Source organism: Mesorhizobium sp. L-2-11 (genome assembly GCF_016756595.1).
In the GTDB taxonomy this organism is placed as follows: Bacteria; Pseudomonadota; Alphaproteobacteria; order Rhizobiales; family Rhizobiaceae; genus Mesorhizobium.
Genome location: NZ_AP023257.1, coordinates 1196212 through 1305954, shown reverse-complemented (window position 1 = coordinate 1305954; position 109743 = coordinate 1196212). Strand labels below are relative to the sequence as shown.

Below are 109743 nucleotides of genomic sequence, written 5' to 3'. Positions count from 1 at the left end.
ACGCTGCTAGGTGAAGCCCCGAGTTCCCTTTCCGGCTGACGGAATCTTCCCGGCCTTGGCGGTCGGGCCCCTTGTTTTTGCCCCAGCGTTTCTTCGCTCACGGCACTTTTCAGGAGACTGGCACGGCGCGAAACTCCCATTTGAGTAAGTTTCGGCACTCGATCAGACATGATCTTGGAAAACGACATCGCCCGCCCGCCAGAAACGCTTGGAAAGGCGGCGAAATTCAACAAAGGGAATCGGCAAACTCATTCGAAAGGTCGCGCGCATACCCCTTTTGGCGATCCATACATAACATGGCTGAACGGACAGTTGAACGGAATGAACAAAACACTGCTATTCTGACGGACACCATCTAAAAATAACAACTTCTAAATACATACAAAGATAGATTTTCGACAAACCTCGTAATTTTTCTTCAATCATCCGCTGAACTGCTGAAGGTTAAACTTGGCCACTAGTCGTCATAGGGGGCAGTTCTCCGAACAGGTGGTTCCAGTTCCGAGTTCAATGTTTGCGATGTTGATACATTGGCAAGACTTCTAGGTCACCGTGGCATCAAAATCGAGGGCGGCCCGACTCGCTATTCAAGATTCAGTATGTTTAGATTGGTACCTTGCTAAGGGGTTAGCGGTGGGCACTGCTTTCGATTTTGACGCGATCGGTGCTGCCTTTGTCGAGGCAGCCCTCGATCCATCACGCTGGGATTCCGCGATGGAGGTGGCAGAAAAGGCCACCGGGAGCGCCGGAGCGCTGCTCTTCGACATAAAAGGGCACCTGCCACTCGTGCCTTGCAGCCGCACCATGGCCCCTTCTCTAGAGACCTACGTCCGCGACGGCTGGATAAACCGCGACGAGCGGTATCGCCTCGTCAATTTCCTCGATCGGAAAGGCGTCGCCTCGGAGTTCGACCTCCTGACGTCAGACGATATCGCCAAGCATCCATACTACCAGGAATTCCTCGCGCCTTTCGGCCTGCGATGGTGCGCGCTCGTCAAGATCGCTGCAGGAGACGACTTCTGGTCCCTGTCGCTGCAGCGGTCGATCCAACAGGGTCCGTTCACGCCAGACGAAATGAGACAACTGGCGGAACTTGCGAAACAGCTGGGCGCTGTGGCCGCAGTTGCGCGGGCAATCGGTTTCGGGAGGGCCGACGCGGCACTGGATGCGTTTAGCGCCACCGAAACGCCCGCCGTCATGTTGGACAGGAGTGGCAATGTACTCCGGTCCAATGCTCCGGCGGAAAGGCTTCTGGGGCGAGGCCTGCAGATTACGCGCCGGCGTTTGGTTTCCTTTGACCGAACCGCGACCGATGCTCTCGACCGGTCGCTGAAAGCGCTGCTGTGTTCGCCGGACACGGCCGCAACGATGCCGCCCGTGCCGCTGCCCAGACTGCAAGGGCGGCCGCTCCTCGCCTATCCGTTGCGACTTCCGAAAGTCTGCTACAACGCGCTGGCGCCATGCCAGGCAATCATCATCCTCATTGATCCTGACGCGAGACCTCGTCCTCCTGAAGCGGTGCTGCAGTCCTGTTTCAGGCTGACAGCGTCCGAAGCCAGGCTGGCGAGAACGATTTGCTCGGGACACGGCGTTGAAGCGGCGGCCGACGAACTCAGTATTTCCTATGAGACTGCGCGCAACCAGCTGAAATCCGTCTTCGCAAAGACGCAGACGCATCGGCAGCCGGAGCTGGTCGCGCTTCTCACAAGGCTCTCGAACGGCCGATAGTTCGCGCGAATATCGTCTTCACGTGAGCCAACCCCGCCGCGCAGGCCACACCATCACATACGCCGACCGGTTTTCGCGTCGAACAGGTGGGCGCAGGCGCGATCGACCTCGATCCGTATCTGCGCGCCCTGCTTGAGCGGCAGCCGCTCGCGAAACAGGCAGGCAATTTCCTCGCCGGCGCAGTCGACCTTGGCGAAGATTTCCGAACCCGTGGCTTCCAGAAGCGTGACCGTGCCCGGCATGCCCTGGGCAGTCGCGCGGATGTGCTCGGGGCGGATGCCGTAGACAAGTTCGCGTCCTGCAGCGTCGGTCGGGCGGGCGCCTACCGGCAGCGGCAGGATCAGCCCGCCGGCGCTGCGGAACACGCCTTCGCGGGCGAGCCGATAAAGCCGGCAACGAAGAGATTGGCCGGCTGGTCGTAGAGGTCGAGCGGCGCGCCGATCTGCTCGACCAGGCCGTCATGCAGCACGACGATCTTGTCGGCCATGGTCATGGCTTCGATCTGGTCATGCGTGACGTAGATCGTGGTGGTGCCGAGCCGCTGGTGCAGCGCCTTGATCTCGCCGCGCATCTGGACGCGCAGCTTGGCGTCGAGATTGGAGAGCGGCTCGTCGAACAGGAAGACCTGCGGGTCGCGCACGATGGCGCGGCCCATGGCGACGCGCTGGCGCTGGCCGCCGGAGAGCTGACGCGGATAGCGCTCAAGCAGCTTTTCAAGGCCGAGGATGCTGGCGGCATTCCTGACGCGGCCAGCGGTATCGGCGGGATCGGCTTTCTTGATCTTGAGCGCAAAGCCCATATTGTCGGCCACCGTCATATGCGGATAGAGCGCATAGTTCTGGAACACCATGGCGATGTTGCGGTCCCGCGCCCGCAGATTGTTGACCATGCGCTCGCCGATGGTGATCTTGCCGCCCGAGATCGTTTCAAGTCCGGCGATCATGCGCAGCAGCGTCGACTTTCCGCATCCCGACGGGCCGACCAGGATGACGAACTCGCCGTCGGCGATGTCGACGCTGACGTCGTGAATGATCTTGGTGGCTCCGAAAGCCTTCTGCACGTTGTTGATGGTTACCGATGCCATTGGATTTCTCCAGGAGAAGAGTGATGTCGAGCTGGGATGCGGCTTCAGCCGCCCTTGACCGCGCCGGCGGTCAGCCCGGCGACGATCTGCTTTTGCGCGAACATGGTCAGAACCAGCACCGGCAGCGTCACCACCAGTGCGGCGGCGGCGAGCGGGCCCCAGCTCACCTGCTCATAGGAGAGCATGTTGTAGACGGCGACCGGCAGCGTGCGCGTCTCGCGGCTGGCGAGCACCACGCCGAAGACGAAATTGTTCCACGAAAAGATGACCGACAGGATGAAGGCGACAACGATGCCCGGCTTGGCGATGGGCAGGGCAACCAGCCGGAACACCTGCCAGGAGCTGGCGCCGTCGATATTGGCCGCCTCTTCCAGTTCCATCGGCGTGGTCTCGAAATAGCCGATCATCACCCAGACCACGATCGGCACCGTCACCACCAGGTGGATGATGATCTGCGGCCAGAGCGTGCCGAGGATGCCGATCCATTGGAACAGCAGAAACAGCGGGATGAGATACGATAGCCCCGGCGTCATACGGGCGATCATGATGACGACCGCCGATTTTTCGGCCTTGAGCCGCGCTATGCCATAGCCGGCCGGTACGCCGATCAGCAGCGCCAGCAGTGTCGCCGTGCCGGTCACCAGAACCGAATTCCAGAGATAGAGCAGGAAATTGTTCTCCTCGAACACTTTTACATAGTTCGACCAGGCAAAGCGTTCGGGGATCAGGATCGGCGGATAGGCGCCGTTGTCGATTTCGAACTTCAGCGACAGCGAGATCATCCAGAGAAAGAACAGAATCGCCGGCGAGACGATGACCAGAGCCGCGAAAAACAGGCCGATCTGGTTGAGCAACCGTGAGCTCATCTATTTGCCCTCCGCGTCGTTCCACTGCGAGCGCTGGCGCAGCATCAGGAGAATGAAGGACAGCGCCACGATGACGATGAAGAACACCACGGCCATGGCCGAGCCATAGCCGATGTCGTAATAGGAGAAGGCGGTGTTGTAGAGATAGATGTTGATGGTTTCGGACGCCGTGCCCGGCCCGCCCTGGGTCATCGCATAGATGATGTCGAAGCTCTTCAGCGCATCGATGGTGCGGATGATCAGCGCAATCATCAGGAACGGCGCGATCATCGGCAAAGTGAGGTAGCGGAATTGCTGCCAGGCGTTGGCGCCGTCGATCTCGGCGCTCTCGAACGGCTCGCGCGGCACCGAGGCCAGCCCGCCCAGCACGATCAGCATCACCAGTGGCGTCCACTGCCAGGTTTCGACCGCAACCAGCGAAGGGATGACCGTGTTGGCGTTGAATATCCATTCCTGCGCCGGGATGCCGACCAGCGATAGAAGGTAGTTGAGCACGCCGAGCTGGGGATGGAACATCATCGTCCAGACCAGCGCCACGGCAACGGGCGTTGCCATCATCGGCATGACGAAGACGCCGCGCAGCAGGCCGCGCAGCGGAAACCTGGCGTCGAAGATCAGGGCGGCGACAGTGCCCAACAACATCGGCGCTGCCACCGACAGCGAGGTGTAGGTCAACGTATGAACAAGCGATTCCCAGAATCGCGGGTCGCTGGCCAGACGGAGATAGTTTTCCATCCCGGCAAAGCTCCGCGACTGGCCGAGCGTCCAGCGGTTGACGCTCATCCAGAGCGTGAAAGCCCAGGGAAAGACGATCACGGCGCTAACGACGACGAGCGCCGGAACGACGAAGGGCCAGTAGTTGGGAGCCAGCCGGATCGTCTGGCTCCCTTCGATGGCTTGCGTCGTCACCCCGGTGCGATCTGTCGTCGCCCCGGTGCGTTCTGGGGCGATGGCGGACATCAGCCCTGCTCGCTCCTGTCGAGAACCGGCTGGAACTGCGCGGTGGCCTTCTTCAGCTCTTCGGCAGGATCGGCGCCGGCAATCATGTTGGTCAGCGCCACGCCATAAATGTCGCGGAACTCGGTGACCGGGATGATCACCGGCAGCGCCAGCCTGCTGATATTGCCGGACTGAACCACGGCATCGAGCCAGCTTGCCGGCATGGTGACGCCTTCGCGCACCTTGGGATCTTCCAGCACCGACTTGCGGAACGGCACGCCGGCGCCGGCCTGGAGCAGGCGCGCGCCCATCGCCGGGGAAACCCCCCACTGACAGAAGAGATAGGCAGCTTCCTTCTTTTCACTGGAGGCGGTCACGCCGAGGCCGTCGCCAAACGTCCCGGAGGCATGCGCCTTGGGCCCCTTGGGCATCACGCCATAGCCGACCTTGCCGACCACGCGCGACTTTTCAGGGTTTTCCATCGGCGGGGCAAAACCGACGCCATCGAACCACATGCCGATCTTGCCCTGCAGGAAGGCGGACTGCGCTTCAGCCCAATTGAAGCCGGTGACGCCCGGAGGGGCGGACTTGGTCATCAGCCTCTGGTAGAGGGCAGCGGCCTCGATCGCCTCGGGCGTTTCGGTGCGCAGCTTTCCCTTGTCGTCGAGCGGCGTCATGTCGTAGCCGAGCATCAGCGACGTCCACACCGGCGTGTTGGCATTCTTGAGGCCGCGGGCGACGAAACCGAACGTGTTGGTCGATGGATCGGTCAACGCTTCGGCGGCGGCCACCAGCTGGTCGAACGATTCAGGATATTTGAGGCCCTTGGCCTCGAACAGCTCCTTGTTCCAGTAGACGATCCAGTAGTCCACCGAGAAGGGCAGCGAACGCAGCACGCCCTGGTTGTCCTTGGCGAAAAGCATGCCGGCCTCGGCGAAATCGCTTTCGACCAGCCCGGGATCGGTCAGGGTCGGATCGGCGAGATAGCTGGCGATGTCGGCCAGCCAGCCACCCTTTTCGAACTGGCGCTTCTGCACGTGGTAGCTCAGATGCACGACATCGAAGCTCGGCCTGCCGGAGCTCAGCTCGATCACCGTCTTCTGCCGCTGCTGCTGTTCCGGCGTCGCCTCGGCATTGACCTTGATGCCGGTCAGTTCCTCGAATTCGGCGATGTATTTCAGGATGGTGTCGCTGCGCGGGCTTTTCACCAGATTGACGTCGAGCGTGGTGCCGGCAAAGCGTTTCCAGTCGACGCTGGCGGAAAAGCTCGGGCGAAGGCCGGCCAGGCCCGCGGCTGCGAGCGCCGTGGTTCCTGCAAGGACTTGCCTTCTCGTTGGCTTGAACGGATTGGACGACATTTCTTCCTCCCTTGGGTTGCTGTCGTTGTGGATAGCGTCGCGGCAGCCGCGAACCATACGTCCTCAGATCTGGAGCGCCAACCGGCGCGCATTGTCGATATGCCGGCTGATCGCCTCGACCGCCTTTTGCGGATCGCGGCTCTCGAGCGCTTCGATCACCGTCAGGTGCTCCTGCATCACCGGCACGACGCGCCCGTCGATGCGGAAACGCTCCTGGTGGATCAGCCTGATCTTTACCGAATTGACCAGATACGCCTTGGCGATGATCTCGTTGCCCAGCGCATCGATGAAGGTGTCGTGCATGGCCCAATCGATGTTCTGGGCCTTGGCTTCCATTTCCGGCGTCGGCGCCTGCGACAAGGCTTGAGCCAGCATGTCCTCATGCTCGCGCCGCAGGCGGGCGAGTACGGCGTCGGAGGCGTTGACGGTGAACAGCGCCACGGCCTCGCGCTCCATGAACAGGCGAAACTGGAAGGCCTCGCGGATCAGGTTGATGTCGATATGGGCGATCTGCATGCCGCGTTGCGGGATGGTCGTCAAAAGCCCCTCCGCCTCGAGACGCGGCACGATCTCACGGATGGCGCCAAGCGGCAGCCCGGTAAAGGCAACCAGTTCGCGCTGCGACACGAACTGTCCCGGCCGCAGATCGCGGGCCAGCAAATGCCGCGTGAAGCTGGCATAAGCTCTTTCCCTGAGGGTTGCCGGTTCGCTGCTGTCGTCCATTTCAGCGCGCTTCCCCTTTGCCGTTCAGGCCGGCTCTGTCGCAAACAGCCTGTCATAGGCGGCAGCAAGCTGTTGCCGCCCCTGCGAACCGATCGGCTCCAGCGGCGGACGGACCGCCAGCCAGCGCTCGTCGCCGGTTTTGCGCGCCACCATGACCTTCACCGCCGGGATGACCGGATATCTAAGCAATTCGAGCACGAAGCTCTCGACACGGGCATCGTCGCGCCCATCCTCTGCCATGGCGCGGATTTCGCCGGTTACGAAATTGGCCATGCCGGAAATGGCGCCCTGCCCGCCCTGGCGCACGCTTCTGGCCAGGTGCCGCTCGTCGCCGATCAGGATCACCATGTCGCCATGGGCTCTTAACAGCGCCTCGCTGTAACTCCAGTCGCCACCCGAATCCTTGACACCGGCGACCACGCCGGGGAAGGCCGCACACAGCCGACCGATCAGGGTAAGCGGGAGCGGCACCATGGTGACAGAGGGGATGTTGTAGAGGAGGATGCCGCGAGCCAGCGGGCCGAGCGCGGCGAAGACGGCAGAAAACCATCCGAACAGCCCATCCTCGCCGACATTCTTGAAGTAGCTCGGCGGAGCCAGCAGGATGTTGCGGACGCCGCACTGCAAGGCATGCCGCGCCTGTTCGGCGGCGTCTTCTGCTGCATCGACCAGCACGCCGGCAACGAGCTGAAGTGCCGGAATGCCGGCGGCCAGCATGGCCTCGGTAATAATCCGCCGCTCTGCCGTGCCCACGGAAGCGCCTTCCCCGGTGGTGCCGAAGAGCGTGGCGCTGCTGCAGCCGGCGCCAAGGCAAGCCCGGGCCTGCGTGATCATGGGATGGATGGCGATTTGCCCGGACGCATCGAATGGCGTGGCGAGGGCAACCGAAAGACCAAAGCGCGAGGCCACTATTCTCTCCAGATGTCGGCGTGCACGCAGTACTACCACACTAACATGTTAGTTGTAAATTGCGGCGGGACCTTTTCGAAACGGCGTCGACATCGGACGAATGTATGAGGCGGATTTGGGCGGATGCCGTCTTTCCGGCAGCGCAATCCCTACTGTCGTGTCGCGTCCGCGTAGATATCGAGGACACGGTTGATGCTGCCGATCAGAACGTCGTGCGCGAGGGGCTTGATCCGGCCTGCCGCAACCTCGGTGTCGAGCTGCCCCAGATACTGGCTGATCAGCGGCCTGGGGATATCCTTGTCGCTCAGCACGTCCAGCAGCGTCCGTGTTGCGCGCTGCGCCTCCGGCGTCGGCCAATAATAGCGGATGCGGTCGCTGAACGAGAAATGCCGCTGCACGCGCTGCTCGTCCGGCGTGCCCGGATAGTATTTCTGCCAATTTTCCGGAGACGCCAGCATGATGCGTTCCATCGCGGCAGGCAGGCTTTCGCGCGAAAAGTCCGGCGCGAGGATATCGGCGATATGGCTGAGCCCATACAGCGCTTGGCGAAGCGCGAAGGTCAGCCAGGGGCCGACCTTGAGGATGGCAAAGCCGTCGCGAACGAGCGCATTGAGCGCTTCGGCCGGCTGGTAGTCGGTCGAATGCGCTTCAAAAACAAATTGCGGCATGCGGTCGAGCACGGCCACGAGTTCGGTCGTCTTGGCCGGCGCATAAGGCACGATCTCGGTGTTGCCGAACTCGACGCCGGGCTGGACGACGACACCGACCGCACGGCCAAATGCGGCTTCGAGGCCGGCGCGCGAAAACGCTCGCGCGTGGATCTCGACGGTGCGCAAGGCATCCGCGGGCGCCGTCACATGCAGGTGGTCCAGCGCCTCCAGCGCCCCGCCCGGCACCGGCACTTCGGTGCCGATGACGTAGACCGGTTTTTCGCCGCCTGCCCGCTCGACCGCCGCCTCAGCGATTTCAGCAAGTTCGGCCGCGCGCGCGGCGATCGTTTCATCGGCAAGCACGGCTGGATCGTCGGCGCAGGCCATGCTCGTATCCAGATGCATCTTGGTGAAGCCGGCGCTCGCATAGGCATCGATCATCGCCGCAGCCTTCTTCATCGCGGCGGCGGCAGCCATATGCTTCCACGGATTCGGCCCGAGATGATCGCCGCCGAGGATCAGGCGATCAATTGGGAAACCGGCCTTGTGCGCATGCGCCTCGACAAAGCTGCGGAACCCCGCAGGCGTCATCCCGGTGTAGCCGCCGTCGTGGTTGACCTGGTTGCAGGTGGCCTCGATCAGCACATCCGTGCGCCGCGCCGCGCCATGGCGCAGGGCAGCCTCGATGACCAGCGGATGCGCCGAGCAGACCGAGGCGATGCCGCTTTTCTCGCCTGCGGCGCGTCGGGCCGCAATGTTTGCAAACCTGTGCGTCGCAGCCCTCACGGCGTGTTCCCCGTGGCGATGAAGGCCTCGACCGCTTCAAGCGGGAAAATGCCCTCCATCGGCCCCTTGCGGGTGACGGCAAGCGCACCGCAGGCATTGGCGATCCGCAGGGCTTCGGTAGGTGTCGCCCCGCGCAGCCAGAACGAGACGAAAGCAGCACCGAAGCAGTCGCCCGCGCCGGTCGGATCGACCTCGTCGACGGCGAAGCCTGACGAGGCGACCGCACCGTGATGATCATGATAAACGGCGCCGGCGGCGCCTTTCTTCAGGACGATGCAGGACAGGCCACGGGCCAGCAGTTCGTCGACCGCATCCTTCTCGTCCCTGGCTGATGAGAACAGGAAGAGTTCCTCGCCGCTCGGCAGGAAGATGTCGGCTCGCGCCAGCACTTGGTCGAGTGCTTTGCGCATGCCGGATGCCTGCATGATCTCGCGGCGGATGTTCGGGTCGAAAGACACGGTTCCACCTTTGGCCTTGACCGTCTCGATCGTCGATAGCGCCACCGCGATGGCGCGGTCGGAAAACAGCGACGAGCCCATGACATGGACATGATCGGCACCGGCGAGCAGCTTTGTCGCCGCCGCGTTTGTCTCGATCAGGCCGGCGGCGCTGTTGCGGATGTTGAAGACGAAATGCCGGCTGGCGTCGGCCCGGTAGGTGACGAAGGCCGTGCCCGTCGCATGGCCCGTGTGAACTGCGATCGCCGACACGTCGGCGCCAAGTGCCCGCAGCCGATCGATGTTCAGCCTGCCGAAATCGTCGTCGCCGACGGCGCCGATGAGGCCGGCCGGCTGGCCGAGCGCCGCCGCCTGGCCGATGAAGATCGCGGGCGCGCCGGACGGGTAGGGTCCAAGCAGCGGACCAGGCTCGAGAAAGCTCTGGCCGATCCGCTCGGCCATGATCTCGACCAGAATCTCGCCGGCACTGACCAGCTTCTTCATTTCGCAGAGTCCCTCCCGGCGCCTCGCTTCGGATGAACCGCGCGAGCATTTTTCCAGGTGATACGAACTTCGAATTCGCCCACTGCAAGTGAATACGGCTTGTGCTTTTTCGCGTCAATTAATAAATTTACGCATGGAAAATATGCAATTTGCCTGTAAAGTTTCGCCTTGCATTCGAGGGCTTTGATGTCGATGACGCACAAGACGATGGAGGATTTTGCTCGCTCTTGCGGCGTCTCCAGGCCGACTCTGTCGAAATATTTCGACGATCCGACCAGCGTCAAGCCGGCGACACGTCAGCGGATCGAAGTGGCGCTGCGCTCGTCCGACTACCAGCCCAATCTCTTTGCGCGCAACCTCAACCGCAAGCGGACCCGCAGCATCGGCATTGTCGTGCCGACGCTCGCCGATCCCTTCTATTCGGAAATGGTCAGCCGCATCGAGCTCAGGCTGCGCGACGAGGGCTATTGGCCGGTCGTGATCTCCTCCCACGGCTCGCGCGAGCTCGAAGTGGAAGCGACGCGAACCATTCTTTCCCTAAAAGTCTCCGGCGCGCTGATCGCGCCGCTCGGCCTGCGCTCAGACCACCGCACGCTGGAGAAGCTGACACAGACCATACCGATCGTCTATTTCGACACTTATCTTGAGGGCGACACGCCATTCGTCGGCAACAACAACAGCCAGAGCGTCTCGACCATCGTCGATTATCTCTGCCGTTCCGGTGACGCCCCGGTCTATTTCGACATCCCGCACGTCAACCACAATTCGCGCGAACGCCTGAACAGCTATGTCGTCGCCATGCAGCGGCTTGGGCATGAGCCGGTGCTCATCGGCAACACCTATGACTACACCTGGGATTTCGAACGGATCGGCTACCAGCAGATGGAAGCGATGCTCGCCCGTGGCGGTCTGCCGGGCAAGACCATTCTGTGCGCCAATGACCGCCTCGCCTTCGGCGTAATGGCTGCCGCCTACTCGCAAGGCCGCAAGGTCGGCCGCAAGGGCGATTGCGACCTGCGGGTCGCGGCCCATGACGACCATCCGCTGAGCCGCTACACCTGCCCGGCCCTCACCACCATGGCGCAGGACTTCGCTTCGATGGCGGGACGCAGCGTCGAGACGCTGCTGGCCTTGCTGGACGAGGAGGACGCGACGGTTGCCCCCAAAGTCAATCTCGACGCGACGCTGGTCATGCGTCAGTCAGCCTGAGCGTTTCCAACGACAGGATCGAAGCCGCGCCATGCGGCAACCGCCGCGCCGACCGCTTGGCTCCTGATTTTCCTGGCATTTTCTAGTCCACCTCCCGACGCGGCATGCCCTGGCTGAGTTATTGCACCAGCAACGGATCACAGTCGAAACCAGGCTTTACAGCATTTTTAAACGTTGACGCGCGTAAAATTTTTATGGAACATGCGGAAATGCCTCTGGGAGGCAGCCAGTGCAAGCATGACTGACATCAAGAAGCAGCCGGTCTCCTTGAACGTGCTGGTGTTCCAGCGACAGATCGTCGAAGAGCTGACGCATGAAAGGACGATCGTGAAAGACCTGAAAGTCGGCTGCCAGACCTTTACCTGGGAAATGCTTGGAGAGCGTTTTGCCGGCGGTCCCGACGATCTGCTTAAGGCGATCGCCGATGCCGGCTATGCCGGCATCGAGATCACCGACACGATGATCGGCCGCTATGCCGACAGGCCTGCGGAGTTCGCCACGGCGCTGAGATCGGCCGGCCTCACCCTTGTCTCTTTCGCCTTCGGCTCGAAGAGCGGCTTCACGCTGAAGGAGAGCATCGGCGCCGACCTCGAGACCGCGAAACGCTGGATCGATTTTGCCGCTGCCTTTCCAGGCGCGCTGGTTTCGATGGGCTCGGCCACCGTCGTGTCCGACGGCCCGCGCGACGACAGGTTCCCTATTGCCGCGGAGTTCTACAACAAGGCCGGCGAACTCGGGCGCAAGGCCGGCGTCGAAATCGCCGTCCATCCCAGCTCCCACCACAACACGCTGCTCTTCGACCGTGCCGACTACGACCGGATCTTCGCACTGATCGATCCCTCGCTTGTCGGCTGGGTGCCCGACACCGGCCACATATTGCGCGGCCATCAAGACATGATCGACACGCTCACCGCCTACCGCGACCGCATCCGCTACGTGCATCTGAAAGACGTCGACGCCAGCGGCACCTGGGCGATGCTCGGCAAGGGCGTCTGCGACACCCAGGCCGTGATCGATATCGCCAGCGCCGCAGCTCGTTTCAACGGCTGGCTGGTGCTGGAAGAGGAATCCGGGACCGCCGCCGCCGATCCGGCCGCCGCGGTCAAGACCAACCGCCAGACGATGCGCGGCTACGGCGCGTGAGGAAGAGACCATGATCCGGAAGCAAGACCGTCGCCTTCGTGTCGGCGTGCTCGGCTGCGGGCCGATCGCCCAATTCGCTCATCTCGAATCCTGCGTGAAGGCCGGCAACGCCGATCTCTATGCGATCTGCGATGCCGCCCCCGATCTTCTGGCGCGCATGGCCGCGACCTATGAACCCGAAAAAATCTATGGCGATTACGATGAGATGCTGGCCGATCCGCAACTGGAAGCGGTGATCGTCGCGACCTCCGACGCCTATCACGTGCCGATGTCGATCAAGGCGCTCGAGGCCGGCAAGCACGTGCTGTGTGAAAAGCCGATCGGCGTCTCGGTCGAGGAAGGCGAGATGCTCGCCGATGCGGTCCGGCGCTCCGGCAAGGTGCTGCAGGTCGGCCATATGAAGCGCTTCGACCCGGCACTGGAAGCGGCGCGCGATTTCGTCCGCGACGAGATCGGCGAGATCCTGGCGCTAAAAGCCTGGTATTGCGATTCCACTCACCGCTACACCAACACCGACGCGGTCCAGCCGCTGCCGGTCACCAGCAAGCTGGCGCGCAAGCCGGGCGGCAATCCGAAGGCCGATCTCAGGCAGTATTTCATGCTGGCGCACGGCTCGCACCTTGTCGACACCGCGCGCTTCCTGTGCGGCGAGATCGTTGCCGTGCGTGCCCGCCTCAACCAACGCTTCGGCGCCTATTGCTGGTTCGTCGAAACCGAATTCACCAATGGCGCGCTCGGCCATCTTGACCTCACCGTGGCTGTCCGCATGGACTGGCACGAGGGTTTTCAGCTCTATGGCGAAAACGGCTCGGTGATCGCGAAGACCTTCAATCCCTGGTATTTCCGGGCGAGTGAGATCGATATCTTTCACGAGAAGGATGCAACGTCGCGAAGGCCGCTTGGCGCCGACGGGCATTTCTTCAGGCGCCAGCTCGAAGGCCTCGCCGAGACAATCCTTGACGGCAAACCGATGCGCGGCGCCAACGTCGAGGACGGCCTTGCCTCGATCCGCGCCATGGTGGCGATCGCCCGTTCGGTCGAAACCGGCGATCGCGTCGAGATCGCTTCCGCAACGGGAGCGGTCTGATGCAGATCGGGGTGTTCGCCAAGACCTTCCCGGGCAGCGAGCCGGCTGGCGTGCTGGCAGCGGTCCGCGACGCGGGATTTGCCGTCACCCAGTTCAACCTTGCCTGCGCCGGGCTGCCGTCGATGCCGGATGCGGTGCAAAAAGACGCCCTTGATGCCATCGCGGCCGCGTCGAAGGCTTGCGGTGTCGCCCTGGCAGCGCTCTCGGGCACCTACAACATGGCCCATCCCGACAGGACTGTGCGCGACGACGGCCTGCGCCGGCTTGGCGTGGTCATCAAGACCGCGGCAGAGCTTTCTGTTCCGCTGGTCACCTTGTGCACGGGAACGCGCAACGCGGACGATCAGTGGGCATATCATCCCGACAATACCGAGCCCTCGGCATGGGACGACATGGCGGGCGAGATGGAAAAGGCGCTTCAACTCGCCGAGCGTCACGGCGTTGATCTCGGCATCGAACCCGAACAGGCCAACATCGTCACCTCGGCGTCGGACGCGATGCGCCTGATCGCCGAGATGGGCTCGACACGGCTGCGTATCGTGCTCGATCCAGCCAACCTGTTCGAGCAGGCGAGCCCGGCCGAAGCACGCGCCATCGTCGCCGCCGCCGTCGAACGCGCAGCGGGCCACGTCGCCATGGCCCACGCCAAGGACCGCTTTGCCGACGGCCGCTTTGCCACCGCCGGTCGGGGTGTCGTCGACTTTGCGGATTTCGTCGCCAGGCTGAAAGCATCGGGCTTTGACGGGCCGCTGGTCACGCATGGCCTCTCGGCCGAAGAGGCACCCAGCGTTGCCCGCTTCCTCAAGGGGCTGGTGTGATGGCGCGCCTGGCCACGCTGCTTCGCGATGACGCCACGCTTCAAGTCTTCGACCATGGCGACGGGCTTGCGGTCGTCTTTCAGCACGGGCTGGGCGGTGGCGAGGCGCAGGTCGCCCAGGCTTTCCCTTCCGGGCCGGGGTTGCGGCGCATCACGCTGGAATGTCGCGGGCACGGCGCCTCCGGACTGGGCAGCCGCCGGCCGTTCTCCCTGAGTATGTTCGCGGACGATGTTGTTGCCGCCGCCGATCAGGCCGGTCTGGATCGTTTCGTCGCCGGCGGCATTTCCATGGGCGCCGCGATCGCCATGCGCTTGGCCTGCCGTCATCCGCACCGCGTCGCGGGTCTTCTCCTGGTGCGGCCGGCCTGGATTTTCGACAGCGCGCCGGTGAACCTGCGGCCGATCGCCGAGGTTGCCAGGCTTATCCAGGACCGCGGCCCCGACAAGGCGAGGGCGATTTTCGCGCAATCGGAAACCGCGGCGCGCCTGCAGCGTGAAGCACCCGACAACCTTGCCTCGCTGTCCGGCTATTTCGACCGGCCGGACGCCGCGCCATTCGCGCAGGTCCTCGCCGACATTGCCGCCGATGGCCCGGGCGTTTCGGCGCGTGACGCCGCGGTGCTTGGCATTCCGACGCTGGTCATCGGCAATGCCATGGATGCGGTGCATCCGCTCTCGACGGCCCATACGCTCGCCGCAGCCATTCCCGGCGCGACCTTTGCCGAAATCCATCCCAAGGCGCTCGACAGCGTCAGGCATTTCGCCGAGCTGCAGGCCGAGATCACGACCTTCCTTCAGACCTACTCGAACTTCCGGAGCCTCGTTCCGTCATGACGACCAAATCCCTGTCCGGCCCCGCTGCCGTCGCCGCCCTGCCGCGCAACCGGCTGCTCGGCGAGTTCTCGCTGTGGTCGGCCGACCTTGCCAACATGGAGCGCGACCTTCAGCGCATAGACCCCTATGTCGACCTGCATCACATCGATGTCGCGGACGCCCGCTTCACTCCCGGCTTCCTGTTCTTCCCGGACCTGGTAGCGCGGATCGCCAGGCTGACGGCAAGGCCTATCCATGTGCACCTGATGGTCGAAGCCGAGATCGTCGAGGAGCAGACGCGTCAGTTCATCGAGGCCGGGGCCGATCTGGTCAGTGTCCACGCCGAAAACGGCGAAGCCGGCCTGCGCGCCGTGCGGCTGGCGCATGCGCTCGGCGCCGAGGCCGGCGTGGTGCTCAGGCTGGAAACGCCGGTGGCCGCGGTCACGCCTTTCCTGTCGCAAGTGGCGTTTGTGACGCTTCTCGGCACATCGATCGGCGTCAAGGGCCAGAGCCTTTCCGAGCAGGCCTGCCCACGTTTGATCGAAGCGCGCGCACTGATGAGAAACGCCGGTCGCGAAACCGACATCATCCTGGCTGCCGACGGCGGCATCCGCCACGAGACGGTGCCCCGCCTGCGCGCCGTTGGCGCCGAGACGGTGGTGCTCGGATCGCTGGCGTTCGGCGACCCCGACCTTGCGCAGCGCATGGCCTGGCTGCATGGGCTGAAGGTCGCCGCCTGATGACAAGACTGGCCCTCGCCTTCGATCTCGGCGGAACGGAGCTGCGCGGTGCGCTGGTCGAGAGCGGCGGCCGCGTCGTCACGCAGGTTTCGGCGCCGACGATGGCGATCGCGGGATCGGATGCGGTGATCGGCCAGATCATCGCACTGGCCGGGGATCTTCTGGCACAGCGCCCACAAGCGGATGTCGTCGGCATCGGCATCGGCGCGCCGGGACCGCTCGATCCCAAAGCCGGGATCGTGATCGCCCCGCCGACGCTGGCCGGCTGGCACGACGTGCCGTTGAGCGACATTCTCGGCAAGCATTTCGGCCTGCCGGTGCGTCTGGAAAACGACGCCAATGCGGCAGCGCTGGGCGAATGGCGCTTCGGCGCCGGCCAAGGTACCGCATCCCTGGTTTTCGTCACCGTATCGACCGGCATCGGTGGCGGCGTCGTTGCCGACGGCAACATCTATCACGGCCGGCGCGGGCTAGCCGCCGAGATCGGCCACATGACCATCACCGGCGAGGGCAACCGCTGTTTCTGCGGTGCCGTCGGCTGTTTCGAGGCGGTCGCCTCCGGAACCGCGCTCGGGCGGCGTGCCACGGCGCTGACAGCGCCGGGCGACGGCTCCCTGCTCAGGCGGCTTTCGGCCAACGGCGACGTTTCGGCCAGGCACGTCGTCGAGGCCGCACGGGCCGGCGATATCGGCGGGCTCGAGTTGATCGAGGCGGAAGCCAAATGGCTCGGCATCGGCTTCACCAACCTGCTTCATCTCTACTCGCCGGACGTGATCGTCATGGGCGGCGGCATTGCCAACGGTTTCGATCTGTTGGCTCCGACCATCAGGGCAACCGTCGAGCAGCGGGCGATGCCGGCCTACCGGGATGTGCCGATCGTGCCGGCGCAGCTGGGCGACCGCTCAGGACTGATCGGCGCGGCCAGCCTGATCCTGTGGGAAGGCGAACCGGGCGTACCTACTTGACCAGTGGCCGAATGCGCCATTGTACAAAACCCTTGAGATGCCGGCGGGACAGCGCCCCCCTTTGTCCTGCCGGACATCTCCCCCACAAGGGGGGAGATTGGCGGCTTCAGCGGCGGCTCGAATCCGTCCAGCGTCGGCGATTGGCGAAAGCGGCGATGACAGCCAATCTCCCCCCAAGTGGCAGGGCTGTCCGGGGAAAGTTATTCATAAATGAAGGCCATCTGATTGGGAGAGGCTCGGTCCCTTGGTCGGCTTGGATTGACCGGTGGCGGCTTATCGATGGTGTGCAGTTTCCGCCGCCCGAACAAGTATTGAGCGACCAGTTCTGTGAACCTCAAGATAGGAATAGTGACGCGGCGGGTGCGCGCGACAATGCGCAGCAGCGCAAAGGCGATCATTGCGGCAAAGAGTTGCAGGCGGATTGCATTGCCGTTGTTGCCGAGGAACTTGCGGATCTTGAGGTGCTGCTTGATCCATCGGAACAGAAGCTCGATGTGCCAGCGGCCTTTGTAAAGCCGTCCAATCTCGACGGCAGAGCGCTCCAGATCGTTGGTCAAAAGCGTGATGGTGTCGCCCGTTTCGCGCTGAACGCGCAGGCGACGCAGCCGCATCGGCAGCTTGCAAGCAGCCTTGCTGACCAAGCTTACCTCACTGTCTTCCACAACCAGGAAGCCGTCGCCCTGCGGCTCGGCTATAGGGCGATCACGCAGCAGCGCCAGCCTCATGTTGGATTTGGGCCGCGTCACGAAGATCGATCCGGCTTCGGCGATCGCCGTCCACCAGCCATAATGGCAGTAGCCCTTGTCGAACACGTAGGTCGCTCCAGCTTCGATCGTGATCTGGCGACCGACCTGGGCGTCGTTGACGTTGGCGTCGGTGATGTCGAGGACGCGCGGACAGTCGGTCTTCGGGTCATAGACGACATGCACCTTCATGCCGCGAATGCGCCCGTTCGACTTGGCCCAATCGCACAGTTTGCCGAGCGGAATGGGGGTCGAGTCGATCAGCCGCAGCATTGCTTCGCCCTCGCGCCGCATTTGCCTGTCGAGCAGGTTCGCCACCAGACCGAACGCCTCGGCAAAGATGGCGACCGGACGCCGTCTGTTGGCATCCGACAAGGTCGAACGCATCAACGGACCGCTGCCCAGGTGATAATGATGCTGGCTGTTGGCGTTCCAGCCGGCTTCCAGGCCACGCAAGCTGCTGCTGCCGCAGAACTGGGCATAGATCAGCGCCACCAGATGATCCCAGCTTCTGAACGATTTGTCGTACGCATCCCCGTCGTGGCGATCCACAATTGCTTGGAATTGACGCCGATCGATGGGTTCAAGAAGCTGCCCGAAGATGCTAGGTGCAAAGCGCATGCCCCGTTCCTTTTCTGAGTCTCGACAACCAGAGAAAAGACGGACAAACCCCGTTTTACGGGGCATGCACATGTGGCATTTCGATTCACTCAAAACTTTCCCCGGACAGCCCTGCCCAAGTGGGGGAGATGTCCGGCAGGACAGAGGGGGGGCGCGAAGGATCGCTACAGTTTTCATTCTGCGCCGCTGCATCGCCCGACTGAGCTGGCGATTCGCCAAAGCTTGCCACCTACTTGCCGCAATGGTGATCGTTGATCTGGCTTCCGTCATGCACCGATCGCTCGCGCGGCCGTTGCGGCACCCGGCGGCCAATACGTTGGAAATCTGGCCATGACAATGATGCAGCCAGCCTGCGAGATCAGGTTTTCCCGTAACGCAGCGGCGGTGACGGCCAGGCATCCATGTCGAGAGAGATGGGATCTGTCCGCCGCAGGTGCTGCGCCCGGCCTGCGCGGCAATCTATCCCGCAATCTCCAGTAAGGACGATACCAGCAGCCGACGTTCGTCCTGTGAGAGGACGTCCGAATCGAATAGATTCATGCTGCGAAGTCCTTCGATGGCGAGGTAGCAGACCAGCAGCGCCTTGAGGTCCGGCGTCTCTCCCTTGAGTCGCTCGAAAACCTGCCGCCTGAACGCTTTTATCGGGGTCAGGAATTCGGGATCCTCGGCGATCGCCGAAAATATCCAGGAAGCTGACGGTTTCGATTCCGCGGCATGCTCGGCCGAAAGCTTGATGTAGGTCGCAAGCGGGCTTTCACCGCCGACGCCGGCAGTGCGGGCGGCGTCCAGCGCCTGCTCGAAGGCGCGCAGATAATCCTCAACCAGCGCCTGCATCAGTTTCGCCTTGGTCGGGAAATTGTACAGCAAGCCGCCTTTCGACACCCCGGCACGGCTGGCGACGGCGTCCAGCGACAGGCTGCCAGGCCCCGACTCGCGCGCCACATCGGCGGCGGCGGCCAGTATCCTGTCGCGCGAATTCGTTCTGCGGGTTTTCATCAATCCCTCTCCGATACATTAGCTTAGGCGGAATTGACAAGACCGTCCAGACGGTACAGTAAGACGGCCGACATTTGAAATTGGGGCTCGTGATCGATATGAGTCCCGCGACACCCAACCGCTATGCCGGTCGCCGGCCGAGGGGACTGCTCGTGATCAAGCGCTTCATCATCGCCTTCGTTCTGCTCGCGCTGGTGTGCGGCGGCATTGTCGGCTTCAATTTGTTCCGCGACAATGCAATGCAGCAGTTCTTCGCCACGATGAAGCCGCCGGCGGCGACGGTGTCGACGATGATCGTCAAGCCGACAGAGTGGACGCCGGGCGTCGAGGCGATCGGCACTGTCAGTGCGGTCCGCGGCGTCGACCTGACCGTCGAAGCCGCCGGCATCGTCAAGGACATCAAGTTTCAGGCCAATCAGAAGGTTGAAGCCAACGCGCTTCTGCTTCAGCTCGACGATGCCGCCGAGCGCGCCGATCTCGAGGCGACAAAGGCGCAGGCAGCGCTCGACCAGACGGCGTTGACACGCGCGCTTGAACTGCAGAAACGCGGCGTCGGCTCGGAATCGACGCTCGACTCGGCGCGGGCGGCCGCATCGGCTTCCACTTCGCAGGTCAACAGGCTGCAGGCGGTGCTCGAGCAGAAGCTGCTGACCGCGCCCTTCAGCGGCACGGTGGGTATCCCCAGGATTGACCTCGGCCAGTATCTCACGCCCGGCACTTCCGTAGCGACCCTGCAGGATCTGGAGACGATGCGGGCCGATTTCTCGGTTCCCGAACAGCAGCTTCCGCTGCTCAAGATCGGCCAGAAGGTGCGGCTGGGCGTTGGTGACGGCGAGTTGCCGTTCACCGGCACGATTCGCGGTATCGACCCCAAGATCGATCCGGCCAGCCGGCTGGTGACGGTCAGGGCCGAGGTCGCCAACCCAGAAGGCAAGCTGACCCCTGGCCAGTTCGTCCAGGTGCGCGTCGAACTGCCTGAGGAAAACAACGTGCTGACGGTGCCGCAGACCGCGCTGACCTCCAGCCTCTACGGTGACTTCGTCTTCGTGGTGCGTCCGGCAAAGCCAGCTGCCGACAGCGGCGCCGCCCCTGCCGCCGCGGCCAACGCGGAAGAAAAGCCCGCAACGGATAGTGCAAAGCCCGCGGCCGAAGCGCCCGCGGCAAAACCCGAGGAACAATCTGCTGCTGCGCCGGCCGAGCCGGCGGCCGAAGAACAGAAGCCGCAGCTCGTGCTCGCCCAGGTGTTCGTCAAGCCAGGCCGCCGCAACGCCGGCCTGGTTGAGATCCTGGAAGGCCTCGCCCCCGGCGACGAAGTCGTTACTGCCGGCCAGAACCGCCTTTCCAGCGGCATGTCCGTTGCCGTCGACAACACCGTCGACCCGACCAAACCGGCAAACCAGCAGGCAGCCCAGAAATGAGCTTCTCCGACCTCTTCATTCGCCGTCCGGTCCTCTCGACCGTGCTCGCCTTGATGATCCTGCTTCTGGGGTTCCAAGGCATCTTCAACCTCTCGATCCGGCAGTATCCAGAGGTCGAAGAAACGGCCATCACCATCACCACGGCCTATCCCGGCGCCAGCGCCGACCTGATCCAGGGGTTCATTTCCGCGCCGATCGCCCGTGCCGTCGCCTCGACCGAAAACATCGATTACGTCACGTCGGCGAGCCGGCCGTCCTCAAGCACCGTGACCGTGCAGATGAAACTCGGCTCCGACCCCGATGTCGCGCTGAACGAAGTCTTGTCGAAAGTACAAAGCGTGCGCGGCGACCTGCCGGACGAGTCCGAGGACCCGGTGATCGTCAAGGGCACCGGCGAGCAGTTCGCGATGATGTATATCTCGATGCAGAATCCGAACATGACGCCGGAACAGCTCACCGAATATATCGAGCGCGTCGTGCGGCCGCGTATGTCGACGGTCGAGGGTGTTGCCGACGTACAGATTTTCGGGGCCGCCGAATATTCGATGCGCGTCTGGATCGACCCGATCAAACTGGCTGCGCGCGGCGTGACGGCGTCGGACGTGCTGACCGCCATCAACGCATCGAATTTCCTCTCCGCACCCGGCAATACCGAAAACGAGTACGTCGCCACCTCGATCACCGTCCGCTCGACACTGCAGACGCCCGAGGCTTTCGCCGCTCTTCCGCTTCGTTCGACAGACGGCAAGGTGGTGAGGCTGCGCGACGTGGCGCGCGTCGAGCTCGCCGCGGCGAACACCGACACCAGGGTTACTTTCAATGGCAAGCCCGGCATCTTTCTCGCCATCTTCCCGACGCCGGCCGCCAATCCGCTGACGACTGCGGAGGCAATCCACGACATCGTGCCGACGATCCAGGAGACGCTGCCGCAAGGCATGACGATCGAAATCGTCTACGATTCGACCGAGCAGATCAGCGCCTCGATCGAGGAGGTGTTCAAGACCATCGGCGAGGCGGTCGCCATCGTCATCGTCGTCATCCTGCTCTTCCTCGGCTCGTTCCGCTCGGTGCTGATGCCGATCGTGACCATTCCGCTGTCACTGATCGGCGTCTGCTTCCTGCTGTTTACGCTGGGCTATTCGATCAATCTTTTGTCGTTGCTGGCAATGGTGCTGGCGATCGGCCTCGTCGTTGACGATGCCATCGTGGTGGTGGAAAACATTCATCGCCACATGGAGGAAGACGGTTTGTCGCCGATGCAGGCGGCCTTCAACGGCATGCGGGAGATATCGTCCGCCGTCATCGCCATGACGATAACGCTGGCCGCCGTGTTCGCGCCGCTCGCCTTCACCGGCGGCCTAACCGGCGCACTGTTTCGCGAATTCGCGGTGACACTTGCCGGCTCGGTGGTGCTTTCGGGTGTCGTTGCCCTCACCGTCACGCCGATGATGTCAGCACGCATCCTGAGGGCCGGCTCGCACAGCCGCTTCCAGCGCATTGTCGACAACACGTTCAGGCGCGTCGAAAACGTCTATGAGCGGCTGGTCAGCGGCTCGCTAAAATATCGTCCGGTGACGCTGATGATCGTCATCGCACTGGTCGCCACGACCGGCTTCATGTTCACCAAGACCGCCGGCGAACTGGCGCCGGAAGAAGACCAGGGCTTCTTGCTGTCTCTTGTGAACGCGCCGCGCTATGCGACGTCGGACTACACCGAGACCTATGTGAACCAGATTCTCGGGCTGATGAACGATATCCCGGAAACCAGGGCGCGGTTCTCAGCCGTCGCCTTCCAGGGCCCGACGAACAGCGCCTTCGTCGGCTTCGCATTCAAGGACTGGGCCGAGCGCGAGCGCAGCTCGAAGGAGCTTCAGGAAGACATCACCGCCCGCCTTACCAAGGTGGCAGGCGTCGAGGCTTTCGTTTTCGCCCCACCGACGCTGCCCGGCTCCGGCGGCGGCCTGCCGGTCTCGATGGTGGTGCGCTCGACCGGCGATGCCTCCCAGGTGTTCGAGGCGGCCGAGGACATCAAGAACAAGGCGCAGGCCTCCGGTCGCTTCCTCGCAGTGCAGAATTCGATGTCCTTTGACGCACCGCAAGTGACGGTGACGATCGACCGCGACCGCGCCGCGGCGCTCAACCTGCCGATCGCCGACATCGGCCGGACGCTGACCCTCCTTGTCGGTGGCGCCGAAGTGGCGCAATTCGACCGCGAGTCCAACAGCTACGACATCATCCCGCAGGTGCCGCAGAACTTCCGCGACAACCCTGAAAAGCTGGCCGAGTATTTCGTCCGCAGCGCGTCGGGCGAGATGGTGCCGCTCTCGGCAGTGGTGAAGATCTCGACCAACGCCTCGCCGGCCGTGATCGAGCAATTCAACCAGTTAAACTCCGCGACGATTTCCGCTCTGCCATTGCCCACCCTGACCACCGGCGACGGGCTGAGGACCATCGAGGACATCGCCAGAGAAAGCCTGCCCGACTCGTTCTTCATCGACTATACCGGCCAGTCGCGACAGGAGAAGGAACAGGGCTATACGATCATCATCGCCTTCGCGGCAGCCATTCTCGTCATTTATCTGGTGCTGGCGGCGCAGTTCGAAAGCTTCCGCGATCCGTTGATCATCATGATGTCGGTGCCGCTGTCGATCTTCGGCGCAATCGTGCCGCTCAATCTGGGGCTGGGAACGCTCAACATCTACACGCAGGTCGGCCTGATCACGCTGATCGGCCTGATCACCAAGCACGGCATCCTTCTGGTCGAATTCGCCAACCAGCAGCGCGAGATGCACGGGATGCGGCGGCGCGATGCGATCGTCGCCTCGGCCAGGGTGCGGCTAAGACCGATCCTGATGACGACGGCGGCGATGGCGCTCGGCGTGGTGCCGCTGATCATCTCCAGCGGCGCGGGTGCGGCAGCGCGCTATTCGATGGGCCTGGTGATCTTCACCGGCATTCTGGTGGGAACCATGTTTACCCTGTTCGTGGTGCCGATGTTCTACACCTTCATCGCCAGCAAGGACCTGCCGCATCACGCCGAGAAGCCGGACCCGAAGCTGATGCCGGTGCCGGTCGATTGATTGACAAAGAGGCCGGAAAATCTCCGGCCTTTTTCTTGGGCGGTGATGTCCGAATCGTCTTGGTTATCTATTTGACGATGACGATCCTGGTGTTGGCCGGACCGAAAATCTCGACAAGCTGATAGAAATCGGCGGCATTGTCCGGATGCAGCCGCACGCAGCCATGCGAGGCCGGCTGACCGAGGCGCCTTACGAAATTGGTCGCATGCACGGCATAGCCACCCTTGAAGAAGACCGAATGCGGCATCGGCGCGTTGTCATATTTCCTCGAATACCACATCTGGTGCATGCGGGTCGGCTTGAACGAGCCGGTCGGGGTGACATGCCCCTTGCCGCCGGTCGAGACTTTCCACGCGAAGGTCGGTCGGCCGTCGACGAGGACTTCCATCGTCTGTTGCGAGAGCGAAATCCGCGCCACGATCTGATTGGCGGCCCGATTGGCGGCCCCATTGGCGGCATCGGCAACGCCGTTGCCGACGCCGAACAGAAGAACCGAGCCCGCGGTGACGGCGGCGGCGATGTTGATGAGCTTGGCGGAAAGGGCAGTGTGCATGATATCCCCCTGTCTGCCGGGCATGGCCGGCTCCAATTCGATGGCCGGCTTATCGTTGGGTCACGTTTCGAATTGATTTCGCAGGGCGGACGTTCCTGTTTCGAATCTGTTTCCTCTGGTTAACGGCCGGAAGCCCATCCGAGGCATTTGCAGGGGTGATCCATGGACCGGAGGGTTGTTTGCCCGGTCGAGCCCGGACCCGCGAACAGTGCTGTCATCTCCCGGCGAAAGTGCCGTCTTCTCTCATATGAAAGAAACCTGACTCGGCTCGAAACCAATCGGCAACAAAGCGTCGACTCGAGCGGCATGATCTCGATACAGGCCACCCGCAAAGTTGACCCAACGAAAACAGCCGGCACCAACCAAGATGAACATGCAGTCGAACGCGATCTCCTGGCTGTTCAGGATAAGCATAGAAGCAGCGTTTATTTGCATGCCGCATTGTTTTCGCGACGGTCTGGATTGTGTCCAGCCTGCGCATAACCGGCTCAAGGCCCTCTGGCGGGTCGGTTTTGGGCTGATGAAGATGCGCGGCACCTCCGGCAACTTGCAGCCGAGAGGACCGAAGGCCCGCGCCGCAACGGGGGGCTCCGCTGGCGGCGCGGGCACTTCGGGGTTTTCCCTGAAGCGAACCTGAAACCAAATTTGGGGGGACGAAAACGATGAACACGAAATTTGCAGCTTCGGTGCTTTCCGCACTGCTCTACGCACAGGGCCTGCTCGGCTTTGCCGGCCTCGCCACCGTGCTTCTCAGGGATCGTGCCCATGCGAGCGAATTCGTCACGGCCAGCGAAATGCCGTCAGGTCCGTCGCTTCTTGTGGTGCGCTGAGCGCCTGGGCCTGTGGACAGTACGGTGAGGGGCTGGAAGGTTAGGGGCTGGGCCTCAGTCGGCGAACTGCGTCGGCGGATCGAACCGGTAGCCGGCACCTCTTATCGTGGTGATGGTTTCGGTGTCGAGCTTGCGGCGCAGTCGCACGATGCGCGAATCGATCGAGCGATCGAAGGCATCGGCATTTTCGGCGGGCGCGGCAGCAATGATGTCGTCGCGCGTCAAGACCTTGCGCGGACTGGCCAGGAACAATCTGAGCAGCGCCACCTGACCCGGCGACAATTGTTCTTCCGTGCCGGAGCGATGCATGACCATGGCCGACCGGAGGTCGACCGTCGCATTCTCCAGCACGACCAATTCCCCGGCGTTCCGGCCGCGCCGTGCCAGCAGGCCGCCGATACGGGCGGCGAGTTCCCTGACGTTGAGCGGGCTCTCGACGACGTCGGCGGCGCCGAGCTCGAGCGCCAGCACCTTGTCGAGGAGATCGGCCGGCCGGCAGATCAGGATGAAATCCGGCCCGCCCTCGCCGCCATGGCGCTTGAGCAGATCACGCCCTTCCGCCTGGCTGAGGCTGTCGCCGACGACGACGACATCGATGCCGTTTCCGGACAGCAAGGATTCCGCCTCCCACGGCTGCCGCACTGCGCGCACGTCATGACCGCGCCGTTCGAGATGGTCGGCGAGATCGGTTGCGACCACTTCGGCGACACAAACAAGCGCGATGATGGATCGTGCAGCCATTTTTTTTCCACCCTGCAACCGGCAACCCAGGATGAGTGCTGGACATGATGTTTATACCCAATCTACTTTCCGCTGAAAGTGGGAGCGAGAGCATCGTGCGGGCACGAATTGTCGTCGTCGAGGACGAGCCGGATCTGCGGGACGCGGTCGCCGAGTATCTCGGCGCCAGCGGCTACGATGTCGCTACGGCCGAGAGTGCGAGCGCTGCGCGAACCTTGCTGGAAACGCAGTCTTTTCACCTGGCCATCCTCGACATCGCCATGCCGGGCGAGGACGGCCTGTCGCTTGGCCGCTGGATGCGCTCGAAAACGCCGATCGGCATCATCTATGCCACTGCCGCCGGCACCGCTCTCGACCGCATCGTCGGGCTGGAACTCGGCGCCGACGACTACATCGTCAAGCCTTACGAATTGCGCGAGGTGCTGGCTCGAGTCCGCAGCGTGCTGCGCCGCGTGCCGCAGCCGGCCGAGCCGCAGACCGCCAAGGCCGAAACAACTGCCAGCCGCCGTTCCATGAGCTTCGGCCCTTTCCATGCCGATCTCGACGGTCGGTTCGTCACCGGCGCCAATGGGACGGTCATCGACCTGGCCAAGAGCGAGTTCGACGTGCTGGAGGTCTTCCTGACGCGTGCCAACCGCTTGCTGACGCGTGCGGCGATCTCCGAGGCGATCGGCTTCGCGGAAGATCCTGACTCCTCACGCGCGGTCGATATCCGCATCATGCGGCTGAGGAAGAAGATCGAGGCGGACCCGGCCAATCCGAAATTCCTGCGCACAGTCCGCGGCGAAGGCTATATCTTCTCGCTGCCGACCGGCGAAGGCAACTGAGCGGCGCGACCACTGGTAACCACTCCCGGTGGCGCGACTGTGAAATGACGGCTGACCCATGACGGTTGACCATGACGGCTGAAGCAGCACGCAGCGACAGGCACGGCGTCAGGCATGGCGCGGCGATGGCCGCTGTTCACGTCGTTCGCCGGCTTCGCGAAGCTGGCGACTGGCAGCGCGAGATGGCCAGCATCCTTGAAACGCTTTGCGTAGCCATGGATTGCCAGCGCGGCATCCTGTTTCGGCTGCGCGAGCTGCCCGGCCAGGGCTTTGCCCAGTCGGTGGCGGCCTATTGGATCGACCCGCGATATGGTGGCGAACTGGCATCGCCGACGGTGATCATGCAGTCGGTGGTCCATTCGGACCCGCTACTGGAACGGTTGGCAGAGGACGAGCGGCAAGGCAAGATCTTCGCGGGACACACGCGCGACCTCGAAGGCTTTCTGAGAGCCGACTTCGAAAAGCAGCACATCAAGTCGTTCCTGTCGGTATCGGTCTTTGCGCATGGCCATCTGTGGGGCACGCTGGCGGTCAACGACTGCGTCAACGAGCGCGAATGGACCGACGAGGAAGAGGCAACGCTGCACATCGTGGCGCTGGCCATCGGCGACGCCATCGAACGATCGCTTTCCGATGCCCACGCCAGCGAAGTCATTCGCCGCACAATGCTGCAGGCCTCGCTCGACGCCATCATCGTCATCGACGAGACCGGTTCGATCATCGAATTCAATCCGGCCGCCGAAAAGATGTTCGGTTACCAGCGCAGCAACATCCTCGGCAAGGACCTGCTCGACACCGTCGTTCCGGAATATTATCGCAAGGGCTATGTGTCGGGCGCCGAATACATGTCGGGCCGCGGCGCGCCGATGGTCGGCCAGCGGATCGAGACCGTCACCCAGAATGCTGCCGGCGAGGTCTTTCCGATCGAACTGACGGCGACCGAGATGCGGGTCGCCGACCGCCGCCTGATCTTCGGCTCGATTCGCGACCTTCGCGACAAATTGCGCGCCGAGGAGGAGATCGGCCGCCAGCGCGAAAAGCTGCACCAGAACGAGAAGATGGCGGCGATGGGCTCGCTGCTCGCCGGCGTGTCACACGAGCTCAACAACCCGCTTGCCGTGGTCGTCGCCCAATCGACATTGTTGCACGAGTTCGCTTCAGACCCGCAGACCAAGGTGCGCGCCGAAAAGGTGCGCGCCGCCGCAGAGCGTTGCGGCCGCATCGTCAAGAGCTTCCTCTCCATGGTCCGCTTGCATCCGGCGTCGCAGGCCGAGACCGACCTCAACCAGGTGGTCCGCGCCGCACTCGAAGTGACCGCCTACGGCGCCAGGTCGACCGGCATCATTATCGACACCGATTTCGCCAGCGGCCCGCTGCTGGCCATGGCCGACGCCGACCATGTGACGCAAGTGGCCGCCAATTTCCTGATAAACAGCCAGCATGCTCTGGCCGGCATCGGCGGCGACCGGCTGATCAAGGTTCGCACGTTTCGCAGCGATCGCGGCAATCCCTGTTTCTCGGTCGAGGACAACGGGCTGGGCGTGCCGGAAGCGATACGCCCTCGCATTTTCGAATCGTATTTCACCACCAAGCCGGTCGGCGTCGGCACTGGCATCGGCCTGTCGATCTCGAAATCGATCATCGAACGGCACAATGGCAATGTCTGGTTCGAGGAAGTTCAGCCGAGAGGCGCCCGTTTCGTCGTCCAGTTGCCGGCGATCTCCGGCGGCGCGGCCGCCGCCGGCGAAAGCCCGTCGCGATCGAGCGGATTGCGCCATGCGCTGATCATCGACGACGAGCCGGATGTCGCCGCGTCGCTGTCCGACATTTTGGAGTTGATGGGCATCAAGTCGCGGATAGTGCCGGCCTGGGCCTCGGCCGCCGCGACCCTGTCGGGCCATATGCCGCCGGACATCGTGTTTTCCGATCTGCGCATGCCCGGCACCAGCGGCATATCGATCTATCGCGAACTGCTCGCCGAAAAGCCTGATCTGGCGCGGCGCTTCGTTCTGGTCACCGGCGACCTGATCGGCGCCAAGGCCGAAATCGAGGCATTGCCGGCGCCGCAGCGGCCGCAGATCCTGGAAAAGCCGTTCAGCACGCTGGACGTGCGCGGCGTGCTGTCGGCCATTGCCGAGCAGGCCGCATTGGGCAGCTAAAGCCGCCAGGACTTTTGATGCCGCGGGACAGCGCCCTCCTCTGTCCTGCCGGACAGAGGGGGGCGCGAAGGATCGCCACAGATCGGTATCCCAGGGTCTGCGCCGCGTCGCTTCGCTCCTTTCTTCGCCATGGAGGCATGGTGGAGCGCTGGAGGGTCGCTCAGAACATCAAAAAACGTTCGGCGTATCGGTCAGCGGCGTGGCATTAGCGATCACGCGGACCGCGCGAGCCTTGTGAATGCCGGATTGCTCGGCAATGACGCGCAGGCAGTCCGCACTCTCGGCGCCCCAGGCCTGCCCCTTGCAGACAAAATCGATCTCCGGCATCGGCAGCCGCGCGGTCTTGGTCGTGGTCGGCGCGCCCTTGACGATGTTTGCCGGCGGGTTCAGTGAAGCAAAGGCGGGACCAACGGTCGGCGCCAACGCCATGCCGGCGAACGCGGCGGCGCCCAGCACCACGAACAGCGCCATCGGATGGTCGTTGGCGCGCTGGCGCAGCGCCAGCTTCGGTCGCCGATCGTTGCGCTCCGGCGCTTGCAGACGACGCTCATTGCAGGCAGTCCGGATTTTCGTATACATCGCGCTACCCTTCGCCGATCTTCTTTTTCTGTTAAAACGAACCTACTCGCAGCTTGTAACGGACGAACGACGCAGGCAAACTGGCCGTGTAACAGTTTTGAAACGGGAATTCGGCGGGCGGTCATGCAGGGGGCGAGGCAGTTCGTTGCCGAACTGTTTTCGTCCAGTCGCATGTTCACGGATCAAATCACGCCGCCGCTCTGGCCCGGCCGGCATCCGGTCGCCGGCTCCGGCGCCTCGCCTGCGACCATGACGCGCTTGTGATTACTGCGGATTAAATTCCGAGAGGATCCTTTGTGCCGCAATGCGCCCAGCTACGATTGCGCCTTCGACATAGCCCGGAAACGACGGCGACAATTCCGAGGATGCGAAATACACTGGCGGCGCGCCAGCCAGGATGGTTTGTTCGGCCTCGGTGGCACCCGTATCGATGATGAGATCGCTGTAGCCGCCGCCGCTCCAGCGATCATCGGTCCAGTCGCGATAGCTGAAATCGGTGAACTTGCCTGCATCCGTGCCGAGCGCCTGCTGCAGACGCGCCATAACCTCGGTGCGCAACGCGGCATCTCCCAGTTCCCGCCAGCGGAGGGCAAGCGGCCCGCCGACGAAGACGACCAACGCAGGGTGGCCGTCGTCCTTGCTGGCTTCACAAGCAAAAAGTGCCGGCGGATCGCGCCACATTACCATACCGCTCAAGCCCTTGGCGCGCCAAAAGGCTGTGGCATAGCGCAGCTGTATTTTGATCACCGCGCCGCTTTGCCAGACGCCGAAGGCCTTTTGCAAGGCAGCCGGCAGCGGCGGCGCAAAGTCCAGCTTCGAAGCCATCATCGGCGGCATCGCGATCAGCGCTATTCGAGCCGTGATCGAGCCCGCCGTCGACGCGAGACGAACGCCTCCCGGTCTGCGCTCGATCGTTCTGACCGGCGCGTTCAATCGCAGGCGGTCGCCGAGATCGCCAGCCAGATCATCCGCCACGGACTGCATGGTCTCGCGTACGAAATACTGCAGCTCCGACACCTCATTGGTGATACGGCGGTCATTGTCGATGAGGTGCCAAAGCGGCAGTTTTTCGAGTGCCTGACACCACAGACCCTCGATCATTGAGCGGAAAGCCGCCTTGGCCTCACCGGGATCGTTCTGGCGTTCGAGCCATGCGGCGACGGTCAAGCCGGCGATAGCCAGATCGTCCGGTGCGATCGCGTTCATGCGGTCGCGGATCGACATCGAGGCGTGGTAGATTCGCTCGGCTTGCTTTGCGCCGGTCAGCGGCTGGGCAACGAGCTCGCCCTTGGCATAGGTTTCGACCAACATCTTGCCGCGCGTCCGCACCAGGGCCATCAGTTCCGGCATGTCCTCGCACAGGAACTGAGCGCCGCTGTCGATCCGCTCGCCAAGCCCGTTCAACTGGGACTCGACCCGCCCGCCGACGCGGCCGCGCGCCTCGAGCAGCGTAAAATCGATGCCGGCCCTGCTCAATTCATGCGCGGCTGACAGGCCGGCAAAGCCGGCACCGACGATGGCGACATCGGTTCGTGGGGTCGGGCGCTTCAAGAGCCGGCCTTGAAGGTCTCGAAGCCCGCGATCTTCAGCGGCTTGAACTTCAGAGACAACGGTCCTGTCGAGATCATCGAAACCCCGCCCGATCGAAATGCAGGTCGCTGGCTACTCTGCCGGGCGACCCGCTTTAGCCAATGGTCTTTTCCAGCATGCTTATCCAGTTGCGGTAGGCGATTTTCTCGATCAGCGCGCGACCGAAGCCGCGCGCGGCGAACGCGTCGAGCAGCTTCGGCAGGCCGGTGACGTCACCGATCACAGCCGGGATCATGGCGCCGTCGAAGTCGGACCCGAGCCCGACGCCGTCTTCGCCCAGCGCCTGCAGCAGTGAATCGACATGGCGCACCATGATGTCGAGACTGGTATCGGCATTCATCTTGCCGTCTTCGCGCAAAAACCCGGTCGCGAAATTCAGCCCGACCATGCCGCCCGAGTCGCGGATCGCGCCGAGCTGCCATTCGGTGAGGTTACGCGAATGGCCGCAGATCGCATGGACATTGGAATGGGTCGCGACCAGTGGTGCGTCGCTGATCTCGGCGACGTCGCGAAACCCCTTCTCGTTGAGGTGCGAGAGATCGACCATGATGCCGAGCTGGTTGCAGGCCTTGACCAACGCCTTGCCGGCATCGGTCAGGCCAGGTCCGGTGTCGGGCGTCGACGGGAAACGGAACGGCACGCCATGGCCGAAAGCGTTCGGGCGGCTCCAGACGATGCCGAGCGAGCGCAAGCCGGCCGCATGCAGCACGTCAAGCATGGTCAGTTCGGGGTCGATCGCCTCGACGCCTTCGATATGGAATACCGCTGCGATCGACCCTTGCGCCATCGCGTTTCGCACATCGCCGGCGCGGCGGCAGACGGTGAGCGCCGACGCTCGTTCCAGCCTGAACAGGATCGAGGCCATGGCGATGGTGGAAGCAAGCGCGTCGGCGCGCGGAATTTCAGGCGGCAAGGGCTCGATATCGCTCGGCGCGGGAGGAACCGCACTGCGCTTGGATTTCTCGACCGGCGGCGGAAAAATCGCAAACATGCCGCCGGCAAAGCCGCCCTGTTTCGCACGCGGCAAGTCGATGTGGCCACCCGATGTTCCCTCGATGAACAGCTTTTCGACATCCGCGTCTTTCGACTGATAGAGCCTGAGCAGCGTGTCGTTGTGGCCGTCGAAGACGGGAACAAGATCGGTTTCGGTCATCAAGGGATCATTTCGGTTCGATTGGTCGGGCGGGCAATATCCTACTTAGGCAAGGCAATACCCACTAGGCAAGACGAGCGGTCGAACCATCGGGTAGCAGACGCCGAATTGAAGGCGAGGGGCTTTGGGCGCGGTCTTGCCTTCTCCCCTTGTGGGAGAAGGTGGATCGGCGCGCAGCGCCGAGACGGAAGAGGGGTGTTGGACGGAGTGCTGTTCGTGCAAGCTGGAACACCCCTCATCCGGCCGCTTTGCGGCCACCTTCTCCCACAAGGGGAGAAGGGGGAGCCACGACCCACTGGGTAAGACTGGCCATAGGTAAGACTGGCAATCTGCGCAATGAAGCGATGCGCTTGTGGCTGCCCGCCCGCAACCGTCATCGGCGCCGGAGGTCTGGGACCGGCGCTATTGCTTCAACACGTCGGCCCATTCCGGGTGACGATGGAACTGGGCGTTGGCGAACGGACAGAGCGGGATGATCTTCTTGCCCGCCGTACGCGCGTCCTCGACGGCGCGGGTGACGAGCCTGAGCCCCGCGCCCTGGCCGCGAAACGCATCCGGCACTTCGGTGTGGTCGATGATGATCTGGTGCTCGCCGATCTTGGTAAAAGTCATCTCCGCCTCAGCGCCATCAGGCCCGCGCAGGAGATATCGACCCTTGGAACCGCGGTCCTCCAGTTCGATCTCCGGCAATTGGTCAGCCATTGCTTACGCTCCTTCTGCCAGCGTAGCGGACAGGAACCGCCGCGCCGCCTCGATCTCGTTCGACTGAACCTCATGGCCGCCGTCGTGCCATTCCACTGTGACATCGGCGCCATCGGCACGCAAATAGGCTTCGAGCCGGACGGTCAGGTTCGGCGGGCAGATCGGATCGCGTTTGCCTGCTGTGACCAGGATGCGGCGGCCGGCGAGACTGCCCTTCACCTCCGGCTCGAACGGGATCAGGGGATGCATCAGCACCGCTGCGTCGAACAGAGAGGGCGCCGCGAACACCACCGAAGCCAGGATGTTGGCACCGTTGGAATAGCCGAGGCCAAGCACCGACGCGGGCTTTGACGCCTCGACATGCGTCCTGACGAAGCCAACCATCTTGTCCGTCGCCCGCGCCAGGTCGTCCATGTCGTAGACGCCCTCGCCGGTGCGGCGAAAGAAGCGCGCAGCGCCGTCTTCCGAGACATCGCCGCGCGGCGAAACGATGGTCGCCTGCGGCGCCAGATCGCGCCCGAGCGACAGAAGCTGGTTCTCGTCGGCCCCGGTGCCGTGGAAGACGAAGAGCAGCGATCCATCAGGCGAACCGGGCAGTGTTTTGTAGGTATAGGCGTCCTTGCTCATGGTCTTGTCCTCAGTCTTCCAGCTTTTGCAGATGTTGCTCTAGATAGGGCCTCAGATGCTGGTGCTGCGACGGCAGCTTCAGCGCCTCGCCAAGGTGGGCGGCGTCCTCGTCGCGGTCGAAGCCCGGCTCGCTGGTGGCGACTTCGAACAGCACGCCGCCCGGCGTGCGGAAATAGATCGCCCAGAAATAGTCGCGGTCGATCACTGGCGTCACCTGGTAGCCGGTGTCCATCAGCGCCTTGCGCACTTCGAGCTGCTTGGCGCGGTTTTCGACAGCGAAGGCGACGTGGTGGACCGAGCCGGCGCCGAGATCGGCAAAAGCGGCGCCCGGCAGCGATTCGATATCGACGAAGTTGGCGCCGTTGCCGTCCTTCACCGCCAGCCTTCTTACAGTGCCGGACGTGTCGACTTCCTCATAGCCCATGAATTTCAGCAGTTCCTCCGTGGCGCCGCCATCTTTCAGCCTGAGCGACACCGAGTGAAAGCCGCGGATCGCCTCGTCGGAGGGAACATTGCCCTTCGCCCACGGCGTGCGGGTGTCGGCCTTGTTCTCGACCAGCGCAAACCCGTCGCCATCGGGACCGGCGAAGCCAAGGCGTTTCTCGCCGAAGCTCTCGTCGCGCGAGAGGCCGGCGACGCCCTGATCGGCAAAACGCTTTTCCCAATAGGCGAGCGTGCCTTCGGGAACCGAATAGACCGTGGTACCGACCTCGCCAACGCCGTGGCGGCCCTTGCCGATGTTGGGAAACGGAAAATAGGTCATCACCGAACCGGGCGTGCCGAGTTCGTCGGCATAGTAGAGATGGTAGACATCCGGGGCGTCGAAATTGACGGTTTTCTTGACCCGGCGCAGGCCGAGCTTTTTGGTGAAGAACGCGTTGTTCTGGCGCGCATCCCTGGCCATCGAGGTGACGTGATGCAGACCCTTGATCTGGTCGAGCATTTTCCTGCTCCTTCCTTGTCCTGTGCGGCCCGTGCCGCGGTCCACGCCAATATGAGGAGCCGCCAGCCGGCGGCAAAGGCCGTAAACACAGAATGGACTGTGCTATAAATGTGAACAATAAGGCGATTTTCGTTCACCATTCAACGAACACCTAAGGCTTGTGTCGCCACAAAAATTCGGCTCCGGTGACCGGCAGGTATTCGCGGCACGTTTCAATGAGGAGACAGCATTGGTCAGAAAAGACAGACGCCCGAATGTTCTCCTGATCACCTGCGACCAGTGGCGCGGCGACTGCCTGTCGGCGGCGGGCCACAAGGTGGTGCGAACGCCGAATGCCGACGCGCTCGCCGCCGAGGGCGTGCTGTTTCGACGGCACTTTGGCGGGGCGGCGCCCTGCTCGCCGGCACGCGCCTGCCTCTACACCGGCCTTTACCAGATGAACAATCGCGTCTGCCGCAACGGCACGCCGCTCGACTCCCGCCATGGCAACATCGCGCTCTCGGCACGCAGTCTCGGCTATGATCCGACGCTGTTCGGCTATACCGACGTGTCGCCCGATCCGCGCATGCTGGCGCCAGGCGACCCGCGGCTGAAAAGCTATGAAGGCGTGCTGCCCGGCTTCACCGTTCGCCAACTCCTGCCGGAGCACCAGAAACCGTGGCTGTCATGGCTCAAGGCGCGCGGCATCGATAGCAGCGCCGGTTTTCCCGACATCCATCGGCCAGCGGACGATATCGTTGACGCTACGACGGACGGCGCCGTGACCACCTCACCGCCCGTCTACTCGAAGGACGAGACCCCAGCCGCCTTCCTGACCGGCGAATTCGTCCGCTGGCTCGGCGAGCAGGAGCGCGACACACCGTGGTTCGCGCATCTTTCCTTCCTCAGCCCGCATCCGCCCTTCATCGTGCCGGAGCCTTACAACAGCATGTATGATCCGGCCGAGGGTCCGGCTTTCCGCCGCGCCGCGAGCTGGCAGGCCGAGGCGCAGAACCACCCCTACCTTGCCTATGAACTTGGCCAGCAGCAGCGGGCAAATTTCCGCCCCGGCGCCGAGGGCAAGGTGCGCGACTGGGGCGACGACAATTTTCGCCGCATCCGCGCGCTCTATTACGGCATGATCTCGGAAGTCGACGCGCAGCTTGGCCGGATCTGGCAGGCGGTCAAGGCGGCGGATGCCTGGGACGACACCATCGTCGTGCTGACCTCTGACCATGCCGAGATGATGGGCGACCATTTCATGCTGGGCAAGGGCGGCTTCTTCGACGGCAGTTTTCATATTCCGCTGATCATCCGCGACCCGCGTCGCCGCAAGGCGGGCGGCGCCAGCGTCGACCGCTTCACCGAAGCGGTGGACATAGCGCCGACATTGCTCGACCTGCTTGGCGAGGTGTCCCCGCCGCATCTCGACGGACAATCGCTGAAGCCGTTCCTGGATGGCCGGGAGCCGGGCAATTGGCGCGAAGCCGCGCATTGGGAGTTCGATTTCCGCTCGGTTGCCGACGGTCATGCCGAGCGCCATTTCGGCATCGGTCCGCGCCACTGCAATCTGGCCGTCATCCGCACGAAACAATTCAAATATGTACATTTCGGCGGCGGCCTGACGCCGCTGCTGTTCGACCTGGAGCAGAATCGAGACGAGCTGACCAATGTCGCTGCCGATCCGGCCTATCTGCCGGTCCGGCTGGAGCTTGCCGAAAGGCTGCTTGCCTGGCGGGCCGAACATCTCGATCAGTCGCTGGCGCTCGCCGAATTGACCGAGGATGGCGTTGCCGGCCACGTCGCAGGCCTGCCACCTTTCCAGTCATGAAAAAGGCCCGCGCCGTTGCCGGCACGGGCTTTTTTTCGTCGTTAGAGCGAATTACCGCATCATCATGCGCTGCTCGTCGCGCTTCTCTGCATAGGTGCCCTTGTCGTAGGCGACCTGCGCCTCTAGCTGCTCCTTGGTGAAGTTCGTGTAGAGATAGCGGTTGCCATCCTTGTCGGTCATGAATTTCAGGTTGTCCATGCCGACCGCCACTTCCTTCTCGCCAACCCCGAGGAAACCGCCGACGTCGATGATGACGGCGTCGACCTTCTTGTCGCCGGTCAGCACGACGTCGCCAATCTCACCGACATTGACATCGTTGGCGCCATAGACGGTGGTTCCAACCAGGTCCTCGGACCGGATTTCGTTGATCGGCATTTCGGTCAGCGCCGACTTGTCGATCGCCGCGGTCTTCGTCTGGTCGGGGGCCGCGGCGTCAGGCGTTGCTGCTGGAGCCTCGGCTGTCTTGTCCATGGGTGCCGGAGCAGTGGGGTCAGGCGTTGCCGCCGGAGCCTCGGCTGTCTTGTCCGCCGGGGCTAGGGCCGGAGCTTCGGCTGTCTTGTCCATTGGAGCTGGAGCAGCGGTGTCAGGCGTTGCCGCCGGAGCTTCCGCAGTCTTCTCCGCCGGGGCTGGCGCCGCAGTGACAGTAGGGGTGGTCGTCACAGGGGCCGGCGTCGCCGCGTCAGTCGATGCGGTTGTCGCCGGGGCGGGATCATAGGGCTCACGATTGAACTCCGGCAGCGCCTCCAGATCCTCCTTCGTGGTCTCGGCCACCAGCCAGCGACCGCCGTCCCTCTCCGCCCACTTGGCCTTGTCGAACTGATAGGCGACATTCTTTTCGCCCACCTCAAGGAAGCCGCCGACGCCGATGATCAGCGACTCGGCCTTGCCATTCTTGGCCAGAACGATGTCGTTCACGTCGCCAATGTTTTGAGCGTCGTCGCCAGTACCGTTGTAGACGGTTTCGCCGATGATGTTGGTGGCAAGGTTCCCATCAGCGCGCTTCATGGGTTCGGCCGGAGCCGGTTCAGCCGGAGCCGCCGGAGCGTTCTGTGCGGTGGTATCGGTCGCGCCAGAAGGGGCTGGAGGAGCCGCAGCCGTGGTGTCGGTCGCCGCAGGGGCCGGATCGTAAGGCGTGCGGTCGAAGTCCGGCTGAGCCGTCAGCTCATCCTTCGTGGTTTCGGCAATCAGCCAGCGGTCGCCACCCCGTTCGGCCCATTGCAGCTTGTTGTAGTCGAAAGCGACGTTCTTGGCGCCAACGCCAAGGAAGCCGCCGACGCCGATGACGACGGATTTGGCCTGGCCGTTTTCATCGAAGACGACATCACTGACATTGCCGATGTTCTCGGCATCATCGCCTGTGCCGTTATAGACCGATTCACCAATGATATTGGTCACCAGGCTGCCGTCGGCGCGCGCAACGGGAGCCGCCGGAGCGGTCTCCTGGACCGCCGGGTCCTGGGTCGGCGCCGGGGTTGTGGCTTCCTGCGCATACGCACCGGTCGCAATCAACGCTGCCAGTGCGGTGGTGGATAAAAGGGTGCGGATCATCGTAATCCTCCTCGTGCGTTATCTCGCGCCGCGAGCAGGAGAGATCAGCCGCGGCGTTACATGGTCACAACGTCGTGACCGCGCCGTTGTTCCGACACCATGCGACCGTTGTGAAAAAACCGCCCGAATCACGCTGAATCAGGCGTTTGGACGGGTAGATTGGCTCCTGTATTTTCATCAAAGCTGCGGAACTTTTTTTCACCCGCCCCGTTCAGCCTGTGGCTTGGTCTGTCCCGGCCGATGATTATCCAATGGTTGTCAAGAGAAATCGGAGCGGGGGAATGCGGTTTGCGGCGGTGCTGAACCAGGACGGCGGCACGCTGCGATCGATTGATCTCCCCGCCTTCACCGACCGGATGCGCCAGACATTGGAGGCAGCAGGTCACTGCATCGATATCGAAATCGTTGCCGGCAGGGACATCGTCGCAACGCTGGACCGCATCGCTTCCAGGCATAGTGTCGACATTGTGCTGGCCGGTGGCGGCGACGGCACCATTTCGGCCGCAGCGGCTCGGTTGATGGGCAGGAAGAAAGCACTTGCCATTCTACCGGCCGGCACGATGAACCTGTTTGCACGCGGGCTCGGCATCCCACTGACCCTTGACGCAGCCATAAAGTCCTTTGCCGACGGCGAGGTGATCGCAGTCGATTTGGCAACCGCCAACGGCCAGCCATTCGTGCATCAGTTCTCGATCGGCATGCATGCCAAAATGGTTCAGCTTCGCCAGACTATGGAATTCGGCTCGCGGTTGGGAAAGATGCGGGCTTCGGTAAAGGCTGCCTGGGCGGCGATCAACAACCCATCGGCAATGAAGGTGACGCTGGTCATCGGCGAAGCCGAGGAAGCCGAGATCGTAACGCGCACCACCGGCATCGGCATCACCAACAATCTGTTCGGTGAGGGTCATCTGCCCTATGCCGACAATCCCGCCGGCGGCGTGCTCGGCATTTATGTCACGGTGGCGCGGCGGCGTGGCGAACTGGTCAGGTTCCTCTTCGACGTGGCGCGCGGCAAATGGCGCGCCAGTGAGCACGTCGAAATCCACCAGGCCGACCGGGTCGTTTTGAAAGTCCACTCGGCCGCCCGGAAACTTCGCGCCGTCATCGATGGCGAGTTGGTCAGGCTTGACCGCGAAACCACGATCGAAATCCATCCTGGCGCGCTGAATGTTCTCGTTCCGGCGCGCGCTGTCCAGGCAAAGGCTGCGTGATGCATCCCGGCATAGTCGATCGGAAGCCTTCAGCCCTTGGGAATCTCGCCCTGTTCCTTCCTGGGGAGTTCGCCCTGTTCGGTTGTCGGCGTCCGGTCTATCATGTTGCCGTAGATCTCCGCGATGCCCCAGGCGATAAACGCCAAAAGCAGCGCGGCGATCAAGATACGAAAAGTGTGCCACCCCCAGCGTCCCTGGCGGGCTTTGTCTTCAGGAACGATCTTGGGCATGATCGGCCTCCATTCGTTTGGCGCTGGCATGTCGTTTGGCGCTGGCATTTCTTTTGGCGCTGGTATGTCGTTTGGCGCCGGTGGGCGCGGCTGGCAAAATGTGGTTGGGTAACGGTTCCTCAAGGCGAAGGTTCCGGTTTCAGAGCCACGCAACTGGGCCCAGCGCGAATGGCTGCAAGCCGATGCATTTGGGGGCCTTGTGCATAGCAGCGTAGTGAAGACGCCGAATCTGCCGGTCGATGTCCTTAGCGTGGTAACGGCGCAGGACCGGCTTGCCGTACTCCATGGTCTCGATGCAATCGACACGGCGGCCGATCCTGACTTCGACAATATCGTTGGGCTCGCCGCCGCGGTGATGCAAACGCCTGTCGCGCTGGTGACACTGCTCGATATCGAGCGGCAGTGGTTCAAGTCCTGTGTCGGCCTCGACGAGACCGAGGCCTCGACCGATACATCTTTCTGCGCCCACACCATTGCCGCCGGCGACCAGCCGATGGTGGTGACCGATGCGACCATGGATTCACGTTTCAACGCCAGCCCGCTGATCACTGGCGAGCATCATTTCCGTTTCTATGCTGGTGCGGCGATTGTGGTGGCCGGCGCCCGGATCGGCACGCTCTGCGTGCTCGACCGCAAGCCGCGCGCGTCGCCGTCTGCCGCCCAGCTCGAGCAATTGACGGCGCTCGCCGGCCTCGCCGCCAGCCTGTTCGCATTGAAGGACGCCAGCCGCAACGGCGCCAGCATCGCTGCGGCGCTGGCGCGCGAGGAAAAGCGGCGCGGCATCGCGCTCGATGCCGCCTCACTCGCAAGCTGGGCATGGGATATCCACACCGATATGATCGAATGCGATGCCCGGTTATCCGAGCTGTTCGACCTGCCGCGCTCGACCCGGCTGAGGGCGCGCGATATTCTTGCCGCCATCGACCCGCGTGATGTCTACCAGACCGAGACACGCTTTCGTGACGCGCTGAGCGGCGGCGACGACTATTTTGGCGAATACCGCGTCAAGGACTTCACGCCGCCGCGCTGGCTCGCGACACGCGGCCGGGTCATCGAACGCGACGGCGACGGCAAGCCGACGCTGATCTTCGGCGTCAACTACGACATCACCGAACGCAAGCTCGGCGACGAGCGGCAACGGCTGTTGCTGCGCGAGCTGAACCATCGCGTCAAGAACACGCTGGCGACCGTGCAGGCGCTGGCGACGCAGACAGTCCGCCATGCCCGCCAGCCGAGCGATTTCCTCGAAGCCTTCAGCGCCAGGCTTCAGGCGCTGGGCGCCGCCCACAGCCTGCTCTCCGACCGCGAGTGGCGCGGCATCGGCATCCGCGAACTCGTGCAGATCGAGGTCAAGCCGTTCGACACCGCCGAACAGCCGCGCATGACGATCTCAGGCGCCGATCTGCTGCTTTCGCCCGACCAGGCAGTCGGGCTTGGCCTGATCCTGCATGAACTGGCCAGCAACGCGCTGCAACACGGATCGCTGTCGGCGGCTTCAGGCAAGGTCGATCTCGACTGGCAGGCACAGGGGCGCAAAGGCGCTCGGCGCCTGGTGCTGACCTGGCGCGAAAGCGGCGGACCTGAAGTTGCCTCGCCCGAACGCCACGGCTTCGGCTCGATCCTGATCCGCCGCAGCCTGGCCAAGGTCATCTCCAGTGAAGTGACCCACGAATTCCGACCGGGAGGCGTGTTCGCCGAAATATCGATGCCGCTGGAGGATCTGCCGAAGTAACGGCTCGACCATGGATCCCGAACCGAAGGTCCGCATCAGGGGAAAGTGGAACCCGGTTTTTCGGATCATTGCCACAAGAGAAGAACCGCTTCGAGCTATTTCGCTTCGCCGGCATCCGGATCGTCGGCATCGGGCTTTGTGTTCTCGCGGTAGATGGCGTAGGCGGCGACCGCAATCGCCGGCGCGAGTATGGTGCCGAGGCCGCCTTTTCCCTTGAGTAGCGCCGGCAGCACGGCGAGCGCGGCCGTGATGCCGACCGCCTTCATGTCGGCTTTGCGCCTCCGCGCCCGGCGTCGGGCGCGCGCACCGACCGACAGCTGATGGATGAGCAGGAGAAGCCCTGCGATCAGCAGGAAGCCGACCCCGAAACCAAGGCATGCTGCCATCGGCCCGTAGCGAGCCGCCACCCAGACATAGGCCGCTCCGACGAGGAAACCGAGGCCGCACAGCGCTGCAAGTGCTGCGAGCGCATAAACGATTGCAGCCGTGCGCGCGCGGCGCACGGCTGCAACGGCTTCACCCGAGGCGAGGCCCGAGATCAACGATGCCAGCATTCCCATCTGGGCTGAGACTAGCGGCGCGCGAGAAGCGCAAACAGAAAGCCCACGCCTGCCGCGATTGCCAGCGACGTCACCGGCTTTTCGCGCACGCTCGCCACCACTTGCGCTTCGATATCCTTGGCGTTGCTGCGCATATTTTCAAAGGCTGCCTCGCCTTGGGCGCGCAATTGCTCGACTCCTTCCGCAGCAACGCGACGAGCAGCCCCGTAACCATGTTGGCCGGTCTCGGCCAGCTGTTCGGTGAGTTTCTGAATGTCGACTTTCAGCTGCCTGATGTCGTCTTCAAGCTCCGAAGTCGGCCGGCTTTCGTTCGGGGACTTTCCTGCGGCAGTCGCCATTGCTTGACTCCTTGCGTTTGCTCGGGTCGAAACGTTCGACCCACCCCAAGGTTCCGAAATCGGAACAAGGCCCATGAGAGGATGTTTGCGCGTGTGAGTCCAGCCCGACCCGGACATTCCGGGACCCGCGTTCAGATCAGCGGCCGGAGATCCTCGCTCAAACCTCCCCGCGGTTGGACTTTCGGATCGCCTCTTATTGGACTTTCGGATCGCCTCTTAGAAGAATCGAGAGTCCGATTGTCCGCGACGGGCAAGTCTTTTTTAGATGACAGGCTGCCAAATAACTTTAGGTGACAGGAAGCCAAATAGAGATCATGACTCCTCTATCCCTTGCGCTCCCTGTTCCCTGGCACCCCACGGAGACATCGCCACGTGCCCCCATTGCTGGACGGATTGCGGATTCTTGTTCTGGAGGATGAATTCCTGATCGCCATGGATGTCGAGCAGCTTTGCCGCGACTATGGGGCCGGCGATGTAGTCGTCGCCCGCGATCTGGCTGAGATCGATCGGCAGGGCATTGCCTCGCGATTCGACGCGGCCATCGTCGACCTCATGCTGGGCGGCACTTCGACACTCGATTTCGCTTCGCGGCTGCGCGAATCGGGCGTGCCTTTCGTCTTCGCCTCGGGCTATTCCGACATGGACGAAATCAAGGTGTCCTTTCCGGATGTCAGATTGGTCACCAAGCCCTATTCGGGAGACGATCTCGTGGAGGCAGTGGCGTCGGCATGCGGGCGCGGACCTCTTGTTTGATGGTCCGACATTACCGGTGATCCGTATTCAGGCGGCGTTCGACCCCGTCACCTGAGCCGAGATCGCATCCGGGCCAAACTCGTCATCGCCGGAAATCTTCAGGATTTCCTGCAGCCGCGTGCGGGCGCGGCTGACGCGGCTCTTGATCGTTCCGACCGCGCAGCCGCAAATTTCGGCGGCTTCCTCGTAGGAAAATCCCGACGCGCCGATGAGGATGATGGCTTCACGCTGGTCCTCGGGCAATTGCTCGAGCGCGCTCCGAAAGTCCTTGAGGTCGAGCTGGCCGTGCTGGGCCGGATGGACGGCCAGCCTGGCGGTCATGATGCCGTCGCTATCCTGCACCTCGCGGCCGCGCTTGCGCATCTGCGAATAGAATTCGTTGCGCAGGATGGTGAACAGCCATGCCTTGAGATTGGTGCCCGGCTCGAAGCTCTCATGCTTGTCCCACGCCTTCACCAGCGTTTCCTGCACCAGATCGTCGGCCTTGTCGGCGTTTTGCGTCAACGACACGGCAAAGGCTCGCAGGCTCGGAATCGAGGCGAGCAGATCCGTCTTGAAGCTCTGGGAGACGGCCGCCATGCCTCAGTCCTTTTTCCGTGCAGGTTGCGCCTGTTCCAACTGGCTGAGCAATTGGGCGAAGCGATCCGGCACGCTATCGGAGACCAGCTCGTCGTAGTATTGTTTGAGTTTGCGGCCGATTTCCGAGTTTGGCCCGAGCGGGTCGCCGGAAGCAGCCCGGCGCCTCTTCGTTGCAGCGCCAGCCGTGTTGTCTTTCCTCATGTTGTCATTTCGCCCTTCGTTCCCAGTACCCTGCCGCCCTTCAATACACGACGCAAAGCAGGCGGCCCCCTCGTCTGGTTGCCCGTCCCGATCTCAAACGCCGTCCGCTTACATTAGTTCCAAGCCCTCGGAACTTTTTCGGAAAGCCGGCGTTTATGTTTTCAGGGTTTATTCGGGGCTTGTCATCAGCTTGGTCTACAACCTGTGTAATTACGTCAGAGGGAGACGTCTACCATGAGCCTATCCGCAACCATCGCTCCACACTTGCCGTTCCTGCGCCGCTTTTCGCGGGCCGTCTCCGGATCGCAGGAGAGTGGCGACGCGCTGGTCGCCGCGATGCTCGAAGCCATCATCGCCGACGTCGACATCTTTCCGAACGCGTCGAACGACCGCATCGCGCTCTACAAGGTCTTTGCCAGGCTGTTCACCTCGGTCGCCATCCGCGTTCCGCAGGAACACCCGCAGTCGGCGTGGGAACAGCGCGCCGCCGCCAATCTGAACGCGATCTCACCCCGTCCCCGCCAAGCCTTCCTGCTGGTCGCCGTCGAAGGTTTCAGCGAAGACGAGGCGGCGGAGATCCTCGACGTCGACGATCAGGAGTTCTCCGAGCTTCTTGCCGAGGCCAGCAACGAGATTTCCCGCCAAGTGGCAACCGATGTGCTGATCATCGAGGACGAGCCGCTGATCGCCATGGACATCGAACAGATGGTCGAGAGCCTGGGTCATCGCGTTGTCGGAACGGCGCGTACCCATGCCGAGGCAGTGGCGATGTTCGCCAAGACGCGGCCGAAGATGGTGCTGGCCGACATCCAGCTTGCCGACGGCAGCTCGGGCATCGAAGCGGTCAACGAGATCCTGTCGACCACCCCGGTGCCGGTGATCTTCATCACCGCTTTTCCCGAACGCCTCCTTACCGGCGACCGGCCGGAGCCAGCGTTCCTCGTCACCAAGCCGTTCAATCCGGAGATGGTCAAGGCCCTGATCAGCCAGGCGCTGTTCTTCGACCGGCATGCGAAAGCCGCTGCATAGGGCGGGGTAGCCTGGCCTTGAGCGCCCCTTTCCACAGTTCCACTGATCCGTTTTCCACAGATGAGTAACGCTGGCCGCTTGCGGCCGGCAACCGTCACTTGCAACTCACCTGCGCATGACGATCCAATTCGAGCCGGAAGCTTTCCGGGGATCGTCTTTTTCGGGAAATGCTGGAACAAACGGCAGCGAAAGACGTTTTTGGCATACTATTTGAAGGAGATGGACCATGCTTTACTGGGCCCTTGTATTCCTCGTCGTTGCGATCATTGCAGGCGCTCTTGGTTTCGGCGGCATCGCCGGCACCTCGGCTGGTATAGCGCAGATATTGTTTTTCATCTTTCTCGCTTTCCTGATCATTTCGCTTGTCGCGGGCTTGTTCAAACGCGCGTCGTGAACTGCGATTGAACACTGGGAGCCGCACCCCTCAAGCGGTTTCCAGCCACCGCCGGGCGGTGTCCTTAGCAGGACGTCGCTCGGCGGACTTCTTTTTGGGAACCCATTTTTCCGTCAACCGTTCAGCACGGATGGGGCTGGTGAAGTGTCCTATGCAATCCAGAACCGGAGACATGAAAGACAGCGGCCGGAGCGATGAGATCATCGCTTTGCAATCCGCTGAGAGTGGAATGCAGCTTGGCCGGGCCCTTCTCCATGCGCTGCACAATGCCGGTATTTCGGTTGTCTATCAGGATCGCGAGATGAAAACCGTCTGGGCCCGCAACATGCGCCCGCCCTGGGTCTCCGACAGGGGGGTTTCCGACACGGGGGTTTCCGACATGGGCGACGGCAACGGCAACCTGCCGCTTGCGCAGGCGGAGCGCATCGGCGCGGCCAAACGCAACGTCGTCGCATCCGGCAATCCCGAACATCTTGAGCTCAGCATTCCCGCCGACGACGGCGTCCGCTGGTTCCAAATATGGGTAGACGCGGCTCATGACGAGGGCGGCGCCGTGCAGGGCGTCGTCACCACCATGGTCGAAACGACCGAGCAGAAGCGTCGCGAGCAAACCCTCAAGACGCTGCTGCGCGAGGTCAGCCACCGTTCGAAGAACCTTTTGGCCATCATCCAGAGCATCGCCACCCAGACCAGCCGTTATTCGGACACGCTCAGTGATTTCCTGACACGCTTTCGCGGCCGGCTGCAGTCGCTTGCCTCATCCCAGGACCTGGTGACCTCGTCCAACTGGCGGGGAGCGGCACTGCGCGAACTGGTGTCCAGCCAGGTCGGCCGCTATGGCGCCGAGCCTGTGCGCAGCCTGCGTTTTCGCGGTGCAAACCCATACCTCAACCCCAATGCCGCCCTGCATATCGGCTTGGCCATGCACGAGCTTGCCGTCAATTCGGTCAGTTACGGCGCCCTGTCGCGAGCCGACGGATTCGTCGAAGTGAGGGCCGACCTGACGGCCGCTTCCGCTGGCGAGACCGCACTGTCGCTGACATGGGCCGAGGCCATCGTAGCCGATGACAATCAGCCCAGCGAGAAGCGCTTTGGCAGCGTCGCGCTCGAGCGCGTAGTGCCTGCGTCGTTGAACGGTACGGCGAAACTTGAAATCACCGGGGATCGTCTCGAATATCATCTCGTCGTTCCTCGCGGCAATTTCGAGACGGATTGAGCGGATAGCAGCCGAGCCCATGAGGGCTGGTGCAAAGAGGGTGGGGGCCAAAGTCTGGAGCCAAGAGCTGGGATTGATACTGGCCGCGCCGGCTTAACCATTCGTTCACCATAAGGTTCGATGCTGTTTTTCTCAGGCACCACTCCGCATGACGTTTTCGATCGCAGTTTGCTGCGCAGTACGGGAGAAATGGCTTTGACGGTTGCCGACATCAACAGGCTGGAACAGGCCGCACGCATTTCGATGAGCGGGTTTCAGGATCTCGAAGCATCCGCAATGCGGTCGCCGCGTGCTTCCCTGCCTCTCCCCGGCCTCGCCGCAATCGGGCTGGCTGCAGTGGCCGTCCTGGCCGCCGCGTTCCAGTTGGTCTAGTTCCTCGATACAGTAGTTTTGACAGGTCGAGCCGATCGGCAGCGAACGTCCCGTCGGTGGCAAGTCTCAGTGGCAGATCGCAAACGTTGTAGATTGGCCGAAACACCCCTCCACTTCGTCATCCCAGGGTCTCCGCGACGTCGCTTCGTTCCTGCTCCGCCCAGGATGACGAAGGCATGGTGGCCTGCGGCTAATCGCAGACATTGGAGATTGTGCAGCTGGACCGTCGACAATCCCTTTCAGGCTCGGTCTAAGAACCAACCAAATCCTCTGTGCAGAGGAACTAGAGCATATTGCGCAAAAGCATGCCCTCGGGCTTGAACCGAGGGTGTACAGCGGTTTTGCGATCACAACATGCATAAATGTCCTCCGTGGTCGCGCCAGCCCGCATCGCAGGAACTTTGAGGGATGTGGCCCGTTCTATGGCGGGAGGACCGTCGCCATGGAACATATCGCTGCCGTGCTGCTGGTCATCGGCTGTTCGAACACGATGACCGAGTGCCGCGAACTGCCCGTATCGGTGAGCGTTTTCGAAACCGCTCAGGAGTGCACCGCCGCGCGTCCGTTTGTTTTGCACGATGTGCAGGGTCAGGCTCCGCGCATCATTGCCAAATGCCTTTCCGTCGATCCGGCACTCGAGGATGATTACGACCGGATCGTCTGGAACGTGCGCCCGGACGGCACGCTCGACGCTTCCGTAGAGATTTCCGACCTTGAGGTTGCCTCGAGCGGCGCGCGGCCGGAAAAAGACTCTCTTAGCCAACAATGAAATCGAGCAGGCAAAACGCTTTTTCGCATGATAAATGACGAGTGGAGCTACAAGTGAGGACAAAGGCGAGGAGTGGTCCTATGCGGAAGATGATTATTGCCATGGTTGCCGCGATAGCGGTCAGCGGTTGCAGCACCACCGAACGGGATGTCGGCGTCGGCGCCGGTGTCGGCGCTCTGGCCGGCGGCCTGATTGACGGCGGCAAGGGCGCGCTGGTGGGCGCAGCCATCGGTGCCGGTACCGGCCTGCTGGTGCGCAACCTGCGCAATGGCTATTGCCAGTACCGCGACAACCGTGGTCGTCTGTTTACGGCGCGCTGCTGATCCGTTCAACGCAAGAGGCAATCGAAGCGGAGACCGGACGAGCCGGTCTCTGTTTACTTGCGCCTTCGAAAACCGTCGGTTTGCGGCAGCGTTTCAGCCCGACAGTGGAATCCTGATTTCCACGCTCAACCTGCCATCGTGAAAATCGCGATTGATCGTACCGCGCAATTCGCGCGTCACGTTCAAATCGATCAGCTTGGTGCCAAAACCGGTTTTGACAGGTGGTTCGAGTTTCTTCTCGCCGGCTTCGCGCCAGTTGAGAACCAGCGTCCGGTCGCTCTCGCGGTCTTCGACCGACCAATCGACCTTGAGCGACCAGTCACTGTTTCCAGTGTTGGCCGAATTGCCGGTTTCGCCATATTTCAGCGCGTTCGTCGCCAGTTCGTGAAAGGTCAGGCCGAGCGCTTGCGTCGTCGTCTCGTCGAGCAACACCTCTGGCCCCGACAATATCCCGTCGGGGAGCTCCTTGCCGAACACCTGGCCAAGCTCGATGCGCAAGAGATCGCCGAGATCGGCCTTCTGCCAGCGCGAGCGCGTCAGCATGTCCTGGGAAGCCGCCATCGCCTGCAGCCGCGCCGAAAAAGAAGACGAGAACTCTTGCACGTCGGTGGCGTGCGACGCCGTCTGGCGCGCGATCGCCAGCACCCGCGTGATCGAGTTCTTGATGCGGTGCTTCATCTCCTGCAGCATCAGGTCTTTTTCGAGCAGGCTTTTTTCCGTCGTCTCATGAAGCAGCGAGACCGCCTCATAGGCCCGCTCCTGATAGCGTGCCACCAAAGCGATGGTTCCGGCGAGCAGCAGTCCGAACAGGCCGAGCATCACCGGAATGGCGCGCGAGGAAGGTTGCGAGAAGGCGCTTGTCGGCCTGAATAGGACGGTCCATGGACGCCCGGCGATGGTGAGTTCGCGAGAAACCAGCAACCTGTCGCCGAAGCTCGACGCCGGCGGCGTTTCCGACCGGAACAAAAGATGGTCGGCATCCACCTTGCCGTCATAGATTTCGATGTTGACCGGCAGCAGCGGCGTCCGGCTGAGCGCGGTCTGGAACAGGTCGCGGGCGCGGAACGACGCATAAAGAAAGCCTGTTGTCGAGGATCTGGACGCATCGATGCCGTCCGCCGCGGTTTCGATGTTGAGCCGCACGAAGACCAGGAAGCCGGTAAAGGTCTGCGCAGCTCCTGTTTCCTGGCCTAGCTGCACGCGCCCGCTGGCGTGCTGCTGGTTGTCGGCCATCGCCCTTTCGATCGCCTCGCGCCGCACCGGTTCGGTGAACATGTCGTAGCCGATGCCGGATTGATTGGAGGGGTCCAGCGGCTCGAACAGCGTGATGGGCGCACGCCATGGCAGCGTTGTCGTGGCCGGGTAGATCGCATCGCTGACGCCATAGTCGTGCAGGATGGCACTCTCGACCGCTGCCTCGTCGCCGGCTCTCACCAGCCGGAGAAAGCCGATGCCGCGCAGGCCGGCGAAATTGTCGTTGATACCAAGCGCATCGAAGAACGCCTTGAACTCGCTCCGCGAAATCTCACCATTGCGAGCCTCGAACAGCGCATGTGTCGATCGCAGCATCGACAGATGCAGGTCGATGCGGCTGTCGATCCGGTTGAGGGCGTCGTCCGCCGTGGCCTCGAATTTGATGCGCGCCGCTTCCTGGGTGGCGAAATAGGCGAATCCCGCCATTGTCAGGCTGATCAGCGCGACGGCGACGAAAGCGACGATCGGGAAGAACTTCTTCAAGATGCTGCTGCGACCCATGGTTCCCCATCTTATGGGCAAGTCCCCGTGGCAACACAATGGCGCGGCCAAACCATCATGACGACTGGCATATCACATGACAGGTATTTGACGCTTCAGGCGGCGATCTTCAGCGCGCCTGGTCCCGGAATGGCGCCGGGCGGACACTTGCCCAGGATGATCATGCCGAGCACCTCGTCCTGGGTCACGTCGCCGGTGCGCGCCGTTCCGACGACCCGACCATTCTTCATGACGCAAACGCGGTCGGCAAGCTCGAACACATCGTGGATGTCATGGCTGATCAGGAAGATGCCGATGCCGTCGGCCTTGAGCTGCATGACCAGTTCGCCGACCTGCGCCGTTTCCTGCGGTCCCAGTGCCGCCGTCGGCTCATCCATGATCAATATGCGGGCGTTGAACAGGATGGCGCGCGCGATCGCCACCGACTGCCGCTGGCCGCCCGAAAGCTTGACCACCGGATCCTTGAAGCGCTGGAAACGGGGATTGAGCCTGCCCATCACCTTGCGCGCCTCGGCCTCCATGGCGCCATCGTCGAGCGTGCCCCAGCCGGTCATCAGCTCGCGGCCGAGGAACAGGTTGGCAGCGGCGTCGACATTGTCGGCGAGCGCCAGCGTCTGGTAGATCGTCTCGATGCCGTATTTCTTGGCGTCGCGCGGATTGGCGATCGAAGCCTCCTCGCCATTGACGAAGATCTGGCCCGCATCGCGCTTGTAGGCGCCGGACAGGATCTTGATCAGCGTCGACTTTCCAGCGCCGTTGTGGCCGAGCAGCGCCACGACCTCGCCCGGGAAAAGGTCGATCGACGCATCGTCGACGGCGCGAATGCCGCCGAAGGCAATCGAGATGTTGCGCATTTCGATCAATGGCGTGGGAGCAGTTGTGTCAGCCATGATCGTTCCTCTCCATGGTTTTGCCGAGCATGACGTCGGACCGAAACGGATGTTCACTTTTCGCTGACGCGGACCTTCGGCTCGCGATCATGCTCAGACCCGCTTGCGGTAGACGGTGTCGAGCCAGACGGCGACGACCAGCACGGCGCCGACGACGACGCTCTGAAGCGGCGAATCGATGCCGAGCAAAACCATGCCGGATTGCAGCGACTGCATCAGAAGCGCGCCCAGCATGGCGCCGAGCACCGTGCCGGAGCCGCCGGCCAGCGACGTGCCGCCGATAACGGCTGCGGCGATGACCAGGAGCTCGTCCAGCGTGCCCAGCGCATTGGTCGCCGCATTGAGGCGGGCCGAGGCAATCGCCGCGCTGATCGCGGCCAGAACGCCCATGATCATGAACACTTTCATGGTCACCCAGCGCGTGTTGATACCGGCGAGTTCCGCCGCTTCCGGATTGCCGCCAATGGCAAAGACGTAGCGGCCGAAACGGGTGCGCCGGGTGATGAAGGTCATGACGATGCCGACTGCGACCGCGATCAGCACCGGTATGGCGATGCCATGGGCGATGAACAGCCCGCCTTCGGGGATGGTGATGCCGTTCCGCTGGGCGTACTGGCGCACGATGCCGATCGGCCAGGGATAGGAATTGGCGATCCAGACGGCGCCGAGGATGGCGGCGCAGGCGACAACACCAAGCAGGCTCTCCGCCCAGACCGGGCGCAGCGGAAACTTGAAGCGCTTGCGCTGCGACCGGCCGTTGAGCAGCATCAAGGCGACGGCCACGCAGGCGAGAATGCCGACGATCCAGCTCGCGGTCGCCCCGATCGAGCCACGCGGCCCGCCACCCATCAGCTGGAAGGTGGCATCGAGCGGCGCGACGGTGCGCCCGCTCGTCATCAGCCACGCCATGCCGCGCCAGATCAGCAGGCCGCCCAGCGTAACGATGAAGGCCGGAACCTCGAGATAGGCGATGATGAAGCCCTGAAGCGCGCCGATCATCAGGCCGAGCGCCACGCCGGCAGCCAGTGCGATGACCCATATCCAGGGATTTCCAAGCTGGAATCCCATGACGCGGATGAGGAATTCTGCCTGCGCAACGCCCATCACCATGCCGATCACCCCTTCGACGGAGCCGACCGAAAGATCGATGTTGCGCATCACGATGACCAGCACCATGCCGGTCGCCATGATCGCGACCGAGGACGTCTGCACCGACAGGTTCCAGAGATTGCGCGGCGTGAGGAACAGGCCGCCCGACAGGATGTGGATTCCAACCCAGATGATCAGCAGCGCTCCGACCATGCCGAGCATGCGAATGTCGAGCTCGGTTGCCTTGAGGAAGCGGCCGAAGGGGCTGAGATCGGATTCCCGCGCCCGATCGGCAGCCGGCGTGTTGGAAGTCGTGTCGGTCATGATGTCCTCCCACCGTTGCCGTCTGCCGCGGATGCCGGAAGCAGCTAAGAAATTACCCGCGAGACGCGGAAAAACAACTTTTTTGAAAAACGCCGCGGCGTGAAGCCGCGGCGTTTCAGGTTTTTTGGCGAAGGCGGATCAGTTGCAGACCGGGACAGCGCCCGCTGCCACGCCGGCACAGACCTCTTCCTGCTTGATCCAGCCGGCGTCGATGACGACGTTGAGATTTTCCTTGGTGATGGCAATCGGCGTCAGGAACAGCGACTTGACGACATTGCCGCCCGGCGTGGTGAAGTCCTTGACGCCGGCAATGTCTGTCATCGGCTTGCCGTCTGCCAGCTGCGAAGCGATCTCGGCGGCGTTCTTGCCGAGCTCGCGCGCGTCTTTCCACACCGAGACGGTCTGCGTGCCGAGCGCGATGCGGTTCAGCGCGGCATGGTCGCCGTCCTGGCCCGAAACCGGGACGGATCCGGCCAGGCCTTGCGCCGTGAGCGCCGCGACGACGCCACCGGCGGTGCCGTCATTGGCGGCAACCACCGCATCGACCTTGTTGTCGTTGGCGGTCAGGAACTGTTCCATGTTTTTCTGGGCGTTGGCAGGAAGCCAGCCGTCCGTATAAGCCTCGCCGACATTCTTGATCTTGCCGCTGTCGATGGCATCCTTGAGCACTTCCATGGAGCCAGCGAACAGGAAATCGGCATTCGGGTCGGCGCCCGAGCCCTTGATGAAGACGTAATTGCCTTCCGGCGCCATCTTGAACACTTCGCGGGCCTGCATGCGGCCGACTTCCTGGTTGTCGAAGGTCAGATAGAAAACGTCCTTGTTCTCGATCAGCCGATCATAGCCGACGACCGGAATGCCTTCGTCCAGCGCCTTCTGCACCGCCGGACCGATGGCCGAGGCATCCTGCGCAAGGATGATCAGCGCGTTGGCGCCCTGCGAGATCAGGCTCTCGACATCGGTCAGCTGCTTGCCGGGATTGGACTGTGCGTCAGCCGAAATATATTTGTCGCCGGCGGCCTCGATCGCCGCCTTCATGGCGGCTTCGTCGGTCTTCCAACGCTCTTCCTGGAAGTTCGACCACGAAACGCCAATGACCTTGTCCTTGGCCTGCGCGGCCGACGCGAGCGTCAACGACATGGCGACTCCCGCCAGAATGGCGGCTGCGAATCTCTTCATGATAATCCTCCCTGCGCCGCGTGCGGCGCGACCAACTGGCCCGAAGGCCGGCACAAAGGCTCGTATTTTTTCGAGCCTCGAAAAAATACTGGTCCAACGCCGAAGCACTGTCAACACCGATTCTGATGGGTCTTGATGTCCTGTTGGCTTTTTTTCGAGGCTCGGAATAAACAATGACAGCCCCTTCTGCTTCTGCCAGTATTTGTCGGACATTACCGACGGCTTCCGATTCAAGAGCGGCCGCGGCAATGAGGAGGAACAAAAAATGTCGGTTGGAATCCGTCATGACGATTTGCGCCGGCGCAACCGGGCGATGGTGATTTCGGCGGTGCGCCGCGCAGGCCAGCCGTCGCGGACCGAGATCGCCGCAATCACCGGCCTCAGCCATTCGACCATATCGGCGATCTCTTCCGACCTGATCCAGGAAGGCATATTGGCCGAGAGCAAGGCGAGCGAGACGGTTTCGCTGAAACGCGGCCGGCCGCAGGTCGGCCTCAGCCTCAATCCGCAAGCCGCTGCGGTGTTGACAGTTGTGTTGTCGCTGAATTTCCTGTCGGTCGCCGTCATCGATTATGCCGGAAAAGTGGTCGCCGAGGAACAACGCCGGCTGGACACGCTGACCATGTCGCGTGACGCGCTGATCGGCGAATGTATCGCCATCGTCCGGCGCCGGCTCGAAGATCCCGACCTCGACGTCCAAAGCGTCGCCCGCATCGCGCTGGCGATCCAGGGCATCACCGATTCCCATGCGCGCGCCATGTTGTGGTCGCCGATCACGCCGCAGACGAACATCGCCTTCGCCGACATTCTGGAACGCGAGTTCGGCATCCCGGCCATCATGGAGAACGACTGCAACATGATGGCCGTAGCGCTGCGCTGGCGCCACCCGGATCGCTACCGTGACGATTTCATCGCCATCCTGCTCTCGCACGGCATCGGTATGGGGCTGGTGCTGAAGGGCGAGTTGTTCACCGGCACCCACTCCTCAGGCGGCGAATTCGGCCACATGATCCATCGGCCGGGCGGCGCGCTTTGCCGCTGCGGGCGGCGCGGCTGCGTCGAGGCTTATGCCGGCAATTACGCCATCTGGCGCAACGCAAGGCAATTGAGCGAGGACGCCGAGCCGGTCGCCGATATCAGCGACGCCGAGATGCGGGCCCTGGCGGCCCGGGCGCGCGAGACGGACGGACCGGAGCGCGAAGCCTACCGCAAGGCCGGCGAAGCGCTCGGCTTCGGGCTCGGCAGCCTGTTCGCGCTGATCGATCCGGCGCCGGTGGCCATGGTCGGCGCCAGCGCTGCCGCCTTCGACCTGATCGAGCCGGCGCTGCGCGAGGCCATTGCTCAGACCGCCGGCGGCCAGCATTCGGGTTCGATTTCCTTCGACACCGAGCCCAACGAGCTGCCGCTGATCCGCGAAGGCTGCGCCATGCGGGCGCTGAGCTTCGTCGACCAGGAGATTTTCGCGCCCGGCGCACAAGGGAAGTCCGGCACGATCAGGAGAGACGTGGCTTGAATTGACCCGAAAGAGTACCGGAGTATCCACCGTTGGTTCCTTGGACCATCGCAGACATTCGGGATTGGCCGAAATCCTCCCAACTTCGTCATCCCAGGGCGAAGCAGGGCTTGCTCGGCCCAAGGATGACGAAGCGATGGGCGTTTCAGCTAATCGCGAAGGCCTGCGATCCGCCAACGCAAGTACGCCCGACCTGTCAGAACTTCCGCGCCGAGGAACCTAGTCTTCCCTGATCGCATAGCCTGCGCCGCGGATGGTGCGGATGACGTCGGGCATGCGACCATTGTTGACCGCCTTGCGCAACCGGCCGACATGGACGTCCACCGTGCGCTCGTCGATGTAGATCGTCTCGCCCCAGACATTGTCGAGCAACTGACTGCGCGAAAAAACCCGGCCCGGATGCCGCATCATGAATTCGAGCAGCCGGAATTCGGTCGGCCCGAGCCGGATCTCGCTCTTCTTGCGATAGACCCTGTGCGATTCGCGATCGAGCATGATGTCGCCGACCTTGAGCACGCTGGACAGCACTTCCGGCTTGGCGCGGCGCAGCAGCGCCTTGACCCTGGCCATGAATTCCGGTGTCGAGAACGGCTTGACCAGATAATCGTCGGCTCCGGTCGAAAGGCCGCGCACCCGGTCGCTCTCCTCGCCGCGCGCGGTCAGCATGATGATCGGCAGCCGCTCGGTTTCGGGACGCACCCGAAGGCGCCGGCAAAGCTCGATGCCGGAAACCGCCGGCACCATCCAGTCGAGCACCAAAAGATCGGGCACGTTTTCCTGCAGCCGGATTTCGGCCTCGTCGCCGCGCGTCACCACCTCGACCTGATAGCCTTCGGATTCAAGATTGTAACGGAGGAGGACGCCCAGCGGCTCTTCATCCTCCACCACCATGATGCGCGGCGCGATCATCGGCCGGTCACTCCTGTCATGTCGCCGGCGCCGACATCGTCGTTTCGTCGAGCTTCGGGCGATCCGCCGGCAATTGCTGCCCGGTCACGACAAAGTAGGCGTTTTCGGCGATGTTGGTGACATGATCGCCGATACGCTCGAGATTCTTGGCGCAGAACAGAAGGTGCGTGCAGGCGGTGATGTTGCGCGGATCCTCCATCATGTAGGTCAGGAGCTCGCGGAAAACCGCCGTGTATTTCACGTCGATCTTCTGGTCGTCGGCGCGCAGTTCCTTCAACGCGCCGGCATCGCGCGCCACATAGTGCTCGACCACGCCGCGGAGCTGCACAAGAACCAGATCCGCCATCGCGTCGATACCGTGCGACAGATTCCGCGGCGTCGCGCTCTGCCCGACTGCGCTGACCCGCTTGGCTATATTCTTGGCCAGATCGCCGATGCGCTCGAGATCGCCGGCCATGCGGATTGCGCCAACCACGGCGCGCAGATCCTGCGCCATCGGCTGCCGCTTGGCGATAAGCGTGATGGCGCTGTCGTCGAGCTCGCGCTGCCGCGCATCCATGATGGCGTCGTCCGAGACGACGCGCTGCGCCATCGCATTGTCCGACGCGAGCAGCGCGCGGATCGAAGCTGCGACCATTGCGGCGGCGAGCTCGTCCATGTCGCGGATCAGGCGGTCGATATGCTCCAGTTCCTCGTCGAAAGAAGCGACGGTGTGTTCACCCATGGTGCTGTCCTCGTGTTCGAAATTCGCCGGACCCGCTCAGCCGAACCGGCCGGTGATGTAGTCCTGGGTGCGCTTGTCGTCGGGGTTGGTGAACATCTTGTCGGTCGCGCCCTCCTCGACCAGATAGCCGAGATGGAACATCGCCGTGCGTTGCGACACGCGCGCCGCCTGCTGCATCGAATGGGTGACGATGACGATCGTGTAGTTCTCGCGAAGTTCATCGATCAGTTCCTCGACGCGGGCGGTGGCTATCGGATCGAGCGCCGAACAGGGCTCGTCCATCAGGATCACTTCCGGCGACACGGCGATGGCGCGGGCGATGCACAAGCGCTGCTGCTGTCCGCCGGACAGACCGGTACCCGACTCGAGCAGGCGATCCTTGACCTCGTTGAACAGGCCGGCCTTCTTGAGGCTCGATTCGACAATGCCGTCCAACTCGGCCTTGCTCCTGGCCAGGCCGTGAATGCGCGGACCGTAGGCGACGTTTTCATAGATCGACTTCGGAAACGGGTTCGGCTTCTGGAATACCATGCCGACGCGGGCCCGCAGCTCGACGACATCGATCTTCGGGTCGTAGACATCCTCGCCGTCGAGCGTGATTTTGCCGCTCACCCGTGCGATATCGATCGTGTCGTTCATTCGGTTCAGGCACCGCAGGAACGTCGACTTGCCACAGCCCGATGGCCCGATCAACGCCGTCACCTGATGCTCGCGGACATCGAGATCGACGTCGAACAGGGCTCGCTTCTCGCCGTAGTGAACAGAGACCTTTTCGCCCTTCATCTTGATCGAAGGGGCGTTGGTTGCGCTGCTCAGTTTCTGCTCGACGCCGGCTTCCGTCATGAAGTTCATATCCTCTACTCCTTACCAGCGCCGCTCGAAGCGCCTGCGCAGTATCACCGCGATGGCATTCATGATGACCAAAAACACCAGCAAAATCAAAATCGCCGCCGAAGTCTTCTGCTGGAACCCGGCTTCCGGGAAATCCGCCCACATGAATATCTGCACCGGCAGGATCGTCGCGGGATCGGTGAAGCCGCCGGGAATGTCGACGATGAAGGCGACCATGCCGATCATCAGCAACGGCGCGGTTTCGCCCAGCGCATGCGCCATTCCGAGGATGGTGCCGGTCATGATGCCCGGCATCGCCAGCGGCAAGACGTGATGGAATACCGTCTGGACCTTGGACGCTCCGATGCCGAGCGCCGCCTCGCGGATCGACGGCGGCACGGCGCGCAGCGAAGCGCGCGAGGCGATAATGATGATCGGCAGGGTCATCAGCGCCAGCACCATGCCGCCGACCACCGGGGCTGAGCGCGGCATGCCGAAGAAATTCAGGAATACGGCAAGCCCAAGCAGGCCGAAGACGATCGAAGGCACCGCCGCCAGATTGTTGATATTCACTTCGATCATCGTCGTCAGCCGGTTCCTGGGCGCAAATTCCTCAAGATAAATCGCCGCTGAAACGCCGATCGGGAAGGCGATGGCCAGCGTTACGATCATGGTCAGGAACGATCCGACGACCGCGCCCCAGACACCGGCCAGTTCCGGCTCGCGGCTTGCGCCGGTGAAGAAGAAGATCGAGTTGAACCGGCTTTCGATCAGGCCGGCGCTCTTCAGCATGTCGAGCCAGACAATCACCTTGTCCGAAATCTTTCGCGATGCTTCCGGCGTCTCGATGACGCGCAGGAATGCCTGGCCGCTCGCGGCGGGCGCCGTGCTGTCCAGCGCCTCGATCACCGTGCCCTTTGCGATCACTGTACCGTTGGCCGCAGGCGACAGCGCGGTCAGCTTGACCGTGCCGCCATTGAACGCGACCAGCAGCGACGACGCGCCGCTTGTCAGCGTGAGCATGCCGTTTTCCCCCTCGGTCGCACCATGGCCGCGCGCCAGCGCCAGCATGGCATCGTCGCCGAAGGTCAGATCGATGTCGCCGCTGGTTTGCGAAGGCGTGACGCTTGTCGAAATCGCTTCGTCTGAACCGACGTCGGCAAGCAAACCCTTGAGGTAGAGGTCGGCAAAATCGTCAAGTGGAACCGCATAGTCCACCGTTCCTCCGAGCATCCCCGGATCAGCCGCAATATCCTTGCGCAGGAACACGCCTGTGCCGGTGGAAATCAGCCCGCGCAGCAGGCGCTTGTCCTGGCGGCTCGTCACATTAGGAAATTTTGCCGTAAGCGCTTCCTGAGCGATGGCGTCGTAATTCACCTCATCGAGTTTCGCCGGGTCGACCTTGGCCGCCGAAAGATCGATCGGCAGCGTCACATAGTTCTGCCGCAGCGCAGGAATCGCCTGCGTGACGATCGTCGACAGGAGCAGCACAAGGAACAAACCGGCCAACGCGACAGCTGCGGCGCCAAGCCATTTGAACCACGTTTCCGTGCGGTAGCGGCCCTTCAGCCGCGCCTTCGCGGCATCGTCGGTATGAATACTGACCGGCCGTCCGACGGCGCCGAATGACGAGATCGCATCAGTCATATTGCTCTCGGTATTTCTGGACGACGCGCAAAGCGACGATGTTGAGGGTAAGCGTGATGCAGAACAGCACCAGGCCGAGTGCGAAGGCTGCAAGCGTCTTGGCGCTGTCGAACTCCTGATCGCCCACCAGCAGCGTCACGATCTGCACGGTCACGGTGGTGACCGCTTCGAGCGGGTTGGCCGTGAGGTTTGCCGCCAGCCCCGCCGCCATGACGACGATCATTGTTTCGCCAATTGCGCGGCTGACGGCAAGCAGCATCGCCGAAACGATGCCCGGAAGGGCAGCGGGAAGGACCACCTTGCGGATGGTTTCCGACTTGGTCGCGCCAAGGCCGGCTGAACCGTCTCTCAGGGATTGCGGGACGGCGTTGATCACATCGTCGGACAGCGAGGAAACGAAGGGAATGATCATGATACCCATGACCACGCCTGCGGCGAGCGCGGATTCAGACGCGACGTTGAGGCCCAGGCTTTCGCCGATGCCGCGGAAGTAAGGCGCAACCGTCAGCGCGGCGAAGAAGCCGTAGACGACGGTCGGAATGCCGGCGAGGATTTCCAGAACCGGCTTTGCGACCGCGCGGACGCTTTTGGAGGCGTAATCCGAAAGGTAGATCGCGGCCATCAGCCCGATAGGCGCAGCCACCAGCATAGCGATGAAGGTGATGAGCAACGTGCCGGCAAAGAGTGGCACCATGCCAAAAATGTCCTCGTTGACCGCCCCGGCCTCGGCTCCCGCGCCGGTGAAGGCGCTCTGCGGCGACCAATGCGTGCCGAACAGGAACTTGTAGAACGGCACCTGTTGGAAGAACCGCAGGGACTCGAAGATAAGCGACAGGACGATGCCGATCGTCGTCAGGATCGCGACAACCGAACAGGCGATCAAGAATGCGCGAAGAATGCGCTCGACCACGTGGCGCGCCCGGTAGGCCGGTGCGATGCGCGAATAGGCCCAGTAAAATCCGGACGCGGAAAGCACGAGCGCGACGGTCCAGATGATCCAGGTGCTGGTCGCATGGACCGATTTGTAGAGGGCGGCGGCCGCCTCTTTCGTGGGATCGGCGAAGCCGACAAGCCCGCCAAAGGCCATCGCGCGAGCGTCGCGGATGAAAGCTTCGACCTGCGGGACGCCCATTCCCGACAACTCGGAGGAGAAGCGGTCGGCAATGATCGACGATTCGATTCCCGGCGTCACCAGCGACCACAACACGATCGCAAGCAGCGCCGGACCGGCAGCAAAAAGCGCCAGAAACATGCCATGCTGGCCAGGCAGCGAATGCAGTCGCGCGACCTCGCCATTGACACTGGCAATGGCGCGGGTCCGGCCGATCCAATAGGCCGCAGCGGCCAGGACCAACAGAAGAACAACGAGATAACCGACCATGATTCGGGACGTCCCCTCGACCGCCGGTCATTCACCGGCTCAAAGCACGGGACCTGTGATCCCGCGCTTTGTGCTTTTAGGATATGAGGGTCAGAGCGACACGCTCTGACCTCGAAACATCAGGAGCCCATGCCCTTGAGGGCCTTGGCGTCTTCGGCCCACTTGGCGCGCTCGGCGTCCGGCAGCGGGATCAGGCCCTTGTCGGCCAGATAACCATCAGGACCCCATGCAGCCTCCGAGGTGTACTCGGCGATGAACTCCTGCATGCCGGGGATGACGCCGACATGCTCTTTCTTGGCATAGACAAAGAGCGAGCGTGAAACGCCGTAATCGCCGGATGCGATGTTCTCGAAAGTCGGCTCGACGCCGTCGACCTTGTGGCCCTGCAGCTTGTCGGCGTTCTGGTCAAGGAACGAGAAGCCAAAGACGCCGAAGGCATTGGGGTTGGCTTCCAGCTTCTGGACGATCAGATTGTCGTTTTCGCCGGCCTCGACAAAAGCGCCGTCTTCGCGGATCTCGCCGCAGCCCTTTTCATTAGCCGCCTTCACTTCTTCCTGGCAGGCCGCGTCCATGACCAATTCGACGAATGCATCGCGCGTGCCGGATGTCGGCGGCGGACCAAGCACCTCGATCTTTGTCGCGGGAAGCGACGCATCGACATCCGACCAGTTCTTGTAGGGGTTGGGGACGACCTTGCCGTCAACAGCGACGTTCTTGGCGAGCGCCTTGAAAATCTGCTCCTTGGTCAGATCGACGACAGTCCCTGCCTTCGAGTTGGCCAGCACGATGCCGTCGAAGCCGACCTTGATTTCGACCGGCGTCACGCCGTTTGCCTTGCAGGTTTTAAGCTCGCTGTCCTTTATGGCGCGCGAGGCATTGGTGAAGTCAGCGGTATTTTCGCCGACGCCTTGGCAAAACAGCTTCATGCCGCCGCCGGTGCCAGTCGACTCGACGACCGGGGTCTTGATCTTTCCGCTCTGGCCGAGCTTTTCAGCGACAGCCGTCGTGAAGGGGAACACTGTGGACGAACCGACGATTTGAATCTGGTCGCGCGCGGCGGCATAACCAGCCGACGCGGCGAGCGCAAGCGCCGCGGCCGACGCCGTAAGGAGGAATTTTTTCATGTGGCCTGCTCCTGTTCGGAAAATGGTCTCTCGGCGCCATTCCGTCGGCGCCCGCTGAGGCCATAGACCCCGATTATTACAGTCACATGACAGTTTGATGTCAGCCCGGTAACCGCCGTACAGCCCTGTCAAAAAGGGAGGGCCGCGCTCTCGCCGCTACAGCCGTGGTTTGCCGCTGGAATCAGCAGCTTGCGCGATTTGCGGCCGGCATTTGCCCTCGACAGGCGAAACGATTGGCCGAAAAAGAAAATCCGGGCGGGAGCGCGTTGCATGCGGCCAAGGAGGTCATGGCCGCGCCATCGCCGAAGCAGGTCCGTTGGGGTAAATCTGACCCTGCTTCTTGCCGGCGGTCGCTGCTCCCGCCCGTAACTGGAGGAGCGGAACTCGAATGCGCTTATTGTTCCAACCGGACGCATGCTTTGATATGGTGCGATCGCACCATAGTCTTGTGGCAACGCGTCGCCGAATCGGCTGACGCTGTGGGCTGACGTGGCTATCACGCGTTGCGCTGGACTTCTCCCTCGGCGCCGAGTTCTTCGAGCAATGCGCCTCTGGCTTGGGGCTGATGGGCATGGGCTGACGGGCTGGGGCCGCGCCAGGGACGCTGGGCGCATTTTGCGGATGATCCCCAGCGAAATCGATTCCGATTCTCCGGGTCATGCGCTAGCCTTGCCCGCAGTGTATTGCGACGGTTGTCGGTAGAACCGAAGCCGCGTTATAAATCCCGCAAGGGTGTTGCCGATGTTGGGACGGATCCTGCCTTTTTTCTTGTGCCCGATGTTGCTGTTAGGCGGCGGCTGCTCGCGCAGCTACGATGGCACTGTCGTCATTCCAAGGCCGCTCGATGTCCGGCGGTTCTGGGACCGACCGCCGCAGCAGGCGCAAGCCGAACAGCCGCAGTTTTTGCAGACCGATGTCTTTCCTGCGGCGCCCGAAACGCCGGAAACAGCGGCGGCCCGCAGAATCGACACCCCCGTTGCGCCGAGAAGGAAAATCACCAGGATTGCCAAAGTTGCGCCGACGCCGTCATCAGAGCCGGCGAAACCGCTCACCTGCAGGAACGTCAGCCAACCCGGAAAACGGGTCCGAATGGTCTGCGAATAGCCGGCACTCAAGCGCTGGCAGCTAAGAAAGTACGCCGCCCTGAAAACGTTGCTGCGCACCTGACGCAGCGGTTCGGTCAGACGCGCAGACCCAGGGCATGAGCCGACTGGTGGGTTTTGGGCTGCCTGATCGGCGTTGCCAGCAGCCGCGTTGAACCTTATCCGGCCTTCGACGTTAAACGGTTATTGCAGCGCCGCGCGTCGCTTTTGGACGCACAAGCAAGCTGTAGCGTTTTTTGGTTGGCGCATGGTCCTTTCCGATCCGAAGGGCAGCGGAGCAGAGAGCGATCCCGCTCCCTTGGGTGATGCGCTGGATGGTCAAAGGAGACCGAACACATGTCGATTCACCTCACTGTCTCGGACGTGACCAGAAATCTGTTTCACTTGCCCAGAAATCTGCTTCACTCGCCCAAAAATCTGTTTCACTCGCTGACACTGGACCATGAGCGCGCGCCGAGACCTCTCAGCCCTGAGCAAAGTCTTTTGCTGGAATGCTATCTGGCCGGTCAGATTCCGGAATCGGCCTGGAGCGACTACGTCTTTGAGACGCCGGAGTTGGCACGCCATGTCAATGCGAGACGCGGGCAACACTGATACCCGGTCCAACCGGGAACCGGTCCGATCGATCGAGGTGACGACAATCGCCAAGTCAGGCCGCGGCTTCCCGGGTCAATAGCCCTTGAGACAAAAAGGCCGGCACATGGCCGACCTTTCCTTCCACCACCTCGACCGCGCCAGTACATCCGTGGTCACGAGTTGGAGGTGAATTGCCGACCAGTAGACAGGGATTTGGTTAACGAATCCTTAACCGACGGGAACTGCTCATCGACGCGACGTGGCACCGATCTGATTTGCGTTTTCGTGATCAGTGCGGAAAGTCGTCTTTAAATGCGGCATATATTATTAATCGTTGTGCACCAACGTGTTAGCGTGTGAGGCAGATCGAAGATGCATGTCGCGCAAAAGCATGCCCCTCGGGCCTGATCCGAGGCTGCGCAGCGGTTTTGCGATAACGACATGCATAAAAAACAAGAACTTGAAGCGCGTCGCATGAATCCGTTCAGCCACGACGCGCTTTATCATATTCTGGAAGTCGATTTATGGCCGTACTCGGCGCTCTCCCTCCTGGCGTTCGCTGTCGACCAATTCGCGAAGCTGATTGGGAAGGAGTGGTCGACTGCCTGTGCCGGGGCTTTCCGCAGCGTGACCGGAGCTACTGGGTACGGGCGCTGACCCGTTTGTCGCAGAGGCCTGCCGTCGCCGAGTTCCCACAATACGGCTGGGCCTTGGAGAAGGCTGATCGGATCGTCGGCGTTGTGCTGACCCTGTATACAATTTATCCCGGCCCGCAAGGCGACGAAGTCCGCTGCAACCTTTCAAGCTGGTCCGTCGACGCAGAATTCCGCCCTTATGGCGCCAAATTGGTTACGACGATTCTCAAGCGAAGGGACGTGACCTACACGAATATTTCGCCGGCGCCCGCAACCTTGAAGGCCAACTGGGCGCTCGGCTTTCGCCCCTTCACCACCGGACAATTTGCCTTCCTGCCGGCTTTTGGTTCGGCGCAGCGGTCATGTCGAGTGCTTGAAGCTCGTCCCGATCTTGCGGAAATGACGATGCTGTCCGACAGCGAGCGATACATACTCTCGGAACACTCAGCACTTGGCTGCCGGTCATTGATTTGCATTTGCGACGGAGCAGCGTTTCCTTTCGTATTGATGCCGCGCAGGATATTGCGCGGTCTTATCCCATCCTATCAGATCGTCTATTGCCGCTCTCTCGCGGATTTAAGCCGGTGCGCCGGTGCCATGGGGCGCTTTCTCTTGCGAAGCGGCATCCTGTTTTGCGTCGTCGACGCCAGGGAGCCGATTGCAGGTCTGTTCGGGTGGTACCGCGCCAACAGCGGGCTGAAATATTTTAGGGGTCCCAGACCACCCTCGCTTGGCGATCTGACGTTCACCGAGCTTGTGATGTTCGGTCCTTGAACGCCAAGCGCGACCGACCACTCCGCACTACGCATCCAATGGAGCGAAAGCCTCACGCGCCGGCCTGCGACTTCACATAGGCGATATAGCCGCGCACGTCGGCAGCCGGCTCGGCATAGGCCTTGCCGAGCTTCTTCTCGATCGCCGCCATGTACTCCTTCGCCCATTGCGGCAGCGCGTAGTCGATGGCTGCCAGGAATTCGAGCGTCGCCGCCAGGCGGATGTCGGCGATCGACGGGTTCTTGCCGCCGATGAACGGCTTGCCGTTCCTGAAGAAGCTGTGAAAGACCTCCAGCGGCTCGGCTATCGCTTCAATAGCCGCCTTCTGGGCTTCCGCCTTTTTGTCGGGATGAGCATCGCTGTGGCCGACCTCGCCGGCATATTGCGGGAAATTCAGCGTGGGATAGGTGGCGCGCGCGACATAGGGGTAGAGCGTGCCGATCAGGTAGAACATGGCGCTGTCGATCATCGCCCGCTTGGCCGGCGCCTTGGGATACAATTTCTCCAGCCCGTGCTTGTTGGCGAGATACTGCATGATGGCGCAGCTTTCCCACAACACGCCCCTGGGCAGGCCCTTGTCCTCGATCATCGGCGTCAGATGGGCTGGGTTTCGTGCCATATACTCGGGCGAGCGCGTGTGGCCCCATACGTCGGTCTCGGAATGGTCGAGCCCCGCCGCGCGTGCAAACACCCGAACGCTCATATTGTTGACGCTCGGCTTCAGCATGCTGAGCGTCAGCGCGGGCTTCTTTCCTGATTTGGTCTTCCGCGCGGATTTCGCGGATGCCTTGGCTGCAGGTTTTGCGGCGGCTTTCGTTGCCGACTTGGCGGAAGCTTTCGATGCCTTGGCGGCAGGCTTTGTCGCGGCCTTGGCAGCTGGTTTCGTGGCTGCCTTGGCAGCCGGCTTCTTCGCACTTTTCGTTGTTGTCTTTGCCATTGTGTTCCTCCCTCTGTTTGGCCTGTCGTCAGTATGGATTTTTCGGCGTGCGGTCCTCCGACAAAGTCGCGCGCGAGCGCTCGACCAGCGCCTGGATCGCGTCGGCAAGATGCACTTCGGCGATTGCATAGTCGCCGCGCGCGACGCGAAGCTTGTGCGCCTGCATCAGCACGTCGGCATGGGTGAAGCCCGCCGGCGGCTCGAAACGGTAGGAAGCGAGCTCGATCAGCAGGCCGAGCGGATCCTCGAAATAGATCGAATCCATAAAACCGCGATCCTTGACGCCGCTGTGCTTGATGGCGCGCTCGTCGAGCCGGGCGACCGCCTGCAGGAAGGTGACGCGGGACACCGCAAAGGCGATGTGATGGACGCAGCCCGTATCGGTCGGCGTGCGCCGCTTGACTGGCGTGCGGCTCTCGTCGGTGAAGATGGTGATCAGCCGGCCGTCACCCGGATCGAAATAGAGGTGGCTTTCGCTGGCCTTGTCGAGATTGGGCTGCTCGAAGATGAAAGGCATGCCAAGCACGCCTTCCCAGAAATCGATCGAGGTCTGGCGCCCGGCGCCGACCAGCGTGATGTGATGGACGCCTTGCGATTGCAACTTCTGCATTGGCCGTCTCCCTGGCAGCCGGACGTCGTCGTCGTATTCACCTCGCCCCGGTGCCGCTCGCGATTGTGCTGCCTTGTGCCTGGCACAAGGATTATCAGGCGATGCTAAATCAACCGGCGACGATGCGCCAGAAGCCAGGCACATAGGGACGCTTGCAGTGGAGGGCCTTGGTAAGGCAACGGTAGCTAAGCGCTGCGAGCCTTTAGACCGCCCTCAAGCTCGATGATTCTTTGAGCCGCCTTCGCGATAAAGCCGGACCGGGTAAAACCGTGCGCCTCAGCAAAGGCGTCAATTTGGCTTAGAACATCTTCAGCGAGCGTGATGTTCACGCGGACAGCTTTCTTGGCCTCGGTCTTCGCCGCAACCAAAATTGCAACGCCGTCTCGATTATCGGCGTCGGCCATGACATCTTCCAAGCTGGAGGGTTCTGGAATGGCTTCGCCATCTTCCACAAGCCCTTCGATGTGAAAGGCAAGGGCCTCCTCAGCCATGGCACGAGCGTCGTCCAGATCGGTGCCGGCGGTGATAACGCCGGGAAAATCAGGAAAGGACACACCGAAGTCGCGGTCGGTATCCTTATGGATCAATCCGATATACTGCTTCATTGTATCTACCTCAGCTTCAGACCGGATTGACGTTCAATGCTCCGCAAGGTTCCCAAAGGAATATCCCTTTTGGGGTGTGGAACCGTGCCGCTCCAAGGCGATGACTGGATGCATGAAGCCAAATTCCACGGCTACCGCTCCCAGATCATCATCGACGCCGGCTTAGGCGCTACCCAGCCGTAGGCGGACTCACAGCTCGTTGTGTTTTCGCGACCGCTGGCCTGCCTCTGCGATCCGATCCTGGCAAGATACTGTCACCTACGAGACGGTCTTCGGACGATAGTTTGGGCGGTATGAAAGGACCGGTAGCGCCGATCTCACCCAGCCAATCCTCATAGCCTGCGTTCATTTTGGATTTCAGATCATCTGGCTGATCTATCCCGGATCGAAACAGGCTTATGAGGCGCCGCCCAAAGTGATCTCTGGCTGGATGGCCTTTGGGAATTCCTGCCTCTGTGCAATAGTCGTTGAGAACCCTTGCCAGCGTTGCGAGTTGCTCGGAGTCTAGATGATCGTCGAATGACATCGCTTTATCCCTTGTGGGGCGAAAGCGTGATCGACTCTTCCAAGCGCCAACGCCCGTTCAGTTGGTCAGCGACATGCCTTCTGTACGCTTTGTTAGCGTATTAGCGAGTCAAATCGGACGGGGAGCGGCAAACCGAGCCTCTCCCAGTCAGAGCAGGTCGAAGCTGTGTCCGCTGCGGTGGGGCGGATGCGGATAAAATCACCCTGCTTAAGCAGATCATCAGCGGCCGGATAATATTTTTTCAGCCGACGGAACGTTTTGTACCCGCCCAGTGTTATCATCCTGATCCCCGCATAGGGATCATAAAGGGCCTTGTCCCCTCTTGGCCCGAGTTTGAGTCCGCTGTCTCCCGGAAGTGTCCAGCTGCGCAACGTTCGCGCTTTTGGAGCCGTCGACAGCGGACCCGACGCTCAGTGACCGCCAGCATCCTCGACGCGCAGTGTCATTTCTTCCTCAACCTCACGCCGGCGCCGCCGCCATTCTCGGGGATGAACTCGACGCCGGCAGATTCGAGCGCTGCGCGGAAAGTCGCCCAGGGTTTCACTCGGCTTTCAGTACCTGGTGTCTGATCAACCAGTCACGGATGATCAATCGGACGGCTTCAGGTCGCGAAACATCATGCTCGGCAACAAATTGATCGACGCCCGCCAGCATGTCCGGTTGAAGGCGGACCATGATCGGCACACCCTTTCCAGTTGGGGCCGGGCCGCGCCGTTTCTTTGATACCACGGTTTCTTGCTTTGGCATAAAACTCTGATATCAGAATTCCCGTTCTTGCGGAAGCGCTACAGCCTCACACACAACCGAATTGGAGAAGATCCGATGCCGAACACCCTTGTTCGGGCAGCCGCCGAAGGTATGCCCCGATGTCAACCGCCGCCGCCTGCTTAACCTGTCAGGGGCAGGCCTCGCTCGCCGGCCGAAAAGCAGGCTATCGAAAAGAAAAACCGATATCCTGCCATCTTCTGTTGACGGGTCGGGTTGTCATCGGCGCGCTCGCGCTTCCTCAACGTTAATTATCCATGTCCACGTAGGACCTGCCGATAGTCGCAGGAAGGGGCAGAAATGCAAGAAGACTGCCTGGGAGTGCCCGCTGGCCTCACTGCGGCAGGCTTCATTGCTTCTGTTCGCTAAAATTCGTGGGGGTTTATTCGGCTTAAGGTGCTTGATTTTGCTGGAACCCCTGTTACCGCCGTGAAAGGGCAGAAAACCACTACCGTTCATGCCTAATGCCGAACCCTCGCAAGGCGCTGCAGCAGTCTGCAATTTCTTTGAACGGCATTTGCGGATTTGAAGGCGGATTTGCTTTAGCCTCGCAGGAGCGGTCTCAAAGGAACCGTCCATATGCACCGTACTTTCCGGGGAATCTTGGCGACAATGTTGATTGCCTATGGTGTCGCAGACGCTGCCGGCTACGCGCAGGCGCAAAATCTGCTCACCATCACCGCACCAGTCTCCGGTCAGACTGTTGATGGGACGCTCTCCTTTTCCGGGACGGCTTTCGTCAACAGTATTACACGGCGCGGTACTATTCGCGGACAGACCAACACTGGGGTCGAATGCCGAGGCACGACCACTGCCAATCTTACCTTCTCGCGTGGAGAAGGAACGATGGTTTGCGGGCAACTCTCAACCCGATTCGTGTTCTCGCTGACCAGCAGACAACCCCCGGTTGGCACAGGAACGGGAACCCCTTTCCGACGGGCGCAAAGTGGTGTTGAGAATAGGACAATGACCGCAAAACGACTGGCACTAATTGATGTCCTACTCGCGGCGCACGTGGCTTTCACCCGTTTGGCCCAGTTGCCAGAACCGGTCTTGGTCGCGCCATTTCCGGTTATTGGCGGGACGGACCATTAGCAGACATTTAGCACCAGGATTGGTGCTGTTGTCGAGGACGGGACCTGCAGAGCCCTGAGCCTTGAGCGGATCGTGAAAACCTGGACGAGAACTGGTCGTCGCGTGGTCGTATTGCGACTTTGCCGGCAGCTTGTCGGGCGAATGCTGGTGCCGCTTGCAGCGAGTTTCGTTCACCATAGGTCATCAATACGCAGCGGGTACGAAAGCCGTTGGGCTGCGAGGTCGAGTTCGACGCTCATGCAGACGCACTGAGTTTTCGACGCTGCATTGATGGAGAGCTGCATGGAGGCCTTAGCGGTTCGCACGCCTCCGCCTCCCCATCCACAGCCGGATTGATGTGAGAGGATTTTGCACCCCCCGCGACGGCAATGGGGCGAGGATCCGCCTTCGACTCCTGCACCAAACATTGGGCTCGTCTGGGCCGGACTAGGCACAGAAATAGCCTGCGGCAGCGGTGCATTTCGGGTCACTTATCGGGACCGCAGATCTCGAATTATCATTAAGTTATTGAAATTGCTGGTACGCCCAAGGGGAATCGAACCCCTGTTCCCGCCGTGAGAGGGCGGTGTCCTGACCGCTAGACGATGGGCGCGTTCAAGAACCGGCGATATAGGCTGACGGCTGGGAAAAAGCAACTGGGCTTCGGGCAGGTCTGTCGTGCCGGGAAAATATCCGTTGCGAGGCTAGCGTTTTGGCTCGATCAGATCCCAGAGATTTCCATGGAGATCGGCGAAAACTGCCACAGTGCCATAGGGCTCAACGCGAGGTGCCTCGCGGAATTGAACGCCTTTTTCGAGCATTGCCGCATGGTCGCGGACAAAATCGTCGGTTTCGAGAAACAAAAAGACGCGGCCGCCGGCTTGGTTGCCGATGCGGCTCGCTTGCATATCGTCCGACGCTTCGGCCAGCAGCAGCCGCGCGCCTTGTCCGTTCGCCGGCGCCACCGTGACCCAGCGCTTTGCCGCCGCCGAGATCGACGTCCTCGGTGAGCAAAAAGCCCAGCCTGTCGACATACCAGGCAATCGCCTTGTCGTAATTGGCAACGACAAGCGCGACGGTGGCGACGCGGCGATTTTTCGCAAACGCAGTCATTTGTTGCGGATCGAAAAGCGACCGATGATGCGGCGCTCAGTGATGTCGTAGACAAAAATGGCGCGGCTGCCGTCGGCAAGCTCCGCATCGATGGAGACGCGGTTGCCGGAAAGCGACTGGCTGATGACCTTGGCGCCGACCGGCAGCACGATGTCGCCGGTCAGCGGCTCGCCTGATGGCACCTGGATATCGCCGGCAAGGGATGGGGCTTCCGGTGGCGCGCTGCGCGTTTTGTAGACAAGCGCTGCAATCACCACCATAAGGGCGAGGAACAGCAGGCCGAGATTGATGGCGACGAAGCGGACGAGCTTCTTGCGCACCTTTTCGACTTCGGGGTCGAGCGGCTTTTCCTCGTCTTCATCGGCAGCAGCCATGGCAAAACATTCCGGAACGATTTTCGATGAGCGCTCATAACGAAGAGACCCCGACATTGATAGGGGATGGATTGAGTACGGGCGGATCGCCAGACATTGGATCGCCAGACGTGGGATCAGTCGTGCTGGAAGCAGGCCCCGATGCGGCCGGCCAGCGGCTCGACCAATGGCTGGCGGGCAAGCTCGGCCCGGACATGTCGCGCAGCCGGGTGCAGATGCTGATCCGGCAGGGCGCCGTCAAGGTCGGCGGCCAGCCGGTCAACGAGACCAAACGCAAGATGGCGGCCGGTGACCGCGTATCGGTCGACATGCCGGAGCCGGAGCCGGCGCAGCCGCAGGGCGAGAATATCCCGCTCGACGTCCTCTATGAAGACAATGAATTGATCGTCATCGACAAGCCGCCGGGGCTGGTCGTCCATCCCGGCGCCGGCAACTGGACCGGCACGCTGGTCAATGCGCTGATCCACCATTGCGGCGACAGTCTTTCCGGCATCGGCGGTGTGCGGCGGCCGGGCATCGTCCACCGCCTGGACAAGGAGACCAGCGGCGTCATGGTCGTGGCCAAGACCGACCGCGCCCACAAATCATTGTCGGAAGCCTTTGCCGACCATGGCCTTACCGGCGATCTCAAACGCGCCTATCTGGCGCTGGTCTGGGGCATACCGATGAGACCGACAGGCACGGTCGACGAGCCGCTTGGCCGCGCCGCCGACCGCGTGCGCCGTGCCGTGGTGCCGGAGGGCCGCGACGATGCCCGCCACGCCGTCACCCATTTCACGGTCGTCGAGCGCTTTGGCGAGCAGCAAAAGGAGTTTGCCATGGCGAGCCTGGTCGAATGCCGGCTCGAGACTGGCCGCACCCATCAGATCCGCGTCCATATGGCTCATATCGGCCATCCCGTCGTCGGCGACCCCGATTACGGCCAGGCCTTTCGCACCAAGGCGAACCGGCTGCCCGAGCCGCTGAAAGGCCAGGTGAAGGCCTTTCCGCGACAGGCATTGCATGCCCGCCTCCTTGAATTTCGGCATCCGACTACCCATTTACCGATGAGGTTCGAGGCGCCGCTACCGAGCGATATGGAGGAACTCGTGGACGGCTTCCGCAGACTCTGAACCGGCTTCATCCATTCAAAACCAGATCGGCAAAAACCTGACCCGCTTTGTTCACTTTGGCGTGACACACTGTTTCGTGTTGAACCAAATGCTGTCCTTTCTGGTTTTGTTCCTGTATACATCCGCTGTCGCGAACGAGCCTTTCGGCGTTCGTGACATATGCCCGCCGCTTTAGGGGGCACACTCCAAGAGAGAGGGGCGCTATCATGGCCCAGTCACTACCCAGTATCGTTTCCGGCGAAGGCGGCCTCAGCCGCTACCTGGAAGAAATCCGTCGCTTTCCGATGCTTCAGCCGCAGGAAGAGTACATGCTCGCCAAGCGTTACGCCGAGCACGAGGACACCACGGCTGCGCACAAGCTCGTCACCAGCCACCTTCGGCTCGTCGCCAAGATCGCCATGGGCTATCGCGGTTACGGCCTGCCAATCGGCGAAGTGATCTCGGAAGGCAATGTCGGCCTGATGCAGGCCGTCAAGAAATTCGAACCGGAGCGCGGCTTCCGGCTCGCCACCTACGCCATGTGGTGGATCAAGGCCTCGATCCAGGAATACATCCTGCGCTCGTGGAGCCTGGTCAAGATGGGCACCACCGCCAACCAGAAGCGCCTGTTCTTCAACCTGCGCAAGGTGAAGGGCAAGATCCAGGCGCTCGACGACGGCGACTTGAAGCCCGAGCAGATCGCCGAGATCGCCACCCGCCTCAACGTGTCGGAAGCGGAGGTGGTGTCGATGAACCGCCGCCTGTCGGGCGACGCCTCGCTCAACGCGCCGATCCGGGCGAGCGAAGGCGAGTCCGGTGAGTGGCAGGACTGGCTGGTCGACGACCACGAAAGCCAGGAAGAGGCGCTGATCGAGCAGGACGAACTGGAAAACCGGCGCGGCATGCTGTCCGGCGCTCTTGCCGTGCTCAACGAGCGCGAGCGGCGCATCTTCGAGGCGCGCCGCCTGGCCGAGGAGCCGCTGACGCTGGAAGAGCTGTCGGCCGAGTTCGACATCAGCCGGGAGCGCGTGCGCCAGATCGAGGTGCGCGCCTTCGAGAAGGTGCAGGACGCGGTCAAGGCCGCAGCCAAGCGCCAGATGCAGGCGTTGCGCACCATCGAGGCGCAGCCGGCGGCGTAAAACCTCCGGCGGAAACAAATCGAGGCGGCGTCAGGCAACTGGCAGGCGGGCGCGACAATGAGCCGCCGCTGCTACGCTGGGCAGTTGAGTTTGTCTATTTGGAGACGAAAGGGGCAGTATGACAATTTCTCCGTTTCTCACCGCTCTCGGGTCCGCAGGTCCCCCAGCCGACCGAGCGGAAGACATGAACCTGTATGGATGGCTAGTTGGAAGTTGGGAAATGGACACGATCCACGGCGGATTCAAGCGGTCGTCGCAACACCGATTGTGTTCACTCGCGACAGCAACTCGTCAAGCGCTTCTGCGGGTGTTTTCCATCCCAGAGTTTTTCTCGGTCGGGCATTGAGGGCCACGGCCACGGCGGCGATCTCGTCGGCGCTGTGGACGCTCAGGTCGGTGCCTTTCGGGAAGTACTGACGCAGCAGTCCATTGGTGTTCTCGTTGGTGCCACGCTGCCATGGGCTTTGCGGATCGCAGAAGTAGACTTGGACACCCGCGTCGATCTTGAGACGATCATGCTGAGCCATTTCGGCTCCCTGATCCCAGGTCAGCGAACGCCGCAACTCTTCGGGCAAGGTGATGATGGTGCGCGTAATCGCGTCACGCACGGCTTCAGCTCCGTGTCCCGCGAGAGCAGGGCCATTCTTCATGCGCGGAGCTTCGCCATGCCCCGCAAGTCGGGGAAGATGCAGCAACATCGTGAAGCGCGTCGTACGCTCAACCAGCGTGCCGATCGCCGAGCTGCCAAGACCAAGGATGAGGTCTCCCTCCCAGTGACCCGGCACCGCGCGATCGACCGCTTCGGCGGGGCGTTGACTGATCATGATCTCCGGCGAGACAAAGCTCTTGCCTCGCCCGCGTACGCGCGCCCTGGGGACCCGCAACACGCGCCCCGTTCTCAAGCAGGCCGACAGTTCGCGGCGTAGCGCTCCCCGGCCCTGAACAAAAAGGGCCTGATAGATGGCTTCGTGGCTGATGCGCATCGTCTCGTCGTCCGGGAAGTCGATCGGCAAGCGTCGGGCAATCTGTTCCGGGCTCCAGGCCGTGGCCCACCGCCGATTCTTTCGCGGGCCATGCCGGCGGCCCTTCCACGAAACGGCGGGACCCGGAACGGGAGCGCCGCTCGGAGTCATGACGACGCCGGCCAGTCTCTGCTCAACATAAGTGCGCAAGGTCGTGTTGAGCGCAAGCTTGGTCGGTTTGGGTCGACGGGCCGATCGCTCGGCATGCCATTGGGCTGTCGATGCACGATACTCCAGGCCACCGCTGCGCGTCGCGGCATTGCGTCGTAGCTCGCGGGAGATGGTTGAGGCGGATCGGCCAAGTTGGCGACCGATCTCGCGTCTCGAAAGGCCTTGAACGCGAAGTAGTGCGATCTCCTCACGTTCCACAAACGAGAGGTACCGCCCGGACGGCGGCTTGCTCGAAGATCTGAACATCGCTGGTGCCATGCCACCCGCCTGTCGGAACAATCTGGTTCCAACAGGCTGCGACATACCAGCAGCCAGCGCAGCATCTTCGCTTGTCATTCCTTGCGCGATCCCCAACCAGAATCGCTGGAGTTCAGATCTCTCCGCCACTGGCGGACGTCCCGGTGACGGCAACGGCGCTCGTCCAGAACGGTGTGATCGTCGCTTTTGGATGCCCATCGCAACCTCCTTCGTTTAGGTGTTGCGACGACCGCTTGAATCCGCCCACTACCTCGACGACGGCACAATCCAGAAATGGGATGGAGAATGCCATTTTGGCTGGGTGCTCGAAGGCCGCGCGATTCAGGACGTTTGGATCAGGCCCAAGCGCCCTGCGCCGTCCACGATGTATGGCACGACTTTGCGCATCTTCGATCCTGGGATCGATGGCTGGCACATCATATGGAACGACCCGCTCAACCGAGATCACTCGCGCCAGATCGGGCGGGCCGAGGGTAAGGACATTGTCCAACTCGGCACTGACTCGCGCGGTCTGAAAACTCGATGGCGTTTCACTGAGATCACTGCCAACAGCTTCCATTGGATCGGCGAGGAAAGATCTTCCGAGAGCGACCCTTGGCGAATCACGTATGAACATTTAGTCCGTCGAACAAATCCCTGAAGCTAGCTGGCGTCTGCGCTGCCCCTCATCCGGCTGCCGCCACCTTCTCCCCGTATAGTGACGGGAAGAGGCAGATCGCGCCGCGTCGAAAATTAGCGAAATCTTCGGCGAAAGCGTCTTTCTCCCCGTCACTATACTGTCCCAATACGGGGAGAAATGCCCGGTCCACCCTCCGCAGCTGCAGCGCAGCTGCTGCGGAGGACGGGCAGGACAATGAGGGGCGGCGCTGACTTCCGGTATGCGAAGTTCCGTCTGCCAACGACCCCTCAAAGGCAATCCAGCGGAAATTTCAAATACCGGCGCCCATTGGATTCCGGTTCCGGCAAGCGCCCGCCGTTCATGTTGACCTGCAGCGCGTGCAGGATCAGTCTCGGCATCGGCAGCGTCCTGTCGCGCGCCTCGCGCAAGGCTACGAAATCGGCCTCCGTCCTGCAGGCGGCAACATGGGTGTTCCTGGATTTTTGTTCCGCGACCGTGCTCTCCCACAAGGGCTCGCGCCCCTCCGTCTGGTAGTCATGACCGACGAACAGACGTGTCTCGTCCGGCAGCGCGAGGATATTTTGGATCGAGCGCCAAAGTTGCGCGGCACTGCCGCCGGGAAAGTCCGCTCTCGCCGTGCCGCTGTCCGGCATGAACAGCGTATCATGGATGAAAGCGGCGTCGCCGATCACATAGGTGATCGAGGCCAGCGTGTGGCCGGGCGAAAAAAGCACCTTTGCCGGAATGCCGCCGACCGTAAAGGTCTCGCCGTCGGCAAACAGCCTGTTCCACTGGGATCCGTCGGCAGGAAACCCAGGCCAGTTGTAGATTGCCTTCCACAGTTTCTGGACGTCGACGACCTTCTCGCCGATCGCCGTGGGCGCTCCTGTCTTCGTGCTGAGATAGTGTGCCGCGGAGAAATGGTCGGCGTGCGGGTGGGTGTCGAGGATCCACTCGACCTCCAGCCCGTTCTCCCTGATGAAGTCGAGCAGGGTGTCGGCATTTTTCGTGGCAGTGCTGCCGGACTTCTCGTCGAAATCCAGGACCGGATCGATGATTGCGCATCGTCGCGTCTGCGGGTCGGCAACGACATACTGGATGGACCCGCTCGGCTTGTCGTAAAAGCCTGCCACCTGCAGCTTGGCCGATGATGCGTCCAATCCCGGCTCCCTCAACTCCCACCCGGCAGGAATGGTTTTCCCTGCCGGGGTAAAAGAAGAGCATGGTCATTCGCCAACGCCACGCCGTCAAGCACCGCATGCTTTGCCGAGGCAAAAAAGCCGAAAATCCTTCCGTGCCGCCGTGGCCGCTCAGGCGGAGGGCTGCTTGGTCTTCCGGAGATACGGCAGGATCGTCTCGAAGGCGCCGAAGCGCTTGACCGCATCCTCGTTGGAAACGGCGGCGGTGATGATGACGTCCTCGCCCTGCTTCCAGTTCGCCGGCGTCGCCACCTGGTGCTTGGCGGTCAACTGTATGGAATCGATCGCACGCAGGATCTCATCGAAGTTACGGCCGGTCGTCATTGGATAGGTGAGAACCAGCTTGATCTTCTTGTCGGGGCCGATGACATAAACTGAACGCACCGTCGCGTTGTCGGCGGGCGTGCGCCCTTCCGAGGTTTCGCCGGCGCCCGCCGGCAGCATCTCGTAAAGCTTGGCGACCTTGAGGTCCTTGTCGCCGATCAGCGGATAGTTCACCGATTGGCCGGTCGCTTTCTTGATATCATCCTGCCATTTGCCATGGCTTTCGACCGGATCGACGGAAATGCCGATGATCTTGACGTTGCGCTTCTTGAACTCGCCTTCCAGCCCGGCCATCGTGCCGAGCTCGGTCGTGCAGACCGGCGTGAAATTCTTCGGATGGCTGAAAAGCACCGCCCAGCCGTCACCGATCCATTCGTGGAAGTTGATCGTCCCTTGCGTGGTCTCGGCCGTGAAATCCGGCGCGGTGTCATTGATACGAAGGCTCATGATGCGTCCCTACCCTGTGATTGCAGCCGGCATTGACCATCCACCGGCCCTGCTTCTGCCTTTTTACCACTGCTGCGTCATCCTTCAAACGCCTGTTGCACCGGCATCAAGGCCGACTGCGAAAATATTTTCATTGCTTCTCGGGAAAGGCAGCAGGAATTTCCGCTGCGCTGGCTCAGCCCTTGTTCACCGCCAGCGTCGTCGCCAGGTCTTCCATGCGCTGGGCGAGCGCGCCAAGCGCCTGGGTCAGCACGGAATCGTTCTTGTCGGCCTTGGTCAGCGCATCGTCACGCGTCTTACGCAGTGTCAGCACTTCGCTTTCCATGCCCTTGACGCGTTTTTGCAGTTCCGAAAGCTCGTCCATGACCATGATGCCGGCCATTACGGTCAGCCGCTGGTCGCCGATTTCGCCGAATGAGTCTTTCAGATGCGAGACATAGCGGTCGAAGCGCTCGGCAAGGTCGATCAGATGCTCTTCCTGGCCCTCGTCGCAAGCCATGCGATACTGCTTGCCATCGATGGAAACCGTGACTTGTGCCATTGGGCCAGCCCCTATCTGTCCAACACGGCGCGGATGGTTTCCATGGCGGTCACCAGCCGACGCGACACTTCCTTGTTGGCGTCTTCCAGCCGTTCGGCGCGCGCTTCGGAATTGTCGAGTTCCTGCGCCAGCCGCGAGCGGTCGGCGTTCATGCGCTGCACCTCCGCCTCGGCTTCCGTATAGTCGCGCTCGTGCTCGAGTTTGGCCGCGACGGCGTTTTCCAGCCCCTCGATGGCCTTACCCAGCCTGGCGATGACTTCCTTGAGTGTCGTTTCCCCGGTCATGGCTTTCGTCCTGCGCCCTGCCCATCACCGAATCATCCACGTTCAGAACGCGTTATGTCTGAAACATTACGCGCCGTGTGAAGCCAACGTCAATAAAGCTCTCGCGACTGTCCCCTGCTAACGCTAATTTAGGCCACCAAAGCCCTTCCGGCGCCATCGCAAGTCCGGCAAAAGCGCCGGTTTAATGACCAACAGGACCGGCAAAAGCGCGCCGGTTTGTTGACTAAAAAGCCGCGCCTGCTATGTGTCGCGCACCCCTTTCCAGGGCTCTCCCAAGGCCCCGAACCCCGACACTGGAGGAAGCATGACCTCGCGTGAACAACATGACCGGATGGCCAATGCGATCCGTTTTCTTTCCATGGACGCCGTCGAGAAGGCCCAGTCCGGCCACCCCGGCCTGCCCATGGGCTGCGCCGATATCGCAACCGTGCTGTTCACGCGTTTCCTGAAATACGATGCGAAGAACCCGCATTGGCCCGATCGCGACCGCTTCATCCTGTCGGCCGGCCACGGTTCGATGCTGCTCTATTCGCTGCTCTATCTGACCGGCTACGAGGATGTCACCCTCGACCAGATCAAGCATTTCCGCCAGGTCGGATCGAGGACGGCGGGCCATCCCGAATATGGCCATGCCGCCGGCATCGAGACGACCACCGGCCCGCTCGGCCAGGGCCTTGCCAATTCGGTCGGCTTCGCGCTTGGCGAGCGCATCATGAATGCCGCCTTCGGCAACGACCTCGTCGACCACTACACCTATGTGCTGGCCGGTGACGGCTGCCTGATGGAGGGCGTTTCCCAGGAAGCCATCGCGCTTGCCGGACATCTCAAGCTGAACAAGCTGATCGTCTTTTGGGACAACAACAACATCTCGATTGACGGCCCGGTGTCACTGGCCGACAACACCGATCAGGTCGCCCGCTTCCAGGCGTCCGGCTGGAACGCCAGCCACATCGACGGCCAGGACCCGGAAGCGATCGCCTATGCCATCGAGGCGGCGCGCCATTCCGACAAGCCGACGATGATCGCCTGCAAGACGACGATTGGCTTCGGCGCGCCGACCAAGGCCGGCACCAACAAGGCGCACGGTTCGCCGCTCGGCGCCGAGGAAATCGCCGGCGCCAGAAAATTCTTCGGTTGGGATTATCCGCCATTCGAGCTTCCGGCCGACATCCTCGATGCCTGGCGCGACGCCGGCAAGACCGGCATCAAGGCACGCACCGACTGGGAAGGCCGCCTTGCCAGGGCTGACGTCCAATTGCGCAGCGAATTCGAGCGCCGCATCAGCGGCACGCTGCCGGCGAATTTCGACGCCGTCATCACCGACTACAAGAAGAAGCTCAGCACGGACAAACCGAAGGTTGCCACCCGCAAATCGTCGGAAATGGCGCTCGAAATCATCAACGGCGCCGTGCCGGAAACCATTGGCGGCTCGGCCGACCTGACCGGCTCCAACAACACCAAGACCAGCCAGACCAAGAACATCACGGCAGACGATTACGGCCAGCGCTACGTTCACTACGGCATCCGCGAGCACGGCATGGCCGCCGCGCTCAACGGACTGACGCTGCATGGCGGCCTCATAGCCTATGGCGGCACGTTCATGTGCTTTTCCGATTATGCCCGTCCGTCGATGCGGCTCGCCTCGCTGATGGGCATCCGCTCGATCTTCGTCATGACCCACGATTCCATCGGTCTCGGCGAAGACGGCCCGACCCATCAACCGGTCGAGCATCTGGCCGCACTGCGCGCCATTCCGAACCACAATGTCTTCCGCCCGGCCGACGCGGTCGAGACCGCCGAATGCTGGCAGTTGGCCCTCGAGCAGGAGAAGACGCCTTCGACGCTGGCGCTGACCCGGCAGAACCTGGCGGCGGTGCGCAACGACTTCGTTGCGGAAAACCTTTGTCGCCAGGGCGCCTACGAGCTGGCCGCCGCCAGTGGCGATGCGGCGGTGACGATCTTCGCTTCGGGCTCCGAGGTCGAGATTGCGCTGGCGGCGCGCGAGGCATTGGAGAAGCACGGCCATCCGACCCGCGTCGTCTCTGTGCCCTGCTTCGAATTGTTCGACAAGCAGAGCCCCGATTATCGCAGGAAGACGATCGGCAACGCGCCGGTCAAGATCGCCATCGAAGCCGGCATCCGCCAGGGCTGGGATCATTTCATCGGTACCGACGGCATCTTCATCGGCATGACCGGCTTCGGCGCCTCTGGCACGATCGAACAGCTCTATCCGCATTTCGGCATCACCGCCGAAGCGACGGTGAAGGCGGCGGAAGCCCGCCTGCACGGCGAGTAAAATGTGCTGGTCTCCGGCGAAGCTGCACCCATGCGGTTTCGCCGGCAGCCGCGACCTAATGGACTCCAACCCATCGACGGCTGGATTCTTTGACAGCCGGCCGTTATGAAGCTGCGGACTTGATCTTCGGCCTCCAACTCCCAGGGAGAGAAAAATGACCGTCAGAGTTGCCATCAACGGATTCGGCCGCATCGGCCGCAACATCCTGCGCGCCATCCACGAATCCGGTCGCAAGGACATCGATGTCGTCGCCGTCAACGACCTCGGCCCGGTCGAGACCAATGCGCATCTGCTGCGCTACGACAGCGTGCATGGCCGCTTCCCGCATGAAGTGACGGTCGACGGCGACCAGATCACCGTCGGCAGCGAAAAATTCAAGGTCACCGCGATCAAGGACCCGACGCAGCTGCCGTGGAAGGATCTCGGCATCGACATCGCGCTCGAATGCACCGGCATCTTCACCGCCCGCGACAAGGCCGCCGCGCATCTGACCGCCGGCGCCAAGCGCGTCCTCGTCTCGGCGCCTGCGGAGGGCGCCGATCTCACCGTCGTCTATGGCATCAACCATGACAAGCTGACCAAGGACCACATCGTCATCTCGAACGCCTCCTGCACCACCAACTGCCTGGCGCCGCTGGCAGCCGTGCTGCATGAGGCCGTCGGCATCGAGAAGGGCATGATGACGACAATCCACTCCTACACCGGCGACCAGCCGACATTGGACACCATGCACAAGGATCTCTACCGCGCCCGCGCCGCGGCGCTATCGCAGATCCCGACCTCGACCGGCGCGGCCAAGGCGATCGGCCTGGTGCTGCCCGACCTCAAGGGCAAGCTCGACGGCATTTCCATCCGCGTGCCGACCCCGAACGTCTCGGTCGTCGATTTCAAGTTCATCGCCAAGCGTTCGACCACGGTGCAGGAAATCAACGAGGCGGTGATCGCCGCCTCCAACGGCAAGCTGAAGGGCGTTCTCGCGGTCACCCGTCATCCGAACGTGTCGATCGACTTCAACCACGATCCACATTCCTCGATCATGGCGCTCGACCAGACCAAGGTCATGGACGGCAACTTCGTTTCGGTGCTGTCCTGGTACGACAATGAATGGGGTTTTTCCAACCGCATGGCCGACACCGCAGTCGCCTTCGGCAAGACCATCGCCTGACCGCAGAACCATCTTTTTGCGACTTGAAACGCCCGGCCTGTCCGGGCGTTTTCGTAAGAGTGCCCAGCGCCCTTTTGGATGCGCAACGACGCTCTAAAGGTTTGTTTGGCAAGACCCGCGCCTTGAGCGCCAAAACACTCATAAACCAGCGACATAGGGCAAAAAACCACCCTCACGCCTTGCACCGGTCATGTCTTCGCCTCACTCTCCCGTAAAGCGAGAGGAACACGAATTCGAGGGGCAATTGGCGGATGGAGCATGCGATCTATCTCATGACGCTGGTCGGCGCTGCGCTCGTCGTCGCCGCCGCGTTTTCGAGCCTGATCGCCTTCCGCTTCGGCGCCCCTCTCTTGCTGCTGTTTCTCTGCATTGGCCTGGCCACGGGAACCGACGGCCTCGGCATCCAGTTTGACAATGCGCGGCTGGCTTATTTTGCCGGCTCACTGGCGCTGGCGGTGATCCTGTTCGATTCCGGTTTCGGCACGCCGCTCAACGCCCTGCGCCAGGCGGCCGGACCGGCGCTGTCGCTGGCGACCGTCGGCGTCCTTCTGACCACCGGCCTGTTCGGCGCCGTCGCCCACTATCTGCTCGATCTCAGCTGGCTGGAATCCTTCCTGCTCGGGGCCGCTGTCGCCTCGACCGACGCGGCAGCGGTGTTCTTCCTGTTGCGCGCCGGCGAAATCAATTTGCGCGAACGCGTGCGTTCCACGCTCGAGGTGGAATCCGGCACCAATGACCCGATCGCCATCTTCCTGACCATCAGCCTGGTCGAGATCATCGCCGTCAACGCCAATCCCGAGGCCAGGGTGCTGGCTACCGACCTCGTCCTCGGCTTCCTTAGTCATATGGGGCTTGGCGCCATCGTCGGCATTTTCGGCGGCCTCGCCATCGTGCGGCTTGTCGACCGGCTCAATCTCGACCACGGGCTGCTGCCGATCTTCGTGCTGACGCTGTCGCTGATGGTGTTCGCCGCCGCCGGCGCCATTGGCGGCTCCGGCTTTCTGGCGGTTTATCTCGCCGGCCTCGTTGCCGGCAATTCCGACATCCGCGCCGTCACCATCCTGAAACGCTTCCAGGACGGCATGTCGTGGCTGGCGCAGATCATCATGTTCCTGATCCTCGGCCTGTTCGCGACGCCCTCGCAATTTCCGGCGATCCTGCTGCCGGCGGTGCTGCTGGGCCTGTTCCTGATATTCGTGGCGCGGCCGATCGCCGTCTGGCTTTGCCTGATGCCGTTTCGTCTGCCGCGCCCGGAAGTCGCCTTCGTCTCATGGGTGGGTCTGCGTGGCGCCGTGTCGATCCTGCTCGCCATTACGCCGCTGCTTGGCGGTCTTGAAAATGGCCGTCTCATCTTCAACACCGCCTTCATCGTGGTGTTGGTATCGCTGGTCATCCAGGGATGGACCGTCGGACCGCTGGCGCGCCGCCTCGGCCTGATCGTGCCGGCCCGCCTGGGTCCGTTGGACAAGGTGGAGCTCGAATTGCCTGGCTCCGCCCATCACGAGCTGCTCGCCTACCGCGTGGCACCTGGCAGTCCCGTGGCGCGCGGCGAGCGCATTCCGCGCTGGGCGCGGCCGTCGCTGGTGCTGCGCGACGGGCGCTCGATGCGCTTTCAGGACATGGGCAGGCTCGCCGCCGGCGACCATGTCTACATCTTCGTGCCGGATCGCTATCCGGCCCTGCTCGACAAGCTGTTCGCCAGCCGCGCCGTGGTCGATCCCGAGGATGCGGACTTCTTCGGCGCCTTCGCCGTCGATCCGGCGCGCTCCGCTGCGGAACTGGAAGCCGCTTACGCGCCGGGCCTGAGCGAGGAGGAACGCAAGCTGACCGTCGGCGACCTGGTGACGGCGCGGCTCGGCGGCCATGCCGAATATGCCGACCGCGTGCTGATTGGTCCGATCGAGCTGATCGTCCGCGACGTCGACGACAAGGGCAAGATCACCGGTCTCGGTCTTTCCCTGGAGCCGACCGCGCCGGTGGCGCGGGTGCCGGTGTTCCTGAGTGCCGGCGAAATCGCCGATCGCATCGTTGCCTTTGTGCGCAATTGGCGCAAGCGGGCCAAAAAGCCGGGTGTCGAGGCGCCAGACGACGCGGAACCGGCTCCACAGCCAGTGATTGAAAAAGCGACCGGCGAGGGCTGACTGCTTGCGGCCCGAGGCGTGGATCATATTTTCCGTGAACTCCCATGCAGGTCTTGCATCGTCGTTGATGCGGGGTAAGGTCCCGGCGATTTTTAGCGAAAGGGAACAGCATGGCCGGCTTTAAGACACTGGACGACATCGGCAATATCGACGGCAAGCGCGTGCTGGTGCGCGTCGACCTCAACGTTCCCGTCGCCGACGGGAAGGTCACCGACGCCACCCGCATCGAGCGCATCGCGCCGACCATCGCCGAGCTTTCCGGCAAGGGCGCCAGGGTCATCCTGCTCGCCCATTTCGGCCGGCCCAAGGATGGACCTTCGCCCGAATTCTCGCTTGAGCCGATCGCCAAGGCGGCCGCGGAAGTGCTTGGCCGCCCTGTCGGCTTCGCGGCGGATTGCATCGGCGACAAGGCCGCGAGCGCCGTCGCCGCCATGAACAACGGCGACGTGCTGCTGCTCGAAAACACCCGCTTCTACAAGGCCGAGGAGAAGAACGACCCGGTCTTCACCGAAAAGCTGGCCGCCAATGGCGACATCTTCGTCAACGACGCCTTTTCTGCCGCCCACCGCGCCCATTCGTCGACGGAAGGGCTTGCGCACCTGCTGCCGGCCTTCGCCGGCCGTACCATGCAAGCCGAGCTCGACGCGCTGGAAAAGGGCCTCGGCAATCCCGTCCGCCCTGTCGTCGCCATCGTCGGCGGCGCCAAGGTCTCGAGCAAGATCGACCTGCTGATGAATCTGGTGAAGAAGGTCGACGCGCTGGTCATCGGCGGCGGCATGGCCAACACCTTCCTCGCCGCACGCGGCACCGCCGTCGGAAAATCGCTGTGCGAGCATGATCTCGCTAACACCGCCAAACAGATCATGATCGAGGCGGCCGAAGCCGGCTGCGCCGTCATCCTGCCGGTCGACGGTGTCGTCGCCAGGGAGTTCAAGGCGGGTGCCGCCAGCGAAACCGTCGCCATAGCGGAGGTGCCGGCCGACGCCATGATCCTCGATGTCGGCGAAAACACCGTCAAGACCGTTGCCGACTGGATCGACCGCGCCGCGACGCTGGTCTGGAACGGCCCGCTCGGCGCGTTCGAGATCGAGCCGTTCGACCGGGCGACGGTGGCGGCGGCCAGGCACGCCGCGGCCCGCACCGAGGCCGGCAAATTGATCTCGGTGGCAGGTGGCGGCGACACCGTGGCCGCCCTCAACCATGCCGGCGTCGCCGACGACTTCACCTATGTCTCGACTGCCGGCGGCGCCTTCCTGGAATGGATGGAGGGCAAGCCGCTGCCCGGTGTCGACGTGCTGAAACGCTGAGGCCCCGAAGCCCTGGGCAACAGGCGAACGACGGCGTTTGCGCGTTTCAATCGATTCGAGCTTTCCGCTTGGAATGGTTCGACTTGAACCTGCTTTGCTCTAGTGGTCTGCTAGCCCGGATATTTCACACTGTTGGAACAACCGGTTCAGGAGGATGCACAATGAGCGAACGTCTCGAGGACATTGCCGCTGCTATGGTGGCCGACGGCAAGGGTCTTTTGGCCGCCGACGAGAGTTCCGGCACCATCAAGAAGCGCTTCGACGTCATCGGCGTCGAATCGACCGCCGACAGCCGCCGCGACTATCGCGAGATGATGTTCCGCGCCAAGGAGGCGATGACCAGATACATCTCCGGCGTCATCCTCTACGATGAGACCATCCGCCAGAAGGCCGCCGACGGCACGCCGCTGGTCGACATCATCAAGGCGACCGGCGCCATTCCAGGCATCAAGGTCGATGCCGGCGCCAAGCCTCTGGCCGGGTACCCCGGCGACACCATCACCGAAGGCCTCGACGGCCTGCGCGAACGGCTCGCCGACTATTACAAGCTCGGCGCCCGTTTCGCCAAATGGCGCGCGGTGATCGACATCGACGTCGCCAGGGGCGTGCCCTCCGCCACGTCGATCGGCTCGAACGCCCATGCGCTCGCCCGCTATGCGGCGCTCTGCCAGGAGGCCGGCATCGTGCCGATCGTCGAGCCGGAGGTGCTGATGGACGGCGCCCACGACATCGGCACCTGCTACGAGATCAGCAAGGCAACGCTGACGAAACTCTACACCGAGCTCTACGCCGCCCGCGTCGTCCTTGAAGGCACCATTCTGAAGCCGAACATGGTTCTCGCCGGCAAGAAGTCGGGCAAGACCAGCAGCCCCGAAGAGGTCGCCGAAAAGACCATAAAACTGTTCCGCGAGACGGTGCCGGCAGCGATTGGCGGCATCGCCTTTCTCTCGGGTGGGCAATCGGACGAGGAGGCGACCGCCAACCTCAACGCCATCAACGCCATCGGCCCGCATCCATGGAAGCTGACCTTCTCCTATGGCCGCGCCTTGCAGGCGGCGCCACAGAAGGCCTGGGGCGGCAAGGTGGCCAACGTCGCCGCTGCCCAGGCCGCTTTCGCCCACCGCGCCCACATGAACCATCTGGCAGCGCTCGGCAAATGGCAGCCGGAACTGGAACAGGCCGCCTGACCGGTTTTTTTCTAGCTTCCTCCGAAACCCGGGCCATGTGCCCGGGTTCCATCCGCTCCAAAATGCTCCAAAAAAGCAGCGCCGGTGTCGGCTTGCGTTGAGCCCGAACGTCGTTTGCCCCCATTAACGGTTTGCGATGCAGCGTATTCTTGCCCTCCTCACCTGGCTCGCCTTTCCGGTCTATGTCTGGCAGGGGCTGGGCGTGCGCCGCCGCACCAGCCGCATGCTGCCGGCGCAAGGTCCGGTCATGCACGAGATTTCGGGTCAGGTGCCGGCGATCTCGCTGCTGATGCTTGGCGATTCTTCCGCCGCCTCGGTCGGCATCGGCAATTCCGAATACGGGCTGGCCGCGCAACTGGCCGAGCTGATCTCAAAACGCACCGGCCGCGCGGTGCGCTGGCGGGCAGCCGGCTTCAACTCGGCGACCTCAGGCCAGATCCGCGATCATGTGCTGCCCAATCTGTCGGCCGATCCGTGGACGCATATCGTGCTCGCCATCGGCACCAACGACACCAAGAACTTTCACTCGGTGCCACGCTTCAAGAGCGATTTTGGTGGCCTGCTCTACGCGCTGCGCGCCAAATGGCCGCAGGCGCGCGTGGTGTGGTCGCCGGTGCTGGAATTCACCCGCGCACCGGCAATGCCGCCGCTGCTCGGAAAGATCCTGGAGATCCGCGCCGCCGAGATGAACCGGATGGGCGAGCGCCTTTGCCTCGAACGCGGCGCTGTGCCGGCGCCGCGCCTGCCGATCACCGATGCCGAAGCCGGTTTTGCCTCCGACGGATTTCATGCCTCGGAAGCCGGCTACCGGGCCTGGGCGGAACATCTGGTCGATTTGGTGCTGGCCAACGAACCACGCCTCGCGTAGCGGGCCGCCAGCGCTACGTCCCCAGCCCTAAGTCCAGTGGCCCAGCGCCGCTGTTATCGAAATTGCCGCCATCGCCAGCACCGCCAGCTTCCAGAAATCGCTGCGCCGCTTCAGCCCCGGCCAGCCGAGCGGCTTGATCAGCTGAATGACCATCATGGCGACGATAACGAGCGCAAGAAGTTTCGACATGCCGCTTTTGATCAGCGTTGCGGTCGGCTGTCAAAGCGCTCCGCTGGCACCAGATCGCCATAACGCTGAGAGATATTATGCCAGCGGCTTGAGGCCGGCCTCGATCGCGGCCCGTTTCGGTTCGAGGAACGGTGGCAAGGCCAGGCTTTCGCCCAGCGTTTCCAGCGGCTCGTCGGCCGTGAACCCTGGGCCGTCGGTGGCAATCTCGAACAATATGCCGTTCGGCTCCCGGAAATAGAGCGAGCGGAAGTAGTATCGTTCGACCTCACCGCTTGACGGCAGGCGGAACTCGGCCAGCCGCGCCGTCCATTGATGTAAAATCTTCTGGTCCGGCGCCCTGAATGCGACGTGGTGGACCGCACCGGCGCCCTGCCGTGCCGGCGCAAGGCCCGGCTGCACAGCGACATGGAGCTCCGCCGCCGGGCCGCCTTCTCCCATCTCGAAGACGTGAACCTGGCCCTGACCATCCGGCGAGGCATAGTCCCGCGCCTTGCGCATGTTCATCACCCTGGTCAGCACGATTTCAGTGTTGGTGATGTCGGGAACGCTGATGACGATAGGCCCGAGCCCGCGTATCTGGTGCTCGATGGGGATCGGGCTTTGAGCCCAGGGATGACTGTCGCCCTTGCCGCCATCGCTGACGAGACGCAGGCGCTGGCCTTCCGGGTCTTCGAAGTCCAGCGACGGGTAGCCGCCGATATCGCCGATCTCTCCCGTCGCGACGGTCTCGCCGGACAGGTGCTGCTTCCACCAGGCAAGGCTTTCAGGGCTGGCGACCCTCAGGCTGGTCCGCACAATGCTGTTGGTGCCGCGCCGTTCGCGTCCGACCGGCCAATCGAAGAAGGTAAGATCGGTGCCAGGCGTCGCCTCGGCGTCGGCATAGAAAAGGTGATAGGCCGACGTGTCGTCCTGATTGACCGTCTTCTTGACCAGCCGCATCCCCAAAATGCCGGTGTAGAAATGAAGGTTTCCCGGCGCATTCGCGGTGATTGCGGTCAGATGGTGAATTCCTGTCAGTTGCAGGCTCATTGTCATCTCCCTGATCTCTGGAAAATTCTTCTCCTTCAATATCAGAACCCCGGCCCTATCGCTGCTGCGTATTCCGACGCTCCGTCGTTGGGCAGATGAAAGACTTGACCCCGGCGACGAAAAACCCTGCTTCTCTCGGGCAGACGGATCGGAACCGGCAAAACCTGGCACGCTCGCTAAAGACCGCTCAGCCTCCTGACAGACTGCTGTCAGGAGGGGTGTGCGATAGTGTCTGCATCGAAAGAGAGGAGACCAGCTATGAACAGTTTTACCATTCTGCGTAGCGTGCAGCACTATGTCGGCAAGATCCGGACGATGCGCAACGAGATCCGCACCCGGCGTTTCTTGAACGAGTTGCCGCAGAGCATCCGCAAGGACATCGGTTGGCCGGACAATTACGAAGGCCGCCACGGCCGCGGCCATTGAGGCGATTTTTCGCGGCAGCGGTTGGATGCGGACGCTACGGCGCCCAGATAAACAGGTCCGGCGGACCGAAAGACGGAGCAGGAAATGTCCGAACAGAAAACCATCGGCTTTCTTTTCATCGATCGCTTCGCCGACTGGGAATACGGGCTGCTGGCGGCTTCGGCGGTCGAATGGTTCGGCGCACGCGCGGTGTCGCTGGCGCCGAACGGCAAGCCGGTGACTTCGGCCAGCGGATTTATGCTGACGCCCGACCACTCCACCGCGGTTGATGAAAACACCGATCTTGACGCCGTCGCGGTCATCGGCTCCGACCAGTGGGTCGATGCCCCACCTGACGTCTCCGCACTGCTGACAGCGATTGCGACGCGCGGCGGCGTGGTCGGCGGCATCTGCGCGGGCACGCTGGCACTGGCGCGTGCCGGCCTGTTCGGCAACGCCAAACACACCAGCAATGGTCGTGACTGGATCAACGAAAAGGAACCGGGCTATCCGGGCGCCCAGAACTATCAGGACGTGCCCTATGCCGTCGCCGACGGTCGCATCGTGTCCGCGCCGGGTTCGGCTCCCGGCACCTTCGCTCTTGCCTATTTGAAGACGCTCTATCCCCAGAGAAGCAGCGACCTCGCTGAGATGCGCACACTGTTCGCCAAGGAGTATACCGAAGGAGAGTTTGCTGAAACCTCCTGACAGTATGGTGTCAGGAGCGGCGTGCAATAATTCGAAAGTATCAGGAGACAGACATGGCCTTCATCCCTGCAAAACGTTCGGGCTCTTCGTCTAGGTGACGCATGGTAAAGAGCTGGAACGACAGGCTGAACACGCCGGGCATCAACGGCATCAAGCCGACGCCGCGGACTGTTGGCGACGTCGTCGAGGGCCAGCCGATGCTGGTGCCGACGGCTCGGCAGGTTGATGATTTCATTCGCTGCATTCCAGAGGGCGTGGCCATGGATGTCCGCGCATTGCGCATCGCGCTCGCCATTGAGCACGGCGCCGAAGTGACATGTCCGGTCACCATCGGCTATCATCTGCGCACTGTCGCCGAGGCCGCCAACGAGGATCTGGAACGCGGCATGACGCTGAGCGACATCGCGCCGTTCTGGCGGGTGCTGGATGCAAAGACGCCGACAACACGGAAGTTGTCCTTCGGCGCGGCATTCGTCGCCGCGCAGCGCAAGCGCGAAGGGCTTGAGCCATGATGCATGTCGCCCCGAAAGTTGGAATCGGTTTTGGGCCAACGACAGGCTAAAAACAACATCGAGGGACCATACGATGCGCCGCGCCGACAGGCTCTTCCAGATCGTGCAGCATCTGCGCGGTGGCCGTCTGGTCACCGCCCAGAAGCTGGGCACGTGGCTCGAGGTTTCCGAGCGAACCATCTACCGCGACATCGCCGACCTGCAGTCGACGGGCGTGCCGATCGACGGCGAGGCCGGCGTCGGCTACATGATGAGGGAGGGTTTCGACCTTCCGCCGCTGATGTTCACGCGTGACGAGATCGTCGCGCTGGTCGCCGGCGCCCGCATGGTGCGTGCGTTTGGCGGCGCTGCGATGGCGCGGGCCGCCGACGAGGCGCTGATAAAGATCGGCGCCGTGCTGCCCGATGCCGAAAAGGACCGCATCGCCCGCACCGAGATCCACACGCCGATGTGGGTGGTGAGCGACGCCGCCCGCGAAGCAATCGACCTGATCGAGCGCGCGGTGGAAAAACGCCAGGTGCTGACCATCGACTACTCAGACGAAGCAGGCCGCAGCACCGCGCGCGACATCAGACCATTGGGTCTGTGGTTCTGGGGCAAGGTGTGGACGCTGGTCGCCTGGTGCGAGATGCGCGACGACTTTCGCGCTTTCCGCATCGACCGCATCGCTTCAGTGGTCATAGCAGGCCGCATCTTCAAGCCGGAGCGCGGCAAGCAACTCGCCGATTTTTACCGCGCGGTGGAGCGCAGCGAGGACTACGGCATGGCGCCGGACCGCGCCGCGCGAACCTAGGCATGGCGCTTTTCCTTCTCCCCTTGTGGGAGAAGGTGGCCGCGAAGCGGCCGGATGAGGGGTGTTCCAGGGAACGCCGACGCTTCATTTCTTCCAACACCCCTCTTCCGTCTCGGCGCTGCGCGCCGATCCACCTTCTCCCACAAGAGGAGAAGGAAGAGGCGCCTCACCTACTCCTCGTCCTTGTCCTCGTCCTTCGACTTCAGCGCCGAGAGCTTGGCGAAGACGGCGTTGGCGTCGAGTTCGGCATCCTCGTCCTTTGGCTTCTCCGGCGCCGGCACGAGGCGCTCGGTCAAAGCCGCCGGCAGCAGCGTGTCGCCGGCCGGCTGTGCCTGCTCGCGGCCACGCGAGGCGCGATTGACTTCCATGTCGAGGTCGATCTGCGAGGTGAGGCCCAGCGTCACCGGATCCATCGGCTGCAGATTGGCGGAGTTCCAGTGCTTCCTGTCACGGATCTGGTCGATCGTCGACTTGGTGGTGCCGACGAGGCGCGCGATCTGCGCGTCCTTCAACTCGGGATGGTTGCGCACCAGCCACAGGATGGCGTTGGGTCGGTCCTGGCGCTTCGACAGCGGCGTGTAGCGCGGACCCTTGCGCTTGGATTCCGGCACCCGCACCTTGGGGTCGGACAGTTTTAGCCGATGGTTCGGATCCTTCTCGGCGCGTGCGATCTCGTCGCGGCTCAGCTGGCCGGTCATGATCGGGTCCATACCCTTGATGCCTTGCGCCGATTCGCCGTCGGCGATCGCCTTGACCTCGAGCGGATGCAGCCCGCAGAACTGCGCGATCTGCTCGAAGGACAGCGCGGTGTTGTCGACCAGCCAGACGGCGGTCGCCTTGGGCATCAGCAGCGTATTGGCCATTGCGAAAAATCCTTCTCGTTCGCCCGCGTTCCCGCGCGGGCGGTGGTTTAGAGCCACCAAAATGGGAAAATCGCGGTTTATATAACCGCTCCGCTGCCGTTCCGCAACGTTTTTGGAAGGTTCCGTCGCCGACACTCGTCAACCATGCAACTTGCGCGAGAGCCTTGGTGCGTTTAGCCTCGTGACATCAGCAGGATCAAGGGCGGCCAATGGCTGACGTCACCATCGAAGCGGTATCCGCTGTTGTCGGCCAGATCTACGAAGCTGCCTATGATCAGGAACGATGGCCCGACGCGGTGACCGGTCTGCGCGACCTGTTCGGCGGCTCGCGCTCCTGCATTGTGCGCCTCAGTCCGGAAACGTTCGATGCGGTTGCATCCGACCTGGACCCGGAATTCACTTCGCAAAAGGGCATCGAGGCTCTTCTGCGCGATCCCCTGGCTGCGGCGGCAGCCGCCATACCTGTCGGCGCGGTCACTCACTGGCCAATGGGCCTCGACGTGGCGGCGTTCCGCCGCCGCGAACTCTGGCAGGACTGGCTGAGGCCGCGCGACATGTACCACGGACTCGCCTGCAACCTGCTCTCTTCCAGCAGCGCAAACTGGCTGCTTAGTATAGATCGCGGTTCAAAGCAGGGGGCATTCGATAACGCCGATATCGACCTTTTGCAGAAGATCGTGCCGCATATGCTGCGCGCCGGGCAGATCGGTCGACAGATGGAGAGCACCTCGGCGCTGGCATCGGCCTTCTCGCACCTGCCGTTCGGTGTGTTTCTGGTAAACGGACATCAGCATATCGCGCAGATGAACGAAGCCGCCGAGGCAATGCTGGCGCGATCCGACAGCCCGATGAAGCTGAATGGCGGCGCAATCGTCGCCTCCAATCCCAAGGACACACAGGCGCTTCAGCGGCTGGTCGAGGACGCCTGTTGTTTGCGGGACGGCACGATGCCCGGAGCCGGAGGAACGTTGATGGTGCCGTCGGATCACAAGCGCTCTGACCTGACCCGACTAGTGCTGTCGGTCGCTCCATTCGTCGATGCCCGCGCCTATGGACTGGCGTCGGAACGTTACGCGGTGATCATGGTCACCGAGGTCGCCCGACGCATTCCCGATGGCTTCGAACAGCATGTGCGCAGCCTGTTCGACTTGACGTCGGCCGAAGCCCGGCTCGCAACCGGTTTGGCATCCGGGAGGACTCTGAAAGAAGCCGCGGCGAGCTCGAACATAACCGTGAAGACCTGCCGCACTTATCTGGAACGGATTTTTTCCAAGACCAGCACCCGTCAGCAGAGCGAATTGGTCGCGCTGCTCAAGAGCACGGAACCGCTGAGCGGCCGCGGCCGCTAGTCCGGCAACAAAACGCCCTGATGCCGGCATTTGCCGACTGTTGGAGAGGACGCGTTTCATCCACATTTCGCTTCGGTAGCGGCGACGACCTGCTTTGGGAGAGCAAGCCGCGCCGATGTGGGCTGATCGATGTTGGAAACCGGGCACGCTGTCGCGGTGGGGTTGTTTCCGTTCGCCATTTCCTATGCGCTTGTGGCAATGCTCCCGGGCGCCAATTTTGCTGTCGTCGCGCAGGCCGGGCTAACCGCTTCGCGTGCCACAGCACTTTCGGCTGCCGCCGGCAGTGCCCTGGGTGCGAGTTCGCTGGCGATGGTCGCCGCGACGGGCGCCGCAGCGCTGCCGCCGGAGGGCATTGCGCACCAGACTGCCGCCAGCCTTTATGGCGCAATGCTGGTCTTCATCGGCTGGAATTCGATGCGGCGGGCGCTGTCCATCTCGATCGGCGCTGACGAGCCGAAGCCGCTTCCAATCGTCCGGTACTTCCGGCTGGGGTTTGTCACGGCGGCGGCAAATCCGGCCACCGCGCTGTTTTTCGCAACCTCGACGCTGAATTTAAATGCTCGCGGGGGGACTCACCTCTCCGTGGTCGCACTGGTGTTTGCCATTGCGATCGCCTGGTTTGGTCTTCTCGGTCTTTCCATTTCCCAACCGGCCACACGACGATTCTACAGTCGTTTCCGAAAGCCTGCGGACATCGTGCTGGGAGGAGCCCTGGTGGCGCTCGGCTTTGCCGCACTTGGCTATTGAGAAAGATACACCGGCGCGGCGCTCCACTTCGAGGGCGTGGAGCCTTTCGCAGTCAGCATCCTGCGGGCGCCATTTCGCGGCAGCCGATCATAGCAGCGCCGCTGTAGCCTCAGACGCCAAAGGACAAAACCCGCCGGACAGGGTCCAGCGGGCTCGGAACCGGCGACGGGAAACCCGTCTGCTGCGGCTCTGGCTTCCAAAACGTGATCTCGGACGCAAGCACCACGTCGCGAAAAAGCGGCTTGATGCTTTTGGGCGATATCACGCTCGAGATCAAAGCGTCTTGCGGGCGATCCTCTCGATGTCAGCACGGTTGATGCCGAGGTCGTTGAGCTCGCGGGCGTTCAGGCGGTTCAGTTCGCGCACGGTTTCATTGTACATGCGCCAGTTACGGAAAGCACGGATCGGGTTCATGGTAGTCCTCCATCGTTTCGATGCCGCTCAAATAGGCACCGTTGATGAAAAGTTGAACAGACGCTTTTGCATGGCGGCAATGCGTTTGTTGCATTGCACAATTAAGCTTTCGTTCAGCTTGCTTGCCGACCGTCAGCCGACATCGAGCACGATCTTGCCGATGTGGTCGCCGTCCTCCATCCGCTCATGCGCCCGCCACGCTTCCTTGAGCGGAAAGATCATGTCCATGACCGGTGCTACCTTGCGGGTGCCGAGCAGCGGCCACACCTGCGCCTCCAGTGCTGCGGCGATCGCCGCCTTGAATTCGACGCTGCGCGGCCGCAGCATCGAGCCGGTGTGGGTGAGCCGCTTGGCCATCATCTTCCTGAAATCGGCGCTAGCCACCGCCCCGCCCTGCGTGGCGATCTGGACGATGCGGCCCTCCACCGCCGCGGCCTCGTAGTTTCGCGCCACATAGTCGCCGCCGACCATGTCGAGGATGACGTTTGCGCCGCGGCCAGCGGTCGCCTCCTTGACCGCCGCGACGAAATCCTCCTCGCGGTAGTTGATCGCCCGGTCGGCGCCGAGGTTCAGACAGGCGTCGCACTTCTCCCGGCTGCCGGCGGTGGTAATGACATAGGCGCCGAAGGCCGAGGCGAGCTGGATCGCCGTGGTGCCGATCCCGGACGAGCCGCCATGCACGAGCAGCGTCTCGCCGCTCTTTAGGGCGCCGCGCTCGAAGACATTATGCCAGACGGTGAAGTAGTTTTCCGGTACCGCCGCCGCTTCGGTATGGGTAAACCCGGCGGGCAGCGGCAGCACGCTGCCGGCATGGACCTTGACGTACTCGGCATAGCCGCCGCCGGGCGTCAGCGCGCAGACCCGGTCGCCGACGCGCCAGCGCGATATCTCGTCGCCAAGAGCTGCAACTTCGCCCGACGCTTCGAGGCCCGGCAGGTCCGACGCACCAGGCGGCGGCGGGTAGACGCCCTTGCGTTGCTGCACATCCGGCCGGTTGATGCCGGCGGCGCGCACCCGGATCAGGATTTCGCCGGGACCGGGCACGGGCACGTCGCGCGTTTCCGGTTTCAGCACCCGCGGTCCGCCGGGTTCCGAGATCGCGATGGCCGTCATCTTCGCCGGAATCTTGTCCTGTCCGCTCGCCATGATTTTTCCCGTCTCGCTTCGCCAGTTTCTTGCCAGCTGCCGGTTTTCTTGCCGACTGTTTGCATCCATGCCCCTGCCCTATGTATGCTGATTGCCAAATCAGGCAAATGGCCACTGCAGCGCCGGGCGTTCGATTGGACGCGCAAGGCAGCAATTTAATTTTTGCGCATGAGCGAGGAGCGACGATGGCGATCTTCGACGACGAACCCAAAAAGAAAGCGCGCCCGCATGAGATCGGGCAGGATCTGTCGCTGCTTTCGGTCGATGAACTGTCCGAGCGGATCGGCATCTTGCGCGACGAGATCGCCCGGCTCGAAGCCGAGCTCAAGACCAAGAGCACCACCAAATCAGCGGCCGAGGCGCTGTTTCGCCGCGAATAGTTTCCAGAGCCGAATCGCCCGCCGCCAAAAAGCTCGAATGCGGCTGTCTTCAGATCCTCCCTAGATTCCAGCCGGATCAGCTAAATGATGTTTGCAAGCTACCGACCGATCCTCTCGCTGCTTCGCGGCACCGCTTTCCTGCTGGCGGCGACCGGGCTGCACGGGCTGCTGTTGCCGCTGCGCGGCCAGTTGGAAGGTTTCTCGACCGCGTCGCTCGGCCTGATGGGCACCGCCTGGGCCGGCGGCTTCGTCACCGGCTGCTTCTTTGCGCCGCGCCTCGTGCGCCGCGCCGGTCACGTACGCGCTTTCGGCGCCTTTGCAGCATCGGGAGCCATCGTCGCACTGCTCACCGGGCTCATCATCGACGAATATGTCTGGATCCTGCTGCGCGCCTTCACCGGTTTCACCATGGCCGGCGCCTTCATGGTCATCGAAAGCTGGCTGAACGAGAAGTCCACCAACGAGAACCGCGGCGCCGTCTTCGGGCTTTATATGATGGTCACCTATGCCTCGATCATGGGCGGCCAGATGATCGTTGCCGGCGGTGACGTGAAGTCGGCCTCGCTGTTCATGATCACCGGTATCCTGTTCTGCCTGTCACTTATTCCGACCGCAGTGTCGACGGCTTCGCATCCCAAGCCGCTGCAGGACGTTTCGCTCGACGTCAAGGGGCTTTATGTCAATTCGCCGGTGTCGGCGATCGCTTGCGTTTTGATCGGTGTCGCCAACGGCGCCTGGGGCACGCTTGGCGCCGTCTATGGCGCCCGCATCGGCATTTCCACGGCCGAGATCGCGCTGATGATGAGCCTGGTGGTCGTCGCCGGCGCGGCCATGCAGCTTCCGGCCGGGCGTCTCTCCGACAAGACCGACCGCCGCTTTGTGCTGGCGGGCCTGGCCTTCGGCGCGGCGCTGTTCGCCCTCGCGCTGTTCCTGTTCGAGCCGCGCTCCGGCGTCTTCGTCATCGTCTGCACCGCCGCCTACGGCGCCTTTGCCTACACGCTTTATTCGATCGCCGTGGCCCATGCCAACGACCACGCCCGGGCGGAGGATTTCGTCAAAGTGTCCGGCGGCCTGTTACTGCTCTATGGTTTCGGCACGATGATCGGGCCGCTGCTGGCCGCCGGCCTGATGGGCTGGATGCGTCCGGAAAGCCTGTTCCTTGCAACGGCGCTCGCGCATCTTTGCCTGGCAGGCTATACGCTGCTGCGCATCAGCCGGCGCGCACCGGTGCCAATCGAAGATCGCGACGCCTTCAAGACGCAACCGGCCGAGCGCTCGATCACCCCGGAAGCCTTGCGGCTCGATCCGCGCAGAAAGCCTGAAACCAACGGTTGAGATTTGGAAAGCTTTGCCTCACAAATAAGGCATGATGTTTTCCGACGCCTTCATGGCGATTGCCGATCCCAACCGGCGCCATCTCTTGGAAGAGCTTCGGCGCGGCCCGAAGACCGTCAACGAACTGGCCGCCGGGTTGCCGGTCTCGCGACCGGCGGTTTCGCAGCATCTGAAAGTGCTGCTCGACGCCGGGCTGGTCAACGCCAAGCCGGAAGGGACAAGGCGCGTCTATACGGTCAGCAGTGCCGGCTTCCTGAAGCTCAATATCTGGCTCGACCAGTTCTGGGAGGCCGAGCAGCTTGGCTCGCCCGGAAGCTAAGCGTTCCAGCTAGGACGTTTCTGAACGCAGTCGAGCCAATGATGGACATTGACGAGCGCGTCCGGAATGTCGGCTCCGAAGAAGGCGCCAAGCCACGCTGCGACGGCGGCGGTGATGTCGGCGACGGAGTACTGGTCGCCGGCGATAAACGGGCGGCCATCGGCGATCTCGCGGTCAAGCCACGCCCACTTTGCCGGAACGGCTTCGCGCTGGGTTTCGGCGAAAGCCGGGAACTGCACAAGCCGCTCCGCAAACATGGGATCGGAATGCAGGGCAATGCTGCCGATGGTTCCGAAGATCTCGATCTCGGCGCGGCGGTTCCACATCTCGACCTTGCCTTGGCTGACTGCGTCCGAGCCGAACAATGCCGGTGTCGGATGAACCGCCTCCAGATAGCGGCAGATGGCGATGCTTTCGGTGATCACCGTGCCGTCATCGAGCACGAGCACGGGAATCTGGCCGAGTGAGTTGAGCTCAAGGAATTGCGGCGCCTTGTGCTCGCCTTTCGTCAGGTCGACTTCAACCTGCGGAACGTCGATGCCTTTCTCAGCCATGAAGATGCGGACGCGATAAGAATTCGGACCAATGCCGCAGTAGAGTTTCATACTATCCTCCCGATTCTGCTGGTCTTTGGCTCAGGCTGCGCTGCTCACGCGCATTCCAGCCGCAGGTTGTCGAGCATCTGGCTCCAGCCAGCCTGGTGGTTTTCGGGCTGATCATGGCCGTCAAGAAACGCGCCTTGCTCGGTCATCACCAGCCGGCAGCCGGTGCCTTCTGGACTGAATTCAACTGTCAGCAGGCCGACAAACAATCGCTGGCCGCCGCTGGTCATGCCACCAGCCGAGACGATGCGCTGGTCGCGCACGATGTCGAGATAGCGCGTCTCGTTCACATAACTCTCACCACCCTTGGGTCCGAAACGGCTGAGCGCAATGCCGCCCACCTGGAACTCGAAGCAGTCAATGCTGCTTTCCCACCCCTCGCCGGGCGAGCCCCAGCGCCGCAATGCGGCGGGATCGGACCAGGCGGCGAACACCCGCGCCGGCGAAGCGTCGTAGCTGCGTTCGAGCACTATGGTCGAATGGACGACGGAACGTTCGCTCATTTTGGCCTCCTCAGTTTGCTTCGGTTTCGTCCTTGGTTTCCGCAAGAAAACCGCCGAGCCGGTCGAGCCGCTGTTCCCAACTCAGGCGCCGTTCGTTGATCCAGTATTCGGCGGTCCTCAACGCCTTCGGCTCGATCTGGCAGGTGCGCACCCGGCCGAGCTTTTCGGTGCGGACGAGACCGCTCGCCTCGAGCACGTTCAGGTGCTGGACGACCGCCGACAGCGACATGGCCAGCGGCTCGGCCAACTGGCTGACCGAGGCGGGACCGCGCGACAGCCGCTCCACCATGCGCCGCCGCGCCGGGTCGGCGAGCGCCTGGAACATCAGGTCGAGCTGGGCGGTGTCATGCAGCATCGGGCTTAACCGTTGTAGGGGAAAAGTTTTGAATCGAGCCGCGCTTCCTTGATCACACGGGCGAGAGACGGCCGCAGCAGCAGCCGGTCGTGGTAGCGCGCGATTGTTCATTGCCGACAGATGTGAACGGCGCTCCATTTTCATAGAGCGCGATCAGCGGCTTCCAGCAGAAGGAGGCCAGCGGATGGAGATGCATCGTCAAGGACATTGTTTTGCTCGTTCCCTTGGTGGTTCGCCGCTGCATGGTTTACGGAGCTAAACACTGAAGCGGTTACTTAACTATTGCCGATGGTGTGTCAAGGTCCGGCTCCGCGCTTACCTGGTTTGGCTATGGGCGACGATGGCATCAACGATCGCTGCCCAATCGTCGGGATGCAGTTCGTGGCCGCCGCCTTCAATGCGGACAAGCCTCGCGCCGGCAACCGCTTCGGCCAAGGCGGCGCCATGCTCGAGGGGAAAGATCGGATCCGCGGTGCCGTGGATGACGAGGAGCGGAATCCTCAAGTCCTGCAGGCGACCCTTCCGATCCTCGCTGCCCCGATCTTCACCGGTCTTGAGCATGAAATGATTGGTCGCGCTTAGAAAACCGCCGGACCGGTCGTAGTCCTGTTCGACGAACGCCCTCGTTCGCTTCTCGTCGAATGGATGCGCGCTGCCGGCGATCGCGTGCGCGTCCTTGACGATGTAGTCGACCACCTGGGCTTGGTCCGACCAGTCGACATCAGCGCCTTCGGCCGAATGCTTCATATAGGCTTCGCTCGTCCCTGGAAGATGCGACGTGTCGATCCCTACAGAAGAAGTGCTGATCGCCGTAAGCGAGACGACCCGCGATGGATATTTCAACGCCACATGCTGCGCGATCATGCCGCCCATCGACATGCCGACGACATGCGCTTTCGCGACGCCATGACCGTCGAGAACGCGGATGGCGTCGTCCACCATGTCGTCGAAAGTGTAAGGCGGTTCGCCCGGCGCATATTTGGTCGAACGGCCGGTATCGCGATTGTCATAGCGGATCACGAACAGGCCGTTGCCGGCCAGTTTCCGGCAGAACGCCTCGGGCCACCAAAGCATCGAAGCCATCGCGCCCATGATCAGCAGCATCGGCGGATGCGCGGGATCGCCAAACGTCTGCGACACGATTTCCGGTTCCGCTGCCTTGGTCATGGTCGCTGTCTCCTCTCTGCAAAACCGATTGCATTTCGCAATCAGTTGTACGATAATAAAACTGATATAGTAATGCAACCGGTTTCTGCGGAGAATCGCATGAGCATCGATCATCGGTCTGGGTGCCCGATCAACCTGTCGCTTGAAGTGTTCGGCGACCGGTGGAGCCTGATCATCCTCCGCGACATGATTTTCGGCGGCAAACGCCACTTTCGCGACCTGCTCAATGGGTCATTGGAACGCATCGCTTCCAACATCCTTGCCGATCGGCTGAAGCGGCTGATGGAACTCGGCATGCTGACCAGGGCCGACGATCCTACCCACAAGCAGAAGGCGATCTACAGCCTGACCGAAATGGCGATAACGCTGGTGCCGATCCTGGCGCATCTCGGCGCCTGGGGTCGCGTCTGGCTGCCGGTCAGCGAGGAGCTCTCGATCCGCGCCGAACTTCTGGAAAAGGGCGGCCCGCCGATGTGGGAAAAGTTCATGGACGAACTGCGCCACGAACATCTGGGCACGCCTTCCGACACGCCGCCGGATGCCACCGTACGTGCGACGTTGCAGGCCGGATACGAGGCGGTTGTCGCCCGAAAGGCGCTGGGCGCCGGGTGCGATGCCGGCGCCTGACCAACTTATTTCCCCCATCGCAGGTCGGCTCTGCTATTAAAGCTATTGAAAACTATAAATTTCGGGATTGGAAAAGCCCTTGGTTGAGAACTCTAAGGATACTGCCCGCGCGCGGGCCGATTTGCGTTTCAAGAAGCAGGAAGAGGCCGCCACGGTTCGTCAGAAGGCGATGGCGGAATATGTCGCCGAGAGCGATGCCCGACAGATAAAGACCAACAAACTGAGGGCGCTTCGCCTTGCCAAGGAAGCGGAAGACCTCGCCAATGCGCCTGCTGCTCCGGTGAAGAAGCCGGCGCGCGCCAAGAAAAAATAGCGGTCCGGCGTGTCGGGAGGGCCTGTCCTGCCTGTCGTCGGCAGGTGCTGACAACGAGGCGGCTGCTTCACCGCCTATTGTGCATGTCATTATCGCAAAACGCTGCGCACCCTCGGTTCAAGCCTGAGGGCGGCTGCATCAGCCCATGTTTATGTCGCGGGTGGCCGCTCGCATCGAAACCGAGAAGCCGGCCAGGACGTCGACCAGTGCGATAACCATCAGCGTGAAGAAGACCGAGTGCGCCGCGCCCTTCACCAGCAGGAACTCGACCAGGAACGCCACGAAGACGAAGGTCGACAATAGGTGGTCCATTATCGAGGCGCTCGACGTGCGTGTCGATTTCACGATTTCGACGAAGAAGAGGAGCAGCCCGATCAGCACGATCAGATCGCCGAGCGTCATCGAGAACACTCCGCCCGACATCATGCGGATCGAGAACATTTGGCTTGCCCAGGGATCGTCGCCGCCGCCGAATATTCCCAGAAGCCCAAGATTATAGAGGACGAAGGGCACGATCAGCAGCGGGATTGCACCGAACATCAGAAGGCTCCGGTTGGACAGCCTTCTCTAGTATGCGCTCGGCGTTCGCCGTCAAGAATTTTCGTACGCGACCGCGAACACGGACTAAGACCGTGCGAAATAACAGCACCAGCCGGTACGGCTGCATCCGGTACGGCTGCTGGCATGTTTCAAAACAATTCGGTGGGCGATCATCTGCGCAAAACGCAGAAAGACCGGCGCGATGGCCGGTCCTTCGATAGTCACAAACCGTCGAAAGCGTTCTCAGCTTTCCTTTGGCTCCAGAACCTGGCGACCGCGATACATGCCGGTCTTCAGGTCGATATGGTGCGGACGGCGCATCTCGCCGGAATTCTTGTCCTCGACATAGGTCGGGGCCTTCAGCGCATCGGCCGAGCGGCGCATGCCGCGCTTCGACGGGGAAGTTTTTCGTTTCGGTACGGCCATGGATATGCTCCACTACATGGTCAAAATGCCCCGGCTGCCCTCGTGAAAGGGCCGCGTCGGGGCCGGAATCTGAGAAAGTCGGGTGCCTATACACGCCCTGCGCCGTTTTGGCCAGCGCCGCCGCGAATTTTTTTAAGCTATCGCAGACAGCCGACATAGGCGCCGGACCGACCCGCGCGCCGCTCGATCAGCGAGGCCAGCCGTCTCAGCCCCGGCCCGGGTTTGGCCGGGTTGCGCGTGAATGGGTTCGGCAAGGTGACGGCAAGCAGCGCCGCCTGGCGACGCGACAATCGTTTTGCCGAAACCCCGAAATGGTGCTGGGCGGCGGCCTCGATGCCATAGATGCCCGGCCCCCATTCGGCGATATTGAGATAGATTTCCATGATGCGCCGTTTCGACATCACCATGTCGACATAGACGGCGAGCGGCAGCTCGACGACTTTCCGGACCGAGCCCAGCGGCCGCGACCACAGATAGAGGTTCTTGACGCTCTGCATGGTGATGGTCGAGGCGCCACGCGTCATCTCGCCGGCCAGCGCATCGTCGACGACGCCCCTCAACTCGCCGAGGTCGATGCCGCGATGGAAACAGAACTGCCCGTCCTCCGACATGATGACCGAATGCGCCAGCGCCGGCGCCACATCGTCGATCGAGACCCAGCGCCGGTCATAGCCGGAAAACGTCGCCAGATCCTTCAGCATCAGTGTCGATACCGGATGCACGAACGGCGGCAGGTACAGAAAGGTCAACACCAGCGGCATCAGCGCCAGCACCACGGCGAAGCTGACGCCGCGCCGAACCCAGTGCCGGGGCCAACGTTTGAGACCGATGCGGTTGCCGCGTTTCGGCCTCGCCATATCAAGCCCTTCGGTTTCGTGATCGACGATCGGTTCCGCCAAGCCCCTCAATCCATGCTGCTCCCTGCCCCCGGCATAATGGCGCATGGCTTCTTGCGCAACGTCTGAGTGTCGGCTACCCGTCTCCGGCATGGCGAAAGACGATCAAATTCCGTTCGAGGCAGCGCTTCTCGCACGCACAGGGCCGATCGAGGCGCTGCTCAGGCGGCTGCTCGACGACCGCCCGCTTTCAAGCGAGATCGCGCGGCCGCAGCGCCTGATGGAGGCGATGCGCCACGGCGTGCTGAACGGCGGCAAGCGCCTGCGCCCCTTCCTGGTCATGGAAAGCGCCGCGCTGTTTTCCGCCGACGGCGAGGCGGCGCTGCGCGTGGCGGCGGCGCTCGAATGCGTGCATTGCTATTCGCTGATCCATGACGATCTGCCGGCCATGGACGACGACGATCTGCGCCGTGGCCAGCCGACTGTGCACAAGGCCTTCGACGAGGCGACCGCCATCCTCGCCGGCGACGCCCTGCTGGCGCTCGCCTTCGACATCATTGCCGACGAAGCGACAATGCTGCCGGCCGAACGGCGGGCGGCGCTGGTGCTGGCACTGGCCCGCGCCGCCGGAGCCGGCGGCATGGTCGGCGGCCAGATGCTCGATCTCGAAGCCGAGCGTATCCGGCCGGAGGAAGCCGGCATCATCCGGCTTCAGGCGATGAAGACCGGCGCGTTGATCCGCTTCGCCTGCGAGGCCGGCGCAATTCTTGCCGGCGCGCCGGCGGCCGACCGTGAAAGACTGGCGGAATTCGGCTCGGCGATCGGGCTTGCCTTTCAACTTGCCGACGACCTGCTCGATCTGACCGCGGATGCGCGCCAGATGGGCAAGGCGACCGGCAAGGATGCAGCCGCCGGCAAGGCGACGCTGGTGGCGCTGCACGGCGCCAACTGGGCGCGGGATCAGCTTCAAGGCCTCGTCGACCAGGCCCACGCCTTGCTTTGTCCCTATGGCGAAGACGCCGTGCTTCTGAAGCAGGCAGCGGAATTCGTGGCGGCCCGCAACAGCTGACGCTGTTCCAAGCTGTACTCCCGTCCTATGGCGCGCCGTGTAGCCAAGGAGGGTTGGCGAACTGTTCGGCCAGGAAATCCACGAACACGCGCACGCGCGGCGACAGAATTCGGCCGGGCGGATAGACAGCGCAGATTGGCGCTCCGTCAGGATGATTGTATCCGGTGAGCAGCGCGGTCAGTCTGCCTGCCTTGATATCCGGCCCGACCAATATTTCCGACATGCGGATGATGCCTATACCGGCGAGCGCAAGCCGGCGTAGCGCTTCGGTGCTGTTGGCCTCTATCGGGCTGCGGATACGCATGCTCTGCAGACCGTCCGGGCCATCGAACTCCCAGATATTGAGACCGCCGCGTGCTGTGACGCCAAGACAGATATGAGCTTGAAGGTCGTCTGGCGTTGTCGGCATGCCATGTCTTTCGAGATATCGAGGTGATGCGCAAATGACACGGCGATTGGGCGCCAGCCGCCGCACCACCAGCCTGGAATCGCTGTGTGCGGCAACGCGCACGGCGACGTCGGTTGCCTCAGCAAGCAGGTCGACAATCGCATCTGTGAACATCAGCTCGAGCTCGATAGCCGGGTGGCGATCGATGAAGGCCGGCAACATTGGCACGATCAAGCGATGTCCGAAGGCGCTTGGAAGACTGACGCGCAGCCGGCCACGCGGTTCTGCTCCGGGTTGAACCGCGATTTCAGCCTCTTTGATGTCGTTCAGGATGCGGCGTGCACTATCGGCATAGGTGCTGCCTTCCGCCGTCAGGCTGATGCGTCGCGTCGAGCGCTGCAGCAAGCGTACGCCAAGGCGGGACTCAAGCCGACCGATGATTTTGCTGACCGCCGAAGGTGTCATCCGCAGCCGGCGTGCCGCTGCCGAGAAGTCGCCTTCCTCGACAACCGCCAGGAACACAGCCATCGTCTCTTGCCGGTCGATGATATCTATTCCAATTCGTCACAGATGAACGGAAACTATCACCGATTATCGGCAGATGCGAACCATAATATGTTTTCCTCTTCAGCATGCAAAATGCTGGAGAGGAGGTGCCATGGGATCGGAACACGTAAACCTGCGAGATGCTCACGAGCTGCATCGGTGGGCACGTCGTGAGCGCAGCGCCGCAATTGGGCGGTGGTGTCTTTGGCTTATCCGTGCGCTCGATCGGTCACGTCAAGGAATGGGAAAACGCGCAAGGCGAAGCAATTGTCCGGGCTAGCGCAGCCGGCCGATCGGAATGATTTCTGGCGATGTTGGAGCGTGTGGCTCGCCACGCCAGTTGCCGAGCCATTCTTCGACGGCCAGCCCGGTCTGGTCCAGCATCTGCGCAAGGCTTTCCTTTGCCGGGAAGGCGATTTTCGATTCGGCGCTGAGCACCCGCCCGCTTACGGAGATTTCATAGTGGGTGGAGTAGGTGACGACACCGGTAGCGGATCGCGGCGGAAATCGTTCCACGCTCTTACCCCACCCAATCCGGGATGACTCAGGTCCCGTTCGGATTTTTCCGGCGTCCACTCTAGCTAGCCATTCCTCGGTCGCTGGATTTCGCGTGTCGAAGATGAAGCGCCCATCGGGCGCCAGATGAGCCGCGATCGTGGCAAGCACCGCCTCTCGATCTTCCGGCGTCAGAAACACCTGGAAGGCGTGCCCGGTCAACATCACCAGATCGAAGCGTCGTCCAAGCCGGACGTTGCGCGCATCGGCCCCGACCCAGTCGACCCTCTGCCCGCCGGCTCTGCGGCGCGCGATATCGAGCATCGCCGGCGCGGGATCGACGCCGGTCACGCTGCGCCGATCGGCGAGCGCGGCGGCCAACTGTCCGGTGCCGCAGCCAAGATCGAGAACCGAGCCGGCGTCCCTGGCGAAGCCGACGCAATAATCGAAATCCACGCCGCCTTCATTCTCGATATCGTAGAACTGGACGAGATCGGGATCGCTGTAGAGACGGTCGGTCATGGTAAGCCGTAGCTGAAGCGGTGGACCAGCAGAATTCGTGGAATAAAAGCGCAACTTTGATGGTTTGTCGGAAAAATCAGTCGGCACCCATCACCGGTTCCGCACCACAATGCATGCACCGCCGACGCTTTGCAGTTTCCGGCAGATGGTGTCGGCCTTGGCTTTGGAGTCGGCGCCGATCCGGACTGCATAAATGCCGCGCCTGCCGATCGGCGTGCGCACCCGGCTGACGACCGGATCATGTCCCCCAAGCAAGGCCGGAAACCGGCGCTTCACACCATTCCATTGATTGAGTGCGGCGGCGCGGCGAAAATTGCCGGCCACCTGCACGCCCCACGGCTTGACGTTGATCGACGCCATGGCCACGGTTTGGGACTTGATGACCGGCAGCCTGCGGCAGGAGACCGCGAAGCTCGCTTTCTTGTCGAGCGGCTGGATGCTGCCGGCATAGGCAGTGTCGGTGAACCTGTCGGCCGGCTCGCCCATGATGTCCAGAACGTAGTTTTCGGTCTCCATCGGCAGGAAGCCGCCGGAACTCAGCCAGCGCGATACCCGGCTTTCGCCGGCATTGTAGGCGGCGGCGGCCAGGCCCAGATTGCCAAAGCCGGTTCTCATCTCGGCGAGATATTTTGCCGAGGCCGGAATCGCCTGCTCGATGTCGAAGGAATTGGCGAGACCGCGTAGCTTGGCGGTGCCCGGCATGAACTGGGCTATGCCTTCGGCGCCGACCGGACTGACCGCATTGGGATCGAAGCGGCTTTCCTTCCAGATGAGCCGGGCAAAGAAATCCTTGGGCAGTCCGTTTTGATCGGCATGCGCCTCGATCAGATTGCAAACACGGTCGAGCAGCCGCTGCTTGGCGGGGCGCGGCGGATCGGCGTGGACGGCTGTCGCCCAGCCCAGCCCACCAAGCAAAACCAATCCAGCAAGCAAAATCGGCGTCGCCCAAGGGAAGCGCCGCATCGACCTACTCCGCCGCAGCCTTGCCAGGTTGCCCAAACCGCTGCTCGATATAGTCGGCGACCATTTTCTCGAAGTCGGCGGCGATCGAAGGCCCGCGCAGCGTCGCGGCCTTCCTGCCGTCGACGAATACCGGCGCCGTCGGCGTCTCGCCGGTGCCGGGCAGCGAAATGCCGATATCGGCATGTTTGGATTCACCCGGACCGTTGACGATGCAGCCCATCACCGCGACTTTGAGGTTTTCGACGCCGGGGTATTTTTCACGCCACACCGGCATGTTCTTGCGCAGATCCGCCTGGATGTTCTGCGCGAGTTCCTGGAACACGGTAGAGGTGGTGCGGCCGCAGCCGGGGCAGGCGGCGACGATCGGCACGAACTGCCGGAACCCCATGGTCTGCAGGAGTTCCTGCGACACTTGCACCTCGCGGGTGCGGTCACCGTTCGGCTCCGGCGTCAGCGAGATGCGGATCGTGTCGCCGATGCCTTGCTGGAGCAGAATGCCCATCGCCGCCGACGAGGCGACGATGCCTTTCGAACCCATGCCGGCCTCGGTGAGGCCGAGATGCAGCGCGTGGTTGGAGCGGGTGGCAAGCTCGGTGTAGACCGCGATCAGATCCTGCACGCCGCTGACCTTGGCCGACAGGATGATCTTCTCGCGGCCAAGGCCGATCTCCTCGGCCATTTCGGCCGAAAGGATCGCCGACTGCACGATCGCCTCGCGCGTTACCTCCTGCGCGGTTAGCGGAAAGCCCTGGCGCTGGTTGTCGTCCATCAGCCTGGTCAAAAGCTCCTGGTCGAGCGACCCCCAGTTGACGCCGATGCGCACCGGCTTGTCGTACCGGATCGCCATCTCGACGATCGCCGCGAACTGCCGGTCCTTCTTGTCCTTGAAGCCGACATTGCCGGGATTGATGCGGTATTTGGCCAGCGCCTCGGCGCAAGCCGGGTGGTCGGCGAGCAGCTTGTGGCCGATATAGTGGAAATCGCCGACCAGCGGCACATTGATACCGAGCCGTTCGAGCCGCTCGCGGATGGCGGGCACGGCGGCGGCACTCTCGTCGCGGTCGACGGTGATGCGCACGATCTCGGAGCCGGCGCGGTGCAGTGCCGCAACTTGAGCGACTGTCTGGTCGACATCGGCGGTGTCGGTGTTGGTCATCGACTGAACGACGACAGGGGCGCCGCCGCCGACCATCACGCCGCCGACGTCGACACCGACAGACTTGCGGCGCGGGAAGGGTGAAGAAAAATATCCGGTCATGGCCGGCTGCCCTTTGTTAGCGCCGAATTCCGGGATTGGTTTCCGGAAACAATCTGCGCAAAAAATCAAAATACAGCGTCCATTGCGCGTCCGAAAAGAGGCGCGGCGCTATAGAAGGTCCCGGCATGAGGTGGAGGAGCAAACATGGCTTGTCAATGGCGACGGGCAGGCAAACCTGTCAAATCGAACCGCCGGACAAATAAGGAACCGCCCCGGCGGCATTGATTGCCGCCGGAGAAGATGGTCGCGCAAAGCGCGCACTGTCCCCGCATAACCCCGAAACCGAAAGAATTTTCGGAAAGGGCATGCGCCAACATCAGAAGCACGACAGCGCCCTTTGCGCGTCCAAAAGACGCGCAGCGCCGCAGATGAGCGTCAGTGCGTGGTGGGTTTCGGCTTCGCCTTCAGTTTCTCAATCTCGTCCTTGAGCGCCAGCTTGCGCCGCTTGAGATTCACGATTTCGAGGTCGTCGACCGATGGATGGTTCATCGCATCATCGATTTCGCGTTCGATGTCGCCGTGTTTCCGCTGCAGCTCATCAAGATGGGATGCAAGAGACATGATTGGTTCTCCCTTTCATGGTTTTCCTCGATTGCAGCCGTCAAGGCGCGTCCCACCGCAATTTCGCTTCTGTGACGGCATAATGACAGTGTGCCACTATCGGGCATCGATGTCGAATGCTGCGTGGTAGCATTCCACGACAATACGAAATGTGGTATTGGCTGCGCGCCGGTGCGAGATACCTCCGGCCTCGCCCAATCAGGCCCATTTTTGGGCGCCGCAGACGTGCAGACGGTAGATAATGTCCGAACAGGAACAGGCTGATATCCGCCTAGAATATTCTCGGCTGAAGCAGGAGCACGCCGATTTCGACGCGGCCATCAACGCGATGATCGCCATGAACTGCGACCCTCTGCAGATCCAGCGCATGAAGAAGAAAAAGCTTTTCCTGAAAGACCGGCTGATGGCGCTGGAAGACCGGATCATCCCCGACATCATCGCGTGAGCGAAACCCAGTCGCGGCAAATCCTGTTCATCCCGTGATCGAAAGCCTCGCGGCGCGTTCGCGCAGCAGGGCGATGAGATCGCCGGTCTTCTCCTCGGAAGTGTCGATGGGAACCACCAGGCATATCGTCGCCCCGACCTTGCCGGCAGCTGAAAAGACCGGCGCGGCAAGGCACTTCGTATAGGCGTCGACAAGACCGGCGGTCACACAGTAGCCGGCAGCCTCGGCTGTAGCGATATCTTCTATGAAGTCGTCCAGCAACAATCTGCGGCCGTCCGGCAGGACGAGATCGTCTTCGGACACCATGTCTTCGATCACGGCCCGTTCGAAACCGGCGAGAAGCAGGCGCCCGGATGCGGTCCAGGGAAGCGGAATCTGCAGACCGGTGGCCGAACTGATCCGGAACGGCCTGGTGCCCGGACTGGCATGGACAATCGTGTAGCGGCCGTTTTGCAGCATGCACAATTCGGAGGTCTCGCCCGTCTCGCGCGAAAGAGTGTCGACTTCCTGACGCCCTCGCCTGAGCAGGTCGTTGCCGCGCACATAGTCCATTCCGTAGAGATAAAGCTTCTTCCCGAAATAGACCCGGTTACCGTCGCCGGCCATTTCCAGCAGGCCCGCATCCACGAGCGAGCGCACCAGCGTGTAGATCGTCGAGCGCGGCGCATTCACGCCCTTGGCGAGATCGCCAATCCCGATCGCTCGCTGGTTCGCGTGAAGAAACTCCAGGATATGGAGCACCCGGTTGAGACCCTTTTCGCGGGAGCCCGCAATCCTGTCTTCGTCCGGACCGTCGTCCGCCCGAACTGCCAAGGCATTGCCATCTTGCATTGCTGATTCCTGATGTTAGTATCTGTCTTGTACAGGATACATGTGTCTTTTGTAAGATACAATCCGGCAGATTACTGATGCCAGCTTACGGATGCATGTATCGGCAAAGGGGAACACAACACGAAAAGGAGGTCGCCGTGAACGACACATCCAAAAGACGTGATTTTCTGAAACTGGCCGGGCTTGCAACGGCCGGAGTGGTGGGCGCAGCCGCAACAGTTGATGTTCAGAAGGCGGCGGCGCAAGCGGCGCCGGACAGCCTGCTGCGCACCGTTCTCGATCGCGGCAAGGTGATCGTCGGCACCGGCAGCACCAACGCGCCCTGGCACTTCGAAAACGATGCCGGCGAACTGGTCGGCATGGACATCACCATGGGGCGCATTCTTGCCAAGGGACTTTTCGACGATACGACCAAGGTCGAGTTCGTCATGCAGGATCCGGCCCAGCGCATTCCGAACGTGACCACCAACAAGGTCGACATTTCGATCCAGTTCATGACCATGACCGCCCAGCGCTCGCAGCTGATCCACTTCTCCCGGCCCTATTACGTCGAAGGCATCGCCTTGCTGACCCTTCCGAACGCCGAAAACAAAACCTTCGACAAGCTGCTTGCCGGCGGTTCGGCGACGCGGGTTTCCATCCTGCAGAATGTCGATGCCGAGGCGAATGTGCACGTCGTCCTGCCGGAGGCGCAGGTGATGCAGATAGACACGCAGGCCAACGTGCTGCAGGCATTGGAATCGAAGCGCGTCGATGCCGCCGCCGTCGATCTGTCGACGGTTCGCTGGCTCGCCTCGCGCAATCCGGACAAATATTTCGATGCCGGCAAGAGCTGGTTCTCGATGCTTTACGGCGCCGCACTTCGGCAAGGCGACCTCGACTGGCTGACTTTCGTCAACACGACCTTCACCACCGCCATGTTCGGCCATGAGACGGCGCTCTACGACGCTGCATTCAAGGACTATTTTGGACAGGAGCCGCCGGCGCGCCATCCCGGCTTCCCGGTCATCTGATGCAGGCCGGCGGAAGGGCTTGCGCCCTTCCGCCGGCTTATCGTCGACAGCCCTTGATAATGACAGGGACACATGGGCTATACCCTGAACTTCAACCTGATCTGGCGGCATTTCGACAAGCTTTGGGGCGGGCTGCTGCTCAGCCTCGAGCTGGCCGTGATCTCCATCGCGATCGGCATCCTCATAGGACTG

Annotated in this window: 115 protein-coding genes, 1 tRNA gene and 5 pseudogenes (1 of these 121 only partly in view); 53 read left to right on the top strand and 68 right to left on the bottom strand. The window is 62.4% G+C overall.

The annotated features are described in order from the left end of the window. The first annotated feature begins 174 nt into the window (after nt 1-174). Nucleotides 175-345, top strand: coding sequence for a hypothetical protein (locus tag JG739_RS06285; RefSeq protein ID WP_202365717.1), 171 nt, complete (start codon nt 175-177; stop codon nt 343-345). Between the two features lie 207 nt (nt 346-552). Further along, entirely contained in the window at nt 553-1728 is a 1176-nt protein-coding gene (locus tag JG739_RS06280) for a helix-turn-helix transcriptional regulator (RefSeq protein ID WP_244749723.1), read from the top strand. Nucleotides 1729-1781: 53 nt separating this feature from the next. Here JG739_RS06280 and JG739_RS06275 read toward each other — a convergent pair. The 8 genes and pseudogenes from JG739_RS06275 to JG739_RS06240 form a co-directional block, all read right to left on the bottom strand. Next, a pseudogene (locus tag JG739_RS06275) lies at nt 1782-2812 on the bottom strand (ABC transporter ATP-binding protein). A 44-nt stretch (nt 2813-2856) separates the two neighbouring features. Further along, nucleotides 2857-3678 carry a carbohydrate ABC transporter permease gene (locus JG739_RS06270; protein ID WP_023797160.1) on the bottom strand — a complete coding sequence of 274 codons (822 nt, stop codon included), beginning with the start codon at nt 3676-3678 and terminating at the stop codon, nt 2857-2859. Continuing rightward, complete coding sequence (locus JG739_RS06265; protein WP_202365716.1) at nt 3679-4638, bottom strand: carbohydrate ABC transporter permease; 960 nt, start codon at nt 4636-4638, stop codon at nt 3679-3681. Further along, entirely contained in the window at nt 4638-5975 is a 1338-nt protein-coding gene (locus JG739_RS06260; RefSeq protein ID WP_202365715.1) for an ABC transporter substrate-binding protein, read from the bottom strand. Before JG739_RS06260 ends, JG739_RS06265 begins: the two co-directional genes overlap by 1 nt. A 63-nt stretch (nt 5976-6038) precedes the next feature. Continuing rightward, nucleotides 6039-6698 carry a GntR family transcriptional regulator gene (locus JG739_RS06255; RefSeq protein ID WP_202365714.1) on the bottom strand — a complete coding sequence of 220 codons (660 nt, stop codon included), beginning with the start codon at nt 6696-6698 and terminating at the stop codon, nt 6039-6041. Nucleotides 6699-6722: 24 nt separating this feature from the next. Then, nucleotides 6723-7607 carry a dihydrodipicolinate synthase family protein gene (locus tag JG739_RS06250; RefSeq protein ID WP_202365713.1) on the bottom strand — a complete coding sequence of 295 codons (885 nt, stop codon included), beginning with the start codon at nt 7605-7607 and terminating at the stop codon, nt 6723-6725. A 149-nt stretch (nt 7608-7756) separates the two neighbouring features. Beyond that, entirely contained in the window at nt 7757-9043 is a 1287-nt protein-coding gene (locus JG739_RS06245; protein ID WP_202365712.1) for a D-tagatose-bisphosphate aldolase, class II, non-catalytic subunit, read from the bottom strand. Then, complete coding sequence (locus JG739_RS06240) at nt 9040-9984, bottom strand: sugar kinase (RefSeq protein ID WP_202365711.1); 945 nt, start codon at nt 9982-9984, stop codon at nt 9040-9042. The genes JG739_RS06245 and JG739_RS06240 overlap by 4 nt, the downstream gene beginning before the upstream one ends. A gap of 186 nt (nt 9985-10170) precedes the next feature. On the opposite strand from JG739_RS06240, the gene JG739_RS06235 reads away from it, so the two are divergent. From JG739_RS06235 to JG739_RS06205, 7 genes are all read left to right on the top strand, one after another. Beyond that, nucleotides 10171-11193: a LacI family DNA-binding transcriptional regulator gene (locus JG739_RS06235; RefSeq protein WP_446720538.1), complete on the top strand. Its 1023-nt coding sequence runs from the start codon at nt 10171-10173 to the stop codon at nt 11191-11193. Nucleotides 11194-11562: 369 nt separating this feature from the next. Continuing rightward, nucleotides 11563-12336 (top strand): sugar phosphate isomerase/epimerase family protein, encoded by a 774-nt coding sequence (locus tag JG739_RS06230; protein WP_244749927.1) that lies wholly within the window; start codon nt 11563-11565, stop codon nt 12334-12336. 10 nt (nt 12337-12346) lie between these two features. Then, entirely contained in the window at nt 12347-13423 is a 1077-nt protein-coding gene (locus tag JG739_RS06225) for a Gfo/Idh/MocA family protein (protein ID WP_202365708.1), read from the top strand. After that, complete coding sequence (locus tag JG739_RS06220; RefSeq protein WP_202365707.1) at nt 13423-14241, top strand: sugar phosphate isomerase/epimerase family protein; 819 nt, start codon at nt 13423-13425, stop codon at nt 14239-14241. Before JG739_RS06225 ends, JG739_RS06220 begins: the two co-directional genes overlap by 1 nt. Beyond that, nucleotides 14241-15074, top strand: coding sequence for an alpha/beta fold hydrolase (locus JG739_RS06215; RefSeq protein WP_077373152.1), 834 nt, complete (start codon nt 14241-14243; stop codon nt 15072-15074). Before JG739_RS06220 ends, JG739_RS06215 begins: the two co-directional genes overlap by 1 nt. After that, nucleotides 15071-15793, top strand: a complete 723-nt coding sequence (locus tag JG739_RS06210; RefSeq protein WP_202365706.1) for a ribulose-phosphate 3-epimerase — start codon at nt 15071-15073, stop codon at nt 15791-15793. Before JG739_RS06215 ends, JG739_RS06210 begins: the two co-directional genes overlap by 4 nt. Further along, nucleotides 15793-16758, top strand: a complete 966-nt coding sequence (locus JG739_RS06205) for an ROK family protein (protein WP_202365705.1) — start codon at nt 15793-15795, stop codon at nt 16756-16758. The genes JG739_RS06210 and JG739_RS06205 overlap by 1 nt, the downstream gene beginning before the upstream one ends. A gap of 200 nt (nt 16759-16958) precedes the next feature. Here the strand turns inward: JG739_RS06205 and JG739_RS06200 are convergent, their stop codons facing one another. Beyond that, nucleotides 16959-18122: an IS4 family transposase gene (locus tag JG739_RS06200; protein ID WP_199202850.1), complete on the bottom strand. Its 1164-nt coding sequence runs from the start codon at nt 18120-18122 to the stop codon at nt 16959-16961. Between the two features lie 459 nt (nt 18123-18581). After that, nucleotides 18582-19118, bottom strand: coding sequence for a TetR/AcrR family transcriptional regulator (locus JG739_RS06195; protein WP_202365704.1), 537 nt, complete (start codon nt 19116-19118; stop codon nt 18582-18584). Nucleotides 19119-19270: 152 nt separating this feature from the next. Between JG739_RS06195 and JG739_RS06190 the strand changes: the two genes are divergently transcribed. Both JG739_RS06190 and JG739_RS06185 read left to right on the top strand, forming a co-directional pair. Then, on the top strand, nt 19271-20536 hold the full coding sequence (locus tag JG739_RS06190) for an efflux RND transporter periplasmic adaptor subunit (protein WP_244749722.1): 1266 nt from the start codon (nt 19271-19273) through the stop codon (nt 20534-20536). Beyond that, a complete protein-coding gene (locus JG739_RS06185; RefSeq protein ID WP_202365702.1) occupies nt 20533-23616 on the top strand; it encodes an efflux RND transporter permease subunit in 3084 nt (1027 codons plus the stop codon). The genes JG739_RS06190 and JG739_RS06185 overlap by 4 nt, the downstream gene beginning before the upstream one ends. Before the next feature lie 67 nt (nt 23617-23683). Here JG739_RS06185 and JG739_RS06180 read toward each other — a convergent pair whose 3' ends face one another. Further along, nucleotides 23684-24169: a L,D-transpeptidase gene (locus JG739_RS06180; RefSeq protein ID WP_202367357.1), complete on the bottom strand. Its 486-nt coding sequence runs from the start codon at nt 24167-24169 to the stop codon at nt 23684-23686. A 367-nt stretch (nt 24170-24536) separates the two neighbouring features. Here JG739_RS06180 and JG739_RS06175 point away from each other — a divergent pair, with 367 nt between their 5' ends. Together JG739_RS06175 and JG739_RS06170 are read left to right on the top strand one after the other, a co-directional pair. Further along, a complete protein-coding gene (locus JG739_RS06175) occupies nt 24537-24806 on the top strand; it encodes a hypothetical protein (RefSeq protein WP_244749720.1) in 270 nt (89 codons plus the stop codon). Between the two features lie 25 nt (nt 24807-24831). Beyond that, a complete protein-coding gene (locus JG739_RS06170) occupies nt 24832-24999 on the top strand; it encodes a hypothetical protein (protein WP_202365701.1) in 168 nt (55 codons plus the stop codon). Nucleotides 25000-25053: 54 nt separating this feature from the next. On the opposite strand, the gene JG739_RS06165 is transcribed toward JG739_RS06170, so the two are convergent. Then, nucleotides 25054-25740 carry a response regulator transcription factor gene (locus JG739_RS06165; protein ID WP_202365700.1) on the bottom strand — a complete coding sequence of 229 codons (687 nt, stop codon included), beginning with the start codon at nt 25738-25740 and terminating at the stop codon, nt 25054-25056. A gap of 47 nt (nt 25741-25787) precedes the next feature. Here JG739_RS06165 and JG739_RS06160 point away from each other — a divergent pair, with 47 nt between their 5' ends. Continuing rightward, the gene (locus tag JG739_RS06160; RefSeq protein WP_202367356.1) at nt 25788-26567 is read left to right on the top strand and encodes a response regulator; all 780 of its coding nucleotides are present in this window, start codon (nt 25788-25790) and stop codon (nt 26565-26567) included. A gap of 71 nt (nt 26568-26638) precedes the next feature. Next, the gene (locus JG739_RS06155; protein ID WP_202365699.1) at nt 26639-28726 is read left to right on the top strand and encodes a PAS domain S-box protein; all 2088 of its coding nucleotides are present in this window, start codon (nt 26639-26641) and stop codon (nt 28724-28726) included. A gap of 168 nt (nt 28727-28894) precedes the next feature. Here JG739_RS06155 and JG739_RS06150 read toward each other — a convergent pair whose 3' ends face one another. The 6 genes from JG739_RS06150 to JG739_RS06125 all read right to left on the bottom strand — a co-directional run bounded on the left by JG739_RS06150 (nt 28895) and on the right by JG739_RS06125 (nt 34320). Next, complete coding sequence (locus JG739_RS06150; protein ID WP_202365698.1) at nt 28895-29305, bottom strand: hypothetical protein; 411 nt, start codon at nt 29303-29305, stop codon at nt 28895-28897. 264 nt (nt 29306-29569) lie between these two features. After that, on the bottom strand, nt 29570-30856 hold the full coding sequence (locus JG739_RS06145; protein WP_202365697.1) for a flavin monoamine oxidase family protein: 1287 nt from the start codon (nt 30854-30856) through the stop codon (nt 29570-29572). 133 nt (nt 30857-30989) lie between these two features. Next, complete coding sequence (locus JG739_RS06140) at nt 30990-32048, bottom strand: dipeptidase (RefSeq protein WP_202365696.1); 1059 nt, start codon at nt 32046-32048, stop codon at nt 30990-30992. 402 nt (nt 32049-32450) lie between these two features. After that, nucleotides 32451-32750, bottom strand: coding sequence for a GNAT family N-acetyltransferase (locus JG739_RS06135; RefSeq protein ID WP_202365695.1), 300 nt, complete (start codon nt 32748-32750; stop codon nt 32451-32453). Nucleotides 32751-32753: 3 nt separating this feature from the next. Continuing rightward, nucleotides 32754-33377, bottom strand: a complete 624-nt coding sequence (locus JG739_RS06130) for an alpha/beta hydrolase (protein ID WP_202365694.1) — start codon at nt 33375-33377, stop codon at nt 32754-32756. A 10-nt stretch (nt 33378-33387) separates the two neighbouring features. After that, complete coding sequence (locus JG739_RS06125; protein ID WP_202365693.1) at nt 33388-34320, bottom strand: VOC family protein; 933 nt, start codon at nt 34318-34320, stop codon at nt 33388-33390. Nucleotides 34321-34549: 229 nt separating this feature from the next. Here JG739_RS06125 and JG739_RS06120 point away from each other — a divergent pair, with 229 nt between their 5' ends. Continuing rightward, nucleotides 34550-36130 carry an alkaline phosphatase family protein gene (locus JG739_RS06120; RefSeq protein WP_202365692.1) on the top strand — a complete coding sequence of 527 codons (1581 nt, stop codon included), beginning with the start codon at nt 34550-34552 and terminating at the stop codon, nt 36128-36130. Nucleotides 36131-36181: 51 nt separating this feature from the next. Here the strand turns inward: JG739_RS06120 and JG739_RS06115 are convergent, their stop codons facing one another. After that, nucleotides 36182-37678, bottom strand: coding sequence for a PRC-barrel domain-containing protein (locus JG739_RS06115; protein WP_202365691.1), 1497 nt, complete (start codon nt 37676-37678; stop codon nt 36182-36184). A 281-nt stretch (nt 37679-37959) separates the two neighbouring features. On the opposite strand from JG739_RS06115, the gene JG739_RS06110 reads away from it, so the two are divergent. Next, nucleotides 37960-38889, top strand: a complete 930-nt coding sequence (locus JG739_RS06110; protein ID WP_202365690.1) for a diacylglycerol/lipid kinase family protein — start codon at nt 37960-37962, stop codon at nt 38887-38889. Between the two features lie 29 nt (nt 38890-38918). Here the strand turns inward: JG739_RS06110 and JG739_RS06105 are convergent, their stop codons facing one another. Continuing rightward, a complete protein-coding gene (locus JG739_RS06105) occupies nt 38919-39119 on the bottom strand; it encodes a hypothetical protein (RefSeq protein ID WP_202365689.1) in 201 nt (66 codons plus the stop codon). Nucleotides 39120-39333: 214 nt separating this feature from the next. Here JG739_RS06105 and JG739_RS06100 point away from each other — a divergent pair, with 214 nt between their 5' ends. Then, complete coding sequence (locus JG739_RS06100; protein ID WP_244749718.1) at nt 39334-40851, top strand: sensor histidine kinase; 1518 nt, start codon at nt 39334-39336, stop codon at nt 40849-40851. 95 nt (nt 40852-40946) lie between these two features. On the opposite strand, the gene JG739_RS06095 is transcribed toward JG739_RS06100, so the two are convergent. After that, nucleotides 40947-41411 (bottom strand): hypothetical protein, encoded by a 465-nt coding sequence (locus JG739_RS06095; RefSeq protein ID WP_202365687.1) that lies wholly within the window; start codon nt 41409-41411, stop codon nt 40947-40949. Nucleotides 41412-41422: 11 nt separating this feature from the next. Continuing rightward, complete coding sequence (locus JG739_RS06090) at nt 41423-41749, bottom strand: DUF883 family protein (protein WP_202365686.1); 327 nt, start codon at nt 41747-41749, stop codon at nt 41423-41425. A 432-nt stretch (nt 41750-42181) separates the two neighbouring features. On the opposite strand from JG739_RS06090, the gene JG739_RS06085 reads away from it, so the two are divergent. Continuing rightward, a complete protein-coding gene (locus JG739_RS06085; RefSeq protein WP_370463407.1) occupies nt 42182-42502 on the top strand; it encodes a response regulator in 321 nt (106 codons plus the stop codon). 27 nt (nt 42503-42529) lie between these two features. Here JG739_RS06085 and JG739_RS06080 read toward each other — a convergent pair whose 3' ends face one another. Together JG739_RS06080 and JG739_RS06075 are read right to left on the bottom strand one after the other, a co-directional pair. Continuing rightward, nucleotides 42530-43081, bottom strand: coding sequence for an RNA polymerase sigma factor (locus JG739_RS06080; protein ID WP_023797110.1), 552 nt, complete (start codon nt 43079-43081; stop codon nt 42530-42532). Nucleotides 43082-43084: 3 nt separating this feature from the next. Further along, nucleotides 43085-43282, bottom strand: coding sequence for a NepR family anti-sigma factor (locus tag JG739_RS06075; protein WP_202365684.1), 198 nt, complete (start codon nt 43280-43282; stop codon nt 43085-43087). 234 nt (nt 43283-43516) lie between these two features. Between JG739_RS06075 and JG739_RS06070 the strand changes: the two genes are divergently transcribed. The 6 genes from JG739_RS06070 (at nt 43517) to JG739_RS06045 (ending at nt 47385) form a co-directional block, all read left to right on the top strand. After that, complete coding sequence (locus JG739_RS06070; protein ID WP_202365683.1) at nt 43517-44311, top strand: response regulator; 795 nt, start codon at nt 43517-43519, stop codon at nt 44309-44311. 226 nt (nt 44312-44537) lie between these two features. Continuing rightward, nucleotides 44538-44705: a DUF1328 domain-containing protein gene (locus tag JG739_RS06065; protein WP_065007452.1), complete on the top strand. Its 168-nt coding sequence runs from the start codon at nt 44538-44540 to the stop codon at nt 44703-44705. A 151-nt stretch (nt 44706-44856) separates the two neighbouring features. Beyond that, complete coding sequence (locus JG739_RS06060; protein WP_202365682.1) at nt 44857-45921, top strand: sensor histidine kinase; 1065 nt, start codon at nt 44857-44859, stop codon at nt 45919-45921. A 189-nt stretch (nt 45922-46110) separates the two neighbouring features. Further along, nucleotides 46111-46293: a hypothetical protein gene (locus tag JG739_RS06055; RefSeq protein WP_202365681.1), complete on the top strand. Its 183-nt coding sequence runs from the start codon at nt 46111-46113 to the stop codon at nt 46291-46293. Between the two features lie 442 nt (nt 46294-46735). Continuing rightward, nucleotides 46736-47062 carry a hypothetical protein gene (locus tag JG739_RS06050; RefSeq protein WP_202365680.1) on the top strand — a complete coding sequence of 109 codons (327 nt, stop codon included), beginning with the start codon at nt 46736-46738 and terminating at the stop codon, nt 47060-47062. 80 nt (nt 47063-47142) lie between these two features. After that, a complete protein-coding gene (locus JG739_RS06045; protein ID WP_202365679.1) occupies nt 47143-47385 on the top strand; it encodes a YMGG-like glycine zipper-containing protein in 243 nt (80 codons plus the stop codon). A 93-nt stretch (nt 47386-47478) separates the two neighbouring features. Here JG739_RS06045 and JG739_RS06040 read toward each other — a convergent pair whose 3' ends face one another. From JG739_RS06040 to xylF, 4 genes are all read right to left on the bottom strand, one after another. Then, a complete protein-coding gene (locus JG739_RS06040) occupies nt 47479-49122 on the bottom strand; it encodes a CHASE domain-containing protein (protein ID WP_202367355.1) in 1644 nt (547 codons plus the stop codon). A gap of 113 nt (nt 49123-49235) precedes the next feature. After that, nucleotides 49236-50030, bottom strand: coding sequence for an ATP-binding cassette domain-containing protein (locus JG739_RS06035; protein WP_202365678.1), 795 nt, complete (start codon nt 50028-50030; stop codon nt 49236-49238). Between the two features lie 93 nt (nt 50031-50123). Continuing rightward, a complete protein-coding gene (locus JG739_RS06030) occupies nt 50124-51443 on the bottom strand; it encodes a sugar ABC transporter permease (protein WP_202365677.1) in 1320 nt (439 codons plus the stop codon). A 138-nt stretch (nt 51444-51581) separates the two neighbouring features. After that, on the bottom strand, nt 51582-52622 hold the full coding sequence (gene xylF / locus JG739_RS06025) for a D-xylose ABC transporter substrate-binding protein (protein ID WP_202365676.1): 1041 nt from the start codon (nt 52620-52622) through the stop codon (nt 51582-51584). Between the two features lie 265 nt (nt 52623-52887). On the opposite strand from xylF, the gene JG739_RS06020 reads away from it, so the two are divergent. Continuing rightward, a complete protein-coding gene (locus JG739_RS06020; RefSeq protein WP_202365675.1) occupies nt 52888-54135 on the top strand; it encodes an ROK family protein in 1248 nt (415 codons plus the stop codon). Nucleotides 54136-54354: 219 nt separating this feature from the next. Here the strand turns inward: JG739_RS06020 and phoB are convergent, their stop codons facing one another. The 6 genes from phoB to JG739_RS05990 all read right to left on the bottom strand — a co-directional run bounded on the left by phoB (nt 54355) and on the right by JG739_RS05990 (nt 60751). After that, nucleotides 54355-55044, bottom strand: coding sequence for a phosphate regulon transcriptional regulator PhoB (gene phoB, locus JG739_RS06015; protein ID WP_031254097.1), 690 nt, complete (start codon nt 55042-55044; stop codon nt 54355-54357). A 16-nt stretch (nt 55045-55060) separates the two neighbouring features. Continuing rightward, nucleotides 55061-55768, bottom strand: a complete 708-nt coding sequence (gene phoU / locus JG739_RS06010) for a phosphate signaling complex protein PhoU (protein ID WP_202365674.1) — start codon at nt 55766-55768, stop codon at nt 55061-55063. Between the two features lie 36 nt (nt 55769-55804). Next, nucleotides 55805-56620: a phosphate ABC transporter ATP-binding protein PstB gene (gene pstB, locus JG739_RS06005; RefSeq protein WP_202365673.1), complete on the bottom strand. Its 816-nt coding sequence runs from the start codon at nt 56618-56620 to the stop codon at nt 55805-55807. A 12-nt stretch (nt 56621-56632) separates the two neighbouring features. After that, complete coding sequence (gene pstA, locus JG739_RS06000) at nt 56633-58246, bottom strand: phosphate ABC transporter permease PstA (protein WP_202365672.1); 1614 nt, start codon at nt 58244-58246, stop codon at nt 56633-56635. Continuing rightward, complete coding sequence (gene pstC / locus JG739_RS05995) at nt 58239-59627, bottom strand: phosphate ABC transporter permease subunit PstC (RefSeq protein WP_202365671.1); 1389 nt, start codon at nt 59625-59627, stop codon at nt 58239-58241. Before pstC ends, pstA begins: the two co-directional genes overlap by 8 nt. A gap of 119 nt (nt 59628-59746) precedes the next feature. Further along, on the bottom strand, nt 59747-60751 hold the full coding sequence (locus JG739_RS05990) for a PstS family phosphate ABC transporter substrate-binding protein (RefSeq protein ID WP_202365670.1): 1005 nt from the start codon (nt 60749-60751) through the stop codon (nt 59747-59749). Nucleotides 60752-62190: 1439 nt separating this feature from the next. On the opposite strand from JG739_RS05990, the gene JG739_RS05985 reads away from it, so the two are divergent. The 3 genes from JG739_RS05985 to JG739_RS35230 all read left to right on the top strand — a co-directional run bounded on the left by JG739_RS05985 (nt 62191) and on the right by JG739_RS35230 (nt 63839). Then, a complete protein-coding gene (locus tag JG739_RS05985; RefSeq protein ID WP_202365669.1) occupies nt 62191-62448 on the top strand; it encodes a hypothetical protein in 258 nt (85 codons plus the stop codon). Between the two features lie 423 nt (nt 62449-62871). Then, nucleotides 62872-63087, top strand: coding sequence for a hypothetical protein (locus JG739_RS05980; RefSeq protein ID WP_202367732.1), 216 nt, complete (start codon nt 62872-62874; stop codon nt 63085-63087). Nucleotides 63088-63662: 575 nt separating this feature from the next. Further along, nucleotides 63663-63839 (top strand): hypothetical protein, encoded by a 177-nt coding sequence (locus JG739_RS35230; protein ID WP_244749716.1) that lies wholly within the window; start codon nt 63663-63665, stop codon nt 63837-63839. A gap of 52 nt (nt 63840-63891) precedes the next feature. On the opposite strand, the gene JG739_RS05970 is transcribed toward JG739_RS35230, so the two are convergent. From JG739_RS05970 to JG739_RS05955, 6 genes and pseudogenes are all read right to left on the bottom strand, one after another. Further along, complete coding sequence (locus JG739_RS05970; protein WP_202365668.1) at nt 63892-64776, bottom strand: glutathione S-transferase family protein; 885 nt, start codon at nt 64774-64776, stop codon at nt 63892-63894. A 28-nt stretch (nt 64777-64804) separates the two neighbouring features. After that, nucleotides 64805-65386, bottom strand: coding sequence for a VOC family protein (locus tag JG739_RS05965; protein ID WP_202365667.1), 582 nt, complete (start codon nt 65384-65386; stop codon nt 64805-64807). Between the two features lie 185 nt (nt 65387-65571). After that, nucleotides 65572-65991: a type II toxin-antitoxin system HicB family antitoxin gene (locus JG739_RS05960; protein ID WP_202365666.1), complete on the bottom strand. Its 420-nt coding sequence runs from the start codon at nt 65989-65991 to the stop codon at nt 65572-65574. Between the two features lie 5 nt (nt 65992-65996). Then, a pseudogene (locus tag JG739_RS35225) lies at nt 65997-66077 on the bottom strand (type II toxin-antitoxin system HicA family toxin); the annotation flags it as partial. Between the two features lie 882 nt (nt 66078-66959). Further along, nucleotides 66960-67040: pseudogene (locus JG739_RS35220) on the bottom strand (transcriptional regulator); the annotation flags it as partial. A gap of 17 nt (nt 67041-67057) precedes the next feature. Beyond that, entirely contained in the window at nt 67058-67264 is a 207-nt protein-coding gene (locus JG739_RS05955; RefSeq protein WP_095495279.1) for a ribbon-helix-helix domain-containing protein, read from the bottom strand. Between the two features lie 630 nt (nt 67265-67894). Here JG739_RS05955 and JG739_RS05950 point away from each other — a divergent pair. After that, nucleotides 67895-68377: a hypothetical protein gene (locus JG739_RS05950; protein WP_202365665.1), complete on the top strand. Its 483-nt coding sequence runs from the start codon at nt 67895-67897 to the stop codon at nt 68375-68377. Nucleotides 68378-68894: 517 nt separating this feature from the next. Here the strand turns inward: JG739_RS05950 and JG739_RS05945 are convergent. From JG739_RS05945 to JG739_RS05935, 3 genes and pseudogenes are all read right to left on the bottom strand, one after another. Continuing rightward, nucleotides 68895-68969, bottom strand: a tRNA-Glu gene (locus JG739_RS05945). A gap of 91 nt (nt 68970-69060) precedes the next feature. Continuing rightward, nucleotides 69061-69469 (bottom strand): annotated as a pseudogene (locus JG739_RS05940) (VOC family protein). Continuing rightward, on the bottom strand, nt 69466-69843 hold the full coding sequence (locus tag JG739_RS05935; RefSeq protein WP_202365664.1) for a fimbrial protein: 378 nt from the start codon (nt 69841-69843) through the stop codon (nt 69466-69468). The pseudogene JG739_RS05940 and the gene JG739_RS05935 overlap by 4 nt, the downstream one beginning before the upstream one ends. 26 nt (nt 69844-69869) lie before the next feature. On the opposite strand from JG739_RS05935, the gene JG739_RS05930 reads away from it, so the two are divergent. Together JG739_RS05930 and rpoH are read left to right on the top strand one after the other, a co-directional pair. Continuing rightward, a complete protein-coding gene (locus tag JG739_RS05930) occupies nt 69870-70955 on the top strand; it encodes an RluA family pseudouridine synthase (protein ID WP_202365663.1) in 1086 nt (361 codons plus the stop codon). Between the two features lie 206 nt (nt 70956-71161). Continuing rightward, on the top strand, nt 71162-72073 hold the full coding sequence (rpoH, locus tag JG739_RS05925) for an RNA polymerase sigma factor RpoH (RefSeq protein ID WP_023797074.1): 912 nt from the start codon (nt 71162-71164) through the stop codon (nt 72071-72073). Nucleotides 72074-72315: 242 nt separating this feature from the next. Here rpoH and JG739_RS05920 read toward each other — a convergent pair whose 3' ends face one another. The 6 genes from JG739_RS05920 to JG739_RS05895 form a co-directional block, all read right to left on the bottom strand. Next, nucleotides 72316-73722, bottom strand: a complete 1407-nt coding sequence (locus JG739_RS05920) for an IS30 family transposase (RefSeq protein WP_202363131.1) — start codon at nt 73720-73722, stop codon at nt 72316-72318. Beyond that, complete coding sequence (locus JG739_RS05915) at nt 73637-74140, bottom strand: hypothetical protein (RefSeq protein ID WP_202367731.1); 504 nt, start codon at nt 74138-74140, stop codon at nt 73637-73639. Before JG739_RS05915 ends, JG739_RS05920 begins: the two co-directional genes overlap by 86 nt. Nucleotides 74141-74430: 290 nt before the next feature. After that, nucleotides 74431-75303, bottom strand: coding sequence for an MBL fold metallo-hydrolase (locus JG739_RS05910; RefSeq protein ID WP_202365662.1), 873 nt, complete (start codon nt 75301-75303; stop codon nt 74431-74433). A gap of 150 nt (nt 75304-75453) precedes the next feature. After that, the gene (locus JG739_RS05905) at nt 75454-76113 is read right to left on the bottom strand and encodes a peroxiredoxin (protein WP_077380501.1); all 660 of its coding nucleotides are present in this window, start codon (nt 76111-76113) and stop codon (nt 75454-75456) included. 175 nt (nt 76114-76288) lie between these two features. After that, a complete protein-coding gene (locus tag JG739_RS05900) occupies nt 76289-76654 on the bottom strand; it encodes a cell division protein ZapA (protein ID WP_095495292.1) in 366 nt (121 codons plus the stop codon). Nucleotides 76655-76665: 11 nt separating this feature from the next. Next, entirely contained in the window at nt 76666-76938 is a 273-nt protein-coding gene (locus JG739_RS05895; protein ID WP_023797069.1) for a DUF4164 domain-containing protein, read from the bottom strand. Between the two features lie 304 nt (nt 76939-77242). Here JG739_RS05895 and tkt point away from each other — a divergent pair, with 304 nt between their 5' ends. The 6 genes from tkt (at nt 77243) to JG739_RS05865 (ending at nt 85902) form a co-directional block, all read left to right on the top strand. Beyond that, nucleotides 77243-79234: a transketolase gene (tkt, locus tag JG739_RS05890; protein WP_202365661.1), complete on the top strand. Its 1992-nt coding sequence runs from the start codon at nt 77243-77245 to the stop codon at nt 79232-79234. A gap of 154 nt (nt 79235-79388) precedes the next feature. Further along, on the top strand, nt 79389-80399 hold the full coding sequence (gene gap, locus JG739_RS05885) for a type I glyceraldehyde-3-phosphate dehydrogenase (protein WP_202365660.1): 1011 nt from the start codon (nt 79389-79391) through the stop codon (nt 80397-80399). A gap of 251 nt (nt 80400-80650) precedes the next feature. Then, nucleotides 80651-82540: a potassium/proton antiporter gene (locus JG739_RS05880; RefSeq protein WP_202365659.1), complete on the top strand. Its 1890-nt coding sequence runs from the start codon at nt 80651-80653 to the stop codon at nt 82538-82540. A gap of 110 nt (nt 82541-82650) precedes the next feature. Further along, entirely contained in the window at nt 82651-83847 is a 1197-nt protein-coding gene (locus JG739_RS05875; RefSeq protein ID WP_202365658.1) for a phosphoglycerate kinase, read from the top strand. 161 nt (nt 83848-84008) lie between these two features. Then, complete coding sequence (locus tag JG739_RS05870; RefSeq protein ID WP_202365657.1) at nt 84009-85034, top strand: class I fructose-bisphosphate aldolase; 1026 nt, start codon at nt 84009-84011, stop codon at nt 85032-85034. A gap of 136 nt (nt 85035-85170) precedes the next feature. Further along, nucleotides 85171-85902: an SGNH/GDSL hydrolase family protein gene (locus JG739_RS05865; RefSeq protein WP_202365656.1), complete on the top strand. Its 732-nt coding sequence runs from the start codon at nt 85171-85173 to the stop codon at nt 85900-85902. Nucleotides 85903-85929: 27 nt separating this feature from the next. Here the strand turns inward: JG739_RS05865 and JG739_RS05860 are convergent, their stop codons facing one another. Together JG739_RS05860 and JG739_RS05855 are read right to left on the bottom strand one after the other, a co-directional pair. Then, nucleotides 85930-86091 (bottom strand): hypothetical protein, encoded by a 162-nt coding sequence (locus tag JG739_RS05860; protein WP_023797063.1) that lies wholly within the window; start codon nt 86089-86091, stop codon nt 85930-85932. Between the two features lie 75 nt (nt 86092-86166). Next, entirely contained in the window at nt 86167-87120 is a 954-nt protein-coding gene (locus tag JG739_RS05855; protein ID WP_202365655.1) for a ring-cleaving dioxygenase, read from the bottom strand. 258 nt (nt 87121-87378) lie between these two features. On the opposite strand from JG739_RS05855, the gene JG739_RS05850 reads away from it, so the two are divergent. The 4 genes from JG739_RS05850 to JG739_RS05835 all read left to right on the top strand — a co-directional run bounded on the left by JG739_RS05850 (nt 87379) and on the right by JG739_RS05835 (nt 89538). Next, nucleotides 87379-87546 (top strand): hypothetical protein, encoded by a 168-nt coding sequence (locus JG739_RS05850; RefSeq protein ID WP_202365654.1) that lies wholly within the window; start codon nt 87379-87381, stop codon nt 87544-87546. A gap of 84 nt (nt 87547-87630) precedes the next feature. Beyond that, nucleotides 87631-88233 (top strand): DJ-1/PfpI family protein, encoded by a 603-nt coding sequence (locus JG739_RS05845; protein ID WP_202365653.1) that lies wholly within the window; start codon nt 87631-87633, stop codon nt 88231-88233. A gap of 101 nt (nt 88234-88334) precedes the next feature. Continuing rightward, nucleotides 88335-88745 carry a hypothetical protein gene (locus JG739_RS05840; protein WP_202365652.1) on the top strand — a complete coding sequence of 137 codons (411 nt, stop codon included), beginning with the start codon at nt 88335-88337 and terminating at the stop codon, nt 88743-88745. A 73-nt stretch (nt 88746-88818) separates the two neighbouring features. Then, on the top strand, nt 88819-89538 hold the full coding sequence (locus JG739_RS05835; RefSeq protein ID WP_202365651.1) for a helix-turn-helix transcriptional regulator: 720 nt from the start codon (nt 88819-88821) through the stop codon (nt 89536-89538). A gap of 170 nt (nt 89539-89708) precedes the next feature. Here the strand turns inward: JG739_RS05835 and JG739_RS05830 are convergent, their stop codons facing one another. Further along, the gene (locus JG739_RS05830) at nt 89709-90401 is read right to left on the bottom strand and encodes a DUF1013 domain-containing protein (RefSeq protein WP_202365650.1); all 693 of its coding nucleotides are present in this window, start codon (nt 90399-90401) and stop codon (nt 89709-89711) included. Between the two features lie 209 nt (nt 90402-90610). Here JG739_RS05830 and JG739_RS05825 point away from each other — a divergent pair, with 209 nt between their 5' ends. Both JG739_RS05825 and JG739_RS05820 read left to right on the top strand, forming a co-directional pair. Continuing rightward, nucleotides 90611-91750, top strand: coding sequence for a LuxR family transcriptional regulator (locus JG739_RS05825; protein WP_202365649.1), 1140 nt, complete (start codon nt 90611-90613; stop codon nt 91748-91750). A 129-nt stretch (nt 91751-91879) separates the two neighbouring features. Further along, nucleotides 91880-92497 carry a LysE family transporter gene (locus JG739_RS05820; protein ID WP_202365648.1) on the top strand — a complete coding sequence of 206 codons (618 nt, stop codon included), beginning with the start codon at nt 91880-91882 and terminating at the stop codon, nt 92495-92497. 273 nt (nt 92498-92770) lie between these two features. Here JG739_RS05820 and JG739_RS05815 read toward each other — a convergent pair whose 3' ends face one another. Then, the gene (locus JG739_RS05815; protein WP_084646712.1) at nt 92771-92911 is read right to left on the bottom strand and encodes a DUF1127 domain-containing protein; all 141 of its coding nucleotides are present in this window, start codon (nt 92909-92911) and stop codon (nt 92771-92773) included. Between the two features lie 132 nt (nt 92912-93043). Then, nucleotides 93044-94057 (bottom strand): NAD(P)H-quinone oxidoreductase, encoded by a 1014-nt coding sequence (locus tag JG739_RS05810; RefSeq protein ID WP_202365647.1) that lies wholly within the window; start codon nt 94055-94057, stop codon nt 93044-93046. Between the two features lie 185 nt (nt 94058-94242). On the opposite strand from JG739_RS05810, the gene JG739_RS05805 reads away from it, so the two are divergent. From JG739_RS05805 to JG739_RS05795, 3 genes are all read left to right on the top strand, one after another. Continuing rightward, complete coding sequence (locus tag JG739_RS05805) at nt 94243-94437, top strand: DUF1192 domain-containing protein (protein WP_202365646.1); 195 nt, start codon at nt 94243-94245, stop codon at nt 94435-94437. A gap of 87 nt (nt 94438-94524) precedes the next feature. Further along, the gene (locus JG739_RS05800) at nt 94525-95772 is read left to right on the top strand and encodes an MFS transporter (RefSeq protein WP_202367353.1); all 1248 of its coding nucleotides are present in this window, start codon (nt 94525-94527) and stop codon (nt 95770-95772) included. Between the two features lie 31 nt (nt 95773-95803). Next, nucleotides 95804-96091: an ArsR/SmtB family transcription factor gene (locus JG739_RS05795; protein WP_077380481.1), complete on the top strand. Its 288-nt coding sequence runs from the start codon at nt 95804-95806 to the stop codon at nt 96089-96091. Here the strand turns inward: JG739_RS05795 and JG739_RS05790 are convergent. From JG739_RS05790 to JG739_RS05770, 5 genes and pseudogenes are all read right to left on the bottom strand, one after another. Beyond that, nucleotides 96088-96696 carry a glutathione S-transferase family protein gene (locus JG739_RS05790; protein WP_202365645.1) on the bottom strand — a complete coding sequence of 203 codons (609 nt, stop codon included), beginning with the start codon at nt 96694-96696 and terminating at the stop codon, nt 96088-96090. The genes JG739_RS05795 and JG739_RS05790 overlap by 4 nt on opposite strands. A gap of 44 nt (nt 96697-96740) precedes the next feature. After that, the gene (locus JG739_RS05785) at nt 96741-97196 is read right to left on the bottom strand and encodes an SRPBCC family protein (RefSeq protein ID WP_202365644.1); all 456 of its coding nucleotides are present in this window, start codon (nt 97194-97196) and stop codon (nt 96741-96743) included. Between the two features lie 10 nt (nt 97197-97206). Beyond that, the gene (locus JG739_RS05780) at nt 97207-97551 is read right to left on the bottom strand and encodes an ArsR/SmtB family transcription factor (RefSeq protein WP_202365643.1); all 345 of its coding nucleotides are present in this window, start codon (nt 97549-97551) and stop codon (nt 97207-97209) included. Between the two features lie 94 nt (nt 97552-97645). After that, nucleotides 97646-97759 (bottom strand): annotated as a pseudogene (locus tag JG739_RS05775) (glutathione S-transferase family protein); the annotation flags it as partial. 107 nt (nt 97760-97866) lie between these two features. Next, nucleotides 97867-98718 carry an alpha/beta fold hydrolase gene (locus tag JG739_RS05770; protein ID WP_202365642.1) on the bottom strand — a complete coding sequence of 284 codons (852 nt, stop codon included), beginning with the start codon at nt 98716-98718 and terminating at the stop codon, nt 97867-97869. 99 nt (nt 98719-98817) lie between these two features. Between JG739_RS05770 and JG739_RS05765 the strand changes: the two genes are divergently transcribed. Together JG739_RS05765 and JG739_RS05760 are read left to right on the top strand one after the other, a co-directional pair. Continuing rightward, complete coding sequence (locus JG739_RS05765; RefSeq protein WP_202365641.1) at nt 98818-99345, top strand: winged helix-turn-helix transcriptional regulator; 528 nt, start codon at nt 98818-98820, stop codon at nt 99343-99345. Between the two features lie 79 nt (nt 99346-99424). Continuing rightward, nucleotides 99425-99658, top strand: coding sequence for a hypothetical protein (locus JG739_RS05760; RefSeq protein ID WP_029348749.1), 234 nt, complete (start codon nt 99425-99427; stop codon nt 99656-99658). A 138-nt stretch (nt 99659-99796) separates the two neighbouring features. On the opposite strand, the gene JG739_RS05755 is transcribed toward JG739_RS05760, so the two are convergent. From JG739_RS05755 to JG739_RS05745, 3 genes are all read right to left on the bottom strand, one after another. After that, nucleotides 99797-100198 (bottom strand): hypothetical protein, encoded by a 402-nt coding sequence (locus JG739_RS05755; RefSeq protein ID WP_202365640.1) that lies wholly within the window; start codon nt 100196-100198, stop codon nt 99797-99799. Nucleotides 100199-100441: 243 nt separating this feature from the next. Further along, a complete protein-coding gene (gene rpmF, locus JG739_RS05750) occupies nt 100442-100624 on the bottom strand; it encodes a 50S ribosomal protein L32 (protein WP_006203806.1) in 183 nt (60 codons plus the stop codon). Nucleotides 100625-100761: 137 nt separating this feature from the next. Beyond that, nucleotides 100762-101532: a transglycosylase domain-containing protein gene (locus tag JG739_RS05745; RefSeq protein WP_202365639.1), complete on the bottom strand. Its 771-nt coding sequence runs from the start codon at nt 101530-101532 to the stop codon at nt 100762-100764. Between the two features lie 79 nt (nt 101533-101611). On the opposite strand from JG739_RS05745, the gene JG739_RS05740 reads away from it, so the two are divergent. After that, nucleotides 101612-102529: a polyprenyl synthetase family protein gene (locus JG739_RS05740; protein ID WP_202365638.1), complete on the top strand. Its 918-nt coding sequence runs from the start codon at nt 101612-101614 to the stop codon at nt 102527-102529. Nucleotides 102530-102554: 25 nt separating this feature from the next. On the opposite strand, the gene JG739_RS05735 is transcribed toward JG739_RS05740, so the two are convergent. The 5 genes from JG739_RS05735 to JG739_RS05715 all read right to left on the bottom strand — a co-directional run bounded on the left by JG739_RS05735 (nt 102555) and on the right by JG739_RS05715 (nt 107262). Then, nucleotides 102555-103445, bottom strand: a complete 891-nt coding sequence (locus tag JG739_RS05735) for a LysR family transcriptional regulator (RefSeq protein ID WP_244749714.1) — start codon at nt 103443-103445, stop codon at nt 102555-102557. A 294-nt stretch (nt 103446-103739) separates the two neighbouring features. Continuing rightward, nucleotides 103740-104480, bottom strand: coding sequence for a class I SAM-dependent methyltransferase (locus JG739_RS05730; protein WP_244749712.1), 741 nt, complete (start codon nt 104478-104480; stop codon nt 103740-103742). A gap of 90 nt (nt 104481-104570) precedes the next feature. After that, nucleotides 104571-105443, bottom strand: a complete 873-nt coding sequence (locus tag JG739_RS05725; RefSeq protein WP_202365637.1) for a lytic transglycosylase domain-containing protein — start codon at nt 105441-105443, stop codon at nt 104571-104573. 4 nt (nt 105444-105447) lie between these two features. Continuing rightward, nucleotides 105448-106701 (bottom strand): flavodoxin-dependent (E)-4-hydroxy-3-methylbut-2-enyl-diphosphate synthase, encoded by a 1254-nt coding sequence (ispG, locus tag JG739_RS05720; protein WP_202365636.1) that lies wholly within the window; start codon nt 106699-106701, stop codon nt 105448-105450. Between the two features lie 375 nt (nt 106702-107076). Then, complete coding sequence (locus tag JG739_RS05715; RefSeq protein ID WP_023797036.1) at nt 107077-107262, bottom strand: YdcH family protein; 186 nt, start codon at nt 107260-107262, stop codon at nt 107077-107079. A gap of 241 nt (nt 107263-107503) precedes the next feature. On the opposite strand from JG739_RS05715, the gene JG739_RS05710 reads away from it, so the two are divergent. Continuing rightward, complete coding sequence (locus JG739_RS05710; RefSeq protein WP_077380473.1) at nt 107504-107707, top strand: YdcH family protein; 204 nt, start codon at nt 107504-107506, stop codon at nt 107705-107707. A gap of 27 nt (nt 107708-107734) precedes the next feature. Here JG739_RS05710 and JG739_RS05705 read toward each other — a convergent pair whose 3' ends face one another. Beyond that, nucleotides 107735-108538, bottom strand: a complete 804-nt coding sequence (locus tag JG739_RS05705) for an IclR family transcriptional regulator (RefSeq protein WP_202365635.1) — start codon at nt 108536-108538, stop codon at nt 107735-107737. Nucleotides 108539-108675: 137 nt separating this feature from the next. On the opposite strand from JG739_RS05705, the gene JG739_RS05700 reads away from it, so the two are divergent. Beyond that, nucleotides 108676-109551, top strand: a complete 876-nt coding sequence (locus JG739_RS05700; RefSeq protein ID WP_202365634.1) for a transporter substrate-binding domain-containing protein — start codon at nt 108676-108678, stop codon at nt 109549-109551. A gap of 72 nt (nt 109552-109623) precedes the next feature. Beyond that, nucleotides 109624-109743 carry the start of an amino acid ABC transporter permease gene (locus JG739_RS05695; RefSeq protein WP_023797032.1) on the top strand. Its footprint extends 546 nt past the window's final position, so 120 of the gene's 666 nt are visible here — the first part of the coding sequence; it begins with the start codon at nt 109624-109626; the stop codon falls past the right edge of the window.

What these genes read in the sequence shown, in the direction of transcription:
- JG739_RS06155 (WP_202365699.1), top strand. Translation starts at nt 26,639, where the DNA reads ATGACGGCTGAAGCAGCACGCAGCGACAGGCACGGCGTCAGGCATGGC.
- JG739_RS06075 (WP_202365684.1), bottom strand. Translation starts at nt 43,282, where the DNA reads ATGAGGAAAGACAACACGGCTGGCGCTGCAACGAAGAGGCGCCGGGCT.
- JG739_RS05935 (WP_202365664.1), bottom strand. Translation starts at nt 69,843, where the DNA reads ATGGCTGCTGCCGATGAAGACGAGGAAAAGCCGCTCGACCCCGAAGTC.
- JG739_RS06135 (WP_202365695.1), bottom strand. Translation starts at nt 32,750, where the DNA reads ATGGCTGACCAATTGCCGGAGATCGAACTGGAGGACCGCGGTTCCAAG.
- JG739_RS05735 (WP_244749714.1), bottom strand. Translation starts at nt 103,445, where the DNA reads ATGGCTGTGTTCCTGGCGGTTGTCGAGGAAGGCGACTTCTCGGCAGCG.
- JG739_RS06160 (WP_202367356.1), top strand. Translation starts at nt 25,788, where the DNA reads ATGTTTATACCCAATCTACTTTCCGCTGAAAGTGGGAGCGAGAGCATC.
- JG739_RS05730 (WP_244749712.1), bottom strand. Translation starts at nt 104,480, where the DNA reads ATGACCGACCGTCTCTACAGCGATCCCGATCTCGTCCAGTTCTACGAT.
- JG739_RS06090 (WP_202365686.1), bottom strand. Translation starts at nt 41,749, where the DNA reads ATGGCGACTGCCGCAGGAAAGTCCCCGAACGAAAGCCGGCCGACTTCG.
- JG739_RS05725 (WP_202365637.1), bottom strand. Translation starts at nt 105,443, where the DNA reads ATGCGGCGCTTCCCTTGGGCGACGCCGATTTTGCTTGCTGGATTGGTT.
- JG739_RS06185 (WP_202365702.1), top strand. Translation starts at nt 20,533, where the DNA reads ATGAGCTTCTCCGACCTCTTCATTCGCCGTCCGGTCCTCTCGACCGTG.
- JG739_RS06115 (WP_202365691.1), bottom strand. Translation starts at nt 37,678, where the DNA reads ATGATCCGCACCCTTTTATCCACCACCGCACTGGCAGCGTTGATTGCG.
- JG739_RS06200 (WP_199202850.1), bottom strand. Translation starts at nt 18,122, where the DNA reads ATGCGCTTTGCACCTAGCATCTTCGGGCAGCTTCTTGAACCCATCGAT.
- JG739_RS05805 (WP_202365646.1), top strand. Translation starts at nt 94,243, where the DNA reads ATGGCGATCTTCGACGACGAACCCAAAAAGAAAGCGCGCCCGCATGAG.
- JG739_RS06070 (WP_202365683.1), top strand. Translation starts at nt 43,517, where the DNA reads ATGAGCCTATCCGCAACCATCGCTCCACACTTGCCGTTCCTGCGCCGC.
- pstA (WP_202365672.1), bottom strand. Translation starts at nt 58,246, where the DNA reads ATGACTGATGCGATCTCGTCATTCGGCGCCGTCGGACGGCCGGTCAGT.
- JG739_RS06065 (WP_065007452.1), top strand. Translation starts at nt 44,538, where the DNA reads ATGCTTTACTGGGCCCTTGTATTCCTCGTCGTTGCGATCATTGCAGGC.
- JG739_RS05970 (WP_202365668.1), bottom strand. Translation starts at nt 64,776, where the DNA reads ATGGCAAAGACAACAACGAAAAGTGCGAAGAAGCCGGCTGCCAAGGCA.
- JG739_RS05830 (WP_202365650.1), bottom strand. Translation starts at nt 90,401, where the DNA reads ATGGCCAATACGCTGCTGATGCCCAAGGCGACCGCCGTCTGGCTGGTC.
- rpmF (WP_006203806.1), bottom strand. Translation starts at nt 100,624, where the DNA reads ATGGCCGTACCGAAACGAAAAACTTCCCCGTCGAAGCGCGGCATGCGC.
- JG739_RS05875 (WP_202365658.1), top strand. Translation starts at nt 82,651, where the DNA reads ATGGCCGGCTTTAAGACACTGGACGACATCGGCAATATCGACGGCAAG.
- gap (WP_202365660.1), top strand. Translation starts at nt 79,389, where the DNA reads ATGACCGTCAGAGTTGCCATCAACGGATTCGGCCGCATCGGCCGCAAC.
- JG739_RS06125 (WP_202365693.1), bottom strand. Translation starts at nt 34,320, where the DNA reads ATGCTCGACCAGATCAAGGGTCTGCATCACGTCACCTCGATGGCCAGG.
- JG739_RS05740 (WP_202365638.1), top strand. Translation starts at nt 101,612, where the DNA reads ATGGCGAAAGACGATCAAATTCCGTTCGAGGCAGCGCTTCTCGCACGC.
- JG739_RS06230 (WP_244749927.1), top strand. Translation starts at nt 11,563, where the DNA reads ATGCTTGGAGAGCGTTTTGCCGGCGGTCCCGACGATCTGCTTAAGGCG.
- JG739_RS06095 (WP_202365687.1), bottom strand. Translation starts at nt 41,411, where the DNA reads ATGGGAATGCTGGCATCGTTGATCTCGGGCCTCGCCTCGGGTGAAGCC.
- JG739_RS05840 (WP_202365652.1), top strand. Translation starts at nt 88,335, where the DNA reads ATGGTAAAGAGCTGGAACGACAGGCTGAACACGCCGGGCATCAACGGC.
- pstB (WP_202365673.1), bottom strand. Translation starts at nt 56,620, where the DNA reads ATGAACTTCATGACGGAAGCCGGCGTCGAGCAGAAACTGAGCAGCGCA.
- JG739_RS06220 (WP_202365707.1), top strand. Translation starts at nt 13,423, where the DNA reads ATGCAGATCGGGGTGTTCGCCAAGACCTTCCCGGGCAGCGAGCCGGCT.
- JG739_RS35230 (WP_244749716.1), top strand. Translation starts at nt 63,663, where the DNA reads ATGGGGCGCTTTCTCTTGCGAAGCGGCATCCTGTTTTGCGTCGTCGAC.
- JG739_RS05990 (WP_202365670.1), bottom strand. Translation starts at nt 60,751, where the DNA reads ATGAAAAAATTCCTCCTTACGGCGTCGGCCGCGGCGCTTGCGCTCGCC.
- JG739_RS06085 (WP_370463407.1), top strand. Translation starts at nt 42,182, where the DNA reads ATGGATGTCGAGCAGCTTTGCCGCGACTATGGGGCCGGCGATGTAGTC.
- JG739_RS06030 (WP_202365677.1), bottom strand. Translation starts at nt 51,443, where the DNA reads ATGACCGACACGACTTCCAACACGCCGGCTGCCGATCGGGCGCGGGAA.
- JG739_RS06240 (WP_202365711.1), bottom strand. Translation starts at nt 9,984, where the DNA reads ATGAAGAAGCTGGTCAGTGCCGGCGAGATTCTGGTCGAGATCATGGCC.
- JG739_RS05800 (WP_202367353.1), top strand. Translation starts at nt 94,525, where the DNA reads ATGTTTGCAAGCTACCGACCGATCCTCTCGCTGCTTCGCGGCACCGCT.
- JG739_RS06140 (WP_202365696.1), bottom strand. Translation starts at nt 32,048, where the DNA reads ATGACCGAAACCGATCTTGTTCCCGTCTTCGACGGCCACAACGACACG.
- JG739_RS06195 (WP_202365704.1), bottom strand. Translation starts at nt 19,118, where the DNA reads ATGAAAACCCGCAGAACGAATTCGCGCGACAGGATACTGGCCGCCGCC.
- JG739_RS05780 (WP_202365643.1), bottom strand. Translation starts at nt 97,551, where the DNA reads ATGCTGCATGACACCGCCCAGCTCGACCTGATGTTCCAGGCGCTCGCC.
- rpoH (WP_023797074.1), top strand. Translation starts at nt 71,162, where the DNA reads ATGGCCCAGTCACTACCCAGTATCGTTTCCGGCGAAGGCGGCCTCAGC.
- ispG (WP_202365636.1), bottom strand. Translation starts at nt 106,701, where the DNA reads ATGACCGGATATTTTTCTTCACCCTTCCCGCGCCGCAAGTCTGTCGGT.
- JG739_RS05850 (WP_202365654.1), top strand. Translation starts at nt 87,379, where the DNA reads ATGAACAGTTTTACCATTCTGCGTAGCGTGCAGCACTATGTCGGCAAG.
- JG739_RS05955 (WP_095495279.1), bottom strand. Translation starts at nt 67,264, where the DNA reads ATGCCAAAGCAAGAAACCGTGGTATCAAAGAAACGGCGCGGCCCGGCC.
- JG739_RS05985 (WP_202365669.1), top strand. Translation starts at nt 62,191, where the DNA reads ATGTCGATTCACCTCACTGTCTCGGACGTGACCAGAAATCTGTTTCAC.
- JG739_RS05835 (WP_202365651.1), top strand. Translation starts at nt 88,819, where the DNA reads ATGCGCCGCGCCGACAGGCTCTTCCAGATCGTGCAGCATCTGCGCGGT.
- JG739_RS06055 (WP_202365681.1), top strand. Translation starts at nt 46,111, where the DNA reads ATGGCTTTGACGGTTGCCGACATCAACAGGCTGGAACAGGCCGCACGC.
- JG739_RS05825 (WP_202365649.1), top strand. Translation starts at nt 90,611, where the DNA reads ATGGCTGACGTCACCATCGAAGCGGTATCCGCTGTTGTCGGCCAGATC.
- JG739_RS06260 (WP_202365715.1), bottom strand. Translation starts at nt 5,975, where the DNA reads ATGTCGTCCAATCCGTTCAAGCCAACGAGAAGGCAAGTCCTTGCAGGA.
- JG739_RS05895 (WP_023797069.1), bottom strand. Translation starts at nt 76,938, where the DNA reads ATGACCGGGGAAACGACACTCAAGGAAGTCATCGCCAGGCTGGGTAAG.
- JG739_RS05860 (WP_023797063.1), bottom strand. Translation starts at nt 86,091, where the DNA reads ATGTCGAAACTTCTTGCGCTCGTTATCGTCGCCATGATGGTCATTCAG.
- JG739_RS06020 (WP_202365675.1), top strand. Translation starts at nt 52,888, where the DNA reads ATGTCGGTTGGAATCCGTCATGACGATTTGCGCCGGCGCAACCGGGCG.
- JG739_RS05855 (WP_202365655.1), bottom strand. Translation starts at nt 87,120, where the DNA reads ATGAGCCTGCAACTGACAGGAATTCACCATCTGACCGCAATCACCGCG.
- JG739_RS05965 (WP_202365667.1), bottom strand. Translation starts at nt 65,386, where the DNA reads ATGCAGAAGTTGCAATCGCAAGGCGTCCATCACATCACGCTGGTCGGC.
- JG739_RS06060 (WP_202365682.1), top strand. Translation starts at nt 44,857, where the DNA reads ATGCAATCCAGAACCGGAGACATGAAAGACAGCGGCCGGAGCGATGAG.
- JG739_RS05865 (WP_202365656.1), top strand. Translation starts at nt 85,171, where the DNA reads ATGCAGCGTATTCTTGCCCTCCTCACCTGGCTCGCCTTTCCGGTCTAT.
- JG739_RS06215 (WP_077373152.1), top strand. Translation starts at nt 14,241, where the DNA reads ATGGCGCGCCTGGCCACGCTGCTTCGCGATGACGCCACGCTTCAAGTC.
- JG739_RS05930 (WP_202365663.1), top strand. Translation starts at nt 69,870, where the DNA reads ATGAGCGCTCATAACGAAGAGACCCCGACATTGATAGGGGATGGATTG.
- JG739_RS05770 (WP_202365642.1), bottom strand. Translation starts at nt 98,718, where the DNA reads ATGACCAAGGCAGCGGAACCGGAAATCGTGTCGCAGACGTTTGGCGAT.
- JG739_RS05870 (WP_202365657.1), top strand. Translation starts at nt 84,009, where the DNA reads ATGAGCGAACGTCTCGAGGACATTGCCGCTGCTATGGTGGCCGACGGC.
- JG739_RS06045 (WP_202365679.1), top strand. Translation starts at nt 47,143, where the DNA reads ATGCGGAAGATGATTATTGCCATGGTTGCCGCGATAGCGGTCAGCGGT.
- JG739_RS05950 (WP_202365665.1), top strand. Translation starts at nt 67,895, where the DNA reads ATGTTGATTGCCTATGGTGTCGCAGACGCTGCCGGCTACGCGCAGGCG.
- JG739_RS06050 (WP_202365680.1), top strand. Translation starts at nt 46,736, where the DNA reads ATGGAACATATCGCTGCCGTGCTGCTGGTCATCGGCTGTTCGAACACG.
- JG739_RS05765 (WP_202365641.1), top strand. Translation starts at nt 98,818, where the DNA reads ATGAGCATCGATCATCGGTCTGGGTGCCCGATCAACCTGTCGCTTGAA.
- JG739_RS05900 (WP_095495292.1), bottom strand. Translation starts at nt 76,654, where the DNA reads ATGGCACAAGTCACGGTTTCCATCGATGGCAAGCAGTATCGCATGGCT.
- JG739_RS05820 (WP_202365648.1), top strand. Translation starts at nt 91,880, where the DNA reads ATGTTGGAAACCGGGCACGCTGTCGCGGTGGGGTTGTTTCCGTTCGCC.
- JG739_RS05845 (WP_202365653.1), top strand. Translation starts at nt 87,631, where the DNA reads ATGTCCGAACAGAAAACCATCGGCTTTCTTTTCATCGATCGCTTCGCC.
- JG739_RS06165 (WP_202365700.1), bottom strand. Translation starts at nt 25,740, where the DNA reads ATGGCTGCACGATCCATCATCGCGCTTGTTTGTGTCGCCGAAGTGGTC.
- JG739_RS05960 (WP_202365666.1), bottom strand. Translation starts at nt 65,991, where the DNA reads ATGAAGCAGTATATCGGATTGATCCATAAGGATACCGACCGCGACTTC.
- JG739_RS05795 (WP_077380481.1), top strand. Translation starts at nt 95,804, where the DNA reads ATGATGTTTTCCGACGCCTTCATGGCGATTGCCGATCCCAACCGGCGC.
- JG739_RS05810 (WP_202365647.1), bottom strand. Translation starts at nt 94,057, where the DNA reads ATGGCGAGCGGACAGGACAAGATTCCGGCGAAGATGACGGCCATCGCG.
- JG739_RS06225 (WP_202365708.1), top strand. Translation starts at nt 12,347, where the DNA reads ATGATCCGGAAGCAAGACCGTCGCCTTCGTGTCGGCGTGCTCGGCTGC.
- JG739_RS06180 (WP_202367357.1), bottom strand. Translation starts at nt 24,169, where the DNA reads ATGCACACTGCCCTTTCCGCCAAGCTCATCAACATCGCCGCCGCCGTC.
- JG739_RS06105 (WP_202365689.1), bottom strand. Translation starts at nt 39,119, where the DNA reads ATGCCCAAGATCGTTCCTGAAGACAAAGCCCGCCAGGGACGCTGGGGG.
- JG739_RS06130 (WP_202365694.1), bottom strand. Translation starts at nt 33,377, where the DNA reads ATGAGCAAGGACGCCTATACCTACAAAACACTGCCCGGTTCGCCTGAT.
- xylF (WP_202365676.1), bottom strand. Translation starts at nt 52,622, where the DNA reads ATGAAGAGATTCGCAGCCGCCATTCTGGCGGGAGTCGCCATGTCGTTG.
- JG739_RS05905 (WP_077380501.1), bottom strand. Translation starts at nt 76,113, where the DNA reads ATGAGCCTTCGTATCAATGACACCGCGCCGGATTTCACGGCCGAGACC.
- JG739_RS05790 (WP_202365645.1), bottom strand. Translation starts at nt 96,696, where the DNA reads ATGAAACTCTACTGCGGCATTGGTCCGAATTCTTATCGCGTCCGCATC.
- phoB (WP_031254097.1), bottom strand. Translation starts at nt 55,044, where the DNA reads ATGATCGCGCCGCGCATCATGGTGGTGGAGGATGAAGAGCCGCTGGGC.
- JG739_RS06175 (WP_244749720.1), top strand. Translation starts at nt 24,537, where the DNA reads ATGAACATGCAGTCGAACGCGATCTCCTGGCTGTTCAGGATAAGCATA.
- JG739_RS05815 (WP_084646712.1), bottom strand. Translation starts at nt 92,911, where the DNA reads ATGAACCCGATCCGTGCTTTCCGTAACTGGCGCATGTACAATGAAACC.
- JG739_RS06150 (WP_202365698.1), bottom strand. Translation starts at nt 29,305, where the DNA reads ATGTATACGAAAATCCGGACTGCCTGCAATGAGCGTCGTCTGCAAGCG.
- JG739_RS05880 (WP_202365659.1), top strand. Translation starts at nt 80,651, where the DNA reads ATGGAGCATGCGATCTATCTCATGACGCTGGTCGGCGCTGCGCTCGTC.
- JG739_RS06265 (WP_202365716.1), bottom strand. Translation starts at nt 4,638, where the DNA reads ATGTCCGCCATCGCCCCAGAACGCACCGGGGCGACGACAGATCGCACC.
- JG739_RS06210 (WP_202365706.1), top strand. Translation starts at nt 15,071, where the DNA reads ATGACGACCAAATCCCTGTCCGGCCCCGCTGCCGTCGCCGCCCTGCCG.
- tkt (WP_202365661.1), top strand. Translation starts at nt 77,243, where the DNA reads ATGACCTCGCGTGAACAACATGACCGGATGGCCAATGCGATCCGTTTT.
- JG739_RS06235 (WP_446720538.1), top strand. Translation starts at nt 10,171, where the DNA reads ATGTCGATGACGCACAAGACGATGGAGGATTTTGCTCGCTCTTGCGGC.
- JG739_RS06035 (WP_202365678.1), bottom strand. Translation starts at nt 50,030, where the DNA reads ATGGCTGACACAACTGCTCCCACGCCATTGATCGAAATGCGCAACATC.
- pstC (WP_202365671.1), bottom strand. Translation starts at nt 59,627, where the DNA reads ATGGTCGGTTATCTCGTTGTTCTTCTGTTGGTCCTGGCCGCTGCGGCC.
- phoU (WP_202365674.1), bottom strand. Translation starts at nt 55,768, where the DNA reads ATGGGTGAACACACCGTCGCTTCTTTCGACGAGGAACTGGAGCATATC.
- JG739_RS06080 (WP_023797110.1), bottom strand. Translation starts at nt 43,081, where the DNA reads ATGGCGGCCGTCTCCCAGAGCTTCAAGACGGATCTGCTCGCCTCGATT.
- JG739_RS05920 (WP_202363131.1), bottom strand. Translation starts at nt 73,722, where the DNA reads ATGGGCATCCAAAAGCGACGATCACACCGTTCTGGACGAGCGCCGTTG.
- JG739_RS05980 (WP_202367732.1), top strand. Translation starts at nt 62,872, where the DNA reads ATGCATAAAAAACAAGAACTTGAAGCGCGTCGCATGAATCCGTTCAGC.
- JG739_RS06270 (WP_023797160.1), bottom strand. Translation starts at nt 3,678, where the DNA reads ATGAGCTCACGGTTGCTCAACCAGATCGGCCTGTTTTTCGCGGCTCTG.
- JG739_RS05915 (WP_202367731.1), bottom strand. Translation starts at nt 74,140, where the DNA reads ATGTTCATACGTGATTCGCCAAGGGTCGCTCTCGGAAGATCTTTCCTC.
- JG739_RS05755 (WP_202365640.1), bottom strand. Translation starts at nt 100,198, where the DNA reads ATGTTCGGTGCAATCCCGCTGCTGATCGTGCCCTTCGTCCTCTATAAT.
- JG739_RS06255 (WP_202365714.1), bottom strand. Translation starts at nt 6,698, where the DNA reads ATGGACGACAGCAGCGAACCGGCAACCCTCAGGGAAAGAGCTTATGCC.
- JG739_RS05705 (WP_202365635.1), bottom strand. Translation starts at nt 108,538, where the DNA reads ATGCAAGATGGCAATGCCTTGGCAGTTCGGGCGGACGACGGTCCGGAC.
- JG739_RS05715 (WP_023797036.1), bottom strand. Translation starts at nt 107,262, where the DNA reads ATGTCTCTTGCATCCCATCTTGATGAGCTGCAGCGGAAACACGGCGAC.
- JG739_RS06110 (WP_202365690.1), top strand. Translation starts at nt 37,960, where the DNA reads ATGCGGTTTGCGGCGGTGCTGAACCAGGACGGCGGCACGCTGCGATCG.
- JG739_RS05785 (WP_202365644.1), bottom strand. Translation starts at nt 97,196, where the DNA reads ATGAGCGAACGTTCCGTCGTCCATTCGACCATAGTGCTCGAACGCAGC.
- JG739_RS05710 (WP_077380473.1), top strand. Translation starts at nt 107,504, where the DNA reads ATGTCCGAACAGGAACAGGCTGATATCCGCCTAGAATATTCTCGGCTG.
- JG739_RS06205 (WP_202365705.1), top strand. Translation starts at nt 15,793, where the DNA reads ATGACAAGACTGGCCCTCGCCTTCGATCTCGGCGGAACGGAGCTGCGC.
- JG739_RS06170 (WP_202365701.1), top strand. Translation starts at nt 24,832, where the DNA reads ATGAACACGAAATTTGCAGCTTCGGTGCTTTCCGCACTGCTCTACGCA.